General features: G+C 70.8%; 96 protein-coding genes and 4 pseudogenes (1 of these 100 cut by a window edge). 42 read left to right on the top strand and 58 right to left on the bottom strand.

All coding sequences use genetic code 11. The features are described from left to right. On the bottom strand, nt 1-320 hold the start of the coding sequence (locus ACPT94_RS16515) for a LacI family DNA-binding transcriptional regulator (protein WP_360340519.1). It extends 700 nt beyond the left edge of the window; 320 of the gene's 1020 nt are visible here — the first part of the coding sequence; the start codon lies at nt 318-320; the stop codon falls past the left edge of the window. Between the two features lie 316 nt (nt 321-636). Between ACPT94_RS16515 and ACPT94_RS16510 the strand changes: the two genes are divergently transcribed. The 6 genes from ACPT94_RS16510 to ACPT94_RS16485 all read left to right on the top strand — a co-directional run bounded on the left by ACPT94_RS16510 (nt 637) and on the right by ACPT94_RS16485 (nt 8882). Further along, the gene (locus ACPT94_RS16510; protein ID WP_425246149.1) at nt 637-2535 is read left to right on the top strand and encodes a glycoside hydrolase family 127 protein; all 1899 of its coding nucleotides are present in this window, start codon (nt 637-639) and stop codon (nt 2533-2535) included. Between the two features lie 55 nt (nt 2536-2590). Next, entirely contained in the window at nt 2591-3844 is a 1254-nt protein-coding gene (locus ACPT94_RS16505; RefSeq protein ID WP_360340525.1) for a sugar ABC transporter substrate-binding protein, read from the top strand. 105 nt (nt 3845-3949) lie between these two features. Further along, entirely contained in the window at nt 3950-4933 is a 984-nt protein-coding gene (locus tag ACPT94_RS16500) for a carbohydrate ABC transporter permease (RefSeq protein ID WP_360340528.1), read from the top strand. Next, nucleotides 4930-5748 (top strand): carbohydrate ABC transporter permease, encoded by an 819-nt coding sequence (locus ACPT94_RS16495; RefSeq protein WP_360340531.1) that lies wholly within the window; start codon nt 4930-4932, stop codon nt 5746-5748. The genes ACPT94_RS16500 and ACPT94_RS16495 overlap by 4 nt, the downstream gene beginning before the upstream one ends. Nucleotides 5749-6022: 274 nt before the next feature. Continuing rightward, on the top strand, nt 6023-7792 hold the full coding sequence (locus ACPT94_RS16490) for an RICIN domain-containing protein (RefSeq protein WP_425246148.1): 1770 nt from the start codon (nt 6023-6025) through the stop codon (nt 7790-7792). Nucleotides 7793-8195: 403 nt separating this feature from the next. Further along, nucleotides 8196-8882, top strand: coding sequence for a phosphatase PAP2 family protein (locus ACPT94_RS16485; protein ID WP_360340537.1), 687 nt, complete (start codon nt 8196-8198; stop codon nt 8880-8882). Between the two features lie 17 nt (nt 8883-8899). Here ACPT94_RS16485 and ACPT94_RS16480 read toward each other — a convergent pair whose 3' ends face one another. The 21 genes from ACPT94_RS16480 to ACPT94_RS16380 all read right to left on the bottom strand — a co-directional run bounded on the left by ACPT94_RS16480 (nt 8900) and on the right by ACPT94_RS16380 (nt 36538). Further along, on the bottom strand, nt 8900-10243 hold the full coding sequence (locus tag ACPT94_RS16480) for a glutamate-1-semialdehyde 2,1-aminomutase (RefSeq protein WP_360340540.1): 1344 nt from the start codon (nt 10241-10243) through the stop codon (nt 8900-8902). Between the two features lie 7 nt (nt 10244-10250). Further along, nucleotides 10251-10802 carry a dTDP-4-dehydrorhamnose 3,5-epimerase gene (rfbC, locus tag ACPT94_RS16475; RefSeq protein WP_360340543.1) on the bottom strand — a complete coding sequence of 184 codons (552 nt, stop codon included), beginning with the start codon at nt 10800-10802 and terminating at the stop codon, nt 10251-10253. Then, the gene (locus ACPT94_RS16470; protein WP_360340546.1) at nt 10799-12037 is read right to left on the bottom strand and encodes a polysaccharide pyruvyl transferase family protein; all 1239 of its coding nucleotides are present in this window, start codon (nt 12035-12037) and stop codon (nt 10799-10801) included. Before ACPT94_RS16470 ends, rfbC begins: the two co-directional genes overlap by 4 nt. Next, nucleotides 12034-12981 (bottom strand): glycosyltransferase family 2 protein, encoded by a 948-nt coding sequence (locus ACPT94_RS16465; RefSeq protein WP_360340549.1) that lies wholly within the window; start codon nt 12979-12981, stop codon nt 12034-12036. Before ACPT94_RS16465 ends, ACPT94_RS16470 begins: the two co-directional genes overlap by 4 nt. Then, nucleotides 12978-14288, bottom strand: a complete 1311-nt coding sequence (locus tag ACPT94_RS16460) for an MATE family efflux transporter (protein ID WP_425246147.1) — start codon at nt 14286-14288, stop codon at nt 12978-12980. Before ACPT94_RS16460 ends, ACPT94_RS16465 begins: the two co-directional genes overlap by 4 nt. A 5-nt stretch (nt 14289-14293) precedes the next feature. Continuing rightward, entirely contained in the window at nt 14294-15547 is a 1254-nt protein-coding gene (locus ACPT94_RS16455) for a DUF4910 domain-containing protein (protein ID WP_360340683.1), read from the bottom strand. 32 nt (nt 15548-15579) lie between these two features. Further along, the gene (locus tag ACPT94_RS16450; protein WP_360340555.1) at nt 15580-16605 is read right to left on the bottom strand and encodes an NAD-dependent epimerase/dehydratase family protein; all 1026 of its coding nucleotides are present in this window, start codon (nt 16603-16605) and stop codon (nt 15580-15582) included. A 3-nt stretch (nt 16606-16608) separates the two neighbouring features. Beyond that, nucleotides 16609-17256, bottom strand: a complete 648-nt coding sequence (locus ACPT94_RS16445) for a PIG-L deacetylase family protein (RefSeq protein ID WP_360340558.1) — start codon at nt 17254-17256, stop codon at nt 16609-16611. Further along, entirely contained in the window at nt 17253-18047 is a 795-nt protein-coding gene (locus ACPT94_RS16440; RefSeq protein ID WP_360340561.1) for a sugar phosphate nucleotidyltransferase, read from the bottom strand. The genes ACPT94_RS16445 and ACPT94_RS16440 overlap by 4 nt, the downstream gene beginning before the upstream one ends. After that, nucleotides 18044-19333, bottom strand: a complete 1290-nt coding sequence (locus ACPT94_RS16435; RefSeq protein ID WP_360340564.1) for a class I SAM-dependent methyltransferase — start codon at nt 19331-19333, stop codon at nt 18044-18046. Before ACPT94_RS16435 ends, ACPT94_RS16440 begins: the two co-directional genes overlap by 4 nt. Further along, nucleotides 19330-20541 (bottom strand): glycosyltransferase, encoded by a 1212-nt coding sequence (locus ACPT94_RS16430; RefSeq protein WP_425246146.1) that lies wholly within the window; start codon nt 20539-20541, stop codon nt 19330-19332. Before ACPT94_RS16430 ends, ACPT94_RS16435 begins: the two co-directional genes overlap by 4 nt. A gap of 2 nt (nt 20542-20543) precedes the next feature. Then, nucleotides 20544-21866: an O-antigen ligase family protein gene (locus ACPT94_RS16425; protein WP_360340570.1), complete on the bottom strand. Its 1323-nt coding sequence runs from the start codon at nt 21864-21866 to the stop codon at nt 20544-20546. A 1-nt stretch (nt 21867) separates the two neighbouring features. Next, nucleotides 21868-23400, bottom strand: coding sequence for a right-handed parallel beta-helix repeat-containing protein (locus ACPT94_RS16420; protein WP_360340573.1), 1533 nt, complete (start codon nt 23398-23400; stop codon nt 21868-21870). Between the two features lie 13 nt (nt 23401-23413). Beyond that, nucleotides 23414-25381: a heparinase II/III family protein gene (locus tag ACPT94_RS16415; RefSeq protein WP_360340576.1), complete on the bottom strand. Its 1968-nt coding sequence runs from the start codon at nt 25379-25381 to the stop codon at nt 23414-23416. Next, a complete protein-coding gene (locus ACPT94_RS16410; RefSeq protein WP_360340579.1) occupies nt 25378-27570 on the bottom strand; it encodes a bi-domain-containing oxidoreductase in 2193 nt (730 codons plus the stop codon). The genes ACPT94_RS16415 and ACPT94_RS16410 overlap by 4 nt, the downstream gene beginning before the upstream one ends. Nucleotides 27571-27586: 16 nt before the next feature. After that, on the bottom strand, nt 27587-29521 hold the full coding sequence (gene asnB, locus ACPT94_RS16405) for an asparagine synthase (glutamine-hydrolyzing) (RefSeq protein ID WP_360340582.1): 1935 nt from the start codon (nt 29519-29521) through the stop codon (nt 27587-27589). Nucleotides 29522-29524: 3 nt separating this feature from the next. Then, nucleotides 29525-31054 carry a Wzz/FepE/Etk N-terminal domain-containing protein gene (locus ACPT94_RS16400; protein ID WP_360340585.1) on the bottom strand — a complete coding sequence of 510 codons (1530 nt, stop codon included), beginning with the start codon at nt 31052-31054 and terminating at the stop codon, nt 29525-29527. Beyond that, entirely contained in the window at nt 31051-32418 is a 1368-nt protein-coding gene (locus ACPT94_RS16395) for a Wzz/FepE/Etk N-terminal domain-containing protein (protein WP_360340588.1), read from the bottom strand. The genes ACPT94_RS16400 and ACPT94_RS16395 overlap by 4 nt, the downstream gene beginning before the upstream one ends. Then, a complete protein-coding gene (locus ACPT94_RS16390) occupies nt 32415-33680 on the bottom strand; it encodes a glycosyltransferase family 4 protein (RefSeq protein ID WP_425246145.1) in 1266 nt (421 codons plus the stop codon). The genes ACPT94_RS16395 and ACPT94_RS16390 overlap by 4 nt, the downstream gene beginning before the upstream one ends. Further along, nucleotides 33670-34986 (bottom strand): nucleotide sugar dehydrogenase, encoded by a 1317-nt coding sequence (locus ACPT94_RS16385; protein WP_425246144.1) that lies wholly within the window; start codon nt 34984-34986, stop codon nt 33670-33672. Before ACPT94_RS16385 ends, ACPT94_RS16390 begins: the two co-directional genes overlap by 11 nt. A gap of 73 nt (nt 34987-35059) precedes the next feature. Then, nucleotides 35060-36538 (bottom strand): sugar transferase, encoded by a 1479-nt coding sequence (locus ACPT94_RS16380; RefSeq protein ID WP_360340597.1) that lies wholly within the window; start codon nt 36536-36538, stop codon nt 35060-35062. Nucleotides 36539-37580: 1042 nt separating this feature from the next. On the opposite strand from ACPT94_RS16380, the gene ACPT94_RS16375 reads away from it, so the two are divergent. Continuing rightward, nucleotides 37581-37982 carry a hypothetical protein gene (locus ACPT94_RS16375; protein ID WP_360340600.1) on the top strand — a complete coding sequence of 134 codons (402 nt, stop codon included), beginning with the start codon at nt 37581-37583 and terminating at the stop codon, nt 37980-37982. A gap of 459 nt (nt 37983-38441) precedes the next feature. Here the strand turns inward: ACPT94_RS16375 and ACPT94_RS16365 are convergent, their stop codons facing one another. Next, nucleotides 38442-39581 carry a glutathione-independent formaldehyde dehydrogenase gene (locus ACPT94_RS16365; protein WP_360340606.1) on the bottom strand — a complete coding sequence of 380 codons (1140 nt, stop codon included), beginning with the start codon at nt 39579-39581 and terminating at the stop codon, nt 38442-38444. A 180-nt stretch (nt 39582-39761) separates the two neighbouring features. On the opposite strand from ACPT94_RS16365, the gene ACPT94_RS16360 reads away from it, so the two are divergent. From ACPT94_RS16360 to ACPT94_RS16345, 4 genes are all read left to right on the top strand, one after another. Further along, complete coding sequence (locus ACPT94_RS16360; RefSeq protein WP_360340609.1) at nt 39762-39950, top strand: hypothetical protein; 189 nt, start codon at nt 39762-39764, stop codon at nt 39948-39950. Between the two features lie 471 nt (nt 39951-40421). Continuing rightward, entirely contained in the window at nt 40422-40544 is a 123-nt protein-coding gene (locus ACPT94_RS16355) for a hypothetical protein (protein ID WP_360340612.1), read from the top strand. Between the two features lie 11 nt (nt 40545-40555). Next, on the top strand, nt 40556-42070 hold the full coding sequence (gene glpK, locus ACPT94_RS16350) for a glycerol kinase GlpK (RefSeq protein ID WP_360340615.1): 1515 nt from the start codon (nt 40556-40558) through the stop codon (nt 42068-42070). A gap of 91 nt (nt 42071-42161) precedes the next feature. Next, nucleotides 42162-42314: a hypothetical protein gene (locus ACPT94_RS16345; RefSeq protein WP_360340617.1), complete on the top strand. Its 153-nt coding sequence runs from the start codon at nt 42162-42164 to the stop codon at nt 42312-42314. Between the two features lie 147 nt (nt 42315-42461). Here the strand turns inward: ACPT94_RS16345 and ACPT94_RS16340 are convergent, their stop codons facing one another. The 4 genes from ACPT94_RS16340 to ACPT94_RS16325 all read right to left on the bottom strand — a co-directional run bounded on the left by ACPT94_RS16340 (nt 42462) and on the right by ACPT94_RS16325 (nt 47467). Beyond that, nucleotides 42462-43865: an alpha/beta hydrolase family protein gene (locus tag ACPT94_RS16340; protein ID WP_425246143.1), complete on the bottom strand. Its 1404-nt coding sequence runs from the start codon at nt 43863-43865 to the stop codon at nt 42462-42464. 127 nt (nt 43866-43992) lie between these two features. Continuing rightward, nucleotides 43993-44541, bottom strand: a complete 549-nt coding sequence (locus tag ACPT94_RS16335) for a TMEM175 family protein (RefSeq protein ID WP_425246142.1) — start codon at nt 44539-44541, stop codon at nt 43993-43995. 219 nt (nt 44542-44760) lie between these two features. Further along, entirely contained in the window at nt 44761-44886 is a 126-nt protein-coding gene (locus ACPT94_RS16330) for a hypothetical protein (protein WP_360340626.1), read from the bottom strand. Between the two features lie 181 nt (nt 44887-45067). Next, entirely contained in the window at nt 45068-47467 is a 2400-nt protein-coding gene (locus ACPT94_RS16325) for an Orn/Lys/Arg family decarboxylase (RefSeq protein ID WP_425246141.1), read from the bottom strand. 271 nt (nt 47468-47738) lie between these two features. On the opposite strand from ACPT94_RS16325, the gene ACPT94_RS16320 reads away from it, so the two are divergent. Further along, complete coding sequence (locus ACPT94_RS16320; protein WP_360340632.1) at nt 47739-48113, top strand: nuclear transport factor 2 family protein; 375 nt, start codon at nt 47739-47741, stop codon at nt 48111-48113. Nucleotides 48114-48265: 152 nt separating this feature from the next. Here the strand turns inward: ACPT94_RS16320 and ACPT94_RS16315 are convergent, their stop codons facing one another. From ACPT94_RS16315 to ACPT94_RS16295, 5 genes are all read right to left on the bottom strand, one after another. Next, nucleotides 48266-48631: a DUF6343 family protein gene (locus ACPT94_RS16315; RefSeq protein ID WP_360340635.1), complete on the bottom strand. Its 366-nt coding sequence runs from the start codon at nt 48629-48631 to the stop codon at nt 48266-48268. A 75-nt stretch (nt 48632-48706) separates the two neighbouring features. Then, nucleotides 48707-50095 (bottom strand): glycoside-pentoside-hexuronide (GPH):cation symporter, encoded by a 1389-nt coding sequence (locus ACPT94_RS16310; RefSeq protein ID WP_360340638.1) that lies wholly within the window; start codon nt 50093-50095, stop codon nt 48707-48709. Continuing rightward, nucleotides 50092-51873 carry a beta-glucuronidase gene (uidA, locus tag ACPT94_RS16305; protein ID WP_360340641.1) on the bottom strand — a complete coding sequence of 594 codons (1782 nt, stop codon included), beginning with the start codon at nt 51871-51873 and terminating at the stop codon, nt 50092-50094. The genes ACPT94_RS16310 and uidA overlap by 4 nt, the downstream gene beginning before the upstream one ends. A gap of 10 nt (nt 51874-51883) precedes the next feature. Further along, nucleotides 51884-52588: a cytidylate kinase-like family protein gene (locus tag ACPT94_RS16300; RefSeq protein WP_425246140.1), complete on the bottom strand. Its 705-nt coding sequence runs from the start codon at nt 52586-52588 to the stop codon at nt 51884-51886. Nucleotides 52589-52743: 155 nt separating this feature from the next. Then, nucleotides 52744-53907, bottom strand: a complete 1164-nt coding sequence (locus tag ACPT94_RS16295) for an FUSC family protein (protein ID WP_425246139.1) — start codon at nt 53905-53907, stop codon at nt 52744-52746. Between the two features lie 331 nt (nt 53908-54238). On the opposite strand from ACPT94_RS16295, the pseudogene ACPT94_RS16290 reads away from it, so the two are divergent. The 3 genes and pseudogenes from ACPT94_RS16290 to ACPT94_RS16280 form a co-directional block, all read left to right on the top strand. After that, a pseudogene (locus ACPT94_RS16290) lies at nt 54239-54469 on the top strand (HTH domain-containing protein); the annotation flags it as partial. A 13-nt stretch (nt 54470-54482) separates the two neighbouring features. Next, nucleotides 54483-54677 carry a hypothetical protein gene (locus ACPT94_RS16285; protein WP_360340686.1) on the top strand — a complete coding sequence of 65 codons (195 nt, stop codon included), beginning with the start codon at nt 54483-54485 and terminating at the stop codon, nt 54675-54677. A 13-nt stretch (nt 54678-54690) separates the two neighbouring features. After that, complete coding sequence (locus ACPT94_RS16280) at nt 54691-55803, top strand: DNA alkylation repair protein (RefSeq protein ID WP_360340653.1); 1113 nt, start codon at nt 54691-54693, stop codon at nt 55801-55803. A gap of 167 nt (nt 55804-55970) precedes the next feature. On the opposite strand, the pseudogene ACPT94_RS16275 reads toward ACPT94_RS16280, so the two are convergent. Further along, nucleotides 55971-56174 (bottom strand): annotated as a pseudogene (locus ACPT94_RS16275) (helix-turn-helix domain-containing protein); the annotation flags it as partial. Between the two features lie 183 nt (nt 56175-56357). On the opposite strand from ACPT94_RS16275, the gene ACPT94_RS16270 reads away from it, so the two are divergent. Both ACPT94_RS16270 and ACPT94_RS16265 read left to right on the top strand, forming a co-directional pair. Continuing rightward, nucleotides 56358-57560 (top strand): cytochrome P450, encoded by a 1203-nt coding sequence (locus ACPT94_RS16270; protein ID WP_360340656.1) that lies wholly within the window; start codon nt 56358-56360, stop codon nt 57558-57560. After that, the gene (locus ACPT94_RS16265; RefSeq protein ID WP_360340659.1) at nt 57557-57778 is read left to right on the top strand and encodes a ferredoxin; all 222 of its coding nucleotides are present in this window, start codon (nt 57557-57559) and stop codon (nt 57776-57778) included. The genes ACPT94_RS16270 and ACPT94_RS16265 overlap by 4 nt, the downstream gene beginning before the upstream one ends. A gap of 201 nt (nt 57779-57979) precedes the next feature. On the opposite strand, the gene ACPT94_RS16260 is transcribed toward ACPT94_RS16265, so the two are convergent. Continuing rightward, complete coding sequence (locus tag ACPT94_RS16260) at nt 57980-58666, bottom strand: NADPH-dependent F420 reductase (RefSeq protein ID WP_360340662.1); 687 nt, start codon at nt 58664-58666, stop codon at nt 57980-57982. Between the two features lie 74 nt (nt 58667-58740). Here ACPT94_RS16260 and ACPT94_RS16255 point away from each other — a divergent pair, with 74 nt between their 5' ends. Next, entirely contained in the window at nt 58741-59103 is a 363-nt protein-coding gene (locus ACPT94_RS16255) for a winged helix-turn-helix transcriptional regulator (protein WP_360340665.1), read from the top strand. A 140-nt stretch (nt 59104-59243) separates the two neighbouring features. On the opposite strand, the gene ACPT94_RS16250 is transcribed toward ACPT94_RS16255, so the two are convergent. Continuing rightward, entirely contained in the window at nt 59244-59540 is a 297-nt protein-coding gene (locus ACPT94_RS16250) for a DUF1905 domain-containing protein (RefSeq protein WP_360340668.1), read from the bottom strand. A 4-nt stretch (nt 59541-59544) separates the two neighbouring features. After that, on the bottom strand, nt 59545-60321 hold the full coding sequence (locus ACPT94_RS16245; RefSeq protein WP_360340671.1) for a DinB family protein: 777 nt from the start codon (nt 60319-60321) through the stop codon (nt 59545-59547). Nucleotides 60322-60557: 236 nt separating this feature from the next. Between ACPT94_RS16245 and ACPT94_RS16240 the strand changes: the two genes are divergently transcribed. From ACPT94_RS16240 to ACPT94_RS16230, 3 genes and pseudogenes are all read left to right on the top strand, one after another. Then, on the top strand, nt 60558-61220 hold the full coding sequence (locus tag ACPT94_RS16240) for a GNAT family N-acetyltransferase (RefSeq protein ID WP_425246138.1): 663 nt from the start codon (nt 60558-60560) through the stop codon (nt 61218-61220). A gap of 358 nt (nt 61221-61578) precedes the next feature. Beyond that, nucleotides 61579-62568 carry an aldo/keto reductase gene (locus ACPT94_RS16235; protein WP_360350503.1) on the top strand — a complete coding sequence of 330 codons (990 nt, stop codon included), beginning with the start codon at nt 61579-61581 and terminating at the stop codon, nt 62566-62568. A 69-nt stretch (nt 62569-62637) separates the two neighbouring features. Beyond that, nucleotides 62638-62800 (top strand): annotated as a pseudogene (locus ACPT94_RS16230) (polyphosphate kinase 2); the annotation flags it as partial. Between the two features lie 45 nt (nt 62801-62845). Here ACPT94_RS16230 and ACPT94_RS16225 read toward each other — a convergent pair. The 3 genes from ACPT94_RS16225 to ACPT94_RS16215 form a co-directional block, all read right to left on the bottom strand. Continuing rightward, nucleotides 62846-63208: a hypothetical protein gene (locus tag ACPT94_RS16225; RefSeq protein ID WP_360350500.1), complete on the bottom strand. Its 363-nt coding sequence runs from the start codon at nt 63206-63208 to the stop codon at nt 62846-62848. A 43-nt stretch (nt 63209-63251) separates the two neighbouring features. Then, the gene (locus ACPT94_RS16220; protein WP_360350513.1) at nt 63252-63698 is read right to left on the bottom strand and encodes an ATP-binding protein; all 447 of its coding nucleotides are present in this window, start codon (nt 63696-63698) and stop codon (nt 63252-63254) included. A gap of 191 nt (nt 63699-63889) precedes the next feature. Continuing rightward, a complete protein-coding gene (locus tag ACPT94_RS16215) occupies nt 63890-64438 on the bottom strand; it encodes a DUF1062 domain-containing protein (protein WP_425246137.1) in 549 nt (182 codons plus the stop codon). Nucleotides 64439-64881: 443 nt separating this feature from the next. On the opposite strand from ACPT94_RS16215, the gene ACPT94_RS16210 reads away from it, so the two are divergent. The 3 genes from ACPT94_RS16210 (at nt 64882) to ACPT94_RS16200 (ending at nt 67869) form a co-directional block, all read left to right on the top strand. After that, a complete protein-coding gene (locus ACPT94_RS16210) occupies nt 64882-65316 on the top strand; it encodes a PhlB family protein (RefSeq protein ID WP_360350494.1) in 435 nt (144 codons plus the stop codon). A 79-nt stretch (nt 65317-65395) separates the two neighbouring features. Next, a complete protein-coding gene (locus ACPT94_RS16205) occupies nt 65396-66604 on the top strand; it encodes a CaiB/BaiF CoA transferase family protein (protein ID WP_360350510.1) in 1209 nt (402 codons plus the stop codon). An 89-nt stretch (nt 66605-66693) separates the two neighbouring features. Continuing rightward, nucleotides 66694-67869, top strand: coding sequence for an acyl-CoA dehydrogenase family protein (locus ACPT94_RS16200; RefSeq protein WP_425246136.1), 1176 nt, complete (start codon nt 66694-66696; stop codon nt 67867-67869). 626 nt (nt 67870-68495) lie between these two features. Here the strand turns inward: ACPT94_RS16200 and ACPT94_RS16195 are convergent. The 7 genes from ACPT94_RS16195 to ACPT94_RS16165 all read right to left on the bottom strand — a co-directional run bounded on the left by ACPT94_RS16195 (nt 68496) and on the right by ACPT94_RS16165 (nt 76625). Next, nucleotides 68496-69362: a 3-hydroxybutyryl-CoA dehydrogenase gene (locus ACPT94_RS16195; RefSeq protein WP_360350485.1), complete on the bottom strand. Its 867-nt coding sequence runs from the start codon at nt 69360-69362 to the stop codon at nt 68496-68498. Between the two features lie 262 nt (nt 69363-69624). Continuing rightward, nucleotides 69625-70563: a LysR substrate-binding domain-containing protein gene (locus ACPT94_RS16190; RefSeq protein WP_425246135.1), complete on the bottom strand. Its 939-nt coding sequence runs from the start codon at nt 70561-70563 to the stop codon at nt 69625-69627. A 97-nt stretch (nt 70564-70660) separates the two neighbouring features. Then, nucleotides 70661-71725, bottom strand: a complete 1065-nt coding sequence (locus tag ACPT94_RS16185; RefSeq protein WP_425246134.1) for an alcohol dehydrogenase catalytic domain-containing protein — start codon at nt 71723-71725, stop codon at nt 70661-70663. 179 nt (nt 71726-71904) lie between these two features. Further along, a complete protein-coding gene (locus ACPT94_RS16180; protein ID WP_425246133.1) occupies nt 71905-72456 on the bottom strand; it encodes a carboxymuconolactone decarboxylase family protein in 552 nt (183 codons plus the stop codon). A gap of 24 nt (nt 72457-72480) precedes the next feature. Next, nucleotides 72481-73485, bottom strand: a complete 1005-nt coding sequence (locus tag ACPT94_RS16175; RefSeq protein ID WP_360350473.1) for a VOC family protein — start codon at nt 73483-73485, stop codon at nt 72481-72483. A 58-nt stretch (nt 73486-73543) separates the two neighbouring features. Continuing rightward, nucleotides 73544-74854: a phosphopyruvate hydratase gene (eno, locus tag ACPT94_RS16170; RefSeq protein WP_360350470.1), complete on the bottom strand. Its 1311-nt coding sequence runs from the start codon at nt 74852-74854 to the stop codon at nt 73544-73546. A gap of 739 nt (nt 74855-75593) precedes the next feature. After that, complete coding sequence (locus tag ACPT94_RS16165) at nt 75594-76625, bottom strand: LacI family DNA-binding transcriptional regulator (RefSeq protein WP_360350467.1); 1032 nt, start codon at nt 76623-76625, stop codon at nt 75594-75596. A gap of 147 nt (nt 76626-76772) precedes the next feature. Between ACPT94_RS16165 and ACPT94_RS16160 the strand changes: the two genes are divergently transcribed. Continuing rightward, entirely contained in the window at nt 76773-77591 is an 819-nt protein-coding gene (locus ACPT94_RS16160) for a fumarylacetoacetate hydrolase family protein (RefSeq protein WP_360350464.1), read from the top strand. Nucleotides 77592-77896: 305 nt separating this feature from the next. On the opposite strand, the gene ACPT94_RS16155 is transcribed toward ACPT94_RS16160, so the two are convergent. Together ACPT94_RS16155 and ACPT94_RS16150 are read right to left on the bottom strand one after the other, a co-directional pair. Beyond that, a complete protein-coding gene (locus tag ACPT94_RS16155; protein ID WP_425246132.1) occupies nt 77897-79381 on the bottom strand; it encodes a sensor histidine kinase in 1485 nt (494 codons plus the stop codon). Continuing rightward, entirely contained in the window at nt 79378-80388 is a 1011-nt protein-coding gene (locus tag ACPT94_RS16150) for a response regulator transcription factor (protein WP_425246131.1), read from the bottom strand. Before ACPT94_RS16150 ends, ACPT94_RS16155 begins: the two co-directional genes overlap by 4 nt. 324 nt (nt 80389-80712) lie before the next feature. Between ACPT94_RS16150 and ACPT94_RS16145 the strand changes: the two genes are divergently transcribed. Next, nucleotides 80713-81318: a carbonic anhydrase gene (locus tag ACPT94_RS16145; protein ID WP_360344804.1), complete on the top strand. Its 606-nt coding sequence runs from the start codon at nt 80713-80715 to the stop codon at nt 81316-81318. A gap of 419 nt (nt 81319-81737) precedes the next feature. Next, nucleotides 81738-83468 carry a SulP family inorganic anion transporter gene (locus tag ACPT94_RS16140; RefSeq protein ID WP_489686585.1) on the top strand — a complete coding sequence of 577 codons (1731 nt, stop codon included), beginning with the start codon at nt 81738-81740 and terminating at the stop codon, nt 83466-83468. 194 nt (nt 83469-83662) lie between these two features. Here ACPT94_RS16140 and ACPT94_RS16135 read toward each other — a convergent pair whose 3' ends face one another. Continuing rightward, nucleotides 83663-84595 (bottom strand): oxidoreductase, encoded by a 933-nt coding sequence (locus ACPT94_RS16135; protein WP_360344800.1) that lies wholly within the window; start codon nt 84593-84595, stop codon nt 83663-83665. 189 nt (nt 84596-84784) lie between these two features. Here ACPT94_RS16135 and ACPT94_RS16130 point away from each other — a divergent pair, with 189 nt between their 5' ends. The 3 genes from ACPT94_RS16130 (at nt 84785) to ACPT94_RS16120 (ending at nt 87678) form a co-directional block, all read left to right on the top strand. Then, nucleotides 84785-85945, top strand: coding sequence for an alkaline phosphatase PhoX (locus ACPT94_RS16130; RefSeq protein ID WP_360344799.1), 1161 nt, complete (start codon nt 84785-84787; stop codon nt 85943-85945). Between the two features lie 184 nt (nt 85946-86129). Continuing rightward, nucleotides 86130-87071, top strand: coding sequence for an SMP-30/gluconolactonase/LRE family protein (locus tag ACPT94_RS16125; RefSeq protein ID WP_360344945.1), 942 nt, complete (start codon nt 86130-86132; stop codon nt 87069-87071). A 142-nt stretch (nt 87072-87213) separates the two neighbouring features. Further along, nucleotides 87214-87678, top strand: coding sequence for a hypothetical protein (locus tag ACPT94_RS16120; RefSeq protein ID WP_360344797.1), 465 nt, complete (start codon nt 87214-87216; stop codon nt 87676-87678). 46 nt (nt 87679-87724) lie between these two features. On the opposite strand, the gene ACPT94_RS16115 is transcribed toward ACPT94_RS16120, so the two are convergent. Then, nucleotides 87725-88006 carry a hypothetical protein gene (locus ACPT94_RS16115; RefSeq protein WP_360344795.1) on the bottom strand — a complete coding sequence of 94 codons (282 nt, stop codon included), beginning with the start codon at nt 88004-88006 and terminating at the stop codon, nt 87725-87727. 256 nt (nt 88007-88262) lie between these two features. Here ACPT94_RS16115 and ACPT94_RS16110 point away from each other — a divergent pair, with 256 nt between their 5' ends. Next, nucleotides 88263-89060: a bestrophin-like domain gene (locus ACPT94_RS16110; protein WP_360344793.1), complete on the top strand. Its 798-nt coding sequence runs from the start codon at nt 88263-88265 to the stop codon at nt 89058-89060. A gap of 178 nt (nt 89061-89238) precedes the next feature. On the opposite strand, the gene ppdK is transcribed toward ACPT94_RS16110, so the two are convergent. Beyond that, entirely contained in the window at nt 89239-91986 is a 2748-nt protein-coding gene (ppdK, locus tag ACPT94_RS16105; protein WP_425246129.1) for a pyruvate, phosphate dikinase, read from the bottom strand. Between the two features lie 426 nt (nt 91987-92412). Then, nucleotides 92413-93633 (bottom strand): ROK family protein, encoded by a 1221-nt coding sequence (locus ACPT94_RS16100; protein ID WP_425246128.1) that lies wholly within the window; start codon nt 93631-93633, stop codon nt 92413-92415. A 120-nt stretch (nt 93634-93753) separates the two neighbouring features. Between ACPT94_RS16100 and ACPT94_RS16095 the strand changes: the two genes are divergently transcribed. The 3 genes from ACPT94_RS16095 (at nt 93754) to ACPT94_RS16085 (ending at nt 99559) form a co-directional block, all read left to right on the top strand. Continuing rightward, nucleotides 93754-95484, top strand: a complete 1731-nt coding sequence (locus ACPT94_RS16095) for an MGH1-like glycoside hydrolase domain-containing protein (RefSeq protein WP_425246127.1) — start codon at nt 93754-93756, stop codon at nt 95482-95484. Then, complete coding sequence (locus tag ACPT94_RS16090) at nt 95481-97418, top strand: amylo-alpha-1,6-glucosidase (protein WP_360347795.1); 1938 nt, start codon at nt 95481-95483, stop codon at nt 97416-97418. The genes ACPT94_RS16095 and ACPT94_RS16090 overlap by 4 nt, the downstream gene beginning before the upstream one ends. A 155-nt stretch (nt 97419-97573) precedes the next feature. Beyond that, nucleotides 97574-99559, top strand: coding sequence for an LTA synthase family protein (locus ACPT94_RS16085; RefSeq protein WP_425246126.1), 1986 nt, complete (start codon nt 97574-97576; stop codon nt 99557-99559). A 548-nt stretch (nt 99560-100107) separates the two neighbouring features. Here ACPT94_RS16085 and dusB read toward each other — a convergent pair. Beyond that, a complete protein-coding gene (gene dusB / locus ACPT94_RS16080) occupies nt 100108-101262 on the bottom strand; it encodes a tRNA dihydrouridine synthase DusB (RefSeq protein ID WP_360347789.1) in 1155 nt (384 codons plus the stop codon). 64 nt (nt 101263-101326) lie between these two features. On the opposite strand from dusB, the gene ACPT94_RS16075 reads away from it, so the two are divergent. Further along, nucleotides 101327-102772 (top strand): MFS transporter, encoded by a 1446-nt coding sequence (locus tag ACPT94_RS16075; protein ID WP_425246125.1) that lies wholly within the window; start codon nt 101327-101329, stop codon nt 102770-102772. Here ACPT94_RS16075 and ACPT94_RS16070 read toward each other — a convergent pair. Both ACPT94_RS16070 and ACPT94_RS16065 read right to left on the bottom strand, forming a co-directional pair. After that, complete coding sequence (locus tag ACPT94_RS16070; RefSeq protein WP_360347783.1) at nt 102762-103004, bottom strand: hypothetical protein; 243 nt, start codon at nt 103002-103004, stop codon at nt 102762-102764. The two genes, ACPT94_RS16075 and ACPT94_RS16070, sit on opposite strands and share 11 nt — an antisense overlap. Before the next feature lie 267 nt (nt 103005-103271). Continuing rightward, on the bottom strand, nt 103272-104156 hold the full coding sequence (locus ACPT94_RS16065) for a helix-turn-helix transcriptional regulator (protein ID WP_360347780.1): 885 nt from the start codon (nt 104154-104156) through the stop codon (nt 103272-103274). Between the two features lie 101 nt (nt 104157-104257). Between ACPT94_RS16065 and ACPT94_RS16060 the strand changes: the two genes are divergently transcribed. After that, complete coding sequence (locus tag ACPT94_RS16060) at nt 104258-105685, top strand: MFS transporter (RefSeq protein ID WP_425246122.1); 1428 nt, start codon at nt 104258-104260, stop codon at nt 105683-105685. Between the two features lie 391 nt (nt 105686-106076). Here ACPT94_RS16060 and ACPT94_RS16055 read toward each other — a convergent pair whose 3' ends face one another. Beyond that, nucleotides 106077-107459, bottom strand: coding sequence for a glycine--tRNA ligase (locus ACPT94_RS16055; RefSeq protein ID WP_360347761.1), 1383 nt, complete (start codon nt 107457-107459; stop codon nt 106077-106079). A gap of 160 nt (nt 107460-107619) precedes the next feature. Between ACPT94_RS16055 and ACPT94_RS16050 the strand changes: the two genes are divergently transcribed. The 4 genes from ACPT94_RS16050 to ACPT94_RS16035 are packed head-to-tail and all read left to right on the top strand — an operon-like array spanning nt 107620 to nt 110745. Further along, the gene (locus ACPT94_RS16050; protein ID WP_425246121.1) at nt 107620-108579 is read left to right on the top strand and encodes a metal ABC transporter substrate-binding protein; all 960 of its coding nucleotides are present in this window, start codon (nt 107620-107622) and stop codon (nt 108577-108579) included. A gap of 17 nt (nt 108580-108596) precedes the next feature. After that, nucleotides 108597-109373 carry a metal ABC transporter ATP-binding protein gene (locus ACPT94_RS16045; RefSeq protein ID WP_425246120.1) on the top strand — a complete coding sequence of 259 codons (777 nt, stop codon included), beginning with the start codon at nt 108597-108599 and terminating at the stop codon, nt 109371-109373. Next, the gene (locus tag ACPT94_RS16040) at nt 109373-110275 is read left to right on the top strand and encodes a metal ABC transporter permease (RefSeq protein WP_360347753.1); all 903 of its coding nucleotides are present in this window, start codon (nt 109373-109375) and stop codon (nt 110273-110275) included. Before ACPT94_RS16045 ends, ACPT94_RS16040 begins: the two co-directional genes overlap by 1 nt. Nucleotides 110276-110334: 59 nt before the next feature. Then, nucleotides 110335-110745, top strand: a complete 411-nt coding sequence (locus tag ACPT94_RS16035) for a Fur family transcriptional regulator (protein WP_360347750.1) — start codon at nt 110335-110337, stop codon at nt 110743-110745. Between the two features lie 118 nt (nt 110746-110863). Here the strand turns inward: ACPT94_RS16035 and ACPT94_RS16030 are convergent, their stop codons facing one another. Then, nucleotides 110864-111697, bottom strand: a complete 834-nt coding sequence (locus ACPT94_RS16030) for an isoprenyl transferase (protein WP_360347747.1) — start codon at nt 111695-111697, stop codon at nt 110864-110866. A 23-nt stretch (nt 111698-111720) separates the two neighbouring features. Further along, on the bottom strand, nt 111721-112467 hold the full coding sequence (gene recO / locus ACPT94_RS16025) for a DNA repair protein RecO (protein WP_360347743.1): 747 nt from the start codon (nt 112465-112467) through the stop codon (nt 111721-111723). A gap of 202 nt (nt 112468-112669) precedes the next feature. Here recO and ACPT94_RS16020 point away from each other — a divergent pair, with 202 nt between their 5' ends. Further along, nucleotides 112670-113878: an MFS transporter gene (locus ACPT94_RS16020; protein WP_425246119.1), complete on the top strand. Its 1209-nt coding sequence runs from the start codon at nt 112670-112672 to the stop codon at nt 113876-113878. Nucleotides 113879-113931: 53 nt separating this feature from the next. Continuing rightward, nucleotides 113932-114935, top strand: a pseudogene (locus ACPT94_RS16015) (IS5 family transposase). The last annotated feature ends 23 nt before the right edge of the window (nt 114936-114958 follow it).

Genomic DNA, 114958 nt, shown 5'->3' with positions numbered 1-114958 from the left:
TCGCACAGCAGCACGGAGATCTTCCCGGCGCCGAGCGCGTCCTCGGCGCCGAGCAGGACGGGGGTGCTGAAACGGCCGATGCCGTCGGTCGTCATCAGCCCGACCGTCCAGCTGCGTCCCGTGTGCAGACTCTGCGCGTGCTGGTTGGGGCGGAAGTTGAGGGCTTCCACGGCGTCAAGCACCCGTTGCCGCGTCTCGGGCCGCATCCGGCCGCTGCCGCTCAGAGCCTTCGAAGCCGTCCCGACACTGACGCCGGCCAGCTTGGCGACATCCGCGAGCTTTGCCCGCCCGGTGGAGGGAGAACCTGGAACGGCGGTCACGCGCAACCCTTTTCCTAGACGACATCGACGCCGTACATCCTGGCACTGCTCGCCTTCGCTGGCCAGTCTCCTACAGGCTTGGAAAATACTTGCGCGTACCCCTTGACTCACGCCTGCCGCGTTTCTACGTTTCCCGGCAGAAAAACGTTTGCTCAAGCGGGGCCGGCAGACGGCGCACCGTCTGTCCGTTCGCCGGAGCGCGCCACAGCCCAGAGCGCGCCGCACCTCGACCCGCTTCTCACCTACTTCCCGGAGAGCCATGCCCCGCCCACGTTCCGCCGTGCCCTCCTCCCCGTCCCCGGCCCCGACCGGAGGCATGCCCCAAGGGCCGGTCCGTCTCGGACCGGACGCCAAGACCGTGCTCGCGCCCGCCGCCGTCGAGGTGCGCGGCGGTTTCTGGGACGCCCGCCGACGGGTCAACGCGCGCACCTCCATCCCGCAGGGCCCCGGCCTGCTGGAGTCGGCAGGGAATCTGCACAACCTGCGCGTGGCGGCGGGCACCGCCGAGGGCGAGTTCAAGGGCGCGTACCCGTTCGTCGACTCGGACGTCTACAAGTGGCTGGAGGCCGCCTCCTGGCAGCTCGCCCAGTCCCCGGACGACGCGCTGGCCGCCGAGGTGGACCGGATCGTAGCCCTGGTCGCGGAGGCCCAGCAGCCCGACGGCTACCTGAACACCTGGTTCCAGCTGCTCAAGGGCGGCGAGCGCTACCGGGACCTGCGCTGGGGCCACGAGCTGTACTGCGCCGGGCACCTCATTCAGGCCGCAGTGGCTCACCACCGGGCCACCGGGCGTACCGAACTGCTCGACGTGGCCGTGAGGTTCGCCGACCAGATCGACTCCGTCTTCGGCCCACCCGGCAGCGGCAAGCTCCTCGACGGAATCGACGGCCACCCGGAGGTGGAGACCGCGCTGGTCGAGCTGTACCGGGAGACCGGTGAGCGCCGCTATCTGGAGCTGGCCGGCTACTTCGTCGACCGGTTCGGACACGGTCTGCTCGGCGGCGAGGCCTACTGCCAGGACCGCGTCCCGCTGCGCGAGGCGACCAACGTCGAGGGGCACGCCGTACGCCAGCTGTATCTGCTGGCCGGGGCGGCCGACCTGGCCGCGGAGACCGGGGACGCCGGGCTGCGGGCGGCGGGGGAGCGGCTGTGGCGGGCGATGACCGCGACCAAGACCCACCTCACCGGCGGTCTCGGCGCCCACCACGACGAGGAGGACTTCGGCGACCCCTACGAACTGCCCAACGAGCGTGCGTACTGCGAGACCTGCGCCGCCATCGCCTCCGTCCAGTGGAGCTGGCGCATGGCCCTGCTCACCGGCGAGGCCCGCTACTCCGACCTGATCGAACGCACCCTGTACAACGGCTTCCTGGCCGGGGTGTCGCTGGACGGCGAGCGCTGGCTGTACGTCAACCCGCTCCAGGTCCGCGACGGCCACACCGACACCGGCGGCGACCAGTCGGCCCGCCGCACCCGCTGGTTCCGCTGCGCCTGCTGCCCGCCCAACGTCATGCGGCTGCTGGCCTCCCTGGAGCACTACCTGGCCGGCGCCGACGACGGCGGCCTCCGCATCCACCAGTACGTCACCGGCCGCTACGGCGCCGACGGCTTCACCCTGAGCTGCGAGACCGACTACCCCTGGCACGACACCATCGCGCTGACCGTCGACGAAGCCCCCGCCGACGGCCCCCGCACCCTCTCGCTGCGCATCCCGCAGTGGTGCCGCGCCTATCGGGTCCGCTGCGGAGACACGGCGTACGACCAGAGCGACGCGCCCGCCGACGGCTGGCTCCGGCTGGAGCGCACCTGGGCCCCCGGTGACCGGGTCGTCCTCGAACTCGGCATGGAGCCCCGGCTCACCGCCGCCGACCCCCGGGTGGACGCCGTACGCGGCTGTGTCGCGATCGAACGCGGACCGCTCGTGTACTGCCTGGAAGGCGTCGACCACCCGGGCGGCGGCCTGGACGACATCGTCCTGGACACCACCCGGCCGCTCGACGTGGAGCACCGCCCGGATCTGCTCGGCGGCGTCACCACCGTGGTCGCGGCCGGACACCGTCGGCGCCTCGCCGACGCGGGCTGGTGGCCGTACACCTCCGCCGACGACGGGGCGCCGGAAAACTGCGGCGATCCCGTCGAGCTCACCGCTGTCCCCTACTACTCCTGGGCCAACCGCCAGGACGGCAGCATGCGCGTCTGGCTGCCCACTTCCTGATCTTTCCCAGTTCCCACACCGCTTCCTTCGCGCCCCACCAGACAACGAGGTCACCGTGAGAAACTCCCGCCGTACCCTGATCGCCGCCATCGCCGCCGTCGGCGCGCTCACCTCCGTCGCCGCTTGCGGCGGTGGCTCCGACTCCTCCGCCGCCGGCTCCGGCGGCGCCGGCGGGACGTACACGTTCTGGGACCCGTACCCGCAGTTCGACGCCTCCTCGGCCTGGGGCAAGCTCGTCACCAAGTGCGGCACCGACGCCGGGGTCACGATCAAGCGCACCGGCATGGACACCACCGACCTGGGCAACAAGGCGTTGCTCGCCGCACAGCAGGGCAACGCCCCCGACGTGATGCTGGTGGACAACCCGGTCGTGTCCACTCTGGTGGAGGCGGGGATCCTCAACAAGATGAGCGACCTGGGCATCGACACCGCGTCGATCCAGCGGAACATCATCGGGGCCGGCACGATCCAGGGCGTCCCCTACGGTGTACCGATCGGCGCCAACACGCTCGCCCTCTACTACAACAAGAAGGTCCTGTCCGCCGCCCACGTCGACCCCGCCTCCATCAAGGACTGGGCCTCGCTGACGGAAGCCCTGAAGAAGGTCGAGGCCGCGGGCAAGAAGGGCATCACCTTCTCGGCGATCAACACCGAGGAGGGCAGCTTCCAGTTCCTCCCCTGGTTCTGGGGTGCGGGCGCCGACCTCACCCAGCTCAACTCGCCGGACGGCGTCGCGGCGTTGTCGCTGTGGAAGCAGTGGGTCGACGCCGGGTACGCGCCGAAGGACGTCCTGCAGAACACCCAGACCACCAGCTGGCAGGAGTTCGCCACCGGCGACTACGCGTTCGGCGAGAACGGCACGTGGCAGCTCGGCAACGCGGAGAAGGCCGGATTCGACTACGGCGTCATCAGCATCCCGGGGCGGGACGGCGGCGCGGCGCCGGTGCCGACCGGCGGCGAGTTCGTCACGGTCCCGGTGCAGAAGGACACCGCGCGCTACGACGTGAGCAAGAAGATCGTCACCTGTCTGACCAGCTCCGCCAACCTGCTGCCCACCGACACGACCCTGGCGTACGTCGCCCCCACCACCGAGGTGCAGGCGGAGCAGGTCAGGGCGAACCCGAAGCTCAAGCCGTGGGTGGCCGCGGTGGCCGCGGCACGCGGCCGTACCAGCGGCGGCCTGGGCACCAAGTACCCGACCATCTCCCAGCCGATGTGGACCGCCGTGCAGTCCGCCCTGTCCGGCGGCAAGAGCCCGCAGGCGGCACTCGACGTGGCTCAGACGGCAGCGGGCAAGGGCGGCAGCTGACCTTCGACGCCCTACCTCGTGGCAAGCCCCCGGGCCCGCCTCTCGACGGCCGCGCCCTCCGGACGACGACCGGCCCCGGGGCGGTACCCGCATTCAGGAGACCGCATGACCATCGCCCGCGTCGACCGCCGCGCACAGCGGTCCTCGGCCAGCTCCGGGACGACCCGCACCACCGGCACGACGGACGCGCCCGCGCTGCGGCGCCGGCAGCGCCGCAGGAGCCGGCTGACCGCCGCCGCGTTCCTCACACCGCTGGCCCTCTACCTCGCCGCCTTCTACGTCTATCCCCTCTACCGCAACCTCGACCTGAGCCTGCGCGACTACACCGTCCGGTCGTTCGTGGCGGGCGACGCCCCGTTCTCCGGACTGGACAACTTCAGGACCGTCCTGGACGACCCGACGTTCGGTCCGGCGATCCGCCACACGGTGATCTTCACCTTCGCGTCGATCGCGTTCCAGTACGCCGCCGGACTGGCCCTCGCGGTCTTCTTCAACCGCCACTTCCGGCTGGCCGGCACCCTCAGGGCGCTGTTCCTCATCCCGTGGCTGCTGCCGCTGATCGTGTCCGCGTCGACCTGGTCGTGGATGTTCAACAGCGAGTCCGGCGTCATCAACTACGCCCTCCACCTGGTCGGCGTCGCCCCGGTCGACTGGCTCAACTCACCGGACTGGGCACTGACCTCCGTCGTCGTCGCCAACATCTGGATCGGCATCCCCTTCAACCTGGTCATCCTCTACAGCGGTCTGCAGAACATCCCCGCCGAGCTGTACGAGGCCGCCTCTCTGGACGGAGCGAGCGCCTGGCAGCAGTTCCGGCGCGTCACCTTCCCGCTGCTGCGACCGGTCTCCGCGATCACACTGCTCCTCGGCCTCGTCTACACGCTGAAGGTGTTCGACCTCATCTGGATCATGACCAAGGGCGGCCCCGGCGACGCCTCCTCCACCCTGGCGACCTGGTCCTACCAGCTGGGCTTCGGAACCCTGCTCCCGAAGTTCGGGCCCGGGGCCGCCGTCGGCAACATCCTCATCCTCATCGCCCTCGTCTTCGGCCTGCTGTACATCCGCGTCCAGAGGAGGCAGGAAGCGTGAAGTCGCTGACGTCGCGCACCTACACGTTCGTCGGTGTGCTGCTCACCGCGGTGATGCTGTTCCCGGTGTACTGGATGGTCAACGTGTCCCTCACCCCGCAGCAGGACATGCGCAAGAGCCCGCCCGACCTGCTGCCGCTGCATCCCACCTTCGAGGGCTACCGGGCCGTCCTCGACGACCAGCTGCCCTACCTGGGCACCAGCCTGCTCATCGGCCTCGGCACGGTCGTCCTCACCCTGTTCCTCGCCGCCCCGGCCGGCTTCGCGCTGGCCAAGCTCAGGCCGGCCGGCGGCGGAGTTCTCGGCCTCGCCCTGCTGGTCGCCCAGATGATCCCCGGCATCGTCATGGCGATGGGCTTCTACGGCATCTTCCTCGACCTGGGCCTGCTCAACTCATGGTGGGGGCTGATCATCGCCGACTCCACCATCGCCGTGCCCTTCGGCGTCATGATCTTCACGGCGTTCATGTCGGGCATCCCCGGAGAACTCATCGCCGCCGCCCGCATCGACGGGGCCTCCACCTGGCGCACCTTCCTGTCCGTCGTGCTCCCCGTGAGCCGCAACGCGGTGGTCACCGTCTCGCTGTTCAGCTTCCTGTGGGCCTGGTCCGACTTCGTCTTCGCCAACACCCTTGACGGCGGCGGCAGTCTGCGGCCGATCACCCTCGGCATCTACAAGTACATCGGCAACAACAACCAGGAGTGGAACGCGATCATGGCCACCGCCGTTGTCGCCTCCGTCCCCGCGGCAGTCCTGCTGGTCCTCGCCCAGCGTTACGTGTCCGCAGGCGTGACCGCGGGCGCGGTCAAGGACTGACCCCCTCGATGCCCGCCGCCTCCGGGCCCCGGCCCGAGGCGCCGAGCTCTCCTGCTCCGGCGACCTCGCGCTCAGAGCGAACCCGTCCCGAGCGCAAGCCCTTGTACGACGCGTCGGCCGACCCCCCGGGCCCACGCCCCTGTACGACGCGTCGGCCGACCCCGGCCCGCCTCCGGTGCCTCACGCCACCGGCACGTTCCCGTCCATCCCGAGCCGCCCCGGCGCATCCCGGCACCGGCGCGTTCCGATTCACCGTCCCCCAGGAGAGCCGCTGATGTCCCACCTGAGCCCCCGCCACCGTCACAGAGCATCCCTCGGCCGCGCCACCGCGGCCTTCCTGGCCACGGCGCTGGCCGGCGCCGCCGTCACCCTGACGGGCCCGTCCGCCCAGGCCGCCCCCAGCTCCTCCACCACCCTTGTCGTCAACGCCAACCAGACGCTCCGGCCGGTCACACACGTCGGCACGGGCAGCCTCTACGGCCTCGCCGACGACAGCACCCCCGCCGACAGCCTGGTCACGCCGCTGAAGCCGAACACCTTCGTCCAGATGGCGCCGGGCGGCCACCAGCTGCCCAACGGCGAGCCCGCTCCCGCCGGTGACGCCCTGGTCGTCGCCGCCAAGGCCGCCCGGGCGGGCGCCAAGGTCGTCGTACGGCTGCCGGACTGGTACCCGGACTTTCCCTACAAGTGGGTGAGCTGGAGCGACTGGCTGTCCGCAGTGGACCAGCAGGTCGCCGCGGTGAAGTCCTCCGGCGCCACCGACATCAGCGCGTACGCGCTGTGGAACGAGCCCGACTGGACCTGGGACACGACCAAGGCGGGAGCCTCCGACGACGGGTGGGCCCGCACCTTCAAGGAGGTCCGCGCCAAGGACACCACGACGCCGATCCAGGGCCCGAGCTACTCGGTGTGGAACCAGTCCTGGATGAACACCTTCCTCACCGACGCCAAGGCGAGCGGCACGGTGCCCGACGTCATCGCCTGGCACGAGCTGCAGGGCAGCAAGGACATCGCCGCGCACATCTCCGCCTACCGGTCCCTGGAGTCCAGCCTCGGCATCAGCCCCCGCCCGATCGCCATCGAGGAGTACGGCACACCGGCCGAGATGGGCAACTCGGGTGCGCTCATCGGCTACGCGGCCAAGTTCGAGCGGGGCGGCGTGCGCGACGCCGAACTCGCCTTCTGGAACCACTACGGCACCCTCGGCGACACCCTGACCGACACCGGCGCCTCGCCCAACGGCTCCTACTGGACGTACAAGTGGTACGGCGACATGTCCGGGAACATGCTCACCACCACACCTCCCGCCCAGACCGGCATCGACGGTCTCGCCTCCCTCAACGGCGCGGGCAGTCAGATCAGCGTCATCGCCGGCGGCTGCACCGGCTCCTGTGCCGTGACGGTCAACGGCCTCTCCTCCCTGCCCGCCTTCGGCAGCACTGTCCACGTCAAGCTGGAGTACAGCCCCGACACCGGCCGCACCACCGCCTCTCCCGGACCGATCACCGTCTCCGACACCGACTACACCGTCTCCAACGGCTCGATCACCGTGCCCGTCACCATGAACGCCACCGACGGCTACCACCTGGTGATCACCCCCACCGGCACCTCCACCTCACTCGCCGGCCGCTACCAGATCACCAACAAGAACAGCGGCCTCGCCCTCGACACCCTCAACGCGGGCACCGCCCAGGGCACTTCGGTCGTCCAGGCCGCCTCCACCACCGGCACCGACCAGAACTGGACCCTGGTGGCCGCCGGCTCCGGCCTCTACAAGATCGTCAACCAGAAGAGCGGCCTGCTGCTCGGCATCACCAACATGAGCACGGCCGACGGCGGCACCGCGCTGATCTGGGGTGACAACGGGACCGCCGACCACCTCTGGCAGGTCATCCCCGCCCGCGACGGCTACTACAAGATCGCCAACTACAACAGCGGTCGCCTCCTCGGAGTCGACCAGATGAGCACATCCTCCGGAGCCCAGGTCCTGCAGTGGGCGGACAACGGCACCGCCGACCACCTCTGGCGGCTCACCGCACGCTGAGCCGCCCGACCCACGACCCCGCGTCGGCAGACACTGGCCGACGCGGGGTCCTCGCGCCTGGAGTCGGGAGAGCACGGGTGTCTTCCTCGGCCTGGGCGTCGGCAAGAGCGCCCGTCACGGGCAGGGTTTGTTGGTTAGGGTGACAGGCAGAGACGGATTGCGACGTCCTTGGCCAGGGTGAGGGACAGGCCGGCGAGTGCGGGGCCGCACACGCTGACGGCTCCCGCGCGGGCCACGTCGGATACGACAGGGGGGGGCTCCTTGGTGGGGAGTTGGCGCCGGCAGAAGCCGAAGGTCACGTCGACGAGCGTCAGCGGCGTCGGATCGCTCGGCCGGAGCGGACCCGGACGTCGGCCCGGCACAGGTCGCGCCTGACGTGTTCGCACCAGGACGCGGTGGACGTGTGACCGGCCGGCCGGCGCCTGCGGTGCTGCCCCGGTCGCTGCGCGCGTGGCTCGGGCCGATCGCGGCGCTCGCCACGCTGGTGGTCGTCGTGCTCGGGGTCCTGTACGCAGGCCACAGTGAGTCCGGCAGGGTGGACAGGTGGGTCATCCAGCCGACGGCGGACAGTGTGCGGCCGCCGTGGCGGCGCGTCGCTCTGGCCGTGGACTTCTTGGGGGAACCCGCCGGAGCGGCGATGCTGGGCATGGCCGCCGTGACGGGCTGCCTGCTGCTACGGCGGCCTCGCGCGGCGGTGCTCGTCATGGCCGGCCCCGCCCTGACCGTGGGGACGGCGACACTGCTCAAGCACCTGGTGGGACGCACCATCCACGGCGACGGCAACCTGTCCTATCCGAGCGGGCACACCGCCTTCCTCACCGCGTTCGCCCTCGTGGTGGCGTTGCTCGTGACCGGCCGGCTCGGCCTCGGCAGGACGGCCGGCACGTCACTCGTGCTCGCCGCGGGGCTGACGGCCGGCGCCGCCATGGGCTGGGCGCAGGTCGCCCTGAGCGCGCACTACCCGACCGACGCCCTCGGCGGCTGGTGCACCGCGCTGGCGGTGACACCGGCGACCGCGTGGCTGGTCGACCGGATGGCCGACCGGCTGGTCGACCGGATGGCCGACGCCGGTCGGCGGGAGCCTCGCTGACGTCACGTCACGTCATGTCACGCCAGGCGGCGGAACACGGGCTTCACCGGTCGTCCGGCCAGCCAGGGGGTGGGGTCGGCGGAGTCCAGCGCCTTCCGGTACACCGCACATGCCTGGGCCACCACGTCGACGGTGTGCTCGATGTCGGCGTCGCTGAGTGCGCTGCTCACCACGAACGACGGGGCCAGCACCCCGCCCGCGAGGAGCCGGCGCAGGAACAGGGTGCGGTACTCCTGCGACGGCTGCCGGTTCTCGTCGAGGGTGGCGAAGACCAGGTTGCTGGCCCGGCCCCGGACGACGACGTGGTCGCCGACGCCCATGCTCGCCGCGGCGTCGCGGACACCGGCGGCCAGCTTCTCGCCGAGGGCGTGCAGTCGCGCGGTGACGCCCTCCTCGACATAGGTGGTCTGCACGGCCATCGCGGCGGCCAGGGAGTGCGTCTCCGCGCCGTGCGTGGTGGACAGCAGGAACACCCGGTCGCCGGAGTGACGCAGCCCGCCCCGCTCCATCAGCTCGCGGCGCCCGGCCAGCGCGGAGACGGCGAATCCGTTGCCCAGCGCCTTGCCGAACGTGGAGAGGTCGGGGACGACGCCGTACAGGCCCTGGGCGCCCGCCTCGGACCAGCGGAAGCCGGTGATCATCTCATCGAAGACCAGTACGCAGCCGTGCCGGTCGGCCAGTTCGCGCAGGCCGGCGAGGTATCCGGGCGGCGGCTCGGTGTGGGTGGCGGGTTCGAGGATCAGGCAGGCGACCTCACCCTCGTACCGGGTGAGCAACTCCTCCGTGGCGGCCAGGTCCCCGTACGGGAACGCCACGGTCAGCTCAGTGGTCGCCGTAGGAATGCCGGCGGACATCGGCGTGGTGCCGATGAACCAGTCGTCGACGGAGAAGAACGGATGGTCGGCGCAGATCGCCACCCGCGGGCGCCCGGTGGCGGCGCGGGCGAGACGCACCGCGGCGGTGGTGGCGTCGGAGCCGTTCTTCGCGAACTTCACCATCTCGGCGGTCGGCACCGTGGCCAGGAAGCGTTCCGCGGCCTCGACCTCCACGATGGACGGCCGGACGAAGTTGCTGCCGCGGTCGAGTTCCCGCCGCACCGCCTCGACCACGCGGGGGTGGGCGTGGCCGAGGCTGACCGACCGCAGGCCGGAGCCGTACTCGACGTAGCGGTTGCCGTCGACGTCCCACACGTGGGCGCCGCGGCCGTGGCTGATGACCGGGGCCAGGTTCTCGGGGTACTGGTCGTCACCCTTGGCGTAGGTGTGCGCGCCTCCAGGGATCATGGCGTGCAGCCGCTCGTTCGCCGTCCGCGACCGGGGAAGGAGGAACTCCTCGGTCTCTGCGGTGTGTTCGGTGTCCACGCCGACCTCACTTCTCTCTTTGCTTCAGGACCTGGGCGAGGCTCGGCGCCTCCCGGTCCCGCTGGGACATCGATGTGACCGGCAGCGGCCAGGGAATGGCGAGCTCCGGGTCGTCGAAGGCGATCGTCACGTCCTCGGCCGGATCGTGCGGGCGGTCGATCCGGTACGAGGTGTCGGCGGTTTCGGTCAGCGCCTGGAAGCCGTGCGCGCACCCCGCCGGGATGTACAGGGTCGCCTGTGTCTCGCCGGACAGCTCGAAGGAGGCCTGGCCCAGGTATGTCGGCGAGTCCGGCCGCAGGTCCACGACGACGTCGAAGATCCTCCCGTACGAGCACCGCACCAGCTTGGCCTCGCCGGCGCCGGAGCGCAGGTGAAGGCCGCGCAGCACGCCCCGGACCGAGCGGGACAGGCTGTCCTGCACGAAGGCGTGCGGGTCGAGGCCCACGGAGCGGACCACGTCGGCGTCGAACGTGCGGCAGAAGAAGCCGCGCTCGTCGGCGTACGGCGTCGGCTCGAACAGGTACGCGCCGGCGATCGCCGGGACTTCGGTCGCTTTCATGGGGTCTCCTGCCGGACGTGGGCTCGGGCACGGTCGGCCGCCGGGAACAGGGCCGCGGTCAAGGCGGTGAACTGCTGCTCGAGTTGCCGGGTGGCGACCAGGTTCCGCTCGGTGAGGGTCCGCCGCAGCTCGGCCGATCGCCGCTCCAGCTCCCGGAACTGCTCGAGCAGCCGGTCGGCGTCGACCTCGCGCGCCGGGTGACAGTACGCGCCAAGGCCCATCCGGTCCATGAGCGCCTCGCTCTTCGCCGCATAGCTGAGGGCGAGCACCGGCGTGCCGGTCTTCAGCGCGCAGATCAGGTTGTGGTACCTGACCGCCACCACGGTGTCGGCAGCCGCCATCTCCTTCATCAGGTCGGCCAGCGAGGACGGCTCGGCGGCGGTGACGAGCGGTGAGTCCACCGCGTCGAGGATCGCGGCGACCACCGACGCGTCGCACTCGTCGCCGGTGAGCAGCCGGACCGGCCTGCCCTCCTCGACCAGCGCCCGGACGAACCGGATCGTCCCGTCGAGGTAGCGCCGGTGGATCTCCTCGGCCCGGGCACGGTCGTCGTTGCCGCCGTGGAAGTCCATGACACCGACGCAGACCGGGCCCGGCGAGCTCGGGGCCTGTTCTGAGGGCGCGCTCGCCCGCGGCGTCGGCAGGGCGAACGCGAGGTCCGGGTAGACCTCGTCGCGCGCGGTGTCCACGCCCATCGCCCGCATCGCGTCACGGGACTGGGCGTCCCGGTACGACCGGTACGCGGCCAGCCGCGCCGACCAGCGCACCAGGGCCCGGGTGGGCCGGTTGCCGATCTCGGCGGCGCCGACGCTGACCAGCGCGACCCGGGTGCGCGACAGCCGGCCGGACGCGCAGAGCAGGAACAGCGAGTACGGGAAGCCCCACGGCCGCAGCGGCAGCGTGGCCTCCAGGACGCCCATGCCCGGCACGATCACCACGTCGTGCCGGCGCACCCAGGCGGCGGTGCGGAAGACGTCGACGAGTTTGCCCAGCCCCTTCCCCACGATCGCGCCCGCCCGCGACGCGGTCCGGTACTCCCCGCGGTACCAGTGCAGCCGCGTCGCGGGGATCCCGAACCGGGCCGCGACGGCCTCGGGTCCGCCGCACAGCGCGTCCACGACCGCCTCCGGGTGCTCGGCGCGGAGGTACCCGAGCACGGCCTCGAGCGACCCGTCGTTGCCGAGGTTGCCGGAGCCGAGCAGACCGAACACCCCCACACGTGTCGCGGTCCTCATGCCCGCCGCCCCTCACGGCCGGCGACGAGGGCGTCGACGGAGACGTTCAGCTTGGCCGGGTCGACCGGGGCGCGGTCCTCGACCCGCTCACCGGCGCCCGTCCGGGCCCGGCTGGTCATCCACGCGGCCAGGTGGCGGTAGCACTCGCGCCGGTCGGCCGGGGACAGCGGCGCCCGCCGGATCGCCGAGACGAAGCCCCAGACGTACTCGGCGAGCAGCCGGGGCGTCGGGTGCAGCAGGCCCGCCCGGCGCGGGTCCAGGTTGATGCACCGGGAGCGCTTGGAGGGGTTCGCCCGCTCGGCGCGGGTGGGGTGGTCGCGGCGGAAGTAGAGGAGCTCCGGCACCTGGTGGAAGGGCCCGTGCAGGCCGATCTCGGAGACGAACGTGCGGTCCGCGTGGTGGTAGCTGTCCATCGGCTTCACCCGGCGCAGCACGTCGGCCCGGATCACCCCGTAGAAGTCGTCGCCGCCGGGCTCGAACAGCATGCTGCGGAACCGCTCCGGCGGATGCGGTGAGTCGGTGGCGAGCGTGTACTCGTACGGGACCTTCACCTGGCCGTCGCCGTCGATGACCGCCTGGTCGGCGTGCGCGAGGATCACGTGCGGCCGCTCGTCCAGCGCCTCCACGCAGCGCCGCAGCAGGTCCCGGGCGTACAGGTCGTCGTGCGAGGCCCACTTGAACAGCTCGCCGCGGCACTGGGTGAACACGTAGTTGTGGTTCGGCGTGGCGCCGACGTTCCGGGGCAGCCGGAGGTACCGGATGCGCGAGTCCTGCGCGGCGTACTTGCGGCAGATGTCCTCGGTCCCGTCGGTCGAGGCGTTGTCGGAGATGACCAGCTCGAAGTCCTCGTAGGTCTGGCCGAGCAGGGCGTCGAGCGACTCGGCCAGGTACTCCTCGCCGTTGTACACGGGCAGGCCGATGCTCAGCCTGGGTCGGTCGGTCATGGCGTCCTCACTTCGGGGATGGAGTCTTGGTGGTGCTCGCGCAGGGCGGACCGCAGCTGCAGCCACCACACGGCCGAGCCGCTGACGGTCGCGGCGGCGACGCCCCAGGCCGAGCCGACCGTGCCGGCGACGGCCGCCCCGCCGAGTCCGCCGCCGACATAGCAGGCGGAGGCGAACAGCTGGGAGCGCAGGCTGCGTCGGGCGGCGCCCAGCGCGCGCAGCCCCGCCGCCGCGCCGGTGCCGAGGCCGGCGCCCGCGACGCCGAGGGTGACCGGCGCGATGAGCTGCGCGGCGGAGTGCCAGACACCGCCCAGCACGAGCTCGCCGAGCCGGTCCGGCATCAGCAGCAGCGCGCCGCCCCAGAGCAGCGCGCCGGCGGCCTGCCCGCCGCCGAGGAGGAGGCAGAACTTCCCCAGCCGCTGCGGGGCCTGCCGGAGCACCCGTGCCGCCTCCGGGACGGTGACCAGCGACAGCCCCATCAGCACGGCGAGGAACGGGCCGAGCAGGAGTTCGGCGCCCCGCACCGCACCCACCGCACTGACGCCGACGATCGCGCCGAGCCCGTACGCCCGCAGCTGGCTCGCGCCGCTGAGGCTGACGTTCTCGACCAGGTACCGGTAGCCGAGGTCGCGCTGTTCGCGAAGCCACCCGCGAGCTCGGGTCATCCGGGGCCGGATGCCCGACTGGATGTAGCCGTATCCCGCGGCCACCGCGGCGGACGCGCCCCAGGCGAGCACGAACGCGGCCACGCTGCCCACGCGGGCCGCCACGACCATGGCCGGGACGAGCGCGACGCACCACACGAGGTCGTTGACGAACGCCTTCCGCCCGGCGCCGGCGGCGAAGAACGAGAACCGCCAGGCGTCCTGCAGCAGCAGCCCCGGCAGCAGGACGCCGAGGCAGGCGAAGGCGGGCCCCACACGGCCGCCGAGAGCGAGCCCGCCCACCACACACGCCGCGCCGATGACTGCGCCCACGCCGAGCGCGGTACCCGTCGAGCGGGCCACCGCCCCGCGCCAGGACGCCTCCGGCACGCCGCTGAAGCGCACCGTGAGAGGGTCGGTGGCCAGGCCGCGGGAGACGTTGAGCACCACGCCGTAGGTCACCCAGGCGAGGCTGAACACGCCGAACGCGGTCACCCCCAGCGAGCGGGCCACGTAGATGCCCACCGCGAAGTTGCTGATGCTGGAGGCCGCCTGGTCGGCGAGCCCCCAGGACAGCCGGCCGGCGACGGCCCGCCGGGCGGTCCGGCGGGCGTGTCCGGGCTCGGTCGCCGGTGCCGTCGTCTTCTCCCCCTCGGTGGTCATCGGCGTCACGCTTTGATCAGCCCGGCGCCGTGCAGGGCGTCGGCAGCGGCGGCGACGGTGTCGAACGGCAGCCCGGACCGCTCGGCGACATCCAGCAGACTGTGCTCGCCGTCGGAGAGATTGAGCACCCAGAGCATGGCCATCTGGGCCTGCTTGGTGTCGCTGCGGCCACCGAGCGCGTCGTACAACCCGCGCCGGCCCAGCTGTGGTTCGCCGTAGGGGCTGAGGTTGAGGTACCGCCGGTTGCGGTCCAGGACGGCGAACGCCTCGCGGCAGACCGCGAGGGTGTCCGCCATCGCCTCCGGGGAGACGAAATCCAGGTTGTCCGCCGACGTGTGGTACTCGGGATAGCCCGCGTACGGAGTGCGGGTGAGCGAGCCCACGCCGAGGTCGAACCCGGGCGAGCAGTACTGCCGCTCGTCGTAGCCGTACGGAGTGAACTCGGTGACACGGTGCGGGCGTTCGGAGACGGCCAGCACGTGCCGCATCACCCGGTCGATCTCCGCGTCGCCGCGCCTGCTCTGCTTGTACGTCAACGAGCCGGGGTCGCCGGCGCAGGCCAGCACAAGGCCGTGCTTGACCCGCTCCACCCTTTCCGCGTTGCGCGCCAGCCAGGTGATCGCGCCGATGGTGCCGGGCGCGAAGATGAACCGGTAGGTGTAGTACGGCGTCTGCTGCGCCAGCTCCCGGGCCAGGAACGTCGCCACCGCCACGCCGGCCATGTTGTCGTTGGCCAGCGAGGGGTGGCAGACGTGGCAGGAGACGATGACCTCGTCGGGGACCTGCCCTGGGACGACGTGCTCGGCGTAGGTGAGGTGGCCGTCCGCCAGGGTGGAGTCGATGCGGACCTCGTAGTCGCCGTCCGGCATGGCGTCCAGGGTCTCCTGGGCCAGGCAGAACCCCCAGTCCGGCTTGTAGTAACTGGTGCGGTACGGCACCCAGGACGGGTGGTCCGGCAGGGTGTGCAGGTGTTCGCGCAGCTCGGTCAGCGGCATGGTCGCCGCCACCGGCACGCTGTAGCCGAGCACGTGCAGGTTGGACGCGGCGAAGTCGACGACCCGGTTGCCGTCCGGGTCGGCGATGTAGGCGTCCCGGATGTTCCACTCCTGCGGCACCGTCCAGTCCAGCACCTGGGTCCCGGTCGGCACCTCGTGCACCTGCAGCGGGAGGTACTCGCCGACGATGTCCAGGGTGGCGCGCACACCGTCGCCGGTGATGCTCCGGCAGAGCGGGTACAGCCGCTCCACCAGGGCGTACATCTCCTCGCCGGCACCTCTTTCTACATGCGTGGTCACCGGCGCCACCGCAGGGTGTCGTCGACGGCGCCGGCGTCGGAGGCCGCGCGCAGCACAGCGAGGCGGGTGAAGCGCTGCTGGAAGGCCTCCTGGGTCAGCCCGTGTGCGCGGTAGGCGTCGGCGAGTTCGAGCGCGCCGCGCTTCACCGTCCACTCGCAGTCGAAGCCGGGGACGGCGGCGCGGAACCGGGAGAAGTCCACCCGGTAGGAGCGCGGGTCGGCACCCGTCTCCCCGGTGATCACCACCTTGGAGCCGGGCACCGCCTCGGCGACCTGCTCTGCGATCTCGGCGACCGTGACGTTGTTGATCTCGCTGCCGATGTTGAACGCCCGGTCGTGCACCGCCTCGCGCGGCGCGGTCAGCGCGGCCGTGAAGGCCCGTGCGATGTCGGCGGCGTGCACCAGCGGGCGCCAGGGGGTGCCGTCGGACATCACCAGCACCTCGCCGGACAGCAGCGCGTGGCCGACCAGGTTGTTCAGCACGATGTCGGCGCGCAGCCGGGGCGAGTAGCCGAAGGCGGTGGCGTTGCGCATGAACACCGGGGTGAAGTCGCCGTCGGCCAGCTCGTGCAGGTCGTCCTCCACCCGCACCTTGGACTCCGCGTACGGCGTCACCGGGCGCAGCGGGGCGTCCTCGCCCACCAGGTCCTCGCCGCCGGCGGCGCCGTACACCGAGCAGGTCGACGCGTACAGGAAGCGCCGCACCCCGGCGTCGCGGGCCAGCCGGGCAAGGCGTACGGACGCGTGGTGGTTGATGTCGTAGGTGAGCTCCGGCGCCAGCGATCCCAGCGGGTCGTTGGAGAGCGCGGCCAGGTGGATCACGGCGTCCACCCCGGCCACGTGTTCGGCCGTGATGTCGCGCAGGTCCACCCGATGCCCCGGCGGGTCCGCGGGCGTCGGGCCGAGGACACAGTCGGCGAACAGGCCGGCGTCGAGACCGACGACCTCGTGCCCGGCGGCCGTGAGGACCGGGGCCATCACGGTGCCCAGGTATCCCTGGTGTCCGGTCAGCAGTACGCGCATGGTTCAACCCCCCAGGTTGAGCGTGAGTTTGGTGACGGCGAACGCCTCGGCGTATCGCTCGTGGCATTCGATGCCGCGGATCCGCGCAAGACCGAGGAAGGCCTCCCGGTCGTACCAGGGCCGGTGCCGCTGCGAGGGGTAGTGCTCCTGCAGCAGCCGCACCTTCTCTTCTGCGATCTCCGTCGACAGCGGCTGGTACGCCGCCATACGACCGAGATCGCCGTCCCACTTGACGATCTCGTAGCCGAGCACGAGGTGGTCGCGGAAGGCGGTGGGTATCAGCTGCGCCAGGCCGCGGTGATCCTGGTGCGCGTCATCGGTGCGCGGGGCCAGGATCAGGTCCGGGTCGGTCTGCCCGCGCAGTTCCTCGACCGCGGCCTTGGCCTCGTCCCAGTGCACGGGCAGCCGGCCGTCCGGCAGCTTGTGCACGGTCAGCCGCAGGTCGGCGCCCGGGCAGAAGGCGGCGAGCGCGGCCTGCTCCTCCTGCTCCCGCTCGCTCCCGCCGCCGGAGAGCACCAGCGCGTCGACGCGGATGCCGGGCCGCGCACGGCACAGCGTCAGCAGTGTGCCGCCGGCGCCGATGGCGATGTCGTCGCAGTGCGCGCCCACCGCGACGATCTGGTCCAGGGGCCCGGCCCCGAGCCGGATCACGCGGTCATCCCGGCGTTGTCCCGCTCCCACACGGCCCACGGACGGTCACCCCGGGCGTAGGCGGCGTCGAGCGCGGCCCGCTCCTTCACGGTGTCGGTCGGCTTCCAGAAACCGCGGTGCTGGTGCGCCACCAGGCGGCCCTGCTTGGCCAGTTGGGCGCATCCGTCGGCGACCAGGTCCCCGCCCTCCGGTATGTGGTCGAAGACCTCCTGGCGGAGCACGAAGTAGCCGCCGTTCTCCCACAGCGGCAGTTCGCTCACCGCGGTGATGCCGCCCACCAGGCCGTCCTCGCCCAACTCCACGCAGTGGAACGACGACTGCGGCGGCACCACCATCATCGACGCACCCGCGTCGCGCCGCGCGAACCGGTCGATCATCTCCGGCAGCGGGGCGTCGGTGAGGACGTCGGCGTAGTTGGCGAGGAACATCTCGTCGCCGTCCAGGTGGTGCCGTACGCGGCGCAGTCGCTCTCCGATCGGTGACTCGATGCCGGTCTGCGCGAACGTGATCGTCCAGTCGGAGATGTCGGTGGACAGCAGCTCGGTCCGTCCGCCGCGCAGCACGAAGTCGTTGGACGTCGTCTCCTCGTAGTTGAGGAAGAAGTCCTTGATGTGGTGGGCGCCGTAGCCGAGGCACAGGATGAACTCGGTGTGCCCGAAGTGCGCGTAGTAGCGCATGACGTGCCAGATCAGCGGGCGCGGGCCGACCATTGCCATCGGCTTGGGCACGTCGTCGGAGGTTCCGTTGCGCATCCGCATCCCGTAACCGCCGCAGAACAGAACGACCTTCATGCTGTGACCTTTCGAGACGCGACCTCGACGATGCTCAGTTCCGGGATGGGGAAGACCAGCCGGCCGCCCCAGTCGTGCACGAAGGACAGCTGCTCGACCAGCTCGGCCCGCAGGTTCCACGGAAGGACGAGCACGTAGTCCGGCTTGTCGGCGGCTATCTGCTCGGGCGGCAGGATCGGGATGCGGGTGCCCGGGGTGAACCTGCCGTGCTTGTAGGGGTTGCGGTCGACCGTGTACGCGAGCAGGTCGGGCCGGATGCCGCAGTGGTTGAGCAGCGTGTTGCCCTTGCCCGGGGCGCCGTAGCCGACCACCGTCTCGCCGCGCTCGGCCGCCTCGATGAGGAACTTGAGCAGGTCCCGGCGCACCTTGGCCACCCGCGCGGAGAACTCGGTGTACCCGGACAGCTCCTGCAGCCCGGCGGCCTTCTCCCGGGCCAGCACGTCGGCCACCCTTCCCCAAGCTCTCGGCTCCGCTCGAGCAGGGGATACCCCTATCGTCGGCTCGCCCGCCACCTCGGCGGGCCGGGCCCACAGCCGGATGGAGCCGCCGTGCGTGGGCAGCAACTCGACGTCCACGAGCGCCAGTCCGCCGCTCGCCAGGGCCCGGATCGCGGACGCGACCGTGTAGTACTGGAAGTGCTCGTGGTAGATCGTGTCGTACTGGTTCTCCTCGATCAGGGTCAGCAGGTGCTGCACCTCGATGGAGACCCAGCCGTCGTCGGCGACCAGGGCACGCAGCCCCTGGGTGAACCCGACGACGTCAGGGATGTGCGCGTACACGTTGTTGGCCACGACCAGGTCCGCCGGACCGTGTTCGGCGCGCACGGCCGAGCCGGTGTCCGGGCTCAGGAACTCTGTGAGCGTGGGCACTCCCGCCTCCCGCGCCGCGGCGCCGACGTTCACCGACGGCTCGATGCCGAGGCAGCGGATCCCCCGGTCCACCACATGCCTCAGCAGGTACCCGTCGTTGCTCGCGACCTCGACCACGAAGGCGTCGGCGCCGAGACCCACCCGCTGGACGGCGTCGGCGACGAACGTGCGCGCGTGCTCCACCCAGGAGGTCGAGTACGAGGAGAAGTACGCGTACTCCTTGAACGTCTCCTCCGGCGTGATCAGCGGCGGGATCTGCGCCAGCCAGCAGTCGGTGCAGACCCGCAGATGCAGCGGGAACGCCGGTTCCGGCTTGTCCAGTTGATCCGCGGCGAGAAAGCTCTCGCACGGTGGCGTCGCCCCGAGATCGACGACGCTCGCCAGCGCCGCCGAGCCGCAGAGTCGGCATCGTGTCATGTACTGCCCCCCATTGTTTCCGTCCGACCCGCGATCGCGGTGCGGTACTCCTCCATCAGGCGCTCAAGCCCGACGGCCGGGCTGAAGCGCTGCTCGTAACGGCGCCGGGCCGCCTGGCCCATCTCCCGGCCCAGGTCCGGCTCGGCCGCGATCCGGCGTATGCAGGACGCGAGCGAGGCCGACTCGCCCGGCTGGTGCAGCAGCCCGGTCACGCCGTCCTCGACGAGTTCGACGAAGCCGCCGTGGCCGGCGGCGACGGCCGGGACCCCCGCCGCCATCGCCTCCGCGACCACCAGGCCGAACGTCTCCAGGGACAGCGAGGGAGCCACGACGGCGACCGATCGCGCGACGGCCTCCCGGCACTGGGCCGGGTCGAGCAGGCCGACGTACGACACGTCGTCCCGGCCCGCCGCCCAGGCGGTCACCTCGCGCTCCAGCGGCCCCGCGCCGGCGAGCACGAGCGGCACGCCCACACCGCCGCTCGCCGCGATCTCGTCCCACGCGGCCATCAGCACGCGCACACCCTTGGCCTCCGCGAGCCGGCCGAGAAAGAGGAGCTGCTCGCCGGCGCCCGCTCGGCAGGCGCCCGGATCGGGCACGAAGTTGTGCTTCACCGTCAGCCGCTCGGCCGGCATGCCGGACCGCACCAGGATGTCGCGCTGCGCCGCGGAGATGCAGAAGAACCGCTCCACGCCGGACCACCACCGCCGCCGGTTGACCGACAGGTTGACCGCGAGCGGCACCGTCGCGAGGCGGGAGTCCCGGTAGCAGCCGTGCCGGACGGCGGGCAACGGCGCCGCCGCCCCGACGCACTTGGTGCACAGCCGGCCGTCCCGCTGCAGCGTGCCGGGCGGGCAGATCTGGGTGTAGTTGTGCAGCGTGGCGACGGCGGGCACGCCCGCGTCGGCGCAGGCGGCAAGGACCGCGGGCGACAGGAGCGGGAAGACGTTGTGGATGTGCACCACGTCCGGCGGCTCGGCGCGGAGCCGGGCGGTGAGCTCCGCGCGGACCGCCGGATTCCACGGCACGAGCAGCGGCACTGCGGCCTTGGCCAGGAGAGACCGGGTGGCGATGTCGTCACTGCGCCGTTCGAACACGTCGACCCGGTGGCCGGCCGCGCGCAGCAGCCCCACTTCCTCGTCGACGACCCTGTTCTCCCCACTCGGCTGCGCCGATGAGTATCGGTTGTGCACCACGAGGACGTGCATGGTCAGCTCACCTTCCGATTCTGGGCCCAGCGCGCGATCCGTCGTCGGGGAACCGGGGGCGCCGGCAGGGGCGTGTCCGCGGCAGGGGCCGCGAGCAGCGAGGCGGCCAGGGCCAGATGCAGCAGATACGGCGAGGCGTCGCCGAGGCCGGCCTCGGTGTACGACGAGATCGCGACGTAGCTGATCAGGAAGATCGCGCAGGCCCTCGCCAGCGACGGCGGCCGCAGCAGCGCGACGCCGCCGAGCACGAGGATGACGGCCGCCACGAGGGTGACGCCGATCAGACCCTGCTCGTTGTAAACGGCCAGCCAGCTGTTGTCGATCGGCAGCCCGCCGAACGACTTGTCGCCCAGGCCCGTGCCGAACAGCTGCTCCGTGGTGGTCCGGGGGGCTGCGAGCAGGGCGTCCCAGACCTTGGCCCGACCGGTGAGGCTGGAGAAGTTCTCCTTGCTCTGTCCGCGCAGGAACCACGTCCGCAGCGCGGAGGCGAATCCCACCGCGGCCACTGTGGCGACCAGCACCGTCCAGGTGAAGAACCGGCGGGCCGCGGCGCTGGTCAGGACGAGCGAGCCGATCGCCAGCACCAGCCCGATGAGCAGGCCCACCGTGGCCGTCCGCGTGTGGGTCATCGCGAGCAGGACGAGTGACGGCACGATGATCACCGCCGCGCTCGCCCTGTCGGTCCGGCGGCCCAGTACGAGCAGCACGGTGAGCCCGATGATCACCGCGGCGTACTGTCCGATCTGCGGCGGGGTGAGCGGCCACAACGCGCCGACCAGGCGTCCGCCGTACAGCTCGGGCATGGCCGCGCCCGGCGAGATGACCAGGCCGGCGGCCGCCGTCCCGAGCGCCGCGAAGTACATCCGGATGTGGTACCGGACGAACGTCTCGCTGCCGTCCCACCAGCGGCTGACCAGCCACAGCGTGCCGACGAAGACGGACAGCCGGGCGCAGCGGAACAGCGCGCCGAACCCGGACTCCAGGTCCGCGCTGGAGATCACGCTCGGCACCAGCAGCAGGCTGAGCAGGAACACGAAGGCGCTCGGCCGGATGCGCAGCCGGAGATTGACCGCGAGCGCCAGCGTGAACGCGGCGACCAGCGCGCCCATGGTGACCATCTGGATGAGGGAGCGGGGCAGCGTGACGATGGTCTTCGCCCCGGCGGAGCCGAGCGTGTTGAGGCCCAGCAACGCCCAGACGATCCCGACGGTCTTCGGCGTGCCGGCCGGGCGCGGTGCGCCGCTCGGCCGCGTGCCCGCCGTGCCCGCCGTGCCCGCCGTGTCCAGTGTGTCCGGCAGCCCACCGCGCCGCAGGTTTCCGTCCATGTCAACCACCGGCCCGCGCGCGGAAGGTGCTGCCCGCGTCCTGCCGGTACGGCGCGCCCTGCCACTTCCTGACGCCGAGCACCTGGCTCGGGTCGTGGACGACGAAGGTCCACGGCCCGAGGTAGACGTTGTCGTGCCAGCGGTTGTCCTGCCTGAGGGTGATCGCCTCGGCCACCCGCTGACCCTTGTACGGCGACCAGTCCGGATAGGTGCCGTAGTTGGAAAGCACCGCCATGCGGTCGCACTTCGCCGTGCACTTGACGACGGACTTGTCCAGTACGAAGCGGTTGTCGTGGATGTCCACCCGCTGGGTCTTCCACCGGCAGTCGGCGTAGAGCGGTGGCTCGGCGATCGTCGGGCTCGCGCAGCGGTCCTTGTCCTTCACCAGCAACGTGCAGTCACCGGACGAGGTGTTGGCCGGGCTGTTGCAGAACCGGTCGGCGTTCTCCCACAGGGTGATCCCGTTCCAGTTGTTCTCCAGCACGTTCCGGTAGACCTCGATCTTGTCCGTGCGGGCCCGGACCCGCGGTTCGCCGCCGGCCTCGGACAGGTAGACGGTCGCGAACGGGAAGTCGTCGCCGCGGTCGGCGGACTCGCGGCCCTCGACCCAGTTGTTCCGCCGGATCGTGTTGCCCCGGATGACCGCGTTGTAGCTGATCTCGTAGATCAGCGCGGCACCGTCATTGGCCTCGATCACGTTGTTCTCGATGCGGAAGTCGTTGTTGTTGGTGTCCGCCCACAGCCCGGCTCCGCGGTTGTCGTGCACCCAGTTGCCGCGTACGTCGGCGCCGTCGACGGCCCAGAACTTGACGCCTCCGGTGCAGCCGCAGTCCGGCTTGCGCCTCTCCCAGTCGTCGGTGTTGTTGCCCACGATCTCGTTGCCCTCGACCACCAGGCCACGGATGGAGTTGCCGGTCTTGTACGCGTTCACTCCGTACTGCCCGTTGTCGCGCAGGCAGTTGGCGCGGACCCGCTGGCGGGCACCGGCCATCATCCCGGCGCCGGAGTTGTACTGGATCGTCGAGTGCTCGATCACCCACCCGTCGGCCATGTCGTGATTGACCACACCCTCGTCGTGCGGTGCGACGAAACGCTGCACGGTCAGGTAGCGGATGGTGACGTCGCGGGCGGTGCCGCCGAACGCGTACTGGTTGGTCTTGCGGCCGTCGAGCACCGCGCCCGGCGCGCCGAGGTAGCGGTTCCCCTCCTTGGGGACGACCTGGGCATAGCGTTCCGGGTCGAGCCTGTGCTTGCCCGGTCGAAGCCAGAACGTGGTGTTCGGGGGGTTGCTCTCGGTTTTCGCTGCCAGATCACCGACCACTGCGGGGTCGACCGTCACCGCGCCCGCCGGCGCCTTCGCCGGCCCGGCCGCGGGCTGCGCGCACATCCGGGCCACTGCTCGGGCCCCGGACTTGGATGGCGAAGGGGTCGGCTTCGCCTGTGTGTCCGGCGTGCTGGTGCAGCCGGTCGCTGCCAGCACGGCCAGCGTCAGCGGTACCGCCGGCAACACCCGGTGCCGCCACTTGATCCCCACGCGTCCCTCCCCCCTAGCCGCGGAACCTGAGCACGGTGGTGAAGCCCTCCGGGCCGTCGGCGACGCCGGTGCCGACCAGCGTGGTGGTGGGTTCCCTGCGCCCGAAACCGGGGGAGTACCAGCCCAGCGGCGGGTCGGTCTCGCCGCGATGCGCCCGCCAGCTCAGCTGCCCGGGCAGGTCGAGCACCGCGGAGCGCCCCTCGCCGTCCCGGGTCCAGGTGAGCACTGCCCGGTTGCCCACCAGGTCCGCGGTGATCGCCGGGCCGAGGTGGAACGCCAGCTGCACGGCCCGGCTCGGGCCGCGCACCTCGTCGACCACCCTGAGCTCCCGGCTCGCGGCCGTCAGCTCCACCCGGCGGCGGTGCACGGAGGGCTGGTAACCGTCGTGTTCGGCGCACCAGCGGGCCGTCCCCCCTTCAGAGGTGCCGGAGGTGTCCACGGCCAGAACGCGGCTGCGGGCATGCCGGGTCCACAGGAACGGGCCGCCGGAGACGGACTGGTCACCGCCGTCCAGTCGCAGAGTGTTGTGGCCGAGCGTCGACCGGAAGTACTGCCGCCACGCGGGCTGCCCGTGGTAGCAGTACGTCCCCGGGTCGGCGAGCACGTCGACCCCGTCGTGCCGGACCTCCACGGACAACGCGTCCGCGTGGGCGTGCGCGGCGATGGACAGGAAGCCGTGCGGACCACCGTCGCAGCGGCACCAGATCCCGCCCGGGCCGCGCAGGATGGTGAGCCCCGCGTCGGCGAAGTGGGACGGCCGGTCTGCCGGGCGGGTCACGGCCGGTGCGGTGCTGTCCTTCGCGTACGGCCGGATGAGCGCGGCCAGCAGCGGGGTGCGCACATCGGTGCCGGTCACCGTCGGCCACCAGGCGAGCCGGCCGAAGACGGCGTCCCCGGTGGCCAGCAGTGAGCCCCAGCGGTCGGTGCCCGCACCGTCCACGACCAGACCGTGCCCGTCGTCCGCGTCCCCCTGGCGCGGTGGCCGCAGCCGGCTGTCCACGACGGCCGCGAGCGCGTCGGTCATCCGCAGCAGCACCAGCCGGATCGACGCGGGGACCGGCACGCCTGCGGCATCCGCCTCGGCCACCGCGGCCAGGCCCAGCTCCAGCACCAGTCCGTGGTACTCGGTGGCCAGCTCGCGGTTGAGGCCGGAGGCGAAGGTGTTGCCGCGCAGATGCCGCTCCAGCGACCGCAGCGCGTCGGTTCGCCAACGCGCCGAGGAGGGGAACCACCCGAACGCGCAGGCCGCGGCGAACTGCCCGGCGGCCTCGGCGATGACGTGGTTGTTCGCCGACGACCCCCGGCTGGGGAAGGCGGCCAGCCAGCGCTGGTGGTGCCAGATCTGCTTCAGCGCCACCGGGTTGTCCTCGAACAGAGCGGCCGCGCCCGGCCAGCCGTCGAGCAGCCGGCGGATCCACACCCAGGACAGCAGCCGGATCCCCAGCTCGATGCCGCTGATCCAATGGACGCCGCGCAGCGGTGGGTTGGCCGCCCACCACGACCGCAGGTGCTCGGCCACCCGCTCGGCGTACCGCTCGTTCCCGGTGATCGCGTAGGCGGCGGCGAGCACGGTCAGGTACTGGTGCCGGGACAGCTCCCAGATCTGCTTGATGTCCCCGACCGCGTCCTCGTTCCGGTACGGCACGTCGAATGCGTAGCCCCACGGTGCCCGGCGCCCGGTCTTCGGGTCGCACCACCAGTCCGGGTCGTCCAGGTCGTCGCGGACCACCCCGAAGAACTCGGCGTGCCCGTACATCAGCCGGTCCGCCTCGGCGATGAGGCGTTTCGCGGCGTCGGGAGGGATGGCGGCGATCGTCCCGGCGGGCAGGACCGCGGTGAACCGGGCGCCGGTCACGCTCGGGCAGTCGGGCCGCGCCGACCGCCATCGCCGCCTGCGCACCGCGTCACCCACCCGGCCCGCGACCTCCTGCGGTCCCATCCGGGACAGCCGCCGCAGGTACCAGCCCGCGCTCATCGTCATCGCGCCCCCGCCAACGTCACCGGCGCACCGCCGGCCAGGCCGGTCTGCACGGCGAGGGTGGCCGCGGTCGTGGCGACCAGCGACTCCAGCGGCACCGGCATCGGCCCGCCGGTCCGAACTGCCTTGACGAACGCGGCCAGTTCGGCGTTCTGGCCCTTGTCCCGGGCCTTGGGCAGCCGCGAACTGACCCACTTCTTGGGGCCGTAGACCGAGGCACGGACGAAGTCGTCGAGCCGCAGCGCGCGGCCGTCCGCGACCAGGTCCAGCGTCTCCTTGGGGAAGCCGGCCGGGCCGGTGGTGACGTAGCTGATGGTGGCGGTGGACCCGTCCGGGTACCGCAGCACGACCTGCAGGTCCTCGTTGCCGGACGTGGCGACCGCGTACACCGAGACCGGGTCGGCATCGAGCAGCCAGCTCGCCGTGTCGATGAAGTGCCCGCCCTCGCCGGCGAACCGCGAGCCCTCGGTGCCCTGTTGGAGGTACCAGCTGCCGTGCTGCAGTCGGCCCGCGTTGACCAGGTAGCGCAGGTTCGCCGGGCCGGTCCGGGCGCCGAACCGCTGCCTGGCCTCCCGCAGCAGCGGCGCGAACCGGCGGTTGAAGCCCACCTGCAGCCGGTCGTTGCCGGATTCCTCCACCGCCGCGAGCACGCCGGCCAGCTCGTCCTGGGTGAGCGCCAGCGGCTTCTCCACGAACACGGTCTTGCCGGCGAGCAGCGCCTTCCGGGTCAGTTCGGCGTGCGAGCTGTGCCGGGTGACGACGAACACCGCGTCGATGGACTTGTCGCCGAGCACGGCGTCGAGATCGGTGGTCGCCTCGGCGAAGCCGAACTTCCGCTGCGCGTTGGCCGCGGACAGCGCCGTCGTGGTGACGACGGTCGACAACTCGACGCCGTCGCGCTGTGCCAGGTGCGGCAGCAGCATCGACGTGGCGTAGTTGCCCGCGCCGACGAAGGCGAGGCGCACCGGTGCCTTGGCGGCCCGGGCCGGGGTGGACACTTTGCCGCCGCGTCGCTTCACCGCGGGCACGGCCACCGTCGGGGCCCCCGCTTCCTCCGCTTCCCCCGCGAGTTCGGGGTACCGGAACAGCACGGCCACGGCCTTCAGTTCGCCGTCCTTCAGACGCTGGTACGTCTCGACGGCGTCGTCGAAGTCGGCGACGTGGGAGATCAGGGGCTCCACGTCGACGCTGCCGCGGGCGACGAGGTCGAGGAAGCACGCCAGGTTGCGGCGCTCGGTCCAGCGCACGTAGCCGATCGGGTAGTCGCGCCCTTCGAGCTCGTACTCCGGGTCGTAGCGCCCGGGGCCGTAACTGCGGGAGAACCGGACGTCGAGCTCCTTCTCGTAGTACGCGTTCCATGGCAGGTCCAGGCGGCACTTGCCGATGTCGACGACCCGGCCGCGGTCCCGGCACAGCCGGGCGGCCAGCTCGACGGGCTGGTTGCTGCCGCCGCCGGCTGCCAGGTACACCTGGTCCACGCCGTGACCGCCGGTGAGTTCGGCGACGGCGGTCTCCACGGCCGCGGAGGCGGGATCGCCGCAGGCCGCGGCGCCCAGGCGCTCGGCGAGCTCGCAGCGCACCGGGTCGGGGTCGGCGCCGACGACGCGGACCCCCGAGGCGGCCAGGAGCTGCACCACCAGCTGCCCGATCAGCCCGAGGCCGATGACCAGCGCCACTTCGCCGAGCCGTGACTCGCCCTGGCGGACGCCCTGCAGTGCGATCGACCCGACGGTGCCGAAGGCCGCGTGCCGCGGCGCGAGGCCGTCCGGCACCGGGGTGTAGAGGTTCTTCGGCACCCAGTTCAGCTCGGCGTGCAACGCGTGCTCGTTGCCGGCGCAGGCCACGAGGTCGCCGACCTTCACGTCGTCGATGCCGGCGCCGACCTGCTCGACCACCCCGCACAGCGAGTAGCCCAGCGGCGTGTAGGAGTCCAGCTTGCCCATCACCTTGCGGTACGTGGCGGGCACTCCGTTGGTGGCCACGCTCTGCATGACCTTGGCCACCTGGTCCGGCCGGGAGCGGGCCTTGCCCAGCATCGACATGCCGGCCTCGGACACCTTCATGAGCTCGGTCCCGGTGGAGATCAGCGAGTAGGCGCTGCGAACCAGCACACCGCCCGGCTTGCACCCCGGCACCGGCACGTCGAGCACCGCCAGCTCGCCGCTCTTGTAGTTCTGTACGACCTGTTTCACCGAAGTCCTCTTGTCTCTACGCCGTCACGGGGGAGTTCTGGCCGGACCGGGAGGTCGCGTCGCGATACCAGTACTCGAGGGTCAGCACGTGCCACAGATGCTTGGAGAAGTCCTGCTGCCCGGCGGCGTCCTCGGCGACCATCCGCGCCAGCGCGTCGCGGCGCAGGAACCCGGAGCGGACGAGCTCGCCGTCGTTGACCACCTCGCGCACCAGCGGTGCCAGATCCCGGCTCATCCAGGCGCGCAGCGGGGCGCTGAACAGGCCCTTGGGCCGGTACACGATCTCCCGGGGCAGGATCGAGGTGGCCGCCTCCTTGAGGACGGCCTTGCCCTGCCGACCGACGATCTTGCGATCACCGGGCACGGCGAACGCCGCCTTGACCACCTCGACGTCCACGTACGGCACCCGCACCTCGGTCGACGCGGCCATGCTCGACCGGTCCGTGTACGTGAGGTTCAGGCCCGGCAGGAACATCCGGGCGTCGCCCAGGCACATGCGGTTGACGAAGTCGTCGAGGTCGTTGTCCTGGTAGACGTCCGCGTGCTCGGTGAGCACGTCGTCGACCGCCTGGGCCAGGTCCGGATCGACCAGGGCGAGCAGCTCGTCCTGGTCGTACATGGTGTAGCTGCGCCGGAACGCGGTCTCCTCCGGCAGATCGGCGAAGGAGAGGAACCGCTTCGCGAAGCGCACCGACCGGAATCCCCGGCGGGACGTCGCGACCGGCAGCCGGTCCACGGCCGCGGACACCCCGCGCCGCAGGGGCCGGGGGACGCGCTGGTAGCGCAGCGCGAGCAGGTTGGCCAGGTGCTTGCGGTACCCGGCGAACAACTCGTCGGCGCCCATCCCGGAGAGCATCACCTTGACCCCGGCCTCCCGGGCGGCCGAGCAGATCAGGAACGTGTTGATCGCGGCGGGGTCGCCGATCGGCTCGTCCAGGTGGTACGTCATCCGCGGCAGCAGGTCGAGCACGTTCGGAGCGATCTCGATCTCGTGCAGGTCGACGCCGAACCGCTCGGCCACCTGCCGGGCATAGCGCAGGTCGTCCGGCATCGCCTCGAACCTGGCGTCCTCGGCGCGGAACCCGATCGTGTAGGCGGAGATCCCGGGTCGGTCGCGGGCCGCCAGCGCGGTCAGGTAGCTGGAGTCCAGCCCGCCGGACAGGAAGGTCGCCACCGGTACGTCGGAGAGCAGGTGCTGCCGAGTCGACTCCTCGACGACGGCGGCAAGGTCCGGCTGCTCGCCGCTGCGGGCCCGCTCCCGGCCCTCGGCGGCGACGTCCTTCAGGTTCCAGAACCGGCCGCGCTCCACCCGGCCGTCGGGCCGGCACCTGAGCCAGCTCCCCGGCGGCAGCTTCTCCGCCTCGCGGAACGCGCACCGTGAGTCCGGCACCCAGTAGTACAGCAGCGAGGCCACCAGCGCCGCGTGGTCCACCTCCAGCGACCCGCCGGTGGCGGCGGCGAGCGCCTTGAGCTCGGAGGCGAACACCACACCCTCGCCGCGCCGGAGCAGGAACAGCGGCTTGATGCCGAGCTGGTCCCGGGCGAGCACCAGGTCACCGGTTCGCTCGTCGAAGACGCCCAACGCGAACATGCCGCGCAGCCGGGGCAGGCAGTCCGTGCCCCAGCGCCGCCAGGCCTCCAGCAGCACCTCGGTGTCGGAGGTACCGCGGAAGCGCACCCCCGCGGCCTCCAACTCGGCCCGCAGTTCGGGCGCGTTGTACAGCTCGCCGTTGTACGTCAGGGCGAGGCCGTCCTTGACCATCGGCTGGGCGCCGGTCTCGGACAGGTCGATGATGGCCAACCGGCGGTGCCCCAGGTGCACTTCGCCGTCGCCGACGGGGTGGCTGTACCGGCCCGCCCCGTCCGGACCGCGGTGGGCGAGGGTGTCGGTGAGCCGGTCGGTCACGGACTTCCCGTCCGGCCATCGGTACGTGCCTGCGATGCCACACATGTCCTACCGAGCCTCCTGGTCGTTGTCCGGGACCCGTGCGGCCCACATCGCCAGCCGCTCCGTCCGCCGCCGGCCCGTCCCGCTCTGCCGGGCCGGCCGCTCGCTCCGGCCGCGCAGCGCGGTGTGCAGCCCGTCCCACAGCGTGCCGTCGGTCCGGTCACGCGGATCGGGGTCGATCAGCACCACACCGATCACCGGAATGTGCTGGTCCGCGAGCTGCCGCGCCACGGTGTGCAGCCATGCGGCGCTGCCGTGTCCGGCCCGTACGACGAGCACGGTCTCGGTGCCGAGGTACCGAAGGTCGGTCCACGCCGTACCGGGCGCCACCGAGCCGACGCCGAGCCGGCGATCCTGATGCGGCACGGCCGCGGCACGATCGCCGCTGACCACCGTCGGGTCACCTGGCTTCGGGCGGCGGCCCGCGAGCTGCGGGCCGGGCAGACCGTCGACGATGACCACTGGTCCCTCCGCCGCCAGTGCCCCGGCGACGTCCAGGGCGATCACGCTCGTGCTGCGCGCACAGCCCAGTTCCAGCAGCGACACCGGTTCCGCGGAGCCGCGCACGGTGCGGGCGAGGGTCGTGGTGAGGCGTTCGCGTGCCATCCGGGTCCGGCGGCGCCGCCATCTCCTGCCCGGCCGCAAGGACGCGCGGGGCAGCTCCGCGATGACCGAGGCGCCCAGGTTCGCCGCGATGTCCCGGCGCAGCACGGGGCGGTCCGCCACCACCGTGCCGACCGCCGCCAGCGCGAGTCCGAGGACGAGCCCGAGGACGAGCCCGATCGCGGCGTCGGTGGCAGCGGCCTTGGGCAGGGAGTGCCGCACCGCGCGCGGTGCGTCCACGATCTGCGTGCCGGCGATGACCTTGGGCGTGCCGGTGCGCGCCTCCGCCGCACGCTGGTCGAAATCGGCGATGCGCGAGTTGAGCTCGGCCCGGCGGGCGAAGAGCGACTCGATGCTCGCCGACGCTTCCGGGTCGCTGTCCGGAGATCGGTCTCCGATCTCCTTGTTGACCTGGGCGAGCTCCTCCCGCATGCTGTCACGCTGGTCGAGCAGGGCCTTGGCCTCGTCCTCCGCGGCGTCCCGCATCCGCCTCACATGGTCCGCGACGAACGCGTCGGCCAACGCCTTGGCCCGGGCCACCGCTTCCGCGTCGCTGTCGCCGGTCACATCGATCTGCAGCAGGTTGTTGGTCAGGCCGGTACCCCGGTAGTCCCGCATGAAGTCCTCAGGTTTCTCCGGGGACTTGAGGGATCGCAGGGCCATGCCGGCGACCCGCGTGGTCTGCAGCAGCGCGACGTCGGTGCGGATCAGCGTTCCGGTGTCGTTCGGCTGGTCCTCCTCGTGCGCGACCAGCACCTTGGTCACCGCGCTCGGCGGCGGCGGCATCAGGACCGCCACCGCCGCGCCGGCCAGCAGTCCCAGCAGGGCCAGGGCGCCCCAGAGGCGGCGGCGTCTGCGCACCGCCACGACCAGCGCCTGCAGGTCGAGGAGCGGAACGGCGGCCGACGACTCCGAAGTCGTGCTCGTCGTCACGCTGAACCTCCCGTCGCATGGCCGCGTACCGCGAGCGCCAGAGTGGCGTCGTCCGGAGGATGGGCGGCAGACCGCGTGGGCCGGGCCTGGACCGTGCCGGCGACGACGACGCCGACGACCTCGTGCCGGGCTTCCGCGCACGCCTCGGCGATGCCGGCGAGCTCCTCCGCGGTCCAGCTGCCCGAGCTGAGGACGACCAGGGCACCGGACTCGGTGTCGCGGTCCGGCACCGTCGGCCGGTCCACCGACACCTCCACCACCCGCAGCAGCGGATCGCTCTTGGCCTCGGCGACGAGCTGCCCTGCGGCCCGGCGGGCGATCTCGTCGCCGTCCGGTACGACGACCAACAGCCGCCGGGCGCCCGGCAGTCGGTCCCGGAGGCGAGCGCACACCCGCCGGTAGCGGATCCGTCGGCCCGCCTCGTCGCCTGACTTCTGCGGGGTCGGTAGGTCCCACCGGGTGTCGACGCCGAGGAGTCGGCGGATCCAGGCTCGGGGGCCCCTGCCTTCTCGCCGGTGCGTGCGCCGTTCACCGGGCACGTCGACGGTTCCGAGGAGCGTCGAGCCCAGCGCCGCGGCGATCTCCGGTTCGGTGCGCAGTCGGCGATTCATCCGTGCGGCGACGAGATGGCCGATGACCGTGAGCAGGAAGAACAGCAGCGCCCCGGCGACGATGAGCTGCGTCCTCGTCGGCGGCGCCTCGCCGGTCGGCCGGGCGGCCGGGCCCATGACGACCATGCCGGCCTTGTCGGTCGCCGGGTCGGCCTCGTCGAGCTTCTTCATGGCCTCCTCCAGCGAGGTGCGCAGGTTCTCGAGCGCGGTGCGGGCCTGCACGCTCTCCACGGTCTGCCCCGGATCGGCCGCCTTGGCCAAGTCGGTGATGCGGCGGTTGGTCTCCTCCACCTTCTTCCGCAGCGCCTCGGCTTCCGTGGCCGCTCCGGCGTCGGTGCCGCCCACGATCCGCGCGGCGAACTTCACGAACTGCTGGGCCAGCCGGTCGGAGAGCTGCTGCGCGCGCTCCGGGGTGTCGGCCGTACCCGTGATCGTGATGATGTTCCCGTCGGCGGCCTTGGCGCCCACTCGATCCCGCAGCTCGGTGCCACTGACGCCGGACCAGTCGAGAGCGGCGGCCGCGCGGTCGAGCACCGTCGAACTGGTCGCGATCTCCACCTGAGTCAGCAGTTCGCGCTCCTCCCACTGCCCCGGCAGCAGTACCGATGCCGACGCCGTGTAACGCGGTGGGAACACCACCACCGAGGAGCCGTAGCCGACGAGTGCGCCCACCACGGTGAGGAGGGTGAGAAGCCGCCACCGCCGACGGAGTATCCGCCCGATCGTGACGAGGCGGATCGTGTCATCGCTCAACTGCGCTGCCTCTTCCCTGTGCGGACCTGGTCGCCCGCCGACACCGGAGTGCGGTCACGGCACGCGGCGGCGTAGGCGGCGAGCAGCGACGCCTGCGAGTTCCGCCAGGAAAGCTGCCCGCTGATCCGCTCCTGGCCGATCTCGCCCATCCGGGCCCGCTTCTCCGGATCGTCCAGCAACACCGTGATGAGCTTGGCGAACTGGGACTCGTCGTCGGCGGGCGCGTAGACGGCGGCGTCACCGGCGGAGACGCGCGCCTCCTTCAGGTCGAAGGAGACGATCGGCCGGCCCATCGCCATGTACTCCAGGACCTTGTTCATGGTCGAGACGTCATTGAGCGGATTGCGCGGGTCGGGGGAGAGGCAGACGTCCGCGGTGGACAGGTAGCGCACCAGGTCGGCGTCCGGAATGCGCCCGGTGAACTGCACCTGCTCCGAGAGCCCGAGCCGCCGGGACAGCTCCACCATCGCGTCGAAGGCGTCGCCGGAGCCGACGAACACCGCGTGCCAGTCGGTCCGCCCGAAGTCGTCGCGCAGTTTCGCGAGGGCGCGCAAGGCGTAGTCGACGCCGTCCTGCGGACCCATGACGCCGAGGTAGCACAGCAGATGAGGCTTGCCGCGCTTCAACTCCGGCTCGGGCGGCACCGGTTGGAACCGGTCGATCTGGGGCGCGCTGCGCACCACGAAGACGTCCTGCGGCCGCTTGCCGCCACGGCTCACCGCGACGTCCTTGTAGCTCTCGTTCGTGGCGAGCACGATGTCCGCGGCCCGGTAGGTCCGCCGTTCCAGCGCGCACACGGCGCGGTAGAGCAGGTCCTTGCCGCGGTCGAACCGGGAGAGGTACAGCTCGGGTACCAGGTCGTGCTGGTCGAAGACGAACCGCGCGCCGCGCCGCCTCAGCCACCGGGCCGCCAGGAACAGCAGGTCGGGCGGGTTGCAGGCGTGGACCACGTGGACCGGGCCGACCTTGCGGGCCAGCCGGGCCGTGTGCCACAACGCCGTTCCGTACTCCTTCAGGTAGCCGGCCGGGCCTCCGGTGGCGGCGCGCAACGGGTAGCGGTGGATCCGCACCCCGTCGATCACCGCCTCCGGCTCCGTGTCCCGCTTCTCCCCCCGGGGACAGATGACGTGGACTTCCCAGCCCGCGTCGCGCAGCGTCGTGCACTCCTGCCACACCCGCCGGTCGAACGGCACCGACAGGTTCTCCACCAGGATCAGTGCGCGCCGGCCCGGCCCGTCACCGCTGATTGCATTACCAAGCAAGGCCCACGTACCCCGGTTCGGCCCGACGCGCCTCGGCGTCGGGAAGGCGGATGAGGTCGACGATCACCGGGCCGTCGCCATGCGGCAGCGCAGACAGCACGGCCGGATCCCTGGTCCCGACCAGGCACACCTCTGCGTGCTCGAGGACCTCGTCGACGGAGTCCGCGAGCAACTGCGCGAGGTGCGGCAGCCGCGTCTCGATGTACTCGCGGTTCGCGCCGATCAGCCGGGAGAGGCTCACGTTGGCGTCGTGGATCCGCAGGTCGTAGCCCTTGCCGTGGAGCCTTTCCGCCAGCTCGACCAGCGGGCTCTCGCGGAGGTCGTCGGTGCCGGGTTTGAACGACAACCCGAACAGGCCCACCCGGCGCTTGCCGGTGCGCTCGACCAGCTCCACCGCGCGCTGCAGATGGTCGGAGTTGGAGGGCAGCACGTGGGAGAGAATGGGCACCGAGACGTCGGCCCGCTGCGCCGCGTGAACCAGGCTCCGCAAGTCCTTGGGCAGGCAGGAGCCACCGAAGGCGAAGCCGGGCCGCAGGTAGGCGGGACTGATGTTCAGCTTGCGGTCGGCCAGGAACACGTCCATCACCTGGTGCGAGTCCACCCCGAGCGCCTGGCACACCGCGCCCAGCTCGTTCGCGAAGCCGATCTTCAGTCCGTGGAACGCGTTGTCCGCGTACTTGATCGCCTCGGCCGTCGGGACCGGCACCCGGAACACCTCGCCGGGCAGGCCCTCGTACAGCGCCATCACCGCGTCGCCGCTCGCCGGGTCGAGCTCGCCGATGACGGTCTTGGGCGGGTCGAAGAAGTCCCGCACGCTCGTGCCCTCGCGCAGGAACTCCGGGTTGACCGCGACCCCGACGTCCACCCCGACCGTGCCGCCGAGGTTCTTCTCCAGGATCGGCACCAGCAGGTTCAGGCAGGTGCCCGGGAGCATGGTGCTGCGGAACACGACGGTGTGCCGCCCGCCCCGCTCGGCCAGCGCGGCGCCGATCTCCTCCGTGACCCGCTCCAAGTACGTGGTGCACAGGCTGCCGTTGGGCTCCGACGGCGTGCCCACACAGACCAGCGAGATCTCGCTGTCCATGATCGCCTCGCGGACGTCGCCGGTGGCGCGCAGGGCTCCGGTCCGCACGACGTCGGCGATGAGCTCGCCGATCCGCTCCTCGACCACCGGGGCCTTGCCGTCGTTGACCAGGTCGACCTTCACCTGGTTGACGTCCACCCCGATGACCTCGTGACCCATGCTGGCCAGGCACGCGGCCGACACGCAGCCCACGTAGCCGAGCCCGAAAACGCTGACTCTCATGACCCGTTCCTCCCCCCAGGCAGGCCCTTGCGGCCTGCGGTCCGTGCGTCGGCCGGACGACCGCACCCGCGCATCAGTAGGCCCCCTGGCCATGGAGCACCGCTCGCAGCGTCTTCCACAAGATCACTGTGTCCAGGGCGAGCGACCAGTCCTCCACGTACCGCAGGTCCAGCCGGACCGCTTCCTCCCACGACAGGTCGCTGCGTCCGCTGATCTGCCACAAGCCGGTGAGTCCGGGCTTGACCAGCAGCCGACGCTTGATGTCCGGGCCGTACGCGGCGGACTCCTCCGGCAACGGAGGCCGCGGACCGACGAGCGACATCGATCCGGTGAGCACGTTGAAAAGCTGCGGGAGCTCGTCGATCGAGTACCGGCGCAGCACGGCTCCCACCCGGGTCACGCGCGGGTCCCGGCGGAGCTTGAACAGCAGGCCTGCGCCCTCGTTGCGGTCGGCCAGCTCGGCACGTGCCCCGTGCGCCCCGGCGACCATGGTGCGGAACTTGAGGATGGTGAACTCGCGGCCGTCCTTGCCGACCCTGCGCTGGCGGTAGAACGCCCCACCCCGGCTGTCCACCAGCACGAGCAGCGCGACGAACACCATCAGCGGCGCGAACAACATCAGCAGAAACGTTGCGCCTACTCGGTCTACGACCCCTTTGACCGCCCGGCGGCCCCCGGTGAAGGTCGGCATGCTGACCCGCAGCAGCGGGATCCCGAGCACGGCGTCGACGTGCAACCGCGGGCCGGCCACCTCCATCAGCACGGGGGCCACGACCATCTCGGCGTCGCTGCCTTCGAGGTTCCAGGCCAGCCGCTGCAGCCGGTCCGGTGACCAGTGCGGGTCCGGGGTGACCGCGACGACACGGTAGCCGCCGCGGCGGACGTGGTAGGCGACGTCCGCCAGCCGGCCGACGACCGGCACTCCGTCCAGTCGGTCACCGTAGAGCCCGGGACCGTCCGTCGTGCACACCGCATCCACCCGCCAGCCGAGGTGCGGGAACTTGCGGGTTCGGGTGATCAGGTCGCGCACGGTGGCCGGGCTCCCGGCGGCGAGCACCGGTCTCAGGCACCGCCCTTCCTTCCGCTGTCTGTGCAGCGAGAGGCGCAGCAGATACCGCGCGGTCATGGTGACGAGCGCGATCGCGGGGATCGCGACGAAGATCCAGAGCTTGATGTTGCGCGAAGTGAGGGCGATCCCGCCGAGTGCCAGTACGACGGTCGCCGCGAACACTGAGCGTCCGAGCCGGCGGAATTCCTCGGCCCCCTGGCCGAGCACGGCCGGAGCCCACGCCCGGCCCACCGCAAGCGCCCCCAGCACCAGCAGCTCGGTGCCGAACGCGAGAATTCCCCACTTCTCATGCCAGTTGGCCGCGTCCCGGGCCCCGAAGAAGTTGCCGATCGCCGCTACCACGAAGGCGGTGGCCACGGTATCGCTGGTGATCACGGTACGGCGGTACCGCTGCTCCCAGTCGGTCGCGGGCCGGATGATGGCCCCGTTCTCCGGACGTCCGCGCGTCGACGGAAACGGGCTGACCATGCCCCCTTGCTGCACAGAACCCCCCAGGTTCCCCAGTGGTTCGACGTGTTCGCCCAGCACTGTTCCTCCCCCCGGGAGGCCCCCGCCTCCCGCACTGTTCCTCCCCTCGGGAGGCCCCCGCCCCCCGCGCCGCGCTGCTCCTCCCCGCGGGAGGCCCCCGCCTCCCGCGCATGACATACCGGCTATTGCAGAGTTACTTGAACAGCCCACCCCGGCGGCAGCAGACTCGCTTGTCCTGCCAACCTCTCCAGGTGCGCGGGAACTTGTCGAAACCTCGGGTGCTCCCCGCACCCAAGGCCCCCTCTCGGGCTCCAAGAATTGATCATCCCCACGCCCGGCGCCGGGGACGCGACTGCTGGCTTTCCATAGCGCCGGACCTATTGATCATTATTGGTCGCCTCGTGTCCGATCAGCTGAAGCACGGTCAATCTAGACCATCGGGGCCAGTTTTGAAGAGGGGATGTGTGTAATTTGTGTTCAAGCTTTGAGCCTTGATCCACAGATCGGTCACCACCTACCGCTGCCTTCACGCCACCGCGCGGCACCAGCAGCTCACCCGGCCCCCGGGCGCGGCTTCCACGCGCTGGTGATCGCCGAGCTGCAACCGGCCTCCCCCGGCGTCCGGTTCGGCAACAACTCCCCACTGTTCGTGCACTACGGCGTGCCGCGGTGGTCGCCCGAGGCGGGTGGAACGCTCATCGACTCGGAGACCTGGCTGGAAGGCTTGAGAACAGGGACCGAACTTGGGTCTGGGCTGCGGTTTCGCGCGTGTCTCGTCTCGTCCGGCATGGCCGGTGATCCGGACTGTCTCCCGCTCCAGGCATCACCGCTGAGAACGGCCGCCTGCGTGAGGAAGGCGCAACACCCCGCGCACCGCCTCAGCAGCGGACGATGCCCTGGCTGGACAGGTGCCGCCGGCTACACCGCCGCTCGAGCGCAAGGCCGAGCGTTTCCTGGCCTTCGCCGACTTGGCCAGTGCCCTGATCTGCTACCGGCGCTTCTCCGATCCGGACATTCTTGGAGTCCCATGGGATGGCCGGATAGCGGAGGTGCGGGGATGAGCGTGAGGTGGGCGGCGACGGCACTGGAGTCCGGGCGGTTCTCCGCACTTGAGAGGTGCTCGGACGTTGGGGAGCTGGTGGATCACTTCAACGAACTGCGCTCCCGTGGCCAGGGGTACCTTGAAGTCCGACTGCCAGGCGGTGAGTTTCCCCAGCTGACTCTTGGCTTTCAAGGTGATCTAGGAGTCCTCCATCTGTTCGAGGACGCTGAGAGGTCGTCCTTGCTCGTCGGAGACGGCTCCGCCACAGCGGATGCCGTGATCGACGTCCTGGTCATGGATGACCTGGCTGCGTTCAACGGCGACTTCGCCCTGACCGTCGACCGCGCATGGGCTCTCGTGCGCCACTTCATCCAGACAGGAGCGCCCGGCGAACTGGGCGAGTGGTGTGAGTTGTAGGCACGGCACGAGCGCCGATCGAGACACCGTCTGAAACCACGTGTGGCGTCCGGAACGCCACGTCGTTCGGGTCAGTGGCCGGCCACCGCCAGGACACCAGGTCGCCACTGCTGGTGTGGGTGCTGGTGAGCCCTCGGCCGAGGGCTCCACCTGGCGCGCGGTCGCGGCGTGCCCGGTCTGTGGCAGCCCGGTGGGTGTGCAGACGGCCAGTGCGGCGTCAGTGGTGCAAGGGGCGGGAGGAAGCGCGGGGGCCCCGGCGGGGGAACCCGGGTCCCGCGCCGGCCGCGGAGTGCGGCCGGCGGGGACGACGGTTCGGCGCCGGGGCCGAGCCACGGTCCCTGATGAGGGCTGCCGCCCGTCATCAGGGGCGCTGGTGTCCGGCTGACCGTCGACCACCTCCTCACCGTCGGCCGCCTCCGCGTCGACGGTGTCGTGCGGCCCGGGTGTCCCGGGGCGAGGTCACCGGTTGGGGTGCAGGACGACTTTGGTGTAGCCCTCGACGCGCTTGTCGAACTTCTCGTACGCCGTAGGCGCCTCGTCGATCGAGAGTTCGTGCGAGACGACGAAGCTGGGCCGTGCGCGCCCCTCGACGATCATGTCACGGAGCTGCCGGTTGTAGCGCTTGACGTTGCACTGGCCGGTGCCCAGGCGCAGTCCCTTCTCGAAGAGCCTGCCGATGGCCACCAGCAGCATGCCTTGCTTGGCTTGCTCGTTCGGCCCGCCGGGGTCGGAGGGGACGTACAGGCCCGGAATGCCGAGCGCTCCGGTCGGCCGTACCGTCTCGACGAGCGAGTTCAGAACGGTCGCCGGCTCCTCGCGGTCCTCGCCGTGGGCCTGGGCCTGGTAGCCCACCGCGTCGATGCCCTTGTCGGTGCCTTCTCCCTCCGTCTGTTCCTTGATCTGCTCCACCGGACTGCCGTCGGCGAAGTTGACCGGGATCGCGCCGATCTCCTCGGCCTTCTGCAGCCGCTCGGCCACCCGGTCGACGACGAACACCTTCCGGGCGCCGCGCAGCATGGCGGAGTAGGCGGCCATCAGGCCGACCGGGCCGCCGCCGTACACCGCGACGCTCTCGCCCGGACGGACGTCGGCCAGTTCGTTGCCGTGGTAGCCCGTCGGGAAGATATCGGCGAGCAGGACGAAGTCGTTCTCGTTGGCGTCGCCCTCCGGGAGCTTCAGGCAGTTGAAGTCGGCGTACGGTACTCGTACGTATTCGGCCTGGCCTCCGCTGAACGGCCCCATCGCGACGTAGCCGTACGCACCGCCGGCGAATCCGGGGTTCACGGTCACACAGAAGCCCGTGAAGCCGGCCGTGCAGTTCTTGCAGAATCCGCAGGCGACGTTGAAGGGCATGACCACCCGGTCGCCCGGCTTGAGCGAGGAGACGCCGTCGCCGGTCTCCTCGATGATTCCCAGGTTCTCGTGGCCGAAGACTATGCCCGGCTCGGCCGCGGTGCGGCCCTCGTACATGTGCAGGTCGGAACCGCAGATCGCGGTGGACGTCACGCGGACGATCACGTCGTTCGGGTGCTGGAGACCGGGGGCCTCCACTTGCTCGACCGCGACCTCGAACGGTCCCTTGTAGACGACGGCCTTCATGCTTACGCACCTCCAAGCGGTAGTGCCGCTTTCGTGCCCTCGTGCTTTCGTGCTCTATTTCATGCTCCATCCGCTATGTGTCTTGAGACAAGTTGGCTACTGTCGTCATGCAAACGGTGATTTTGTGTTAGTCGCAGACGGCAGCCACTGAGTAAGCCCTCGGAAGAGAGAAAGCAAAAAGTGATACGACGCCTCGGAACCCTGCTCGTCCCCGTGTCCGGACTGTCCGGCACCACCTACCCGCCCGGGACCACCGTGTCGATCAGCGGCCGGGGGTCGGCCGTCGATGGTTTCGTCGACGGAGACTGGCTCCCCCTTGCCTGGTGGGAGTTCGCCGAGGGCCGTACCGAGGACGCCCCCGAGGCCTGACCAGCCGTTCCTTCCCCTCCTCTTCCTTCCTCTCCGCACCGTCCTCTTCCTGCCTCTCCGCCTCCGGGTGCAGGGTGCCGGGGCACCCGGTTGGCCCGCCTGCGGATGCCGCTCGCGCCCGCGTCGCGCACGATGGCCGGAGGCGGTCACAGCCGGCCCGACCGGCTGTGCGGGAGGTGCAGAACATGCCGGTACCTGTGTCCAGGGCGTCCACGTGGCAGCGCGGCTCAGCGGCGCCCACGTCAACCCCGCGGTCTCGGTGACCGCGAAGATCAGCAGCACCAGCAGGGTCGTGTCGATGATCTCGTCACGGAGGGCCCCGAACAGGCTGATCGGAAGCCCGCGCCGTTGCCTGGGGTACCGACGCCGGTCACGCGCTCGACCCGGTCCGTGCCTCGGTCCCCGGTGGCGGCGTTCCGCACGGGCTGCGGAGGCGCTCGGTGTGATCAGCACGGCGACCTCCACCTCTGGATGCCGACCGTCGGCCCGCTGATCGGAGGTCCGGTCGACGCGTTGCCCTACCGCCTGTTGATCAGCCGCTTCCTGCCGGTCGCCGAGCAGGAGCCCGGCCGGGTGCCCGCGCCGGACGAGTGAGAGGGACGACCATGCCCGAATTCGTTGGGGCGGTGGACCAAGGCACCACCAGCACCCGCTTCATGATCTTCGACCACGACGGCAACGAGGTCGCACGTCACCAGCTCGAACACGAGCAGATCTTCCCCCGCTCCGGCTGGGTCGAGCACGATCCCGTGGAGATCTGGGAACGTACGAACTCCACGATGCAGAACGCCGTCCGCCAGGGCGACCTGTCCGCCGCCGACCTCGCGGCCATCGGGATCACCAATCAGCGGGAGACCACGGTCATCTGGGACCCCGAAACCGGTGAGCCGTACTACAACGCGATCGTCTGGCAGGACACCCGCACCGACTCCATAGCCGCGGCGCTGGAGCGGGAGCACGGGGACCTCATCCGGCGCAAGACGGGTCTGCCGCCGGCGACGTACTTCTCCGGCGGCAAGATCAAGTGGATCCTGGAGAACGTCGACGGTGTCCGTGAGGCCGCCGAGAGGGGCCGGGCCGTGTTCGGCAACACCGACGCCTGGGTCCTGTGGAACCTCACCGGCGGTCCGAACGGCGGCATCCACGCCACGGACGTCACCAACGCCAGCCGTACCATGCTGATGAACCTGGAGACCCTCGACTGGGACGACGAACTGCTCGACGTCTTCGGCATCCCGCGCGCCATGCTCCCGGCCATCAACCCCTCCTCGCACCCGGAGGCTTTCGGGACCACCCGTACGACCCGTCCGCTGCGCACCGCCGTACCCATCACCGGCGTCCTCGGGGACCAGCAGGCGGCCACGGTCGGCCAGGTCTGCTTCCGCCCGGGCGAGGCCAAGAACACCTACGGCACCGGCAACTTCCTGGTCCTCAACACGGGCACGGAGATCGTCCGGTCCAGCAGCGGCCTGCTGACCACGGTGGCGTACCAGTTCGGGGACGCTCCCGCCGTGTACGCGCTGGAGGGATCCATCGCTGTCACCGGCTCCGCCGTCCAGTGGCTCCGCGACCAGATGCGCATCATCAGCTCCTCTCCCGAGGTGGAGGGACTGGCCCGGCAGGTGGAGGACAGCGGCGGCATCTACTTCGTACCGGCTTTCTCCGGCCTGTTCGCTCCGTACTGGCGCTCCGATGCCCGGGGCGCGATCGTCGGCCTCGCTCGCTTCCACACCAACGCGCACCTGGCCAGGGCGACCCTGGAAGCCATCTGCTACCAGAGCCGCGACGTGGCCGAAGCGATGGAGCGGGACTCGGGCGTCGCACTCGACGTGCTGCGGGTGGACGGCGGCGTCACCGCCAACGACCTGTGCATGCAGATCCAGGCCGACATCCTCGGCGTACCGGTCAGCCGCCCGGTCGTGGCCGAGACCACCGCGCTCGGCGCCGCCTACGCGGCGGGGCTCGCCACCGGCTTCTGGGAGAACACCGACGAGCTCCGCTCGCACTGGCACGAGTCGCAGCGGTGGGAGCCGCAGTGGAGCGAGGAGGAGCGGGAGAAGGGCTACGCCGGGTGGAAGAAGGCCGTGGAACGCAGCCTCGACTGGGTCGAGGTCGAATAGCCGGGACGGCGACCACATGCCTGTTCCGCTACGTCAAGGGGTAGGAGACGGGCATATCGGTTCGTGCGGAGTCTTGGCGAGGAGAACAAGCATGGCGAGTCTGATGAATCGGCTCAGGGCGTTCGGGCGCAGCCCGGAGGCACGCCGTCTGGTGGCCGAGGGCAGGCGGATGGCGTCCGACCCGAGGACGAGGGCTGAGGCCAAGCGGCTGTTCGCCAGGCTGCGCCGGCGGCCGCGGAACTGAACCGGGGTCGTCGCGTACCAGGTGAAACGCGGGTCCGCGGTCGTGAGCGTGGCCATCACCCCGATGCCGAACGCCCGCCCGGCCCCGGGCGAGTACGGCCTGGCCAGGGCCCACGGGCGTGTGCGGCCTGGCCAGGTGGCAGCGAGGTCAGCCGCCCTGGAGTGTCTCCTGCAGCCAGTCGAAGACGACCTCGCAGTGCTGCCTGGGAGCCATCGGTGAGCAGTGCAACTGCGCGCCGGTCGCCGCGGTGAGCTTCACGTATTCCTTGGGGGCCGTCAGCTTGTCGAACATCTGGCGTGGCTGGCCGGGGTAGAACTGCTCGAAGTCGTAGTCGAGGACCAGGGTGGGCGCCTTGATACGGCCCACGACGTTCGTGATGTTCATCGACGCGATGAGCGTGGCCGGGGTGTAGAAATCGGTGAACATCCTCCCCTGGCGGGCGGCGAGCATCGCCGGCACGGAGAAGGGCTCGAAGCGCTTCTTCACCGTCGCGGCCTCGGCAGGAGACAGTTGTGGCACGACTTCCTTGTTCCAGATGTCGTTGGTCTCCTCCTTGTTCGGGGTGAGAATCTTCCGAAGTTCCCCGAAGGCGAGCCACGGGTCCAGGCAGCCGGGCATCGCCACCAGTGCCGCGATCCGCTGTTCGAAGGCCGCGGCCCGGGGAGCCAGGTCGCCCCCCATGCTCAGCCCGGTGAGAGCGATTCTGTCGGCGTCCACGTCGGAACGGGCGGTCAGCCAGTCGACGAGCGGCGCGACCACGGTCTCCCAGCGGGGGCTGAACACCACCTGGTTCACGAAGATCATCTGCCCTTGGCCGGGCCCCTCGTAGACCAGGGCGTTCCAGCCCCGGTCCAGCGCGGCGGAGACACCGTACGTCCACATGTCGACGTTCTGTCCGTCGCTGCCGTTGGTGAGGATCACGGTGGGGCGGCGGCGTCCTGAGGCGTCCGGGCGGAAGAGCCATACGGGCACCGAGGTCTTCGCGTACGGGACCTTCGCCGTCACCGGTGCCGGGTCGCACAGCTTGCAGAACGTGTCCCATGCGCCGCGGCAGGCCTTGTACAGCTCCTCCTCGCTGCCCGGGTCGCGGGAGCCGAGGACGAAGAAGAGCGCCTGGGCGTAGTACTGCGATGCCCTCAGTGCCCGGAATCGCGTGGTCTCCCGGTCGGGACGGCCGCCCGTGGGTGCCTTCATCAGCTGGTCGCCGAGCTTCCTGAAGGTCTCGACGTACGTCTGTGCCGACAGACCTGCCTTGTTGATCGCGTTGACGGCGGTGAGCACCTCGCCCACATCAGCGCTGCCCTGATCGGACCCGCCGAGCGCCAGCAGCCCGCTGAAATTGAAGTCCGGGTTGCGGAAGAGCGTCATCACTCCGGGCGTGGGCCCGCCTGCGGAGGCGGAAGCCGTGCCCGGGGACGGGGCCTGCGCGGAGGAGGCCTCCGTGGTGGTGCAGCCCGCGGCCAGCAGGGTGGCCCCCGCCACGCCGACGATCCCGGACAGGGCGCTGCGCCGTCCTGGGCCGAGGAGCTGATCAGTCGGAACGTGTCTCATGGCGACCCAATGTATGACCGGGCTCTTCTCGCTTCGCCGCACGACGCCCGCCATTGCCCCGAACAGCCCGACGCCTCTGGCTCCCGTTCCGCCGGCAACCAGGTGGGTGCGGTCGGAGGGAACGGCATCAGCCTCCCCGCCGGCGGGCCAGGCGGTCCGCGAGCACGGACAGCGGCACCACAGCGGCCCATGAGTACATGGCGGCCATCGGTGAAAGCTGGGCGATGCCCACGGAGGCCAGGAACACCAACGCCTGAGAGGGCAATGGAACAGTGCCCGGCCGTTCGCCGGCGCGGAGCCGGACGCGCAGGGCGATGGCGTACAGGACCAAAGCCGTGACACCGACGACCCCTCCGTACAGCGCCGGACCGAGCGGCTGGTCCCCGTAGTCCTGAAGGGCGGAGGTGGGAAACGGGATCAGCGACAGCAGCGCCAGGAAGGTCACGTTGAGCCAGAACAGGCCGGTGTCGACTTGGACGACGCCACGCATGGCGGTGTGGTGGACCCTCCAGAAAAGAGCGATGACGGCGGCGCTGAGCGCCAAGGCACCCAGCTCGGCCCAGGTCTCGTCGAGCGCGTGGTCGAGCGCGGCGCCCCGCAGGCCCGAGGGCAGCTTGATCTCCAGGACGAGCAGCGTGAGGGCGATGGCCGCCACGCCGTCGGTCAGGGCGAACATTCGGCTGACGGAGACGTAATCGTCTTCCTTCCGGCGAACGTCCAGTGTGGCGGCGGGAGGGCTGCGATCCATCAACTCTTGTTAACACGGCACCTCGCGGCCGGACGACAGCGGGACGGCTCGTGGTGCGGGAGATCGCCCGGTTGCACGCTGCTACGAACGTCGCGCCCGGGTCATCGACTGACGTCACGGAAGTACGGCACGACCTGTCGCGGCCAGTCATCCCTCGCCGTGGTGAGGGCTGCATGACCGGGACCAGCGGCCCGTGGCGTCGCGGAACTCCACCACCTCACGTTTGAGCGAGTAGATCTGCTCGGTCAGGTCGTCGCGGGAGGGTGAGAACACGCACCCAGAAAGACCGGCTCGACGAGGCACGGCGCCCGCCGCGACGCCAATGGCGAGAGGTATTCCCCGATCACCAGGGCTGCGCTACCGCCGGGCCCCTGGCGCAGAAACCCGCCCACGCCCGAGCCCGGCCCCGGCGAACCCCTGGTCCCGGGTTGCCGACCCGCGCCACCGCGGTGTCTCAGTGAGGCGGTCGGGCCTCCTCCTGGGCGCGTCGCTGGGGCGGAGCGGAGAGGCGGCGAGCGCCTGAGTCACTCGGGTCCTCGTCGGTCTCCGGGCGCAGACACTCGATCAGATAGTCGCCGGTGTCGGGGTCGAGGGTCACTCCGTGGGTCTCGCTGCGGAAGCCGGGGAAACGGCGGTCGAAGGACTCCAGCGCGGTGAGGTAGCGCAACAGAGGCCCGTCCTTGTCGCCGACGCTCTCGCCGGGCATGAGCACGGGGATGCCGGGCGGGGTGACCGTGACCATGGCGGCCGCCACCCGGCCGGGGGCCTCGGCCAGCCGCACCCGCTCGGTGCCGCCGCGGATCAGGCGCTGGTAGCAGAATTGGGGCGGGGCGACCGGCTCCGGCAGTTGCTGGAAGGCGGTGTCCAGCAGCTCCACCAGGCGGACCGAGCGCAGATGGTCGTGCATCTCCTGGCACAGTTCGCGCAGAGTCCGGCCGGAGTAGCGCCTCGGGTATTCGGCGACCAGGGCGGGCAGGACTCGGTCGAGCGGGGCGTCACCGTCGTAGAGGGCCTTGAAGTCCATCAGGGCGTCCAGCAGTGTGCCCCACTTGCCCTTGGTGATGCCCATGGAGAACAGCACCAGCGTGGTGTAGCTGTCCGTCTTCTCCACGACGATGCCACGGGTGCCCAGGTAGGCGGTGAGCACGCGGGCCGGGACGCCCCAGTCGCCCATGTCGCCGGTGGCGGTCATTCCCGGACAGGTCAGGGTGACCTTGATCGGATCCAGCATGCAGTAGCCGTCGGTCAGCCCGGAGAAGCCGTGCCAGTCCGCGCCCGGCTCGAGGTGCCAGCAGGAGGGCTCGGTGCGCAGCAGGTCGACCGAGGCCTCGTCGAAGGGCAGGCGTGCGCCGCTTTCCGGTTCGGTCACCGTCTCGGGCTGCCACACCCCGAAGAACCAGGGCGGCCGGTCGCCGGCGGCCTCGATGCGCCGTCGGATGCGCACCATCTCCTGACGGAACCGGATCGCCTCGGTCACCGCCTCGTCGACCAGCCAGTGGCCCTGCGGCCCGTCCATCATGGCGGTGGCCACGTCCAGCGAGGCGATCATCGGATACAGTGGGGATGTGGTGCCGTGCATCATCAGCGCCTCGTTGAACCGGTCGTGTTCGACCGGGGCCCGGGGAGCCGGCCGGACGTGCACCATGGCGCTCTGCGACAGCGCGGCCAGCAGTTTGTGGGTGGACTGGGTCGCGAAGACGGTGGGGCGTTCGGGGCCGGGGAAGGTGTCCGGGCCCACCGACATGCCGTAGCGGCCGGCGTAGAGGGGGTGGAAGCGGGCGTAGGCGAACCACGCTTCGTCGAAGTGCAGCCGGGGCGTGCTGGAGGCGAACGCCCGGGCCGTCGCCAAGGCGTCGTAACACAGACCGTCGTAAGTGGAGTTGGTGAAGACGGCGTATTGGGCTCCGGTCGGGAGGGCATCCTGGGCCAGCGGGTTCGCGGCGATCCTTGCCGCCACCGCATCCGCCTCGATCTCGTCCGGGGGCAGCGGCCCGGCGAGGCCGTAGCCGTTGCGGGTGGGGATCAGGTACACCGGCCGGGCGCCGGAGACGACCAGGCCGTGCAGGACCGACTTGTGGCAGTTGCGGTCCACCAGCGCGATCTCGTCGCGCGTGACGCTGAAGTGGCCGACCAGGCGGTTGCAGGTGGAGTCGCCGTGCAGGACGAAGTAGGTGAGGTCGGAGCCGAAGACCCGGGCGGCGTTGCGCTCCGCCTCGCCGATCGGGCCGGTGTGCTCGAACAGCGACCCGAGTTCCCCGACCGAGATCGACAGGTCGCTGCGCATCAACCGCTCCCCGAAGTAGTCGTGGAACGCCTGGCCCACGGGCGACTTGAGGAAGGCGACACCGCCGGAGTGGGCGGGGGTGTGCCAGGAGTACTCGTGCGCGTCGTCGAAGCGGCGCAGCGCGCGGAAGAACGGCGGCAGGACGGATTCCCGGTACCCGCGGGCCGCGGTGGTGATCCGGCCCGCGATGAACGCCGGCGTGTCCTCCAGCGGCCAGACGTAGCCCACCACCGACTCCGACACCCACAGCGGCAGGTTCTGCATGTCCTCGTCCGCCATGACCAGGAACACCGGCAGGTCCTGGAAGCGGCGGCCGATCCGGCGCAGAACCGCCGCACCGCCCGGCTCGCTGTCCGCCCCGGAACCGGGCGGAAGGTCCCAGGCCACCAACGCGGCGGCCAGACCGGCCTCGGTGCGCAGCACCGCCTCGGCGTCGGCCGCGTTGACCGCCCAGCGGGTCCCGAACCCCTCGGACTCGATCGCCTCACGGATCTTCACCAGCTGCTCGGTGCCGGCGCCCTCGTCCTGCGGATGCTCGCGTACCGCGACCAGAATCCTGCTGTCGGCCATGGTGTCCCCTCCCCGGCGGCGTGTGCCGCCCAGGCCAGTGTCCGAACGGCACACCGGGACGACGGACGTCTACAGCGATAAACCACCCCGACGACGGAACGTGCCGCACCCGCCCTTGACCTGGGGAACCGGTCAGCGCCGGCCGCCGGCCGACCGGTCTCGGAGACCAGCACCTTCTCTGCAGCCCAGGGCTGACCGACACGCTGACGCTCACGCCTTGGGCGAGTCGACGGATGACCATGACCCGTGAAGTGACTGGTATGACTGGTGCATGCAGGAAGAAACCGCACAGTCGGCGATCGACACGTTCATCTCCGCGTTCAACGCCTCAGAGGACAGCTATGTGACGTCCCTGCTGTCCCAGGCGCTGGCCCCGGACGTCACCCTCTGGGGGCCGTTGGGGCGCAGTGAGGGGATTGAGGCAGTGGAGCGGTTCGTGCTGGACATTCGGCGCCACCCGGCGGGGGCGGGCACGATGGTCCGCTGTTCGGGAGTGGACATGCCCGACGAGTGGGCGCGGTACCAGTGGGTTTTCACGATGCCGGACGGAGGCCCGCGTCTGGCGGGAACGGACGTCGTCCACCTGAGGCGAAACCTCATCGATCAGATCATCGTTTTCGCGGGAGACATCAAGCCCTGCCCCTAGAGTCCGCAGGGCCCTTCTGTGCACGTGCCCGTGGGCGTGCAGACGGATGCGGTGTACGCGCGCGGCGGGGAGACGAAAGCCGGGGCTCCTACGGCGAGAGGCGGGTCAGAGCGAGCGCAGCGGGGTGGAGGGGAAAGCGGCACGCTCGGTTGTCATGCGACGGTGCGGCGGGCAGGACGCTCCCGCCTTCGGCGGCGGAGGACGACTGCCAGGTTCACGGCGGAGAACACCGCGAGGGCGCCACACGCCGCCGCGAGGCCCGCGAGTTGTGAGGCGGTTGGGGTGCTGCCTGCGTCGGAGCGCGTCGACCACACGGCGAACAGCACTGTCGCACCCACGAAGAGCGGCGTGAAGCAGACGGACAGCAACAGCCGTAGGCCGAGGGCACTGCGAGCTGTGACCGGTTCGGTGCCTGTTCGCTCGTAGCGGCGGCCGATGAAGCCGGAGCGTGATGGCGGCACCGGCCTGTGTGTGTCCGAAGGTGTGCCTTTGGGGTTCGGTCGGCGTGCATCGGGCATGACACCCCTCCTCGTGTGCGAAGCCGGTGGCGGCCGGATGGGTTGCGTCCAGGTGTTGTCGATGGCAGTGGCGTCTCATTGCGGGGTGGTGGGTTCGGTGGGTCGGTGTCTTGCCTGGTGCTGGGCGATCTCTGCGACGATCTGACGGAACTTGCTCTCGGTCAGTGGGTATGCCGCCATGACGGCGATCGCGGCGAGGCTGACGGCGGCGGGAACGGCGCCGGCCGCGATCCGGATCGAGGTGACGGCGGTTGCGCTCTGTGCGGCGGCGCCGGAGACATAGCCTCCGAGCCCGATGATGTAGGCCGCGGCGGCGGCCCCGATGGCCTGGCCCACTTTCCGGCTGAGGGAGAGGACCGAGTAGCTCGCGCCTTCGGCGCGTACACCGGTCTTCCATTCGCCGTATTCGACGGTGTCGGCCACGAGCGCCCAGATCAAGGTGTTGACGGCGCCGATGCCCAGCCCGAGGATGCCGAAGCCGACGATGGCGATCGTGGGGTTGGAGCCGGGTGCGAGGGCGGTGACGAGCCCGCCCAACGCGGTGATCGCGGCGCCCGCGATGTAGGACTTCCGCTTGCCGATCCTGCGTACCGCGGTGGGGATGAGCACGGTGGCGGTGAGCATGCCGACGACCTGCACAGCGACGAGGACGATGTAGAGATCGGCGTTGTCGAGCACGTCGCGGGCGTAGTAGACGGCGATGGTCTCCACCGCGAACATGCCGCACAGGAACAGCACGCTGGACAGGCTGAGCAGGAGCAGCGCCTTGTTCTGTCTCAGGGTGTCCCAGCTCTGGCGCAGGGTGACTTTCTCGACGTGGCGCTCCACCCGCTCCCTGGCGGTGGAGAAGCTGAACAGGTACAGCGGGATTCCGATCAGTACCAGCGCCGCGGTGGTGATCGTCAGGGAGCGCTGGAGATCGTCGGACGTGGCGATCTGCGGGGACACGACGACCGCCAGCAGGAGGATCACCAGGCTGGTGGCGAGTGCGCGGGCGCTGGCCAGCTTGGAGCGCTCGTCCGGATCCTGGGTCATGACGGTGGAGAGGGAGCCGTAGGGGATGTTGACCAGGCCGTAGGCGAAGGAGAACACCGCGTAGGAGAGGAAGGCGTACCCCAGCTTGCCGCTGTCGCCGAGTCCGTCGGGGACGGAGAAGAGCGCGACGAGCAGGAGCAGCAGGGGAAGGGAGGCGAAGAGGAGGTAGGGGCGGTATCTGCCCCAGCGGGTGGAGGTGCGGTCGACGATGCGGCCGACGATCACGTCGCCGATCCCGTCCCAGACCCGCACGAGCAGGAACAGCGTTCCCGCCGTGGAGGCGGCGATCCCGACGACGTCGGTGTAGTACAGCAGCAGGAACATCGACGCCATCGAGAACGCGAGGTTGTTCGCGAAGTCCCCGGCTCCGTAGCCGATGTACTGGACGGTGCGCAGCTTGAGGGCCGGCTCGCCCCGCGGGCTGGTCATCGGTGCTCTCGCCACCGTTCGCGCAGCAGCCAGGCGCTGGATTTGGGTCTGCGGTCGCGGGTGAAGACGCCCTTTTTGTTGCCGCCGACACGCAGCAGGCCCGGGGCTGTCTCGAAGTCGGCGAAGTTCCATATCTGCTCGCCGACGACCGCGTCGACGCGGTCGAAGACACGGTGGTACATCGCGAGCACGTCGGCCTGGTAGTCCTCGGTCCACGGGGTGGGCGTGACGGTGCGCAGGCCCATGACCGCGTCCGCGCCGTACTCGGTCATGATGATCGGTTTGTCATGCTTGCGTGTCCACGCCCCGAGCTCGGCCTCCAGATGACGCTCGGCGGCGGCGAGATCCGCCAGGTCCCTGTACCAGCCGTAGTAGCGATTGAGCATCAGGACGTCGAACAGGCCGGAGACGACGTCATGGGTCGGGGTCGCGCTCATGAAGTTGGCGAAGGCCACCGGACGGGTGGGATCGAGCCGTCGGGCTTCGGCGACCAGCGGCTCGAAGTACGAGAAGGAAGCGACCGTATGGGACTCCGGCTCGTTGGCGACGCTCCAGATCACCACACACGGATGGTTCTTGTCGCGGTCGATCATCTCGCGGATCGCCTGGCGGTGAACGTCCTGCGTGGCGGAATTGATGGTGTGCTCGGAGAACGTGGAGAACACCGCCTCCGCGAGCGTGGCGCCGAGCTCGGCGTTGAGCCCCACCGCGGGAGTTTCGCCGATGACCACGATGCCGTGCCGGTCCGCGTACTCCAGCACCTCCTCCGCGTAGGGGTAGTGCGAGGTGCGGAAGGAGTTCGCGCCGAGCCACTCCATGAGCGCGAAGTCATGCACCATGTAGGCGTCGTCATGCCCTTTGCCGCGAACTGGGCTGTCTTCGTGCTTGCCGAAGCCGGTGAAGTAGAACGGCTCTCCGTTGATCAGGAACCGGCTGCCCTCGACCGCCACGGTCCGCACCCCCACCGGCAGCGGATAGGTGTCGGCCGGCGGGTCGCCGGTGCCTCGCAGCTCGGCGTGGAGGTGGTAGAGGTAGCCCTCACCCGGCCGCCACGGGTGCACGCCCTCGATCGTCAACCCTCCCTCGCCGCCGGCGGCACGCGCGACCTCGGCACCGTCGGCGTCCCGCAGGACGACGCGGACCTCATGCTCCTCACCGCCGACCGCTTCGACCTGGTAGTCGACGATGCCGGTCGTTCCGGCCAACCTGGTGAAGACGGTGATGTCGCTGATGTACGCCCGGGGGGTGGTGTACAGCCGCACGCCGCGATGCAGGCCGGCGTAGTTGAAGAAGTCGTGGAAGTAGCGCTGCCGCAGGCCGTCGGGGGTTTCCTCGACGTGACCGGGCGGGATCGACTGCCAGGAGAGGGTGTTGTTCACGACCACGGTCACCCGGTGCTCGGCGCCCGGTTCGACCAGGTCGGTGATGTCGGCCTCGAACGGCGTGTAGCCGCCCTCGTGCGCCGTCACTTCGGTGTCGTCGACCCAGACGACGGCCCGGTGCGTCGCGGAGTCGAAACGCAGCACGATCCGCTGCCCTCGCCACCCTTTCGGGATCCGGATCGCCCTCTGGTACCAGACGTCGCCCACATGGTCGTGTACCGCCGCGTCGGGAAACAGATCGTTGAAGCTCGCCGGTACCGGCGCCTCCCTGGCGCCGGGCAACGCCTGGCGCCACCAGCCGTCAGCCCGGCCGGCCCCGTCGGTGTCGACGGCGAACCGCCACAGGCCGTTCAGTGAGACCAACTCGCGTGTGGCCGTCTCGCGGGGCCTGAGCATGGGCAACTCCTCAAGGCTCTGTATCCGTGCCGCGCGGCCGCGTCCGAAGCGAGGCCGCCGCGACGATCAGTTCGACGCACGCGTCCACACCGAAGGCGGTGGCGTCGATCATGAGGTGGTACAGCGCCGGGTCATCACCGTCGACGCCATAGGCGCCCCTGACGTACTCCCTGCGGGCCCAGTCATTGACCTTCACACGCCGCTCAGCGGTCTCCCGATCGACGCCTTCGGCCTCCATGACCTGTGCGATACGGGCCTGCCGCGAACCGCCCAGATACACGTGCAGGGCATGGGGCACCGAGCCCAGCACCACCGCCCCGGCGCGCCCCAGCACCACACCTCCGGACCGGCTGGCGTCAGCCATGAACCGGCGGATCTCCGCCTGCATCTGCCCCTGTTCCAGCAGCCACCGCTCCTGCTGCGGGCCGCCTGTCAAACTGGGCGCCCTGGCCAGCGCCGAGAACAACCGCTGCCTGCGGCTCAGCGGACGCTCCTCGGCAGCAGCCACGACCTCCTCGGGAACACCGCTCCGTGCGGCGACCGACGCGGGAATGGCGCGATCGAGGAAAACAACGCCGAGCTGCTCGGCCACCCGAGGCCCGATGACCACACCCCCCGTCCCGTGAAGCGCGGCAAGCGTGACCACCGGAGGCGACTGCTCGGGTTCTGAAGGAGACTGCCCGGGTTCTGAACGCGTGGACGCAAGATCACGCATACTCTCCATCCTCCCGTAGCCGTCACAAAGCGCAAATCACCGAAGAAGCCTGGTGCGTGGTGAGACCCGGGCTCACGGCCTGGAAGGCAGGGTTGGACCCGCTGGAGGAATACCTGGCCGGCTCTGCGGGCCCGCCCTGACCGTGACCTGGTGTGTCACCGTCGACGCCTGTGGCGGTCCAGTAGGCGACGGAACACCGGCGGGAAAGGCAGACGGGGGAGGCGGAGGTGCCTCGGCGGCGCCGCCGCCCGCGGCTCGCCGGCGCCCTGCTCGATCACGGTCTGGGCGTCCCGAGGGGCGACTCCGGCGAACACCATGATGTCGAAACAGACGAAGCGCACGCCGGTTGTCGCTGCCTGAAGCGCCATGTGCGGCCGGGCACCGTCGCCGGTGGCCCGGCGGGCGACGGCGACGGCGCGGTCCACCGCCCGCTGGCGGCTCTGGAGGTCACTCAGGCCGGTCGAAAGGTCACTGATCGCGTCGGCCAGTTCGCGCACCTCGCGTGCGAGGCTGCTGTCCCCGGGCAGGCCCGTGCCGGCAGTCGCGCGGATGAGCATCAAACAACTCACTCCGAGCAACTCGATACGGCCGGCCTCACCGCTCATCAGTACGGCCGTGGGGCGTTCGTACCACCAGACCAAGGAGTGGCTGGCGATCCGGGAACTGGCCGGGCCCGCCCGCCCGACCTCGTCGAGCTGCTCTCGCACGCCGTGCATCCGCTGGGTCAGTTCCTCCTGCGGATCCTCGGCCTGCGTGCCGCGTTCGACCGTGTCCGCTGCCAGCCGCAGGCCTTCGGCCATGTCGGCCAGTGCGGTCCTCTCGGCCCGGCGTACCAGTGCCACCGGCTCGGGGGAGAACAACACCTGCGTGAACACCAGGGCCACCCCGGCACCGATCAGCGCGTCGGTCAACCGGTCCGGGCCGGCCTCGCCGTCGGCCACGGCGATGGTGAGGATCGCCCCGGCGGCCGCCTGGACGCGGATCAGGCGATTGGCCCCCAGCGTCTGCGCGACGACCAGCGCGACGAACGTGGCCAGCGCCATGCAGCCCCAGCCGCCTCCCAGCAGCACGACCGTGAGTTCGCCGACCACGATGCCGACGCACGTGCCGAGCACCAGCCGCACCGCACTGCGGCCCCGCTCGCCCTGCGCGAAGTTGAGCGCGACGACAGCGGCGATCGGCGCGAAGAACGGGTCGGCGTGGCCCCCGATGCCGACCGCGATCACCCAGGCCACAGTGGCGGCTGCCGTCGCTTGCGCCAGCGGCCAGGTCTCGGCGAGCCACACACGTACCGCTGCGGCGCCCTGTGAACGAGCCATACGGAGTTCTCCCGGTTCGAGCACCATGTCAAGAGAACGGCCGAAACGGCAGCGCTGCCACACCGGCGGCTTGCCTGCGCTGGATCGACATGCTCGCCGGGCATCTCGTCGCCAGCCTTTTCACGGGCCACGGTGGGCCCGCACGCCCCGCACACCAGCCGTCCACTGCACCTGGCTCGGCGCGTCAGTGGTCCCGTCATGAAAGCGGCCGCCGAAGCACAGCGGCACCGCCCCCGACCCGTCTTCGGCGCCGTGGTGTTGAGCACCTCGACCTCCGATCGACCGCGGCGGACGGCGGTCCAGCCGGCGGTCGCGGGTTTCCACTGCGCTTGTGGTGCGGCAGAAGTGCGATGCTTCAGTGGTCCGCGGGTCCCGGTGCTGCCGACTGAGTGGTCTGGTCATCCTCTACAGTCCCGGTGTGTCGAGTACCCCGGTGCGGCTGTTGCGGTTGTTGTCCTTGCTGGCCACACGGCCGTCATGGACGAACCGTGAGCTTGCCGAACGCATGGAGGTCAACGAGCGCACCGTGCGGCGGGACGTGGCCCGGCTGCGGGACCTCGGGTACGGAGTCGAGGATGAGTGCGTCGGTGTCGGAGACGCTCTCGGCGGTCACCCCGGCAGCCAGCCAGCAGCAAGCCGAGGGTGTCGACACCGATATGACACTTGCGACCTGCGAGTCATGGACATGGTCGCCCACGACAACCCGTGCCACCATCGACCACGACAGTGTCGACTGGCAGCTCACCACCGCGCTGTGCCACCTCACGTGACGGAAGAGACCGCATGCCATCCGCCGACGAGCTCATCGGCCGCCACACCGTTCAGCGCCTCACACGCGCCATTCGGACCGCCGCTCCGGACGCCGACCTCACATCACTGCGCGCGGCTCCACAGCAGATCGCCCCGCTGTCCCTCAGGGAACGCGCCGACCTGCTGCGGGATGCCCTGCTTGCGGACCTGCCCGGCGACTACCTGGTGCTGGCCCGGACCGTACGCTCCGCCCGGGACAACGCCCCGGACTTCACCGGATGGCTGATCTGGCCGGTCACCAGTGCTCTTGCCACCCGCGCGGTTCAGGAAGGCAGCGCCGCCGCCTTCGACGATGCGATGGCGCTGCTCGCGGACCTCACCGGGCGTCTCACCTCGGAGTTCGCCATCAGGACAATGCTGCGGCACGACCTCGACCGGGCCCTCGGCATCATCAGCGGCTGGACCGGCTCCGCCGACGCCGACGTGCGCAGACTCGCCTCCGAAGGCACCCGCCCCTACCTTCCCTGGTCGGTACGGGTGCCGGACATCATGGCCCGCCCCGGAGCAACCGTGCCCCTCCTGGACGCCCTCTACCGGGACGAGAGCGCATACGTGCGCCGCTCGGTCGCCAACCATCTCAACGACCTCAGCCGGGACCACCCCGACCTCGTCATCGACACAGCACGCCGCTGGCTGGACGACCCCGACGCGGCCACCGAACGACTCGTGCGCCACGGACTGCGCACCCTCGTCAAACGCGGCCACCCCGGAGCACTGGAACTGCTCGGCTTCGCTCCCGCGACAGTGAAAGTCGACGGACCTCACCTGGACCAAAACACCGTCCCGGTCGGCGGCAGCGTCCGCTTCACCGCCTCGATCCACAACACCGGCGACGCCCAGGTGCGGCTCACCATCGACTACATCGTGCACCACCGCAAGGCCAACGGCGGCCAGAGCGGCAAGACCTTCAAACTCACCACCCGCACCCTCGCACCCGACGAACAGATCCAGGTAGCGCGCGAGCACTCCTTCCGGCCGATCACGACCCGCCGCTATTACCCCGGAAAGCACGCGATCTCCCTGCAGATCAACGGAGTCGAGTCAGCCCGCGCCGACTTCGAACTGACCGGCACGGACAGACCCTGACGCCGAGACCACAGGCCGGCTCCAGCCCTGCCGCCTGTCAGCCCGTGTTCTCCACCCCGGACCTGGTCGATGCCTCCGCACCGACGTCCCGTGAACCCGTCGCTCGACCAGCACTGTTCTCCCACCTCACTCCCGGGCATCGGCGTTCGCTGACACGCCGACGTGACCGGTGTGCCACGCCGCGCCCGCTGGATCGTCGCCCGTTGCGCCTGCTGGGGCCGGTAGCTTCCGGGACCGCCATCGCGTCCGACCTCCCGGCTGATCGTCGAGGTCGTCCGATCGAGCCGTCTGGCGATCTCGGCGTAGAGGCCGTCGGCGAGTCCGGCCGCGATGCGCTGGGGGTCCTGGTGGGGCAACCGTCCTCCTGGCATGCCACCAGCATTGCCCTCGCCGTCATTCATTGCAACGCAGCGTTGCATTCGTTCCCAGTGTCATTGCACCAATTTCCGGCCAGCTAGCTGGGAAAACTCCTTCCGATCGATTGACGTAACCATGAATGCAACGTAGCTTTCAAGCGGCGTCAAACACGTCATATCGCGAGACGAGGAATGGTCATGACTGAGTCCCTCCACACCGTCACGACGCTTCCGACGGCGCGTCAGCCCGGCTGCCCCTTCGACCCGCCGGCAGAGCTGATCGACGCCCGTCGGCACGGCCCCATCAGCCGCTACACCCACCCCGGCGGAAAACCCGGCTGGCTGATCACCGGATACGACCTGGTCAGATCGGTCCTGGCCGACTCGCGGTTCAGCTCGCGCAAGGAGCTCATGAACGTCGCAGACTTCGAGCTTCCTCCGGCGCCGCCCGGCGAGTTCCTCCTCATGGACGAGCCACAGCACAGCCGCTATCGGAAACCGCTGGTGGGCAAGTTCACCGTGCGGCGGATGCGACTGCTCACCGAGCGCATCGAGCAGATCACCTCCGACTGCCTGGACGCCATGGAGAAGACCGGGCCGCCGGCGGACCTGGTGACCGCGTTCGCCAAGCCCATCCCCACCATCGTGATCTGCGAGCTGCTGGGTGTGCCGTACCAGGACCGGGGCTCCTTCCAGGAGCAGATCGACACGTTCATGGGCGGGGAGACGGGCGACGAGGAGCTGATCGCGGCCTACACCGCGACCCAGGAGTACCTCGCAGGCCTGGTGGCCGCCAAGCGCACGAACCCGACCGACGACGTGCTCAGCGAACTCACCGACAGCGATCTGACCGATGAGGAGCTGAAGGGGATCAGCCTGATTCTGCTGGCGGCCGGGTTCGACACCACCGCGAACATGCTGTCTCTCGGCACCTTCGCGCTGCTGCGGAACCCGGCGCAACTGGCCGCGCTGCGCGCCGACCCCGCGCTCACCGACGGGGCCGTGGAGGAGCTGCTGCGGTATCTGAGCGTCGCCAAGACGTTCATGAGGACGGCGCTGGAGGACGTCGAGCTGGGCGGCCAGACCATCAAGGCCGGCACGACGGTCGTCCTGTCGTACAACACCGCCAACCGCGACCCCGAGCGCTTCACCGCCCCCGATGTGCTCGACTTCCGCAGGCCTGACGTGACCGGGCACCTGGCCTTCAGCCACGGCATCCACCAGTGCCTGGGTCAGCAGCTGGCCCGCGTCGAGATGCGGGTCGCGTTCCGCGCGCTGATCGACCGGTTCCCCACGCTGCGCCTGGCCGTACCGGCCGAAGAAGTCGGCCTGCGCCCGGAAACCGCGGACATCTACGGCGTGAAGAGCCTCCCGGTCACCTGGGACAAGGAGGAGTCATGAGGACGACCCGCCTGCACGTCGACCGTGAGCGCTGCATCGGCGCCGGGATGTGCGCTCTGACCGCCCCCGAGGTGTTCGACCAGGATCCCGACGACGGCCGCGTGCTCCTGCTGCACGCCGAGCCGCCCACCGTCCATCGCGCGAGCGCACAGATGGCCGCCGGGGTCTGCCCTTCCGGGGCGATCACGCTCCACGAGCCGGAATCCAGCGGCTCCTGACGCAGGGGCGCCTGAGGCGGACCGAGAACCCCGCGCCGCGTGGCGGTGGAGGGTTCTCGCGTACGGCATCGTGGGCCTGATGTCCTGGTGGCTCAGCAAGATCTGCAGAACGCCTACTGAGCTTCGCCGCATGATGTCGCTGGACGGCGTGCTCCGACCTGGAGCGAATGGCAACCGCGGCGCGACATCACTCGAAGATCATCAGTAACGGAAAGCCCCCGTGCCGTCGTCCGTTTCCTGGTGGCTCGGTCCGGCCGCGTACGCCAGCGGAGGTGCGATCGCTTGCGCATCCGCTCCCTCGCCGACCCACAACGCGATGAACAGCGCGGCCGTCGCTTCCAGGAGCCCCGCCCGTTCGAGTCCGCCGCCGGCCACGGGTTCACAACCGATGTCCTGCACCAACTCGCGTACCCGCGCGAGGGCCGTCTCGTCGTCCCCGCAGACCGGCACGGCCAGTGGCCGCCCGTCGAAGACGGGCGGCCGCATGCGCCACACGTCCTCGTGGCAGAGGTTGAAAGCCTTGACCACGTGGGCCCCCGGTGCCGCCGCGGCCAGTAGCTGCGCGGCTGAGGGGCCTCCTTCCGTCAGCAGCCGGAAGCCCGGCCCGACCGGGTTGGAGCAGTCGAGCAGCACCTTGCCCTCCAGGGCCGTGTGCAGTTCCCGTGCCACGTCTGCTCCCGCGCCGAAGGGCAGCGCGGCCAGCACCACCTGACCGGACTCGGCCGCCGCGCGCAGAGTGGCAGGCTTCACGCTGCCTCCGATGCGCGTCGCGAGCCGTTCCGTCTTGTGTGCGTCCCGTCCCCCGATGGTCACCTGGTGCCCGGCCCGCACCCAGTGGGTGGCGAGCGCGTCGGCCATGCTGCCCGTTCCCCATACGCCGATCTTCATCACGCGTTCCCCCTCCGTGCCTGCTTCGACGGTTCGTACCGACGCTAGAGGGCCGTTCGGGCACCATTTGGTACGTGACAACGACCGACGCCTTCCTCGCGGACTGCCGCGCCCGCCTCGCCTTCGACCTGCTTTCCAACACCTGGAACGCCGTGGTGCTCTGGGCACTGCGCGACGGCCCCAGACGCCCGGTCGAACTACGGGAGCGGATCGGCGGTATCAGCTCCAAGGTCCTCACCGAGACGTTGCGACGGCTGCAGTTCAACGGACTGGTCGACCGGCATCCTCAGCCCGACGCTCCATCACGGGTCGAGTACCAACTCACCGGTCTGGGACGGACCTTGCTGGTGCCCATCGACGCCGTGGGCGCATGGGCCTTCGAGCACGGCGACGAGGTCATGGCCGCCCAGGAAGCAGCATGTACTTCCGCCCCGTAATCCCCTCCTCCTATGTCGTGGACAGCCAACATCGTGAGCGCAGACGTCGTCGGCGGATGAGTGGACATCCCAGGCTGAGAAAGGCTTCGTGGTTGTCGTCGCGCATCTCCCAGCGGGCATTCGACCAGTCTTCTACGATTTCACTGGGGCTGGAGACGGACGGTCATCTCCACCGTCACGTCGTCCCCCGCCGAGAGGCCATGCGGCTTGCGCACAGCGGCCTTGAGCGGCAGCAGGTAGCCGCAGTCCTTGGGGAAGAGCGACGTCCGGAAGGCGACCTCGCCGATCCGAGCCTGGACCGGGATCACGCCCCATCCGTAGGTGGCCATGGCGGCCACCTCGCGGATGTCGGCGGACTCCTCGTCCGGCACGGGAACGAAGTAGTACGGCGACGGTCCGCGCCATTCGATCACCTGGCCCGAAAAGACGAACTCCATGACGTCAGCCTCTTTCCTCGAGGACGGCCAGGTCGCGCTCGGCGAACATGCGGTGCCACCACTCCTCGTTGAGGACGACCAGCAGGCACTCACGGACAGGGAAGCTCTCCCCCTCGTCCGGCCAGCCGGGACCCATGAGCGGCTCGGTCCGGCTGTCGAGCCGCTCGTCGGTCAGGCTGTCGACGACCCGCCGCGTCATCGCCATCGCCTCCAGCCGCAAGGCGAGCGCCTCGTCGAGCGACGGGCGCGCGTCACGGTCGTGCGGCACTCCCGGCCGGGGATCCATCTGGTCCCACGGCAGGGACAGCGGGTGCCAGGGACGGGGATCGCCCAGGATGCAGCGGCCGACCCACGACTCGGTCGCGAACGCGAGGTGGCGCAGGGTCTGGATGAAGGACCACTCGCCGTCCACCGACTCGTGCAGCGTCTCCGGTGGCAGTCGGCGCGCCCGCGCGACGGTCGACTCCCACAGCCGCTCGTCGAGGTCCCAGGCCTCCCGGAACGCGTCGGGAGTGGTCGGCCGGAACTTGGGGCGATCGGGGTGTCGGCGGTCCAACTCGGCCTCGACCAACGGCGCGACGTCGACCCCGTTGACGACGAGGCTCTCGATCTCGCCGTCGATCGTGGCGCCGGCCATCTCGACGCCGCGCATCACGACCTGGTGGAGCTCACAGCCCCGGAAGACCGCCCGGTTGAGGCTCACCGTGGTGAACCGCGCCCCCGCCATGTCCGCGCGCTGGAACTCCTTGCCGCGCAGGTCGGTGAAGTCACTGTCGCTCATGGCGGTCAGACTAGGAGCTCGTAGAAGATCAATACGCGGATTTGATGTCGTCGTTGGGTTTCCCGACGGCTGGGCCCGCTGTGCCGCCGTCGGTGAAGCTGCCGCTCGGAGCACGGCCCCTCCGCCCTGGCCGCGGTCCGAGTCGGCCGCTCCCGCGCCAGGGCCGGGTCGGGGCGCACCGCGATCGGCGCCCTCCCCCGGGTGTGAGGCTGCCGGGCTCGCCCAGATCCTGGTCGGTGCCACCGAGTCCCGCCGGCCGGGCGGGTGTCACTCCCGGCTGTCATCGCGAGGAGTGGCTCGCCGAGGCAGCTCCGGCGCTGCGTGCCCGGGTCGAGGCCGTCGGTCTGCCGGTGGAAGAACGTCCGCTGATGGCCCTCGACCCGCACCACCCGGTGCCTCCGCAGCCTTTGCCGGACGGCGTCGCGCTCCGCGTGCTGACAGCCGACGACCCGGCCCTGCCCAAGGCACTCGCTCTGCCGCGCCTGGCTTTCGCCGAGCCGGGCACCGCTGTTGGGCTCGCGGGTCCCGTGGAACTGTCGGCGGTGGCCGAGGAACTGGTCGCGGACGGCACGGTCGAGGCAGTCCGGCCCACCCTCCGCGCCGGGCACAAAACACTCATCGCTGCCTTTGCCCCAGACGGCACCCCCCTCGCCGTCGGCCACTACCACCCGGCAGGTGGCACCACCGAGATCGGCGGAGTCGGCGCCCTCCCCACCGCTCGCCGCCAGGGCCTGGCCGCGGCCGTCACGGCGGCCCTGGCCGTTCATGCCCGCAACCACGGGGTGCGGACCGTCTTCCTCGCCTATGCGGAGGACACCGTCGCCCGCATCTATGCCCGTCTGGGGTTCCGGCCCGCGAACGTCACCCTGTTGATCGCCAACCAACCCGCACGGTCGTAAGACCGCAGGTCAGAAGGAGAGCGAAGCCACCGAGGGCGGCAGTCGTGTCAGGTCACGGCGGTGTCTGCGTCGACCCCGTCTCGATTCGCGTGATCGACCGGCGTGACCTGCCCACCCGGTTCCTCATGGACTGGAACGCGGCGAAGCCGTGAGCGCCTGCTGCCGGTCCGCCTGAGCGGTTGACTTGCGCTGGAGTGCGCTCCAGGTCGTAGCGTCGCAGACACCACGGCGCACGAGGCCCGTTTCGCCCGGCGCCTCTCACAAAATGCCGGGCGGTGGAATCCGTCGTTGGATGGATGAGGGGCTTGGCGTCGTCCGAACGACGAACGAGTGTGCAGGGAAAGGCTGGGACACGGCAATGCAACAGCGCAACCTGAGGAACCTCCAGGTATCGGCCATCGGCCTGGGGTGTATGGGGATGTCCGCCTTCTATGGATCCGCCGACCAGGAGGAGGGGATCGCCACCATCCGGCGCGCCCTCGAACTCGGAACGAACTTCCTCGACACCGCGCAGATGTACGGGCCGCTCACCAACGAGTCGCTCGTCGGTGAGGCGATCCGGGGGCACCGCGACGAGTACGTGATCGCGACGAAGTTCAACTACCGGATGGACAACGCCGTACCCGGCGACATGAGCACGGTCGGCCCGCAGGACGGCTCGGCCGAGCACGTCCGCAGCTCGGTCCACGGCTCCCTGCAGCGTCTGGGGACCGACCACATCGACCTGTACTACCAGCACCGGGTCGACCCGAACGTGCCCATCGAGGAGACCGTCGGCGCGCTGGGCGAACTGGTCGCCGAGGGGAAGGTGCGGTACATCGGGCTGAGCGAGGCCAGTGCGGAGACCATCCGGCGCGCCCACGCCGTGCACCCGATCACCGCGGTGCAGAGCGAGTACTCGCTGTGGTCACGGGACGTGGAGGCCGAGGTGCTGCCCGCCTGCCGGGAGCTGGGCGTCGGCTTCGTGCCGTACTCGCCGCTCGGCCGTGGCTTCCTCGCCGGGCGGTTCAGCTCGCCGGACGAGCTGGACGCGAACGACTGGCGCCGGGAGAACCCGCGCTTCCAGGACGCCAACCTGGAGGCGAACCTGCGCCTGGCGGCAAAGGTGAAGGAGATCGCCGCCGAGAAGGACGTGACCCCGGCCCAGCTGGCCATCGCCTGGGTGCTGGCCCAGGGCGAGGACCTGGTGCCGATCCCGGGCACCAAGCGCCGCACCTACCTGGAACAGAACGTCGCCGCGGTCGACATCGTGCTGACCGAGGACGACCTGGCCCGCATCGACGCGCAGCTGCCCGAGGCCGCGGGTGAGCGGTATGACGAGGCAGGGATGCGATCCGTCAATCGATAGCCGGGGCGTGACAGCAGCCGCCGGGTTCTGCCGCTTCGCGGAGTCCACAGCCGCAGAGGTCGTTGCACCGACCACGCCGGCAAGGACCGCGAGGCGGTCGGCACACCCGACTCACTCGTCGTCGGCGCCGCCGACACCCTTCTGGAGCCCGGTGAGGAAGACACCACACTGTCCACCCACTCCGTTGTCCCACGGCGCCGACGGGCCCGGCAAGCACCCCGAAGCCGACTGACGCTCCCGAGCCCCTTCCACCCGTCCGACGGGACCCGGGCCTGCGTCATCGCTGCGCGGAGGCGCGCCTTCCCGTGCGATGGTCGTAGTACGCCCACACGGTGACCGCCGCCACGGCGGTGAGCCCGACCGTCAGGACCCGCACGGCGTCACTGGTCAGGAAGGCGACCAGGCCGGTGAGCCCCGCTCCGCACAGCATGATCACGCGGCTGATGAAGCGGTAGACGGGCGGCTGGGGATCCTCCCGGTCCTTGAGGTCGTGCAGGGCGTCATGAGCCGGATGGGCGGAACCGCGCCGGGCACGGGCGCGGTATGTCAGTCCGTAGCTGATCAGCGCGTACAGCGCGAGAGCGCCCAGGACCCAGAGCCAGACGTAGGGGTCATCACTCGATCCTCGTGCCAGGTACACGACACCCATCTCCTCCGAGGCTCGCTTCACCGGTGAGCAGAACTCAACTGCCGCTGCTGCGACGCCGGTCGATGCCGGCAGGGGTATCGGCATCGGTATCGGCGGGGCAGAAGCATGCCGTCACTGTCTTGCCGTGCCGCTGGCACGTCATCCCCCACTCATCGGCGAGCTTCTGCACGATCGCCACTCCGCGGCCGGAGACCTCCCCCGGCTCTGGTTCGCGCCGGCGCGGCAGCGTCGGGTCCTCGTCGTGCACGCTCACATGAAGGCAGTCGCCGTCCCACGTGAGGACCAGGTGCGCGTCGCTGTGCGCGTGGATGTGCGCATTGGTGATCAGTTCGGACACAGCCAGCACGATGGCGTCCACCGTGTCCGGCTCGGCAGCGGCCCAGGGCAGGGAATCGAGACGCCTGCGTGTCCACTCCCTCCCGGCGCGCACTCCCTTGGACATGGGGAACGAGTGCGCCCACCCCATCGCCTTCACCGCCACGGCCGTGCCCTCCTGTGCCTCGTCCACACACAAGCTCGTGCGGGACCGTGTACCCGGCACCCGCCTCAGCAGACATGAGGGCGCGGCGGGGACGCCGTTCCTGTCGGCTTCCCCGCCGCGGCCCGGCCTCGTGGTCCCGTCGGACCGGTGACGCGGGTTTCGTCTGCTGCGGCGGGCTGCCTCGCGCCGGCTCAGCGCTTGAGCGTGAAGGTGAAGTCGCCGGAGAGCTTGCCGCTCAGCCGGACTGCCGAAACGATTTGCCCTTCCGTGATCAGTCTCTCGACCTCGGCCCGTGAAAGACCGCAACCCTCGGCGATCAGTCGCACCGGCCGGACAGGAATCCGCGCCGCGAAGCGGACCGAGACGTCGATCACCTCGCGGTCCAGGTGATCCGATCCGCCGGTGTCGAGGCGCCAGGCGTTGTCCCAGTCGAGGGCGATGCGATTACGGCGCCGCACGACCGGATCCTGGAGCAGCTCAGCTGTCAGGCCAAGATCGTTGTCATGCAGCCGGTCCAGCAGCTCCGGTCGTACGCTGCGCACGTTCATCCGTTCCAGGACCGTGAGCTTTGCGGTGTCCCCGCAAGCGGTGCAGAGCACGAGGAGCCAGGCGTCGATGAGCTTGTGGTTTGCGTTGACGCGAAATTTACCGCTTGCCCGGAAGCGCTCGGACGCGCACGTGTGGCAACGACGGCGGACGAGCGGCAGGCAGGTGGGCATGACCACCCAGTTTTCGAGCACAGAAGTACACCGGTTTCAGTGAGAAGTCCGCAGCAGAAAGGAGCGCGGCGCACATGCGCGACGCGCGACGAATCAGCACTCGGGAGGTCTCACACGGTGTACAACGGCACGTCCTTGACTCGACGACTTGGTGCGACAGCACGGTAAAGGCGCACAGTTCCGCTGTTCCACTGGTTTTCGAGCGCCTCACCGTCAGGTCTGTCCGGCTGGAACGAGCTCCACGGCGGAGAGAGCAGCAGGCTGTGCCCGGCGGCCGGCAGGATCTGCGGCGAGGGCAACGCCGCGCGGACCGCTCCGAACTCGGCGGTAGCCGCACGTTTTCCACGCACAAAGATGCGTCATCTCGTCGTTGACCAGCGATTCGCGGCCGGGCCAGGCTGAGGGGGACATCGGACGCCGGTCACCTGTGTTCCGGGTCGCCGAACTGCGTGCGGGAGGCCGCGATGCTCCAGACAGAAACCCGCGAACACACCGAGTTCGCGCAAGCCCCCGAAGCGGCTGCCGCCGACACGACCCCGACGGGTCTGCCGGGCGCACCGGCGGGGTGCCGCGAACTGTTCTTCCAGCGCTGCCTGTGGTGCGGCACGCCGGCCTACCGGCGCTCGTTCTGCCGTGCCTGCGGGTCCATGGCCTTCAGCCGGGAACGCAGCGCGGGTGTCGGAGTCGTCGTTCGCCGCAACGGCCACGCCCAGCACAACACGTGGTTCGTCGCGATGGACGAGGGATTCAACCTGCTCTGCCAGGTCACTGGTACGGCACCGTTCGTGGTGGCGGTGGGCGCGCGGGTGACTGTCGTACGGGCCGTCGTCCCCCTCGGCCAGGGCCTTCCCGTCGTCGAACTCACCGAGTCGGCACAGCCTTTGCCGCGTTGGTGGTGACGGGGTCGGGCTCCGGCGTTGGTGGAGTCACGGCAGGCGGGACGATCAGAGAGGAGGGTGCGTGAGCACTCAGCACAGCATGCCGGACGGATGGGCCGGCGGTCTCGACGGAGCGGTGCGGGGCGCGCTGGACGGTCTGCGCATCGCTGACTTCTCCCGGGTTCTCGCGGGGCCGTACGCCACCATGCTCCTCGCCGACCTCGGCGCCGAGGTGGTCAAGGTCGAGCGGCCGGGTATCGGGGACGACACCCGGGCCTGGCACCCGCCGGCGGACCACGGCGGCACGTCGACCTACTTCCTGAGCGTCAACCGGAACAAGAGGTCCGTCGTCCTGGACCTCACGACCGAGACCGGCCTCGAACAGGCCCGTGCCCTGATCGCCGAGTCCGACGTGGTGGTGGAGAACTTCCGTCCCGGCACAATGGAAAGGCTGGGGCTCGGCCCCGAGGAACTGCGTGCGCGCCACCCGGGGTTGATCTACTGCTCGATCAGCGGTTTCGGCAGCGGCGCGGGCGCCGCGATCCCCGGATACGACCTGCTCGTGCAGGCTGTCGGCGGTCTGATGAGCGTGACCGGAACCGTGGACGGGGAGCCGGTGAAGGCGGGCGTGGCCCTGGTCGACGTGATCACCGGGCTGCACGCCTCGCTCGGCATCCTCGCGGCGCTCCGGCACCGGGACGCCACCGGCGAGGGGCAACTCGTGGAGGTGAACCTGCTCGGCTCGCTGCTGTCGGCCATGGTCAACCAAGCCTCGGCTTACGCTGTCGCCGGTCTCGTCCCGGGGCGTATGGGCAACGCACACCCGAGCATCGCTCCGTACGAGACGTTCCCGACCGCCGATCGCCCGATCGCCCTCGCGGTGGGCAACGACAAGCAGTTCGCCGCGCTCGCCGAGGTCGTCGGGGATCCCGGCCTCGCTTTCGACGACCGCTTCCGCACCAACACCGATCGCGTCGCCCACCGCACCGAGCTGCGGGAGCAGCTGACCCGGTTGCTGCAGACCGGAGGCGCGGACCACTGGTCGACCGCCTTGCTGGCCGCAGGGGTGCCGGCGGGCCCGGTCAACGGTCTCGACGAGGCGTTCGTCTTCGCCCAGCGACTCGGCCTGCCCGGCATCGTCGAGATCCCCGCCACGACGGCGGAAGGAGCAAACGGCGGTGCCGTCCGCCAAGTTGCGCATCCCATCACGCTGAGCGGAACGCCCGCACGGTACCTGCTGCCCCCGCCGAGGCTGGGCCAGCACACCGAGGAGATCCTCCACAGCCTCGCCGACCACACCTCCGCCTGACACGGACGGTCAACCGACCGCTCGCGGCGTCGACACCGGTTTACTGAACTGCCACTTGAATACCAACCAATGACCACAAGGAGCCCCAGATGAACGGCAAGCCGATGCAGGACCCCCTCGACCTGATCGATCTGTCCTCGACCCTCACGGACGAGGAACGCGAGATCCAGGCCACCGTCGCCCAGTTCCTGGCCGACCGGGTCCGCCCGCACATCGCCGAGTGGTTCGAGAACGCCCACTTCGCCCGTGAACTCGCCCCGGAACTAGGAAAGTTGGGCGTACTCGGCATGCACCTGGAGGGCTACGGGTGTGCCGGGACGAACGCCGTGTCCTACGGCCTGGCCTGTCTGGAGCTGGAGGCGGCGGACTCCGGCTTCCGCAGCTTCGTCTCGGTGCAGGGCTCGCTGTCGATGTTCTCCATCTGGAAGTGGGGTTCGGAGGAGCAGAAGCAGCAGTGGCTGCCGCGGCTCGCCGCCGGTGAGGCGATCGGCTGCTTCGGCCTGACCGAGCCCGACTTCGGCAGCAACCCCGCGGGGATGCGCACCCGGGCCGTCCGTGACGGCGGCGACTGGATCCTCAACGGTTCCAAGATGTGGATCACCAACGGCGGCATCGCGGACGTGGCCACCGTCTGGGCGCAGACCGAGGACGGCGTGCGCGGCTTCCTCGTCCCGCGTGGCACGCCCGGCTTCACCACGCAGGACATCAAGCAGAAGATGTCGCTGCGCGCGTCGATCACCTCGCAGCTGTACTTCGACGACGTCCGGCTGCCCGACTCGGCCAGGCTGCCGCTCGCCGAGGGCCTGCGCGGACCGCTGTCCTGCCTGAACGAAGCCCGCTTCGGCATCCTCTTCGGCGCGGTCGGCGCCGCCCGCGACTCCCTGCAGACGGCCCTCGAGTACGCCGACTCCCGTGTCCAGTTCGACAGGCCGATCAGCGGCTTCCAGCTCACCCAGAAGAAGCTCGCCGACATGACCGTGTCGCTGAGCTGCGCCGCCCTGCTCGCCGTGCACCTGGGCCGCCTGAAGGACGAACACCGCATCCGCCCCGAGCAGATCAGCGTCGGCAAGCTCAACAACGTTCGCGAGGCCCTCGCCATCGCCCGCGAATGCCGCACGATCCTCGGCGCCAACGGCATCTCCCTGGAGTACTCGCCCCTGCGCCACGCCAACAACCTGGAGTCCGTCCTCACCTACGAGGGCACCAGCGAGATGCACACCCTGGTCGTCGGCCAGGCGATCACCGGCCAGGCGGCGTTCCGCTGATCACGGAACCCTGCACGGGCTCCGCCACAGCGCCCTCACCCACGACGCCGAGGGCGGCACCTCCCCTCCGACGCTGCCGGCCGGCTCCCGTCACGCCTCAGCACGTCCCCGGAGCGGTACGCCGCCACGGCGTCGACGCGGTCGCCCGGCTGGTCGGGCAGCTCGCCGGCGGCGGCACGCACCGTAGCCGTGGCGGCCTCGAATACCGGCCCCCGCACCAACTCCCGTGCTGGAGCAGATAGATCAGCTCCAGCTCCCCGCCTTCCTCGGTGACTGTTCAGGCACGGGCTCCGCCACAGCGCCCGTGCTGCCGCCCGCGAGCTTTCGCTGCCCGATGCCCCCCACTGCCGTGGAAGTCCAGGGACTCCCGGTCGGGTTCGGCCTCGACGCCGTGCATCTCCCATGGGAGCTGTGCGGTCACCCGCGGGAGACTCCGCGTAGGTCGAGCGGTTCGCCAGTGAGCGGCGCCTTGCGTGTACGCGCCGCCGTTCTCTGCGGCCGCCCAGTCGTCCGCTCATCGACCGGCAGGCAGTGCCGGCCCCGTCAGCGGCGCGAGGCCGATGCGACCTGACGACGGTGGACGTAGCGGTGTCCCGACGTGCGGGACACCGCTGTGGCCGTTGCTCTCAGGCCGCCCGGTAGGTGAAGAATCCCTGTCCCGACTTCCGGCCCAGCAGGCCCGATTCGACCATGCGGCGCAGCAACGGGGGCGGTGCGTACAGCGGTTCGCGGTACTCCTCGTACAGGGCCTCGCCGATGGCCGCCACGGTGTCCAGGCCGATGAGGTCGGCGAGGCGCAGTGGGCCCATGGGGTGGGCGCAGCCGGCGGTCATCCCCGTGTCGATGTCCTCGGCCGACGCCGTGCCGGAGGCGACCATCCGCACCGCTGCCAACAGGTAGGGAATCAGCAGGGAGTTCACCACGAAGCCCGCGCGGTCCTGGGCCACCACCGTCTTCTTGCCCAGAACCTCGCCCGCGAAGGCGCGCACACGCAGTTCCGTGTCCTTCGAGGTGTGCAGCGAGGGGATGATCTCGACCAGGGGCATCACGGGAACGGGGTTGAAGAAGTGCAGGCCCACCACCGCCTCCGGTCGTCCGGTCGCGGCCGCGAGCCGGGCGATGGGGATCGAGGAGGTGTTGCTGGCCAGTACGGCTGCCGGGTCGGTGACCACCTTGTCCAGCTGCCGGAACAGCTCCGTCTTGGCCTGCTCGTCCTCGACGGCGGCCTCGATGACCAGGTCGGCGCCGGACAGGCGGGAGAGGTCGGCGGTGGCCGAGACCCCGGCCAGGGCGTGTGCGCGGTCCTCCGGGGTGATGGCGCCGCGCTGCTCCGCCTTGAGCAGGGAGTCCGCCAGGCCCGCGAGACCGGCGCGGGCCCGCTCCTCGGTCATGTCGCACAGCGTGACGTGCAGCCCGGCCAGGGCGCAGACCTCGGTGATACCCCGGCCCATCTGGCCGGCGCCGACGACGCCCACGTGTTTGATCGATGTCATGTGCTCCTCCGCCTGTCCCTCCGTCCGATGGCGGTCGACAGACGCCGCCACGGTCTGTGGTTCCGTGTTGAGCCTAGGTCGGGCACACCCCCTCTGACCTGCTCGGACAGTGCGTATTCCACGCACAAACATGCGTCGGTCCGTCCTTGACCGGCCATGCCGTCCGGGGCACGCTGATCATGACCGGGCGGGCCCGGCGGCCGGGCAGGGGAGTCGGAGGAGGCAGCCGCGGGCCTCCACGACGGCACGCGCTGACGATGGGTCAGGCGTCGCTTCCGGAGGCACCGTGGTCTGAGCCGGTCGTGACCGTGGCGGCGGCCGCCTCCCGCAGCCTGCGGATCACCCTGCGCACCGCGGGCGAGGTCTCGCTCCGGCGGTAGGCGCCCACCAGCCGGGTGGTCAGTGGTACGTCCGCCAGGGGGCGGTAGGCCACCCCGGGGATCTGGACGCGGCGCAGGGAGTCGGGGACCAGGGCCACCGCGAGACCACCGCCCACCAGGGTCAGAGCGGCGATGAAGTCCCGCACCGGGGGAGCGCATCGTGGGCTGAAACCCCCTTGCTCCGCCACTTCGAGGATCTGGTCGCGGCAGCCGTACTCCTCGTCGAAGTGCGGGGCCACGAAGCACTCGTCGCGCAGCTCCGCCGCCGGCACCGCCTCGTACGCCGCCAGCGGCGCATCGGCCGGCAGCGCCAGCACGACCCTCTCGGTGAGCAGACAGGTGGCGGTGACTTCGGGCGGGTACTCCGGCCGCCAGCGCAGAAAGCCGACGTCGATGTCCCCGCAGGCCAGCGCCTCCAGCTGGGCCGGGGTCTCCAACTCGCGGACCTGCACCGTCAGATCGGTGCCGGGGGCCGCGCAGCGGGTGAGGACGTCGGTCAGCACCCCGGAGAACGCGGCCGAGGCGACGTACGCGATCTGGGCGTGTCCCAGCTCGCCGCGTCCGGCACGCCGGCCCACCGCCACGGCCCGCGCGGCCTGGGCGAGGGTGAGCCGCGCTTCTTCGAGGAACAGTTGCCCGGCACCGGTCAGGGCCGGGCGGGTGCGCCGGCCGCGGTCGATCAGCCGTACGCCCAGGTGTGACTCCAGTGCTCTGATCTGGGCACTGAGTGCCGATGGCGCCAGGTGCAGACGGTCCGCGGCCCGAGCGAAGTGCAGCTCCTCCGCGACGGTCACGAACGATTCCAGCCAGCGCAGTTCCATCGGCTCCTCCGTCCGGCCGGGCCGGTGAGGTGGGCACCCCGCGGCGGTGTCAGGGCAGAACAGGACCGCCGCGGGGTGAGTATGGGTGATCCGAGCTTCAGGGGATCACGACATAGTTGCTGAACCCGCCGTCGAGGTCCGTCGCGCGCCCCGAGATCGCTTCGTTGACCTCGGACAGCGGGAAGGGCTTCGTGATCAGGTACGACAGGTCGAGGGCTCCGGTCGCCACCATGTCGGCGACCTCCTGGCCCTGCGCGGTGGTGAACCAGTTGGAGCCGATCAACTGGACCTGCTCGTCCATGAGCCACTTCACGTCCAGCGGCAGCCGGTCGGCCACGCCACCGACGTTGACCACCCTGCCGCCGCGGCGGACGCCCTGCATGGAGTCGAGCATGGTCTCCACCGGGGCCTTGGCGCCGAGGGCGCTGATGACGAAGTCCGCCCCCTCGCCGCCCGTACGGGACTTCGCCCACGCGCCCGTGGAGCCCTCGCCCAGCCGCATGACCTCGATCCGGTCCGGCGCCAGCTCCTGTACGCGCTTGAGCAACTCCTCGTTGCGGCCGGTCCCGAGGACCCTGGAGACGCCCGAGGCCAGCGCGAGGAGGGTGGAGGCGATGCCGAGGGTGCCGGTGACTCCGTCGATCAGCGCGACCTGGCCGGGGCCGGCAGCGGCGTACTTGAGGGCTCGGTAGGAGGTGCCGATGTAGCCGAGCTTGCCGGCCTGCTCGAACGTCATGTTGTCGGGGATGTCGACGATCGCGTGCTGCGGTGCCGTCATGTACTCGCAGAAGCCGCCGTAGGGGTAGAGGTCGAAAATGCGCTGGCCGTCGCGGGAGGTGCTGAAGTAGCCGTTCAGGGTGAAGTAGCGGCAGCGGCTGAGCTCGCCGCCGCGGCACATCTGACAGCTGCCGCAGGACCGCAGGGGGCTCACATAGACCCGGTCGCCGGGCTTGGTGTTGAGCACCGCCTCGCCGACCGCCTCGACGACGCCCGCGGGGTCCAGGCCGAAGATCGCGGGAAGCTCTGGCAGCGGCTGGTGCGGGTACCAGGTGGGCCAGTTGTTGATCACGTTGGCCATGTTCGGCACGATTCCGCACGCCTTGACCCGTACCAGCACGTCGGTCGCCCGCGGGGTGGGCACATCGACCGTGTCCACGGACATAGGCTCACCGAGCGCATGCAGTCGAGCAGCGAGCATTTTCGCCATTGAAATACTCCTTGAAAAAATGTTCCGTCCCGACGATCGGGGGCCGGAGACCTTCTGTTCGGCGACCGAGGCGGCGGAACGGCGGCTCGGTCATCACATCTCGCGTGTGTTGATGGGCCGTGGGGCGCCGAGAACTACGAATTCGGGAACGGGTTCGGGTAGTTGTCCTCGAGGTCGATGTCCAGCATGCCCATGATGCGGACGCCGGAGTTGTACCAGGCGATGGACAGCGCGAGCTCGACCATCTGCTTCCGAGGCAGGCGCTCGGCAGCGGCGGCCCATGTCTCCTCCGAGACGTCGACCCGGAGCGTGGACTCCTTGGCCAGCCGCATCACCGCCTTCTCCGTCTCGTCGAACAGCTCGGACGACTCGAAGTCGCCCACCGCGGCGATCTGTTCCTCCGTGAGCCCGGCCTTGAGCCCGTGTGAGTGGTGGTGGGCCACCTCGTACGCGGACCGGGTCACGTGCCCCACGGTCAGGATCGCCAGTTCGCGGAGGGCGGGACTGAGCTCACTGGCCCGCAGCGAGTTGGCGTAGGTCAGGAAGCCGTCCAACTGCTCGGGCGCGTGGGCGAGGGCGAGGAAGATGTTCGCCGTCGGTACCTTGCGTTCGGCTTCCAGCCGGTCGTACAGCGGCTTGTTCGCCTCGTCCGCCTGGTCGCGGTGCAGGTAGGGAACTCGTGCCATGGCGTCTCCTCGGGGGCAAAAGGGTCAGTGGGCGGACTGTTCGAGCAGGAACCGCTCGAGGGTCATCGGCTTCGGAAGCTCGGCCGGCGGCGTCTGCGCGACCCCCACGAAGGGCGACGCCTCGAAGTACCACTTCTCCAGCGCCGGGAACCCCCAGCGGACGTTCGTGCTGAGCGATCCCGCGTCCCAGCGCACGGGCTCCACCTCGGTGTCGATCGTCTGGTAGTGGGCGTTGAAGACCTCCACCCGGTGCCCGTCGGGGTCGCGGAGGTAGGTGAAGAGCATCCCGCCCGGACCGTGCCGCCCCGGGCCCCGCTCCACGCCTTCGCCGTAGCCGAGGAGGCCCGCCCAGTCGCAGGCGGTGAAGATGTCACGGCTCTCGGAGACGGTGTACGCGAAGTGGTGCAGGGCGGGACCGGTGTTCTCCACGAGCGCCAGGTCCAGTGTCGTGCCCTTGCGGTACATGAACGAACCGAGCAGCTTGTCGCCGTGCGCCAGGTACTCGGAGTTGCGGAAGCCGAGTTCGCCGTAGAACGCGGTCAGTTCGTACGTGTTCGGCGCGAAGGTCTGGAAGTGGTCCAGCCGCTGCGCGTGGGCGCCCTTGTAGTGCTCGAAGCTGATGTGCAGCCGTGGGCGCGTCTCCATGTGCGCGCACAGTTCGAGCGGCGTGCCGATGGGGTCGCTGACGTGCAGGGTGCGGCCCTGGTGGGGGAGGTCCACCCACTCCGCGGGGAGCCCCCGGTCGCGGAACCAGTCGTGGGCGATGTCGAGGTCCTCGTCGAGGAAGACACGGAAACCGATCCTCCGGCAGGCGCCGGCCCCCTCCGTGTCCAGTTCCAGCACGAGGCTGTGGTGGCACGCCTCGGCGAGGCCGCGGAGGTAGCAGGTGCGCTCGTCCTCGTCGCTGACGACGAGTCCGAGGGCGTTCACGTAGAAGTTCCGGCTCTCGGCGAGGTCGGCCACGGTGAGACGCACATGGCTGGTTCGGGTGATGTTGAAACTCGGGCGCAGATTGACGGGGGGCAGCATGCTGGTCTCCGTGCTCCGGTCGGCTCTGGATTTCGCTGACTTTAATGCTTCTGGGTTGTTACAGCCTGTTCGTGGAAGGTGCGGAATCGGCGAATGTGAAGGCGGACCAGCCGCTGAATTCCGCGGCATCGCCGAGGGACTCCTCGATGCGCAGAACCTCGTTCCACTTGGCCATGCGCTCGGAGCGGGTGAACGAGCCCACCTTCAGCTGGCCCGCGTCCCATCCGACGCTCAGGTGGGCGATGGTGACGTCCTCGGTCTCACCGGAGCGGGCCGAGACGATCGTGCCGAAGCCGGCGTCCTTTCCGGCGCGCAGGGCCTGGAACGCCTCCGTGACCGTGCCGGCCTGGTTCGGCTTGACGAGGACGGCGTTCGCCGCCCCGCTGGTGGCCGCCGCCTCCACCCGCTTGGCGTCGGTGACCAGGTAGTCGTCTCCGATGACCTGGCAGCGGTGGCCGTAGCGGCGGGTGAACTCGACCATGCCGTCGGTGTCGTCCTCGCCGACGGGGTCCTCGACGGACAGGATCGGGTACTGCTCGATCCAGCTGCCGAGCATGTCGATCAGGGCCGCCGTGTCCAGCGTGCGGTCGTCGAGCGCGAGCGTGTACCGCCCTGCGCTGCCGAACTGGGAGGCCGCGACATCCAGGGAGATGCCGACCTGGGCCGAGGGCGTGAAGCCGGCGGTCTCGATCGCCAGAGTCAGCGTCTCCAGCGCCTCCTCGTTGGAGTCGAACGCCGGCCAGAAGCCGCCCTCGTCGGCCACGCCCTGGGCCTTGCCCGCCGTGCGCATCAGGTTTCCGGCCGCCCGGTAGATCTCCGCGGTCCAGTCCAGGGCCTCGGAGAAGCTCCGTGCCGCGGGGCAGACGACCATGAAGTCCTGCACGTCGACGCGGCGGTCCGCGTGGGCGCCGCCGCCGAAGATCTGGATCTCCGGCAGGGGGATGCGGACCGGCCGGCCGCTCGACAGGTGCTGCCACAGCGGTACGCCCGCCGACGCGGCGGTGGCGTGCAGGGTCGCCATGGAGGTGGCCACGATCGCGTTGCCCCCGAGCCGGCTGCGGTCGGGGGTGCCGTCGAGGTCCACCAGGAGCCGGTCGACGGCTTCCTGATCGGTCGCGTCGAGATCCAGGAGGGCGGGGGCGATCTCGTCGTTCACCGAGCCGACCGCGCGATGGACGTCGAGCCCGCCGAAGCGGCTGCCGCCGTCGCGCAGGTCCAGCGCCTCGCCCTGACCCGTCGAGGCTCCCGCCGGTGCGATGGCCCGTCCGATCGCGCCGTCCGCGAGATGCGCCTCCACCTCGACGGTCGGCCGGCCCCGTGAGTCCCACACCCTGCGGCCGTAGAGCTTGGCGATCCGCGCGTCTGTCATTGCGGTGCAACCTTTCGGAGTTCGGACGATCGAGGTGGTGCGGGGCCGTGCCTGCCGTCGCGGTAGGGGAGTCATCGCCGCGAGGGGCGGGCAGAGCCCTCCGGAGGCGCGGCCGACCTCGCGGTACGGCACCCGGATCGGTGCGCCGGTAGGGCCGGGCGAGCGAAGCGTCGTACGGCTCTGTTCGTCGCCGTGCCTGGCCGGTGAGGGAGTGCGGGTGCGAAGGCGATGGCGAGGGTTGCTCCGCCTGTTGCACTCCGAATGCTAACGATAGCGCAATGGTGCGCAGCGACCGTTGTCGTGTCAAGGGGGGCGTCAGTCGCTCCTGGGGGCTACTGGCCGCGCGGGGTGCCCTCTTGGTGTGGCTGACCGCTGGTGCTATCGTTCGCACAACTGGTCCGCTCCGGTAAGGACTCCGGCGGGCCTGCTCTCTTCCTGGACGGACGGACAGCACAGGGGGCGTGGGCCCGCCGGGCCGGACCGTGGCCGAACCGAAAGCGAGCCCGACACGAGGACGGCGCTTTCCGGCCCGGCAAGATCCATGAAGCCGCGGCCGAGCAGGGGCTCGACGAGCCGGCGCGTACGGCCCGTGTCATGCGCCGGCTGCGCAGCGGAACGGGCTGACCCGCGCAGACGATGCGCAGGCGCCCGGAGCTTATCGCTCCGGGCGCCTTGGTGTGCGTGGCCGACGCCGCGCGCCGAGTGGGACGGCTGGGCGGTACAACTCGGCGTTCCACGGTCAGCCGGATGTGGACGGGGCCCCCTCGCCGGGTGGCGCGGTGCTGCCGCGCAGGATCAGCGATCCGGGGGAGAGGGACGTGTACGGGCCGTCGTTGCTCGGCTGGGTCTTGAGGCGGCGCAGCAGCCACAGCGCGCAGCCGGTGGCCATCTCCTGGATGGGCAGGCCGATCGTGGTGAGTCCGGGGCCCCACCAGGAGAACCCGGGCTCGTCCCCGAACCCGACCACGGACAGCTCACGGGGCACCTTCACGCCCTGCCGGGACAACTCCTCCAGGACCCCCAGCGTGAGCTGGATCGAGCCCAGCACCAGCGCGGTGGGCGCATCCGGCCCCTTCAGCAGCCGGCGCACCGTCTCGCGGCCGTGGTCCACGGACGACGGCGGTCCCAGCTCCGCGCGCCCGGCCTCGTCCGGCAGCCCGCCTTCGCTCAGAGCGCTGCGGAAGCCGCGCAGGCGCTCCGCACCCGTGGGCAGCTCTTCGGGGCCTCCCAGGTAGGCGATGCGGGTGTGGCCCTGGGCCACGAGGTGGGCCGTGGCCTGGCGCAGCGCCTCGTGGTCGTCGACGCCGAACCACTGGGACCCGAGCGAGGGGTGGCGGCGCAGCAGCTGCAGATGCGGCAGGGCGCGCAGGAGTTTGACGGACTCGCTGTGCGGGCGCGCGCTGGGCACGATGATGACGCCCGCGACGCGGTTGGCGGACAGCTCCCGAAGGTGGCGCAGCTCCACCATCCGGTCGTCGTCGGTCTCCGACAGCATCAGCTGGTAGCCCTCGGCCTCCATGTTCTTGGACAGTTCGTGGGCGATGGTCGAGTAGAAGCTGTTGCGGATGTCCGGGATCACCAGCGCGACCACGTTGCTGGAGGCACCCCGCATCATCCGCGCCGCACGGTTGCCGACGTACCCCATCTCGGAAGCGGCCTGGCGGACCCGGAACTTGGTCTCCTCGCTGATGCGCGGATCGTCGGCGAGTGCCCGGCCGACCGTCGAGACGGAGACGCCGAGGCGTTCGGCGATGTCCCTGGTGGTGATCACGTGGTGGGCCCCCTCGAACTGCCTGATTCTGGTGCGGTCACTTTCCGTGTGCCAACGATAGCCCTGATGTTGCGCTGCGTGGCCGGAAGAGCCGGCGCCGGGCTCGTCATCTCCCTTCGTGCTAACGTTAGCACTGCTGGATGGGCCGTGCAGCCGCCCCCGGCTGCCCAATTGCGGAGGTCTCCTTTGCGAATCGTCAGGTATGCCGTCGGCGGAGTGTGTCACTACGGAGAGCTTGAATCCGGTGGCACCCGGATCGCCAGATTCGAGGGCGATCCCTTTACCGGGCTGGCCTCCGCGGGGCGAGTCGACGATGTCGGCGACGTCGTCGTTCTCCCGCCGCTCGAGCGGCCCCGCGTCTTCGGGTTCGCCTACAACTACGCCTCGCACGTCGACGAGACCGAGCGTGAGATTCCGGAAGTTCCCGTTTGTTTCATGAAGCCGAGCACGGCTGTCATTGGCCCGGGGGACGCCATCGTCTATCCGGCGGACGGTGAACTGATCCATTTCGAAGGCGAGTTGGTCGTCGTCATCGGAAAGGAAGCCCGCCATGTGAAGCCCTCCGAGGCCCATGAACACATCCTCGGCTACACGTGCGGCAATGACGTCAGCGACCGCATCGTCCAGCGCAAGGAGAGCGCGTTCGGGACGCTGCTGATCGGGAAGGGGCAGGACACCTTCGCTCCCCTCGGGCCGGTCATCGCGACCGAACTCGACCCGTCCCGGCTGTCGCTGACCACTCGTGTGAACGGAACGGTCATGCAGTCGGCGAGCACGGCCGACCTGCTGCTCGGCGTGCCCGACATCGTCGCCTACCTGAGCCGGTACCTGACGCTGCTGCCCGGTGACGCGATCATGACCGGCACGCCGTCCGGTGTCGGGCCGATCCACCCCGGGGACGAGGTCGAGGTCGAGATCGAGGGCATCGGCGTGCTGCGCAACCCGGTTGTGGCCGAGAGCGTCTGACTCCGGCCCCGCCGTAGGCCGAGCCAGGGGGGCCGGCCCCCCCCCGCCCCGGGGGGGGGGCCCCCGGGGGGGGGGGGGGGGGCCGGGGGGCAGGCGGGCCGGGGGGGGGGCGGGGGGCCGCCCCCCCCCCCCCCCCGGCGGGGGGCGGCGCCCCCCCCCCCCGCCCCCCCCCCCCGCGGCGGTTCCGTGCACAGGGCGGAGCGCGGCTTCGCCGACGTACCGCCCGAGCGGATGACCCGCGGACCTCGCCGCACGGCGGCCCGGGCGCACCCAGGCGGATCCGGGCGCGCCGGTGGCCGCTCGCCTCAGGCCCGGATCCGTGTCGCGGTCTGCAGGGCTCTCGCCGGTCGCTGGGCAGGTGCGCCGGGGCCGGGCCGGCCCACCGCCGGGAGGCGGATCACCGCGTCCAGGCCGCCGCGTGGGGCCCGGCGCAGAACCGCCTCGCCGCCGCTCGCGTGGGCGAGGCGCTGGACCAGGGCGAGGCCGAGGCCGGTGCCGCCCTTGGGGGCGTCCGGGGCGCGCCAGAAGCGGTCGAAGGCGCGGCGGCGCTGCTCCTCGGTCATACCGGGGCCCTCGTCCATGACGTGCAGCTCGACCCAGGCCGGGCCGCTCGGGCGGTGGTGGAAGCGGCGTTCGTGGGGGGAATGCCGGCGCGGGTCGACGGAGACGGTGGAGCCGGGCGGTGACACGCGCAGGGCATTGGAGAGCAGGTTGTCGAGGATCTGCTCGACGGCCCCGGGCACGGCCAGCACCTCACCGGCGAAGTCCCCGGCCAGCGCGAGGTGGACGCCGTGCCGCTCGTACAGCGGCGTCCAGGCGCGGTGCCGTTCCGCGCACACCCCGGCGAGGTCGACCCGTTCCCGTTCGGCGGCGCTCTCGTCGAGCCGGGCCATCGCGAGCAGCCCCTCGACCATCCGGGCCAGCCGGTCGGTCTCGGTCAGCGCGGCGGTGAGGGAGCCCCGGGCGTTCAGGGCGATGTCGTTCTCGAGGTTCTCCAGCCGCAGCCGCAGCGCGGCGAGCGGGGTCTTCAGCTGGTGCGAGGCCTCGCCGGCGAAGGCGCGCTGGGAGGCCAGGAGGTGTTCCAGGCGTGCGGCCGTGCGGTTGAAGGTCGCGGCGAGGCTGCGCACCTCCGGCGGCCCCTTGGTGATCGGCACCGGTACGACGGTGCCGCCGACGGCCAACTCGTTCGTGGCGCGCTCCAGTTCACGGATGGGCCGACCGGTCCAGCGGGCGATGGCGAAGCCGACGACGGCGACGGCCGCGAGCACCGCGAGCCCCCCGAGGGCCAGCAACAGCCAGACGTGGTGGACACGTTCGTGCACCATCCGGGTCGGCACGGTGATCCGGACGGCGCCCTGGTCCTCGGCACCGTGCCGCACCGGGGTGGCCACCGCCAGATACTCCACGCCGCCGATGGTCGAGGTGCGCACGTCCGCCGTCGCGACCCCGCGCAGCGCGGCGGCGATGCCCGGCCGGGACGCGAGCTCGCGCTCCTCCCGCTCGGACAGCGGGTGCGAACTGGCCAGCAGCGCCCCGGACCGGTCCACGATCAGCACCATGCCGCCGATGCGTTCGGCGCAGTGGGCCGCTCGTTCGGGCAGGTCCCGCGCGGCAGTGCCCGCCGAGAGGGACAGGGAGGCGAACGCCGACACCGACTCCGCCTCGTCCTTCGCCGCGTTGGTCACCCGCTCCCGCTCGCCCCGCGAGTAGACGAAGCCCAGCGGGATCTCCAGACAGAGCAGCACCAGGGCGGCGAGCGTGAGGTAACTGAGCAGCAGCCGACGGGTCATCGACAGTCCGCCGGCTGCTGCTGTGACGGGTACGCGCCAGGGGACTCGAACGCCGCGTACGAGCCCGGCGCCGCGTACTTCGGCTGCGCGCCCGGCGCTGTGTACGCCGACTGCGCGCCCGGCGGAGCCGTCTGCACCGCCAGCCGGAATCCGACGCCGCGCAGCGTCTGGATCCACGCCGGGTCGCCCAACTTCCGCCGCAGCGTGGCGACGTGCACGTCCAGCGTCTTCGTCGGCCCCTGGTAGTGCGGGTCCCACACCCGGTCCAGGATCTGCTGCCGCGAGTACACGGCCCCGGGGTCCTCCGTGAGCAGCGCGAGCAGCTCGAACTCCTTCGGCGTCAGCACCACCGCCTCCTCCCCCACCCACACCTGCCGGGTCCGCCGGTCGACCACCAGAGGACCGACCACGGCACCCTCGGCGGCCTCGGGGGGCGGCGGCACGGGGTCGAAGGGGGCGGCGGATGCGGGGGGCGCGGGTGCGGCCGCCGCCGGTGCGGTGGTGAAGGGCGCCGGGGTGAAGGAGGGGGTGGTGGAGGGCGCGGGCGAGAAGGGCGCGGTGCTGGCGCCGCCGCCCGAGCCGCCGCCCGCGAAGGCCTCTCCGCCGGCCGGCTCACCTCCGCCGTACTCCCCTGCTCCCGCCCCCGCCCCGCGCTGCGTCCGCCGCGTCACCGCGCGCACCCGCGCCACCAGCTCCCGCATGCTGAACGGTTTCGCCAGGTAGTCGTCGGCACCCAGCTCCAGGCCCAGCACCCGGTCGGCCTCCTCACCCCGCGCGCTGAGGATGATGATCGGGACGTCCGAGGCCTGCCGGATGCCACGGCAGACGTCGATACCGTCCACGTCCGGCAACCCCAGGTCGAGCAGGACGACATCGCCGTACGGCCCTCTCAACCCCTCGTTGCCGGTGCGGACGTGATGCACCGCCAGCCCGAAGTGCCCGAGACCCTCGACGAGCGGTTCGGCGATCGTCTGGTCGTCCTCGATGAGCAGGACTCGTACGCCCATGCGTTCCCGTCTCTCCCATGAACCGAATTCGCGTCTTCCGTGGACCCGTCACGCTACAAGAACGGTCGAAAAACGTCGCCCGGATCCCGGCCAATGTGATCAGCGGCTCAGCGGCGGACGAAAACTGTCCCATTTCTGTCGGCGGTTTAGTGTTCCCCTAACCTTCGCTTGGCAGTCGCCCCTTTACGGTGATGAACACCCGGTCGGAACTCCCCGCCGACCGGGTTCACAACTGGTCTGACCTGCTCCGACCTGCCCTGACCTGCTCTGACTCTTGCCCTGGCCTGCCCTGATCCGGCCTGGAAACCCCCACCGGGAGGAACCGTGAAGGCATTGCTGGACCGCGCCCGCTCGTTCAAGCGACGCGTGGACTTCGAAAGCGGTGAATACCGGAAGCTGGCCGACGGACAATATCCCGAGGCATTGTTCATCACCTGCTCGGACTCACGGGTGATACCCGCCCTGATCACGGGCGCGCGGCCCGGTGAGATATTCGAGCTGCGCAATGCGGGCAATATCGTCACGCCGCACGGCCGGCAGGGCGCCTCGGGCGAGGCGGCCACCATCGAGTACGCACTGGAGGTGCTCGGCGTTCAGGACATCGTGGTGTGCGGTCACTCCCACTGCGGTGCGATGGGCGCCCTGAAGTCGGGTGACGACCTGTCCGGCCTGCCCGGCGTGAACGCCTGGCTGCAACTGGCCCGCCCGAGGCTGGCCCCCGTCCTGGACGGCGTGATCGAGGACCCGCGCCTGCCGGACATCGCCCAGCTGAACGTCGTCAACCAGCTCGCCGTGCTGCGGAACTACCCGGCGGCACAGCGCCGGCTCCGCGAGGGACGGCTCCGTCTGCACGGCTGGTACTACGAGGTGGACACCGGCCAGGTGCACGAGCTGGACCAGGACGGCCACTTCCGGGTGCACGCGGCATGAGCGGCGCACACGCCCGGCACGCCCGGGGCCGGGGCGGCTCGGCACCGGGTCCGCAGCCGTCGGGCCCCACCTTCCGGGAGGCCGGCGGGATACCGTTCCGGCCCCCGCAGGCTCCCGCGGTCCCGCGGAACCACCCCGGATCCGACTTCACCTCGGACTTCGCCACCTCCGACGTCCCCGCACCGGAGTTCCGCACAACGGACTTCGCCCCATCTGGCTTCCCCGAACCGGACTTCGCCCCATCTGGCTTCCCCGAACCGGACTTCGCCCCATCTGGCTTCCCCGAACCGGACTTTCCCCGGTCCGACTTCCTCTCACCGGAGTTCGACACCGCGCAGTCCCCCACCGCACCGCCCCACGCCACGGAAGCCCCCGCCTCGACCACCCCGAGAGGTCCGAGGATCCCCGGGCTTCCGAAGATCCCGAGGGCCGGTCAGGGTCCGGAGGACACGAAGGCCCCGAAGGGCGACCTGGCCACCGAGATCACCGCGTCCCTCGTCGTCTTCCTGGTCGCGCTCCCCCTGTGCATCGGCGTGGCCGTCGCCTCCGGCGTCCCCGCCGAACTGGGCATCATCTCGGGCGTCATCGGCGGACTGGTGGTGGGCGCGGCCCGCGGCAGCACCCTCCAGGTCAGCGGCCCGGCCGCCGGTCTCGCCGCGCTGGTCGCGGAGACCGTACTGGAGCACGGCGTGGCCATGCTCGGCGTGATCGTGCTCTTCTCCGGCCTCCTCCAGATCGTCCTCGGCCTGGTGAAGCTGGGCCAGTTCTTCCAGGCGATCTCCCTGGCCGTCGTCCAGGGCATGCTCGCCGGCATCGGACTGCCGCTGATGTTCAGCCAGGCGTACCCGGCGATGGACGCGAAGGCCCCCGGCACCCCGATCGAGAACATGGCCGGCATCCCCGGCCTGCTCGCGGACACGTTCAGCGATCCGCAGGCGATGATCGCGGCCGGCCTCGGCATCGCCACGGTCGTCCTGAGCTTCCTGTGGAAGAAGGTGCCCGGCCCGGTCAACAAGGTCCCGGCGGCCCTGGTCGCCGTGGGCATCGGCATCGCGGTCGCCGCGCTGCCCGGCGTGGAGGTGAAGACCCTCCAGGTCGGCAACCTGATCGCCTCCGTCGACGTACCCGGCGCGGAGCAGTTCGCGGGTCTGGCGGACGCCGGCGTCATCACCGCGATCCTGACCTTCACCGTGATCGCCTCCGCGGAGTCCCTGTTCACCGCGGCCGCCGTGGACCGTATGCACGACGGCCCGCGCACCCGCTACAACCCCGAACTCATCGCGCAGGGCGCCGGAAACACCGTCGCGGGCCTCCTGGGCGCGCTGCCCATCACGGCGGTCGTGGCCCGCAGCTCGGCCAACGTCCAGGCGGGCGCCAGGACCCGCCTCTCCCGCACCCTGCACGGCCTGTGGCTGCTGGCCTTCGCGCTGTTGCTCCCGCAGGTGCTGGCCCTGATCCCGATCTCGGTCCTCGCGGGTGTGCTGATCCACAGCGGCTGGAAGCTGTTCGCTCCGGCGGAGTTCCCGAAGATGTGGCGGCAGGACCGGGGCGAGTTCGTGGTCATGGCGCTGACCACGCTGGTCATCGTGGCGACGGCCCTCCTGGAGGGCGTCCTGATCGGCCTCGCGGCGGGCATCGTGCTGGCCGCGGTGCGCATGTCGCAGACCGTCATCCGGCAGCACATCGAGGACGACACCGCGAAGGTGGTCATGGCCGGGAACGCCACGTTCCTGCGCCTGCCCCAGGTGATCGAGGCCCTGGAGGCCGCCGCCGAGGCCGGCAAGCCCCGCATCCGTCTCGACCTCACCGGCGTGACCCACCTCGACCACGCCTGCCGCAGCCAGGTGGAGGAGTTCACCGCCCAGCAACGCGGCAAGGGCCTACGGGTGGAACTGCTGATGCCGGGCCCGGCGAAACAGCAGCTTCAGGACGCGGATCAGGCGCCCCGGCACACGGAACCGACGTCCGACATCCCCCGCCCGACCTCCACCGCCCTCCCCCGCCGCCCGGCCACCCCGGCCCCCACCGCCACTCCCGGCCCCACCGCCGAGTGGTTCTACCTGGACACCACACCGATGCCGGAGGACTTCGCGGAGAGGTACGCGGCGGAGTACGCCCCCCATCACCCGCAGGGACACGCCTCCCGCTGAGACACCCGAGCACCCGAGCACCCGAGCACCCGAGACACCGAAGGCCGACACGGTTCAGGGCCGGTTCGTCCCATGGCCGGTACTTCCTGAGGCCCTCGTAGGTCACGCGCCCGTCGGTCACCCCGACGGGCGCGCGGCGTAGGTGCGCAGTCCCGCACCGCCCGCTCCCCCGCGCGGCACGGCCCCGCGAGCGGTCAGGACTTGAGGGCCTCGTAGGAGACGCCGGTCAACCGCTCGGAGGCGGCCCAGAGCCGTTCCCCGGCCCGGTCGTCGAGGGTCCACGGCGCCCGCCAGGAGGGGGTGGGCGCCCCGCGCCACATCGCGAAGGACGGTCCGGTGAAGGAGTCGGGCCGTACGTCCGGCGCGGTCGCGGCGTACAGCACGGGCAGCGCGCCGGCCTCGGCGGACTGCGCGAAGAAGCGGTTGCCGATCTCCATGAACCGCTCGGCGCCCCGGCGCCCCTCGGCGCGCGGCCCGGCCGTCTGCAGGTTGGTGGCCGCGTACCCCGGGTGGGCGGCCGCCGCGACCACGTCGGCCCCGGCCGCCGCCAGCCGCCGCGCGAGTTCGTGCGTGAAGAGCAGGTTGGCCGTCTTGGAACGGCCGTAGGCGGTCCAACGACGGTATCGTCGCTCGGAGTTGAGGTCCCGAGGGTCGATGTTCCCGAGCAGGTGGGCCATGCTGGAGACGTTCACCACCCGCGCGCCGGGCGTGGCGAGCAGCGCGGGCAGCAGCAGTCCGGTGAGGGCGAAGTGCCCGAGGTGGTTCACCCCGAACTGCGTCTCGAACCCGTCGGCGGTCGTGCCGTACGGCAACGCCATCACGCCCGCGTTGTTGACGAGGAGATCGAGCCGCTCGTACGACAGCGCGAACTCCCGTACGGAGGCGAGGTCCCCGAGATCCAGCCGACGCAACTCCACGTCGGCGCCCGGCACTTCACCGCCCAGTCGCTCGACGGCGGCCCGCCCACGAGCCTCGCTGCGGCAGGCGAGGACGACCCGCGCACCCTTGCGGGCCAGCTCCCGCGCGGTGACGTACCCCAGGCCGCTGTTGGCCCCGGTGACGACGGCGGTACGACCGCTCTGCTCGGGGATGTCGGACGTACTCCAGCCGGACGCTCTCGAGGACATGGCGGTACTCCCTCCGCTGCTGCCCCTCAGCCTAGGCCGCCCGGCCGTCCGGCACCTGGCCACCTGGCCCGCACTCCCCCGTCATGACGCGGCCACGACACGGCCACCCGGTGCTCCTAGCCTCCCTGACCGCACGAACCCCGCGGCCGACCGGCGGCGGGGCGGTCACGACACCCCCTGGGAGTGAGCGTGGAACGTCGTACCCTCCTGCGTGCGGCCGTCGTCGGCGGGTCCTCCGCCGTGCTCGGCGGAACCCTGTGGCGCGGCGCCGCGTACGCCGCGCCGGCACAGCCCGGCACCGGCCCGTACGGGGCACTCGGCGCACCCGACGCCAACGGCATCCGTCTCCCGAGCGGCTTCACCAGCCGGGTGATCGCGCGCTCCGGGCAGACGGTGCCCGGCACGTCGTACACCTGGCACAACGCCCCCGACGGAGGCGCCTGTTACGCGGACGGCACGGGCTGGATCTACGTCTCCAACTCGGAGATCAACCCGTCGGGCGGCGCGAGCGCGGTCAGGTTCTCGTCGACCGGAACGGTCACGGGCGCCTACCGCGTCCTGTCCGGCACCCGGCAGAACTGCGCGGGCGGGAAGACGCCGTGGAACACCTGGCTGTCCTGCGAGGAAGTGTCCCTGGGCTACGTGTACGAGACGGACCCCTGGGGCGTGCAGGCGGCGGTGCGCCGCGACGCCATGGGCCGCTTCAAGCACGAGGCGGCCGCCGCCGACCCGGTGCGCAAGGTGATCTATCTGACCGAGGACGAGACGAACGGCCGTTTCTACCGCTTCGTGCCGACGACCTGGGGCGACCTGTCCTCCGGCACCCTCCAGGTCATGGTCGCCGGCACCGCCGCCTCCGGCTCCTTCACCTGGGCGAACGTCCCCGACCCGGACGGCTCACCGACGACCACCCGCACCCAGGTCTCGGGCTCGAAGTCGTTCAACGGCGGCGAGGGCTGCCACTACGCCGACGACACGGTCTGGTTCACGACGAAGGGCGACAACCGGGTCTGGCAGCTCAACCTCACGAACAACACCTACGAGCTGGCGTACGACGACTCCCTGGTCACCTCCGGCACGGCCCCCCTCACGGGAGTCGACAACATCACCGGCTCCTCCTCCGGCGACCTGTTCGTGGCGGAGGACGGCGGCAACATGGAGATCTGCGTGATCACTCCGGACGACGTGATCGCCCCGTTCCTCCGCGTCGACGGCCAGTCGGGCTCGGAGATCACCGGCCCGGCCTTCTCCCCCGACGGCACCCGCCTGTACTTCTCCAGCCAGCGCGGCACGTCGGGCAGCTCCTCGGGCGGGATCACGTACGAGGTGAAGGGGCCGTTCCGGGCGTAGGGACGTCGGCAGCCAGGGCGCCGGCGGACTGACAGGAACCCGACGGCCGGATTGAAAGGAACCTGACAGGTAAACGGAGGAACACGGTCGGACGGCGGCTCGTTACTCGCCAAGGAAGTACAAAATGGAAGCAAAGTCGAGCATGACGAGTCCGCCGCCCGACCCCACCTCCGGAGGCACCGACATGACCCCCGACCCGTCCCGCCGAACCGTCCTCGGCGGCGCCCTGGCCGGCCTGACCCTGGCCGCGACGGCGGCCCCCGCCGAGGCCAGGTCCCAGCCCACCCCCACGGCGACCTGGCCGACGGTGTTCCCCCTCCCCGACGGCTGGCTGCCCGAGGGCATCACCATCGGCAGCAGGCCGTACGCCTACATGGGCTCCCGCGCCAACGGCGGCATCTACCGCACCGACCTGCGCACCGGCGAGGGCGAGGTGCTCCACGAGGGCGGCACCGGCCTCGCCTCCATAGGCCTGAAGCTGGACGACGACGGCCTGCTCTACGTCTGCGGCGGCGCCGGCGGGACCGCGAAGATCATCGACTCCCGCTCGGGCAAGCTGCTCACCACCTACCGGCTCACCGAGAACCCCGCCCCGTTCATCAACGACGTCGTCCTGCACCAGGACCGGGCCTGGTTCACCGACTCCCGCGACGACGTCCTGTACGGCGTCCCGCGCGGCCGCGCCGGCGACGTCCGCGCCCTCCCCCTCACCGGCGAGTGGGTACAGGCGCCCGCCGGCACCAACAGCGCCAACGGCCTGGTCGCCACCCCCGACGGCCGGGGCCTGATCGTCGTCAACGCGGGCCGGCTGTACAACGTGAGCCTCAGGACCGGCCACGCCACCGGGATCACGCTGACCGGGGCGGCCGACGTGACCAACGGCGACGGTCTGCTCCGCATCGGCCGCACCCTGTACGTCGTCCAGAACCGCCTGAACAAGGTCACCGTCTGGCACCTCGACCGCACGGCGACCACCGCCGCCCTCACCCGCACCATCACCTCCCCCCACTTCGACGTCCCCACCACGGCAGCCCGCTACGGCAACCGCCTCTACCTGGTCAACGCCCGCTTCACCAGCCCGCAGACACCGGAGACGACCTTCACGGGGGTGGCGGTACCGCTCTGAGGCAAGGGAGGGAGCGGTACCGCTCCGAGGCAGGGAAGGGCGGGGCGGGGCGGCACCTGTTCTCGACGGAAGTCCGCTCCGCCCCTCTCCCGCGGCTGGCATCATGACCTCATGCTGATGAAGATCACCCGCCGAAAGGCCCATGCCGCGTAACCGGCCCGGCGCCCTGCGCGCCCACCCCCCTCTCGCACCGCGCCCCCGCTCCACTCCCCCGCCGCCCCGCATCCCCGGCCTGTCCGCCCGCACCAGCCTCGCGATCCACCGCGTCGAGCACGACCGGCACGGCCACCACCTCTTCCCCGGCGCCACGGAAAGCGCCCTGCGCCGCTACCGCGACTTCCTGTCGCACCCCGGCCACCGCACCCTCTACCCCCGCGCGTCGGTATGCCCCGCCTGCCCCGGCTGCGGCCTGGACGACGTACGCACCGCCAGAGACGCCCTGGCGGAAACCCTGTCCCACCTCCCCCCACCCGCCCGCACCGAGCTGACCCGCGCGCTCCGCCCCCTGGACCACCGCTACCGCCTCCGCACCCTGCCCGACCCCAGAGCGGACGGCACGGAACCGTGGTGGCACCGGCGGCTGGCGGAGGGGGCGGAGGGCTGGTGAGGTTCTCACCGACGGTGACAACGACGCCGTCGTCCGTCGTCCTCACTCAGCCACTCCCGCTCGGCGTCGTCGGCTCGTCGGCACCGCCGTACAGATCGGCCCGGAGGCGCTCCTTGGCCGCTTCGAGTCGTGGGCCGTAGTCGGGCATGAAGATCTCGCTCAGCGTCTTGTCCAGCGTTCCGGAGATCGCGTAGATCGGAGACCAGACGGCTCGGTCACGCACGATCTGCTCAAGATCGTCGGATTCGAACATCACTTGGTACAGCCAGTCCGACAGCACGAACGCCTGATCGCGCGTGAGCCTTACAGTGATCGCTTCCTCGTCCACGGGGTCAACCTAAATGCCCCCGGCGCGCTTTCCCACGGTGTTGCTCGGCGGTCGTTGTCGGGACAGCCTCGGACTGGGCCGTACGCGGCTGTTTGGCCACGAAGCGAGACGCCGTGCCGGGCGTCGCGAGCCTCGGAGGCCTCCAACCTGTGATCATGAGGCGTTCTGTGAAAGTGATCGACGAGGAGCTCCAGGTCGCAAAGGGCGATGTGTCGCCGCCGTGGGGCGCTCACGGGAACGCGCTGTAGGTGATGTGGTGATCTGGTTGACCTCGCTGCCGGCGTGGGTGCTGGTCGTGGGCGGGCTCTTGGTCGCGTTACTGGTCGCTGCCGTGGCACGGGTCGGCGTCCGGGCGCTCGTACCGGTCGGGGAACAGGACCGGGTGCCGCAGATCGCCACGCCCCTGATGCCGACACTCGGCGCCGCCTTCGCGATCTTCGCGGCACTCTCACTGGCCAGCGAGGCCGGCTACCTGCGCGCAGCGGAGGGGTTGGTGAGCGACGAGGCGGCCGCGGCCTCCCGCCTGGCATGGGCGGCGACAAGTCCGCGAGTCCGGTCGGAGCCGATCCACGCGGCGCTGCTGGGCTACTTGCACACCACGCGTGCCAGGGAATGGGAGGGTGCGGCAGCGGCGTCCGGTGACGACCCGGCCACCGCTCGCGCGATCGCACGGCTGGAGCGAACCGTGCGCGCCGAGGCGGCCCGGCCCGAGGTGGGAACCACGACAGGCACGGAGCTGGTGGTTTCCCTGGACGGTGTCACCAGTAGTCGTCGCGCCCGCATCGCGGCCGCCTCACGCGAAGTCCCCGTGCTCTACATCGTCACCCTCGTGGTCAGCGGACTGGCCCTGATCGTGAACTCCGGCGCACTGGTCTTCCGCAGCAGCCTGCGAACGTCCCTGCTCATCGTGGGTGTCGCGAGCGTGGTCGGGCTGAGCCTGGCGCTGCTCTTCGCCCTCAGCGCGTCCTGGAGCGGACCGTTCATCGTCAGTGGACATCCACTCGACACCATCGTCGAGGACCTGAAGTCCGGCTTCTTCGCAGGTAGGCCGTAGGCGGGCGCGATCTCTAAGAGGGCGGCACCCCCGCACAGGGTGCCGCCCTCCTCTTGCGTGCCGGAGCCGCCGCGATCGGTGCTGAGGGTCGGGGACCGCGGCGGCTCCGGGGTCAAAGGGGGATCAGGGGTGACCGTCGGCCGGGTGAAGGTCCGCGGTCACCGCTGATCAGTGAGGTTCAGCGGTGGTCGCTGCCCTCCGACTGTGTGGCCGCCCGCCCCGCCTCCAGCCGCGCCACCGGGATCCGGAACGGCGAGCAGGAGATGTAGTCCAGGCCGACCTCGTGGAAGAAGTGGACCGACTCGGGGTCGCCGCCGTGCTCGCCGCAGACGCCGAGCTTCAGGTCGGGGCGGGTCGCGCGGCCGGCCTCGGCCGCTGCCTTCACCAGCGAGCCGACACCGTCCTTGTCGATGGTCTCGAACGGGGAGACGCCGAAGATGCCCTTCTCCAGGTACGCGGTGAAGAAGGAGGCCTCCACGTCGTCCCGGCTGAAGCCCCAGACCGTCTGCGTGAGGTCGTTCGTGCCGAAGGAGAAGAACTCCGCCGCCTCCGCGATCTGGCCCGCCGTCAGCGCGGCCCGCGGCAGCTCGATCATCGTGCCGATCGCCAGCTTCAGCTCCGTACCCGTCGCCGCCTCGACCTCCGCGACGACCTGGTCGGCCTCCTCGCGGACGATCTCCAGCTCCTGGACCGTGCCGACGAGCGGGATCATGATCTCCGCGCGCGGGTCGCCCTTGGCGTTCCTGCGCTCGGCCGCCGCCTCGGCGATGGCGCGGACCTGCATCGTGAACAGGCCCGGGATGACGAGGCCGAGGCGTACGCCGCGCAGACCCAGCATCGGGTTCTGCTCGTGCAGCCGGTGCACCGCCTGGAGGAGGCGCAGTTCGTTCTCGTGCGGTTCCTGGCGGGACTCGGCGAGGGCCACGCGGACCGACAGTTCGGTGATGTCGGGGAGGAACTCGTGCAGGGGCGGGTCCAGGAGACGGATCGTCACCGGCAGGCCGTCCATCGCCGAGAACAGCTCCACGAAGTCCTGCTTCTGGAGCGGGAGCAGCTCCTTCAGGGACTCCTCGCGCTCGGCCTCGGTGTCCGCGAGGATCAGGCGCTCGACCAGTTCGCGGCGGTCTCCGAGGAACATGTGTTCCGTGCGGCACAGGCCGATGCCCTGGGCGCCGAAGCGACGGGCGCGCAGCGCGTCCTCGGCGTTGTCCGCGTTGGCGCGGACCCGCAGCCGGCGCTTGCGGTCGGCGAACGCCATGATCCGGTGCACGGCCTCGACCAGTTCGTCGGCGTCCTGGGCACCGGCGTGCATCCGGCCCTCGAAGTACTCCACCACGGGGGACGGGACCACCGGGACCTCGCCCAGGTAGACCTTGCCGGAGGAGCCGTCGATGGAGATGAGGTCGCCCTCCTCCACCACGTGGCCGCCCGGGACCGTCATCCGGCGGCGCTTGGTGTCGACCTCGAGTTCCTCGGCGCCGCAGACACAGGTCTTGCCCATGCCGCGCGCGACCACCGCGGCGTGCGAGGTCTTGCCGCCGCGGCTGGTCAGGATGCCCTCCGCCGCGATCATGCCGTCGAGGTCGTCGGGGTTGGTCTCCCGGCGGACGAGGATGACCTTCTCGCCCGAGCGGGACCACTTCACGGCCGTGTACGAGTCGAAGACCGCCTTGCCGACGGCGGCGCCCGGAGAGGCGGCGATGCCGCGGCCCACCTGCTGGACCTTGGCGTGCTCGTCGAACTTGGGGAACATCAGCTGGGCGAGCTGGGCGCCGTTCACCCGCTGGAGGGCTTCCGTCTCGTCGATCAGGCCCTGGTCGACGAGCTGGGTGGCGATGCGGAAGGCGGCGCCGGCCGTCCGCTTGCCGACGCGCGTCTGGAGCATCCACAGCTGACCGCGCTCGATGGTGAACTCGATGTCGCAGAGGTCCTTGTAGTGGTTCTCCAGCGTCTCCATGATCTGCATCAGCTGGTCGTACGACTTCTTGTCGATCTGCTCCAGCTCCGCCAGCGGGACGGTGTTGCGGATGCCGGCCACCACGTCCTCGCCCTGGGCGTTCTGGAGGTAGTCGCCGTAGACGCCCTGGTGGCCGGAGGCGGGGTCGCGGGTGAAGGCGACGCCGGTGCCCGAGTCGGGGCCGAGGTTGCCGAAGACCATGGAGCAGACGTTGACCGCCGTGCCCAGGTCGTGCGGGATGCGTTCCTGTCGCCGGTACAGCTTGGCGCGGTCGCCGTTCCAGGAGTCGAAGACGGCCTTGATCGCGAGGTCCATCTGCTCGCGCGGGTCCTGCGGGAAGTCCCGGCCGGCCTCGACCTTGACGATCTTCTTGAACTTGGTGACGAGCTTCTTGAGGTCGGCCGCCTCCAGCTCCGTGTCGACCGTGACCTTCTTGGCCGTCTTCGCCGACTCCAGCGCCTCCTCGAAGAGGTCGCCGTCGACGCCGAGGACCGTCTTGCCGAACATCTGGATGAGGCGGCGGTAGGAGTCCCAGGCGAAGCGGTCGTCGCCGGCCTGCTTGGCGAGGCCCTGGACCGACTTGTCGGACAGGCCGATGTTGAGGACCGTGTCCATCATGCCGGGCATCGAGAACTTCGCGCCGGAGCGGACGGAGACGAGCAGGGGGTTGTCGGCCTGGCCGAGCTTCTTGCCCATCTTCTCCTCGAGGGCGACGAGGTGCGCACTCACCTCGTCACGCAGTGCCACCGGCTCTTCGCCGCTGTCGAGGTAGACCTTGCAGGCCTCGGTGGTGATGGTGAAGCCGGGAGGGACCGGGAGGCCGAGGTTGGTCATCTCGGCGAGGTTCGCGCCCTTGCCGCCGAGGAGGTCCTTGAGGTCCTTGTTGCCCTCGGTGAAGTCGTAGACGAACTTCACGCCCTCAACGCTCGTGGCCGGCTGAGCTACGTGGGGATCTTTGTTTTCCGACACGGGTCTCGACTCCTCGAGGACGCGGTGGCTGCCCTGACGGCGAGGAACATACCCAGATCGAAGGCTCCTGGGTACGTCCACTTGCGCGTCATGCGCCCGTAACCCGTCGTCCGCCACCGGATCGAAAGTCAAGGCTTGGCAAGCGCTGAGCAGCCGATGTTTTCACTTCTTGAATGCGGGCCGGTTCATGACCCACACTTTACGCTCACATGAGCGGCTCGTGGCCCGTCTGAGTTCGATCGATGAACGATCAAGGGGTGGCACTCAGTGCCACCCCTTGGAGAAGTGCAGCCGGGCATGATCCGCTCATGTGAGCGCTACCCCTATCAAGGGTGGCGAGAATCACGCTTCCACAGACCGCCCGATTTCACCATGCGGACGCGCCCCCGGGACGGAAACACCCTGGACACACAGCGGGTCACACGCTCACACGCCGAGCGCCAGCAGCCTCTCCTCCACCCGCTCCGGGGCGTACAGGTACTCCACGACCAGCGCCCCGGCCCCGACCAGCCCCGCGCGCTCCCCCAGCCGTGAGGTCACCACCTCCAGGCGGGCGGTGGAGCGCGGCAGCGCCCGCTGGTAGAGCAGCTCGCGCACTCCGGTGACGAAGGGGGTCCCGGCCAGGTCCCCCGCGATCATCAGCACCCCGGGGTTGAGCAGTGTCACCACCGTCGCCAGGACGTCCCCCACCTGGCGTCCGGCCTCCCGGGCCAGCGCGGCCGCCTCCGGGTGTCCGGCGGCCAGCAGGTCCCGCACATCCGAGCCCGAGGCCGCGGGAACCCCGCTCCCGGCCAGCTTCCGGGCCACGGCGCCACCACTGGCGACGGCCGCGAGACAGCCGTGGGAGCCGCAGCGGCACAGCGCCTCCGTGCCCACACGGATGTGGCCGATGTCGCCGGCGCCGCCGTCCGTGCCCCGGTAGATCGAGCCGTCGACGACGACACCCGCGCCGATGCCCGTCGACACCTTCACCAGCACGAACGCCGAACAGTCCGGGTACCTGGTGCGCTGTTCGCCGTACGCCATGAGGTTGGCGTCGTTGTCGACGAGGACCGGGACCCCCGGCGCGCCGGTGTGTTCCGTGAACGCCCTGGCCAGGCGGCCGCGTATGTCGTAGCCGTCCCAGCCCGGCATCATCGGCGGCTGGACGACCCGGCCGGTCTCGCTGTCGACCGGGCCGGGGACGGCGAGGCCGATGCCGCAGACCTCGTCCGCGCGACGGCCGGCCTTCTCCAGCAGCTCGGCGAACCAGCGGCCCAGCTCGCCGAGGACGGCGTCCGGGCCGTCCTCGACCACCAGCGTGCCGCTGTGCTCGGCCAGGAGCTCGCCGGTCAGGGACAGCACGGCCGCACGCGCGTGCCGCGTGTCGAGATCGGCCGCGAGGACCACCGCGTGGGCGTCGTCGAACTCCAGGGTGATCGAGGGGCGTCCGCCGAGCGGGGAGTCGACCGGGCCGCCGGCGCCCTCGCGCAGCCAGCCCGCACGGAAGAGACGGTCCAGGCGCTGGCCGACGGTGGCCCGGGAGAGGCCGGTCGCCTGTTGCAGGGCACCACGTGTCGTCGCCCGCCCGGTGCGCACCAGCGCGAGCAGTTCCCCGGCGCCGGCCTGACCGCCACCCCTGCCCGTCCGTCCCGGCCGTCCGGTCATGCGCACCCCCTTGTGCTTTCCAAGCCTGCATTACATATTGAGTTTTGCGTGTTAAATAGACGTAACCCTACGGTAGCCACTGCCGAACCCGGTCGGCAGAACGTCTTCGGGGAGCCCCGAGTGGATCGCACCGCCCAGCTCGTCGCCCGCCCAGCGGAGTACCCCGCTGTATACGATCCCGCCACACCGGCCGGGTCGCTGCACCTCAGAGCGGTGGAGGTGCTGGAGGGCAACTGGTCGGGGACGTCGACGGTGCCCTCGCGCGGGCTGTACCCGCACCAGTGGTCCTGGGACTCGGCGTTCGTCGCCATCGGGCTGCGGCACGTCTCGCCGCGCCGGGCGCAGACGGAGCTGGAGACGCTGTTCGACGCGCAGTGGGGCGACGGGCGGATCCCGCACATCGTCTTCAACCCCTCCGTGCCGTTCGACGCGTACTTCCCGAGCCCCGACTTCTGGCGCTCCTCGACCGCGGGGCGCGCTGCGGGCGCCCCGCGCACCGTACAGACCTCCGGCATCGTGCAGCCACCGGTGCACGCGCTGGCGGCCTGGCTGGTGCACTGCGCCGACCCGGGACTGTCGCGGGCGCGCGGCTTCCTCGCCCGGGTGTATCCCCGGCTGGCCGCCTGGCACCGCTATCTGCTGCACCGGCGGGATCTGGGCGGGGGCGGGCTGGTGTCCGTGGTCCACCCCTGGGAGCAGGGCATGGACAACGCCCCCTCGTGGGACGCCCCGCTCTCCCGGATCACCCCGGCCCCGGCCCGTTCCTTCCGACGCGCCGACCTCGACCACGGGGCCGCGGGCGACCGGCCGACGGATCTGGACTACGGACGGTACGTGCGGCTGGCGACGGACTACCGGGACGGGGGGTACCGGGACGGGCTGGGCGGGGGATACAGGGACGGGCTGGGCGGGGGATACAGGGACGGGTCGGGCGGGGGATACAGGGATGGGTCGGGCGGGGGGCACCGGAACGGGTCGGGTGAGGGCCACGGGGACGGAGCGGGTGGGGGCCACGGCGTCGGGCACAGTGAGTTCGCCGTCGAGGATCCCTCCTTCAACGCCCTGCTCATCGCCTCCGAGCACGCGCTCGCGCGCATCGCGCACGAGCTGGGAGCCACGGGTACGGCCCGGCACGCGCGCGCGGCTCGGCTGACGGCGGCGCTCGTCGAGCGGCTGTGGGACCCGGCGGAGGGCCTGTTCTTCTGCCGGGACGTGCGGGGCGGGGGGCTCATCCGCGAGCGGGGCGTCTCCGGCCTGGTCCCGCTGCTCCTGCCCGGTCTGCCGCCCGAGGTGGCCGCCGCGCTCGTACGGACCCTGCGCGGGCCGCACTTCGGGCTGGGCACGGCCACCCGCCTCGTCCCCAGCTACGACCTGCTCGGCGAGGCCTTCGACCCGCACCGTTACTGGCGGGGTCCGGCCTGGTTCAACACGAGCTGGCTGCTGGAGCGGGGGCTGCGGGCGCACGGCGAGCGGGCGGGGGCGGACGCGCTGCGCGAGGCCGTGCTGGAGATCGCGGGCACGTCGGAGTTCGCCGAGTACGTCGACCCGTACACGGGCGAGGCCTGCGGGGCGACGGGCTTCAGCTGGACCGCCGCGCTCACGCTCGACCTGCTGCACGACACGGACGGCGACACAAGTCGCCCGCACGGCAAGGACCACCCGCGCGGCAAGAAGCACTCGCCCGACACCAACGGACCGCACGACCGGAACGACCCGAACGTCCTGCACGATCCAAACGATCTGCGTGTCACGAACAACCCGCACGTCACGAACGACCTGCACGGCACGGACGACCCGAACAACCTGCACGACACGGACCGCACCGCACTCAAGGGAGGGGACCGGGGATGACGGACCGGCATCATCTGCTCGTGTACGGCGGGACGTTCGCCGCCGTCGGCGACCGCGGGGACATCAGTGGCGTGCGGGGCGCCGGCTCCCCCGACGGCTTGTTCGTCAGGGACGCACGGCACCTCAGCCGCTGGCAGCTCACGGTCGACGGGGCCGTACCGGAGGTGCTCGCGCCGGTCGCGGACGGGGACGTCGCGCGCTGTGTGCTCGTCCCGCGCGGTGGCCGTACCGAGCCGCCGTCCTGCACGCTCTTCCGTGAACAGGCCGTCGGCGACAGTTCGTTCGTGGAGTCGCTGCGGGTCGTCAGCAACCGCCCGGTGCCGCTGACGGTCCGTCTGGCGCTCACCGTCGACGCCGACTTCACCGACCAGTTCGAGCTCCGCTCCGACCACCGCACCTACACCAAGACCGGCGCCGTCCGCCGCCGTCAGGTCCTCGGCCACGGCGTCGAGTTCACCTACCGGCGCGGCGAGTGGCGGTCCGTCACGACGGTGACCGCCGAGCCCGCCCCGGACGCCGTCGAGGAGACCGGCACCGGCGCCCGCCGCCTGGTGTGGAAGCTGGAGCTGGAGCCGCACGGCTCGGCCGAGCTGATCCTGCGCGTGATGGCCCGGCCGCACGGCGAGAAGCGGGCGCTGCGGGTGCCCCGTTCCCCGGCCGCGCTGACCGAGAAGTTGCTGGCGCAGGAGGGCGAGTTCGTGGAGGGCGTGGCCTTCCCGACGGGCTGGCCCGAGCTGGCCGCCGCCTGCGCGCGCGGCCTCGCCGACCTGGCCGCGCTCCAGATCCCGGCGACCGGCCCGGACGGCGAGGAGCTGCGCGTCCCGGCGGCCGGCGCGCCCTGGTTCCTGACGCTGCTCGGCCGCGACGCCCTGCTCACCTCGCTCTTCGCCCTCCCGTACCGCCCCCGCCTGGCCGCCGCCACGCTCCCGGCGCTGGCCGCCACCCAGGCGACCGAGACCGGACCGGAGTCGGTCGCCCAGCCCGGCAAGATCGTCCACGAGGTGCGGCACGGCGAGCTCGCCCACTTCGGTCAGGTCCCCTACGGCCGCTACTACGGCTCGGTGGACGCCACCCCGCTGTTCCTCGTCCTGCTGGGCGCGTACGTCGAACAGACCGGCGACACGGCCCTGGCCCGCCGACTGGAGCCCCACGCCCGCGCGGCCGTCGGCTGGATGCTCGACCACGGCGGCCTCACCTCGCGGGGCTACCTCGTCTACCGCGCCGACCAGGGCGGCCTCGCCAACCAGAACTGGAAGGACTCCCCCGGCGCCATCTGTTCGGCCGACGGCACCCGCCCGACCGGCCCGGTGACGGCGGCGGGGGCCCAGGGCTACGCGTACGACGCGCTGCGCCGCACGGCGTGGGTGGCGCGCGCGGTGTGGGAGGACGAGACGTACGCGGCCCTGCTGGAGCAGGCCGCCGCCGATCTGCGCGACCGCTTCCAGCGGGACTTCTGGATGCCGGAGCGCTCCTTCCCGGCGCTCGCCCTGGACGGCGACGGCCGCCAGGTCGACGCGCTCGCCTCGGACGCCGGCCATCTGCTCTGGTCCGGGCTGCTGGACAAGGAGTACGGGGAGCTGGTCGGCCGGCGGCTCCTCCAGCCGGACTTCTTCTCCGGCTGGGGCGTGCGCACGCTGGCGGCCGGGCAGCCGGCGTACCACCCGCTGTCGTACCACCGCGGTTCGGTCTGGCCGCACGACAACGCGCTGATCACGCTGGGCCTGGCCCGCTACGGGCTGCACGACGAGGCCCGCACGGTCGCGCACGGCCTGGTCGCCGCCGCGACCGCGACCGGTCACCGCCTCCCCGAGGTCCTCGCGGGCTACGGCCGTGACACCCACGCGGAGCCGGTGCCGTACCCTCACGCGTGCGTACGGGAATCCCGCGCCGCGGCGGCCCCGTTGGCGCTGCTCACGGCGGTGGGCGGAGCCTAGCGGGGTACTTGGCCGGGCGTTTGCCCGGTGTTTGCCCACCCCACGCCGAGCGGGGTGAACACCGGCCGGGAGCAAGCCGTACGAAATGGTGGCGGATTCGATTCCCCACATCGGATCCGCCGGATCCACCCGGCTTCGTACGGAAGGACCCTCGGGTGCCTGTCTTCACTCGCTCTCGTCACCTGCCCGACTCGCCCGACGAGACCCCTGCGACCGGCGAGGACGCCGTGGAAGCGGAGGAAGCCGTCGAGGCGACGGAAACCGGTGAGGGGACGGAGGCCGTCGAGGCGACGGAGTCCGACGAAGCCGCGGAGAAGAAGGCCCAGGCCGAAGAGGCTGAGGAGGCCGAAGAGGCCAAGGCGGAGGGGGCCGACGAGGCCCAGGAGGCCAAGTCGAAGAAGGCCGACGAGGCTCAGGGGGCCAAAGGGGCGAAGGACGCCCCCCGCCCCGCCCCACGCTCCTTCAGGGCCCGTCTCACGCACTGGCGTGCCTGGCGGAGCCGGTATCCCGTGGCCGCACGGGTGCTGTGGTGGACGGCGACCGTGGTGTCGGTCGTGCTGGTGCTCGGGGCGATGCTGCTGCCGAACCGGCTGTTCGCGCTGGAGCTCAGGCAGTTCGCGCGGCTGCCCGGGGAGGCGATCATCGCGGCGGTCGTCCTGCTGGCGCTGCCCCGCCGGCCTCGGGTGGTCGTGGCGGTGCTGACCGGCGTGTTCCTCGGCCTGCTGACCGTACTGAACATGCTCGACATGGGGTTCGTCGAGTATCTGGGCCGGGACTTCAACCTCGTCCTGGACTGGGGCCTGCTCGACGACGCCCAGTCCTACGTCGCCGACTCGATGGGCCGCACGACGGCCCTCGCCGCCACGGTCGGCGTCTTCCTCCTCGTCGCCCTGCTGTGCACCGTGATGGCGCTGGCGATGGTCCGGCTGGCCGGTCTGCTGGCGCGCAACACCCAGTTGGCGACCCGGGGCACGTTGATCTCCGGCACGGTCTGGATCACCTGCTCCGTCCTCGGTCTGCAGTACGCGGGGCAGCCCGTCGCCTCCGACCGGGTCGTCCACACGCTCGGCTCCGAGACCAGGCGGGTGCAGGACACCCTGCGGGACGAGGCCGCGTTCGCGAAGGAGGCCCGCACCGACGCCTTCGGCAACACCCCGCCCGCGCAGCTCGTGCCGGACCTGCGCGGCAAGGACGTGATCTTCGCCTTCATCGAGAGCTACGGCCGCAGCGCCGTCGAGGACCCCGGCATCGCGCCCGGCGTCGACAAGACCCTCGACGTGAGCACGCAGGCCCTGACCAAGGCCGGTTTCCAGGCCCGGAGCGGCTGGCTGACCTCGGCGACCTTCGGTGGCAGCAGCTGGCTCGGCCACTCCACCACGTTGTCCGGCCTGTGGGTCGACACCCAGCAGCGCTACCGGACCGTCATGGCCAGCGACCACCTCTCCCTCACCAAGGCCTTCCAGAAGACCGGCGCCTGGGACACCGTCGGCGTCATGCCGGGCGTGCAGAAGGGCTGGCCGGAGCAGAAGTTCTACGGCCTCGACAAGGTCTACAACGCCTTCAAGATGGGCTACCAGGGGCCGAAGTTCAGCTGGTCGACCATGCCCGACCAGTACGCCCTGGAGGCGTTCCAGCGGCTGGAGCACGGCAAGCAGCGTGACAAGCCGCTGATGACGGAGATCATCCTGACCTCCAGTCACCAGCCGTGGGCGCCGATCCCGAAGATGGTCGGCTGGGACCAACTGGGCGACGGCTCCGTCTTCGACGGCATCCAGAAGGCCGGGAAGAAGGCGTCGGACGTCATCAACGACTCCGACAAGTCCAAGGAGGAGTACGGCAAGTCGATCCAGTACTCGGTGACCGCGCTCACCCAGTGGCTGGAGCGCTACGGCACCGAGGACACCGTCCTGGTCTTCCTCGGCGACCACCAGCCCATCGCCCGCGTCAGCGGCGACAATGCCAGCCGTGACGTCCCGGTCTCCATCGTCGCCAAGGACCCGAAGGTCCTCGACAAGATCGCCGACTGGAACTGGACGGAGGGGCTGAAGCCCGCGCACGACGCCCCGGTCTGGAAGATGAGCTCCTTCCGCGACCGCTTCCTGAAGGCGTACGGCTCCACCCCGCACCCGTCGAAGGGATGACCCGGCGACCACACCGGCAGACCTCGCCCCCGCCGCCCCTACCCGTCCCATCCCCCAGGGGCCCCGCCCCTTCAACCCCGCCCAGGGGGCTGCCGCCCCCGGCACCCCCGCTCGGCCCTGAACGGGCCTCGTCCTCAAACGCCGGACGGGCTGAAACGCCGTGACCGGCGTTGGGAGGTGAGCGAGGGGCGCAGGGGGCGAAGCCCCCGCCGGGGTCCGGGGCGAAGCCCCAGGGGCGCAGGGAGCGAAGCCCCCGGGGGCGGTCACTTCCTGGCCGACCGAGTCGGGTGGGCGGGTGGGCAAACGCCCCTCGGGGTCTGGGGCGGAGCCCCAGGGACGGCCACCCCCCGGCCAACCGAGTCGGGCGGGCGGGTGGGCAAACCCGCCCCGGGGTCTGGGGCGGAGCTCCAGGGACGGCCACCCCCCGGCCAACCGAGTCGGGCGGGCGGGTGGGCAAACCCGCCCCGGGGTCTGGGGCGAAGCCCCAGGGACGGCCGCCCCCCGGCCGACCGAGTCGGGCGGGTGGGTGGGCGAACCCGTACGTCGGCTCAACCGCCGGAGGTATCCAGCTCGGCCTCTTCCCCCACACCCGCACAGTCGTACGGATCCTTCAGCCACCCGTCCGGCAACACCACCCGGTTGTTGCCGGAGGTGCGGCCACGGGGCCCGTCGGCGCCGGCCGGCCAGGGCTGGTCGAGGTCCAGCTCGTCCAGCCCGGACCGGAGTTCCGCCAGCGAGGACGTGATCGCGAGCCGCTTGCGCATCTCGGAGCCGACCGCGAAGCCCTTCAGGTACCAGGCGACGTGCTTGCGGAAGTCGACGACGCCCTTCGACTCGTCGCCGATCCACTCGCCGAGCAGGGTGGCGTGCCGGACCATGACGTCGGCGACCTCGCGGAGGGACGGGCGGGCGATGTCCTCCGTACGGCCTTCGAAAGCCGCCACCAGGTCCGCGAACAGCCACGGCCGGCCGAGGCAGCCGCGGCCGACGACGACCCCGTCGCAGCCGGTCTGCCGGACCATCCGCAGCGCGTCCTGCGCGGACCAGATGTCGCCGTTGCCGAGCACGGGGATCTCCGGGACGTGCTCCTTCAGGCGGGCGATGGCGTCCCAGTCGGCGGTGCCGCCGTAGTGCTGGGCGGCGGTGCGGCCGTGCAGGGCGATCGCGGTGACGCCCTCCTCGACGGCGATGCGGCCCGCGTCGAGGTAGGTGATGTGGTCGTCGTCGATGCCCTTGCGCATCTTCATGGTGACGGGGAGGTCGCCCGCCCCGCTGACGGCCTCGCGCAGAATCGCCCGCAACAGGTTCCGCTTGTACGGCAGCGCGGAGCCCCCGCCCTTCCTGGTCACCTTCGGCACCGGGCAGCCGAAGTTCAGGTCGATGTGGTCGGCGAGGTCCTCCTCCGCGATCATGCGGACGGCCTTGCCGACGGTGGCGGGGTCGACGCCGTACAGCTGGATGGAGCGAGGCTTCTCACTCTCGTCGAAGTGGATCAGCTGCATGGTCTTCTCGTTGCGCTCGACCAGCGCCCGGGTCGTGATCATCTCGCTCACGAACAGGCCCTTGCCACCGCTGAACTCCCGACACAGCGTGCGGAAGGGCGCGTTGGTGATCCCGGCCATGGGGGCGAGGACGACGGGCGGCTGGACGGTGTGCGGGCCGATCTGCAGGGTCGCCCTCTTCGTGGGCGCGGTCGTGGGCATCCCCCCATTGTCACGTACGGGACGGCGTACGGCGAGATTCATTAGTTAGCCGTACTATTGACGCATGCCCGAGCTCAGCCAGCGCCGCCGTCTGCTCGTCCTCGCGATCTGCTGCATGAGTCTGCTGATCGTGAGCCTCGACAACACCGTCCTCAACGTGGCCCTGCCCGCGATGGGGCGCGACCTGCACGCCACCACCGCCGGCCTGCAGTGGACGATCGACGCCTACACGCTGGTGCTGGCCGCGCTGCTGATGCTCGCGGGCTCCACGGCCGACCGGATCGGCCGCAAGAAGGTCTTCATGGCGGGCCTGGTCGTGTTCTCGCTCGGCTCCCTGCTGTGTTCCCTCGCGCCGAGCCTCGACCTGCTGGTCGCGGCCCGGATGGTGCAGGCGGTCGGCGGCTCCATGCTGAACCCCGTCGCCATGTCGATCATCACCAACACCTTCACCGACCCTCGCGAGCGCGCCCGCGCGATCGGCGTCTGGGGCGCGGTCGTCGGCATCTCGATGGCCGCCGGTCCGCTGGTGGGCGGTCTGCTGGTGGAGTCGGTCGGCTGGCGCGCGATCTTCTGGGTCAACCTGCCGGTCGGCCTCGCCGCCCTCCTGCTGACCCTGCGCTACGTCCCCGAGTCCCGCGCGCCCAGGGCCCGCCGCCCCGACCCGATCGGCCAGCTGCTGGTCATGGCCCTGTTCGGCTCCCTGACGTACGCGATCATCGAGGCGCCGGAGTCCGGGCCCGCGGTCAGCGGGCCCTTCGGGGCGGTCGCGCTGGCCGCGCTGCTCGGTCTGCTGTGGTACGAGCCGCGCCGGGAGGAGCCCCTCATCGACCTGCGGTTCTTCCGGTCGGCGCCGTTCAGCGGGGCCACCGTGATCGCGATCAGCGCGTTCGCGGCGCTCGGCGGCTTCCTGTTCCTGTCCACGCTGTACCTGCAGAACGTCCGCGGCCTGGACGCCCTCCACGCCGGCCTGTGGATGCTCCCGATGGCCGTACCGACCTTCCTGTGCGCCCCGCTGTCCGGGCGGCTCGTGGGGAGCCGGGGGCCGCGGCTGCCGGTGGTCGTCGCGGGTGTGACGATGACGGCGAGCGGGGCGCTGTTCGCGCTCTTCGACGCGGAGACCTCCGACCTCACGCTGTTCCTCGGGTACGCGCTGTTCGGGCTGGGCTTCGGTTTCGTCAACGCGCCGATCACGAACACGGCGGTGTCCGGCATGCCCCGCAGCCAGGCCGGGGTCGCGGCGGCCGTCGCCTCCACCAGCCGCCAGCTCGGCCAGACCCTCGGTGTCGCGGTGGTGGGGGCGGTCCTGGCGGCGGGTGTGAGCACCTCGTCGTACCGGGACACTTTCGTCTCCGCCGCCGTGCCCGGCTGGTGGATCCTCGCCGGCTGCGGGCTCGCGGTCCTCGTGCTGGGCGCCGTGACCACCGGGCCGTGGGCGCGGCGGACGGCCGAGCGGACCGCGGAGCGGCTGGAGGCGAAGGACGTCCGGGAGGCGGCGGGTGTCAGCGCCTGACCGGCACACTTCGCTCCGCGCGTGCGGTCCGGGCGTCGTCGGAGAAGTCGAACAGGGCGAGGACGGCCACCCCGATGCCGGTCAGCGCCACGGTCGCGCCCCCGCCGGCGGAGACGGACTCGAGAGGGGACGCGCCGAGCGCGGCCACCGTCAGTCCCGAGGCGAAGCCCAGGACGAGCGAGGTCAGGACAGAGAACGCGAACGCGATGAGCCTCTTCTGGTTGGCGCTCACCGATGCTCCTTCTTGATGAGGGCGACCGGCGAGCGGGCGACAGCCTCGACCACCAGCCACCTGCGCAGGCAGATGACGTGCACACCGTGTGCACTCCCCCGTCCCACCCCCGCGCCGCACGGGCGCAGTCAGCAGCAGTTGGCAGAGGAATCGGTCGAGTCTGTCTGACACCAGACTCACAGGCGACGGTAGCACAGCCCCGAGCACCGCAGTAGAGGCCAAAGTCCCCTCAACGTCCGGCAGTTGAGGGGCCCCGCGTGCGTCCGGCTAGGCGGCTGCCCGTTCCACGGCGATCGCGTGCAGCTTCTCCAGCCGCTCCCTCGACTCCTGGTCCGCCGGGGTGTACGTCACCAACCGGGCCCCGCGTTCGGGGCTGAGCCACAGGTCGGTGTGGTGCAGGGTCAGGAGGCCGACGTGGGCGTTGCGGAACTGCTTGATCTTGCTGCGAGTGGCGACGATCTCGTAGCGCTCCCAGTTCCGGCGGAACTCCGGGGACTCGGTCCGCAGGCGCTTGACCAGCATCTTCCAGGCCGGTTCGGAGAGGTGGCCGGCCATGGAGGCGCGCAGTTTCGCGGCCATCAGCCGCATGACCTCGTCGAGGTCGACGATCGCCGCGCGCCAGTTGGGGTCGGTGTGGACGAGGAGCATGCAGTTGCGGTCCTCGGGCGGGATGGCGTCGAGGTCGCCCAAGAGGCGGGCGTAGGTGCGGTTGTAGGCGAGGATGTCGTAGCGGCTGTTCTGGACGCAGGCCGGGAGGGGTTCGAGCTGGCGCAGGGTCTCGCGCAGGGCGTCGGTGACCCCCTCGCAGGCCGCGGCAGGGGTGGGGTCGGTGGCGGCGGCCAGCTGGAAGAGATGGGCGCGTTCCGTCCCGTCCAGCATCAGGGTGCGGGCGAGGGCGTCGAGGACCTGCACGGAGACCTGGATGTCCCGGGCCTGTTCGAGCCAGGTGTACCAGGTGACGCCGACCGCGGAGAGCTGGGCGACCTCCTCGCGCCGCAGGCCGGGGGTGCGGCGGCGCGCGCCGCGCGGCAGGCCCACCTGTTCCGGGGTGATCCGCTCGCGGCGGCTGCGCAGGAAGGCCGCCAGTTCATGGCGTCGGATCTCCGCGCTGCCCGCCGGGCCCGCGGCCGGCTCCTGGACCATCGTCGTCATACCTCCAGCCTGCCGCCGCCCGGATCCTGTTGCCAGGTGCTCCTTCTACCAGGATAAGAACACTCTGGTACCCCTTTGAGGCCCGGAGCAGGCTCGTCGGTGTGACTGACACCGTGACCTCGACCGCCCGGCGAACCGCCGCGGCTCCCCCTGCACTCGGTCCGCTCGGCCTCTTCACCGTGCTGTTGGGTGCGGCCCTGCCCCTCATCGACTTCTTCATCGTCAACGTCGCCCTGCCCACCCTCGCCGAGGACCTCGCCGCGAGCGAGGCCGTCCTCGAACTCGTCGTCGCCGGATACGGGCTGGCGTACGCCGTTCTCCTCGTCCTCGGCGGCAGGCTCGGCGACCTGTTCGGCCGGCGTCGGCTCTTCCTCGGCGGCATGGCCGCCTTCGGCCTGAGCTCGCTGGCCTGCGGGCTCGCTCCCGACGCCTGGTGGCTGGTGGCCGCGCGGGTCGCGCAGGGCGCGTCAGCCGCCGTGATGGTGCCGCAGGTGCTCGCCACCATCCAGGCGGCCACCGAAGGTCCCCGCCGCGCCAGGGCGATGAGCCTGTACGGCGCGACCGCCGGCCTGTCCATGGTGGCGGGTCAGATCCTGGGTGGCGTCCTGGTCGCGGCCGACGTCGCCGGCACCGGCTGGCGCTCGGTGTTCCTGGTGAACGTGCCCGTCGTGGTCGTCGGCCTGGTCCTGGCCGTCCGCAGCGTCCCGGAGACCCGCTCGCAGCGACCGGAGCCGGTGGACGGCCCCGGCACGGTGCTGCTGGCCCTGGCCCTGCTGACGCTGCTCGCGCCGCTCACCGAGGGCCGGGCGGCGGGCTGGCCGCTGTGGACGTGGCTGTCGCTGGCCGCGTTCCCGCTCGCGGCGGTCGCGTTCCACCTGGTGGAGCGCCGGGCCGACCGGCGCGGCCGGACGCCGCTGGTGCCGCCGAGCCTGCTCGCGATCACCACGCTGCGCCGCGGGCTGACCATCATGGCGCCGCTCGCCGTCGGATTCAGCGGGTTCATGTTCGTCGTCGCGGTGGCCCTCCAGCAGGGCGCGGGTCTGGGCCCGGTGGCGGCCGGGCTGGCGCTCGCCCCGATGGCCCTCGCGTTCTTCGCCGCCTCGCTCGCCGGACCGAGGCTGGTGGCCCGGTACGGCGCGCGTGTGGTGACGGCGGGCGCGGTGCTGCAGGGCGTGGGGGTCGCCCTGGTCGTGCTGGCCGTGTGGCACGACTGGCCGGGCCTCGGCTTCGTCGAGCTGCTGCCGGGCGCGGCCGTGGCCGGCGCGGGCCAGGCGCTCCAACTGCCCGTCGTGATGCGGATCGTGTTGTCCGAGGTGCCGCCGACCCGCGCGGGCGTCGGCGGCGGTGTGATGGTGACCACCCAGCAGGCCTCCCTGGCGCTGGGCGTGGCCACGCTGGGCAGCCTGTTCCTGTCCCTGGTACCGGAGATGGGCATGCGCGACGCGCTGATGACGACCCTGTTCGTCCAACTCGCCGGGGTCGTCCTGACCGGACTGCTGAGCCTGCGGCTGCCGCGCAGGGTCGGGTGAGGCGGGACGCAGCACGGTCACCGCGTTCCTGCCGGGGCTGCCGCTGCCCGCCGCGCGACGTGGCGCGGTCGAACGCGCCGAGCGCGCGCCCTCCGGCGGGAGGGGCACAGGACGGGACAGCACCGGCTGCGCGGGCCGCGCAGGCGTCGGTCGGCTCACCGTCCGGCGCCCTGCGCCGACTCCTGCGTCCGGCAACGCCCGGCGATCGGCGCGGGGGCGCGCCACGAGAGCGCACGCGCCGGGCGGGACCACGGCGGGGAGACCGACGTGAATGTGATGATGCGGCCGCCACCAGCAGCGGGAGTGCCTGCGCCCGTGACGGACGAGGCCGGCCCCGGCGGGATCCTCCCGCCGGGGCCGGCCTCGTGCGTACTTCGCGAGCGGCAGTCGCCTAGCAGCCGACGAGCCGCCCGGCCAGGTACCCCTCGATCTGGTCCAGCGACACGCGCTCCTGCTTCATGGAGTCACGCTCACGCACCGTCACCGCGTTGTCCTCGAGCGTGTCGAAGTCGACCGTGACGCAGTACGGCGTACCGATCTCGTCCTGGCGCCGGTAGCGGCGGCCGATCGCGCCGGCGTCGTCGAACTCGATGTTCCAGTGCTGGCGCAGCGCCTGGGCGAGGCCCTTGGCCTTGGGGGACAGCTCGGGGTTGCGGGAGAGCGGGAGCACCGCGACCTTCACGGGCGCCAGGCGATGATCGAGGCGCAGCACCGTGCGCTTCTCCATCTTGCCCTTGGCGTTGGGGGCCTCGTCCTCGACGTAGGCGTCGAGCAGGAACGCCAGCATCGCGCGGCCGACTCCGGCCGCGGGCTCGATGACGTACGGCGTCCAGCGCTCCTGGGCCTCCTGGTCGTAGTAGACGAGGTCCTGGCCGGAGGCCTTGGAGTGGGCGGTGAGGTCGTAGTCGGTGCGGTTGGCGACGCCCTCCAGCTCGCCCCACTCGTTGCCGCCGAACTGGAAGCGGTACTCGATGTCAGCGGTGCGCTTGGAGTAGTGGGAGAGCTTCTCCTTGGGGTGCTCGTACCACCGCATGTTCTCCTCGCGCAGGCCCAGGCCGGTGTACCAGTTCCAGCGCTGCTCCATCCAGTACTCCTGCCACTTCTCGTCCTCGCCCGGCTTGACGAAGAACTCCATCTCCATCTGCTCGAACTCGCGGGTGCGGAAGATGAAGTTGCCGGGCGTGATCTCGTTGCGGAAGGACTTGCCCATCTGCGCGATGCCGAACGGCGGCTTCTTGCGCGAAGCGACATGCACCTGGGCGAAGTTGGTGAAGATGCCCTGGGCGGTCTCGGGACGCAGGTACGCGATGGAGCCGGAGTCCTGCGTCGGGCCGAGGTGGGTGGAGAGCAGACCCGAGAACTGCTTGGGCTCGGTGAACTGGCCCTTGTTGCCGCAGTTGGGGCAGTTGACGTCCGCGAGGCCGTTCTCCGGGAGGCGGTTGTGCTTGGCCTCGTAGGCCTCCTCCAGGTGGTCCGCGCGGAACCGCTTGTGGCAGGAGGTGCACTCGGTGAGCGGGTCGGTGAAGGTGGCGACGTGACCGGAGGCGACCCAGACCTCGGGGGCCAGGATGACGGACGAGTCGATACCGACCACGTCCTCGCGCGACGTCACCATGTAGCGCCACCACTGGCGCTTCAGGTTCTCCTTGAGCTCGACACCCAGCGGTCCGTAGTCCCAGGCGGCCTTCTGGCCTCCGTAGATCTCACTACAGGGGAATACGAAGCCACGGCGCTTGCTCAGGCTGACGATGGTGTCGATCTTGTCGGCGGCCACGGTGCTCTCTTCATTACGACGACGGGCGACGAAGCGAGATGCTTCCAGCGAATGCTTCAGGGTACCGGCGGGGGCTCCCCCTCAACCAAATCGGTGGGCCGGTCAGGCCGCACAGAAGGTTTGTTGACAACGGTTTCCATATTTGTTGAAAATGACTGTCATGAACGTACGACGACTCATAACGGGCACAGCGGTCGCGGCCGCCACCGCACTCGGCCTCGTGACCCTCTCGGCCTGCTCCGGTGAGAGCGCCGCCGCCGGCAACACGGACAAGTTCGACGTCGTCGCGTCGTTCTACCCGATGGCCTTCCTCGCCGAGCAGATAGGCGGGAACCACGTGCACGTCACCAGTCTCACCCAGCCCGGCCAGGAACCGCACGACCTGGAGCTCAGCGCCCAGCAGCGCGTGCAGGTCGAGGAGTCCGACGCGGTGCTGTACCTCAAGAACCTCCAGCCCTCCGTCGACGACACGGTGGCCCAGTCCGAGGTGAAGACGAAGATCGACGCCGCGCGGCTCACCACGCTGGAGGAGCACGGCAGCGAGGTCGGCGGCCACGCGGCCGAGCACGACGACGGGCACGACCACGAGGAAGAGGGCGGCAAGGACCCCCACATCTGGCTCGACCCGGTCAAGTACGCAGAGGTCGCCGAAGGCGTCGGCAAGGCCTTCGAGAAGGCCGACCCGGACCACGCGGCCGACTACAAGAAGAACACCGCCGCCCTGGTCGCCAAGCTCGAAGCCCTCGACACCGAGTTCAGAAACGGCCTCGCCGGCACGAAGACCAAGGTCTTCATCACCACCCACGCCGCCTTCGGCTACCTCGCCGAGCGCTACGGCCTGACCGAGGAGGCCATCAGCGGCCTCGACCCCGAGTCGGAGCCGAGCGCCGCGCGCGTCAAGGAGCTTGAGAAGATGGCCAAGGCCGACGGTGTCACGACCGTGTTCTACGAGACGCTCGTCAGCGACAAGACCGCCAAGACCATCGCCCAGGACTCCGGACTGAAGACGGACGTCCTCGACCCGATCGAGGGCATCACCAAGAAGTCCCGCGGCACGGACTACTTCGCGGTCCAGAAGGCGAACCTCAAGGCGCTGCAGACGGCCCTGGGAACCAAGTGATCGTTACGGAGGGCGTCATGGACACCAAGGGCGAGCCCGTCATCTCCCTGCGCGGCGTCCGCGCCGAGCTGGGCTCGCGCCCGGTCCTGCGCGGCATCGACCTCAGCGTGCACCGCGGTGAGGTCGTCGCGCTGCTCGGCGCGAACGGCTCCGGCAAGTCGACGGCCGTGCGCTCCGTCATCGGGCAGGTGTCGGTCACCGCCGGGCGGATCGAGCTGTTCGGCACGGACCGGCGGCGCTTCAAGGAGTGGCGGCGCGTGGGCTACGTCCCGCAGCGCACCACCGCGTCCGGCGGCGTCCCCGCGACCGTCACCGAGATCGTCTCCTCCGGACGCCTGTCCCGGGCCCGCTTCGGCATGCTCCGCAAGGCCGACCACGAGGCCGTACGGCACGCGCTGGAGCTCGTCGGCATGGCCGACCGGGCGAAGGACTCGGTGAACGCCCTCTCCGGCGGCCAGCACCAGCGCGTGCTCATCGCCCGCGCCCTCGCCGCCGAACCCGAGCTGCTGATCATGGACGAGCCGATGGCGGGAGTCGACCTGGCCAGCCAGGAGGTCCTCGCGCGGACCCTGCGGGAGCAGGTCGCGCTGGGCGCCACGGTCCTGCTCGTCCTGCACGAACTGGGCCCGCTGGAGCCCCTGATCGACCGGGCGGTCGTCCTGCGCGACGGCTGTGTGACGCACGACGGCCCGCCCCCGCACGCGGTCGGCCAGCACGCGCTGCCCGGCCACGACCACGTACACCCGCACGCACCGGCGGGCGCCGAACCGATCCGCACGGGACTGCTGAGCTGATGGACTTCCTGAACTACGCCTTCATGCAGCGGGCGCTGCTCGCCGCCGTCCTGGTCGGCATCACCGCCCCCGCCGTCGGCATCTACCTCGTCCAGCGCCGCCAGGCCCTCATGGGCGACGGCATCGGCCATGTCGCGATGACCGGCGTCGGCCTCGGCTTCCTGCTGTCGTGGTCCCCCGTGTGGATGGCCACGGCCGTCTCGGTCCTCGGCGCGGTCCTCATGGAACTGATCCGCTGGTACGGCCGCACCCGCGGCGACATCGCCCTCGCGATGCTCTTCTACGGCGGCATGGCCGGCGGCGTGATGTTCATCAACCTCGCGCCGACGGGTTCCAACGCCAACCTGAGCTCGTACCTGTTCGGCTCGCTGTCGACGGTGTCGGAGTCGGACGTGACGGCGATCTGTGTCCTCGCGGCCTTCGTGGTGCTGGTCACCCTGGGTCTGCGCCGCCAGTTGTTCGCGGTCAGCCAGGACGAGGAGTTCGCGCGCGTGACCGGGCTGCCGGTGCGCGCCCTGAACCTGCTGACGGCGGTCACCGCGGCGGTCACGGTGACGGTCGCGATGCGGGTGGTCGGCCTGCTGCTCGTCTCGGCCCTCATGGTCGTCCCGGTCGCGGCGGCCCAGCAGCTCAGCCGCAGCTTCGCGGCGACCTTCGCGATCGCGGTGGCCATCGGCATCACCGTGACCATCGGTGGCACGGTGACCTCGTACTACCAGGACGTCCCGCCCGGCGCGACGATCGTGCTGCTGACCATCGCCGCGTTCGTCGCGCTGACCGCACTGGCGGCGCCGCTGGCCCGGCGGCGCGCCCGCGCGCTCGCCGCCGCGCAGCCCGCCGGGGATCCCACGGAGTGCGCGATTCCGGCCACCCGGGAGGCCGACCGAGGAGTCGAGGTCTGACCGCGCACAGCCCGGGCTGGCACAATGGCCCGGCAACGCGCAGACGTGAGGAGGCAACGGTGACGTCCGCTGGATCGCCCGTGAAGGGCCGCGCCACCCGGCAGCGTGCCGCCGTGGCGGCGGCGCTCGACGAGGTCGAGGAGTTCCGCAGCGCGCAGGAACTCCACGACATGCTCAAGCACAAGGGCGATTCCGTCGGACTGACCACGGTCTACCGCACGCTCCAGTCCCTCGCCGACGCCGGTGAGGTCGACGTCCTGCGCACCTCCGACGGCGAGTCCGTCTACCGCCGCTGTTCCACCGGCGAACACCACCACCACCTCGTCTGCCGCACCTGCGGCAAGGCGGTCGAGGTCGAGGGCCCGGCGGTGGAGAAGTGGGCCGAGGCGATCGCCGCGGAGCACGGCTTTGTGAACGTGGCGCACACGGTGGAGATCTTCGGCACCTGCGCGGACTGCGCCGCGGGTTGAACCGGGTCTGCGACGGTGAGCCGCCGGTCCCGTCCGGGGGCTGCCCCCCCGGACCCCGCTTCGGCCCTGAACGGGCCTGATCTCGAACTCCCCAGAGGGGCGCCCCGCGCGGGCCGGTCTACTCCTGCTTGCCTTCCATGGCCAGGAGTTCCTCGTTGGGGATGGCGCCGCCGAAGCGGCGGTCCCGGGAGGCGAACTCGACGCAGGCCCGCCACAGGTCGCGCCGGTCGAAGTCCGGCCACAGGACGTCCTGGAAGACCATCTCGGCGTAGGCGCTCTGCCAGAGCAGGTAGTTGGAGGTGCGCTGCTCGCCGCTGGGGCGCAGGAACAGGTCGACGTCCGGCATGTCCGGGTAGTAGAGGTACTTCGCGAAGGTCTTCTCGGTGACCTTGGCCGGGTCGAGGCGACCGGCCCTGACGTCCTCGGCGAGGGCCATCGCCGCGTCGGCGATCTCGGCCCGGCCGCCGTAGTTCATGCAGAAGTACAGGGTCAGCCGGTCGTTGTCCTTGGTCTGCTCCTGAGCGATCTGGAGCTCCTTGGCGACCGACTTCCACAGCTTGGGCATACGGCCCACCCAGCGCACCCGGATGCCCAGCTCGTCGAGCTGGTCGCGGGTCTTGCGGATGAAGTCGCGGTTGAAGTTCATCAGGAAGCGCACCTCGTCGGGCGAGCGCTTCCAGTTCTCGGTGGAGAAGGCGTACAGGGAGATGTTGCGCACGCCGATCTCGACCGCGCCCTGGAGCACGTCGAGGACGCGCTCGGCGCCGACCTTGTGCCCCTCGGTGCGGGGCAGCCCGCGCTCCTTGGCCCAGCGGCCGTTGCCGTCCATGACGATCGCCACGTGGTCGGGGACCAGTTCGCCGGGGAGCTTCGGCGCGCGGGCGCCGGACGGGTGCGGCTCCGGCGCCCTGTACTCCCGACGCTGCCGTCCCAGGAACCCGCGTACGACCATGTGCTTCTCGTCTCCTCTACTGCTTACTTTTCCACGTACCGAAGGGAGCGCAGTCCGCGCTCCAGATGCCAGTGCAGGTAGGCGGACACCAGCCCGCTGCCCTCGCGCACGTACCGCGCCTCGCACGCGTCCGCGGTCTCCCAGTCTCCCGTGAGCAGCGCGCCGAGGAGCTCCAGGGTCTGCGGTGAGGGTACGACGCTGCCGGGGACCCGGCAGTCGACGCAGACGGAGCCGCCGGAGGCCACCGAGAAGAACCGGTTCGGCCCGGGCATGCCGCACTTCGCGCAGTCGCTGAAGCTCGGGGCGTACCCGTTGACGGCGAGGGAGCGCAGCAGGAAGGCGTCGAGGACCAGGTGGGGCGCGTGCTCGCCGCGGGCGAGGGTCCTGAGCGCCCCGACGAGCAGCAGGTACTGCTGCACCGCCGGCTCGCCCTCGTGGTCGGTGAAGCGCTCGGCGGTCTCCAGCATGGCCGTTCCCGCGGTGTAGCGGGCGTAGTCGCTGACGATCCCCCCGCCGTACGGCGCGATGGTCTCGCTCTGCGTGCACAGCGGCAGCCCACGCCCCACCAGCTCACTCCCCCGCGCGAAGAACTGCACGTCGACGTGGGAGAAGGGTTCAAGCCGGGCGCCGAACTTCGACTTGGTCCGCCGCACGCCCCGGGCGACGGCCCGCACCCGTCCGTGGCCCCGGGTGAGCAGCGTGATGATGCGATCGGCTTCACCGAGCTTCTGGGTGCGCAGCACGACGCCGTCGTCGCGGAACAGACTCATCGCACACCACCGCAACCCTGCTGGGGGTGCGGCCCGCGGCGCAGCCGCCATCGGATGCCGTCGTCGCGGAACAGGCTCATGGGGTCCATTCTCGCCTACGCCGGGGCGGTGGTGTGCCTCCCCCAGTAGGATCCGCCGGGTGGTGCGGCGGGCGCTGGGGCGCGGGTTCGGGTGGTTGTGGGCCGCGTATGCCGTGAGCAGCTTGGGGACGTGGCTGGCGTTCAGCGCGTTTCCGATGATCGCCGTACTGGAGCTGCACGCCGGGGCGTCCGAGGTGGCCGCGCTGGCGGCCGTGGGGCCGGCGGTGGGGGCCGTGCTGGCGGTGCCGCTCGGGCCGTGGGTGGAGTTCCGGCGCAAGCGGCCGGTGATGATCGCGGCCGACCTCGTGCGGTGCGGGGCTCTGCTGAGCGTCCCGGCCGCCTTCGCGTTCGGCGGGCTCGGCCTCGGGCAGCTGCTGCTGGTGTCGGTGGTCGTCGCCGCGGCCGACATCTCGTTCACGGCGGCCAGCGGGGCCTTCCTGAAGACGCTGGTGGCGCCTGAGGACCTGCTCGTCGCGAACGGGCGGTTCGAGTCGACGACCTGGACGGCCACCATGCTCGGGCCGCCGCTCGGCGGGCTGGTGATGGGGCTGTTCGGGCCGGTGGTGACCGTGGCGGCGGACGCGGTCAGCTATCTGCTGTCGGCGCTGGGGCTGCGCGCCATCGGCGGGGGCGAGCCGGATCCCGTGGGCAAGAAGAGCTCTGCGGATCGGCCCGGACAGGACGGAGCGTCGCGCCGGCTGACCGCCGGCGACCTGCTCGCGGGCTGGCGGCACCTGCTCGCCCACCCCACGCTGCGCCCGCTGTTCCTCAACGCGGCTCTGGTGAACGGTCTGATCATGGCCGGTTCGCCGCTGCTGGCCGTACTGATGCTCGGGCCGCTCGGTTTCGCGCCCTGGCAGTACACGCTCGCCTTCGCCGTGCCCTGCGCCGGCGGTCTGGTCGGCTCGCGGCTGGCCCCGCGCCTGGTCGCCCGGTACGGGCGGCGCCGGGTCCTGCTCACCTCCGGGACGCTGCGGGCCTGCTGGCCGCTGGGGCTGGCCTTCGTGCGGCCCGGCCCGGGCGGGCTGGCGCTCGTCATGGCCGTCGAGCTCGGGCTGATCACCTGTTGCGCCGTCTTCAACCCCGTCCTCGCCACGTCCCGGCTGGAGCTGACGCCCGCGGACCGGGTGGCCCGTACGTTGTCGGCGTGGTCGGTCGGCACCAAGGCGGGCATCGCCACGCTGACCGCCCTGTGGGGCGTCCTGGCGAGCCTCACCAGCGCGCGTACCGCCCTCGCTCTCGCGGGGACGGTGCTTCTGGCGACGCCGCTGCTGCTCGCAACCCCGCGGCGCCCGGAGACGTCCGTGACTAGGGCCTGTGTGATGTCGTGATCAATCTTGGGATCCGGATCCGCCGGTCAGGCGGATCCGGTAGGAAGACGATCGTGACGCGTAGCCAACTCACCGACGACCAGTGGAAGTTGATCGAGCCGTTCCTGCCGATAGGCGAGTACGGCCCGTACCCCGGACGGCTGCGGGAGCAGTTCGAAGGGGTGATCTGGCGGTTCCGCACCAGCAGTCAGTGGCGGGAGATGCCCGGCGAGTTCGGCCCGTGGCCGACGGTCTACGGTCGCTTCCGGGTGTGGAGGGACGCCGGTGTCTTCACCGCGCTGCTGGAAGGTGTGATCGCTGAGGCCGCTCGCCAGGGGAAGACGGACTTGTCCCTGGTCAGCGTGGACTCCACCACCGCCCGCGCCCATCACGACGCCGCCGGGATGCGCATCGGCAAGGAGGTCATGGACGCCCTGGAGGAAGCCGCCGCCGAGCAGGAGCGGGCCCGGCAAAAGGGGGCGGCCCGCCGGAACAGAACGGGCAGGACGGCAGTGACGACCCCGAACGGGAAGAGCGGTGGCGCGTCAGACGACGGCGCAAGCTCCGCTTGAAGCAAGCCCTGCTGGGCAGATCCCGTGGTGGGCTGACGAGCAAGATTCATCTCGCCGCCGACCGCAAGTGCCGTCCGCTATGCCTCGTGCTGACCGCAGGACAGGCCGCCGACAGCCCGCAGTTCGTGCCCGTGCTGCACAAGGTGCGGGTTCGTCTGCCTGTCGGCCGTCCCCGAACCCGGCCTGACGCTGTCGCCGCGGACAAGGCCTACTCGTCCCGCGCCAACCGCTCTTACCTGCGCAAACGCAACATCAAGGCAGTCATCCCGGAGAAGAAGGACCAAGCCGCCAACCGGAAGAAGAAAGGCAGCCGGGGCGGCCGGCCCACACGCCATGACGTCGATCTCTACAAGGAACGGAACACCGTCGAGCGCCTGATCAACAAGCTGAAGGCCTGGCGGGGAATCGCGACTCGATACGACAAGACGCCCGAGAGCTACCTCGCCGGCCTCCATCTCCGCGCCTCGATGATCTGGATCAACGACCTCCTGAAGCCAACTGGTTGATCACAACATCACACAGGCCCTAG

The sequence above is a fragment of the Streptomyces aurantiaciflavus genome (assembly GCF_049808595.1).
GTDB lineage: Bacteria > Actinomycetota > Actinomycetes > Streptomycetales > Streptomycetaceae > Streptomyces.
The sequence above is the reverse complement of the archived record's forward strand: the minus strand, read 5'-3'. Positions and strand labels throughout refer to the sequence as shown.

What these genes read in the sequence shown, in the direction of transcription:
- ACPT94_RS16510 (WP_425246149.1), top strand. Translation starts at nt 637, where the DNA reads ATGCCCCAAGGGCCGGTCCGTCTCGGACCGGACGCCAAGACCGTGCTC.
- ACPT94_RS16385 (WP_425246144.1), bottom strand. Translation starts at nt 34,986, where the DNA reads ATGAGAGTCAGCGTTTTCGGGCTCGGCTACGTGGGCTGCGTGTCGGCC.
- ACPT94_RS16205 (WP_360350510.1), top strand. Translation starts at nt 65,396, where the DNA reads ATGCCGGACGGATGGGCCGGCGGTCTCGACGGAGCGGTGCGGGGCGCG.
- ACPT94_RS16455 (WP_360340683.1), bottom strand. Translation starts at nt 15,547, where the DNA reads ATGTACGCCCTGGTGGAGCGGCTGTACCCGCTCTGCCGGAGCATCACC.
- ACPT94_RS16210 (WP_360350494.1), top strand. Translation starts at nt 64,882, where the DNA reads ATGCTCCAGACAGAAACCCGCGAACACACCGAGTTCGCGCAAGCCCCC.
- ACPT94_RS16325 (WP_425246141.1), bottom strand. Translation starts at nt 47,467, where the DNA reads ATGGCCGACAGCAGGATTCTGGTCGCGGTACGCGAGCATCCGCAGGAC.
- ACPT94_RS16440 (WP_360340561.1), bottom strand. Translation starts at nt 18,047, where the DNA reads ATGAAGGTCGTTCTGTTCTGCGGCGGTTACGGGATGCGGATGCGCAAC.
- ACPT94_RS16315 (WP_360340635.1), bottom strand. Translation starts at nt 48,631, where the DNA reads ATGCCCGATGCACGCCGACCGAACCCCAAAGGCACACCTTCGGACACA.
- ACPT94_RS16040 (WP_360347753.1), top strand. Translation starts at nt 109,373, where the DNA reads ATGGACTTCCTGAACTACGCCTTCATGCAGCGGGCGCTGCTCGCCGCC.
- ACPT94_RS16120 (WP_360344797.1), top strand. Translation starts at nt 87,214, where the DNA reads ATGCCGCGTAACCGGCCCGGCGCCCTGCGCGCCCACCCCCCTCTCGCA.
- ACPT94_RS16250 (WP_360340668.1), bottom strand. Translation starts at nt 59,540, where the DNA reads ATGGAGTTCGTCTTTTCGGGCCAGGTGATCGAATGGCGCGGACCGTCG.
- ACPT94_RS16260 (WP_360340662.1), bottom strand. Translation starts at nt 58,666, where the DNA reads ATGAAGATCGGCGTATGGGGAACGGGCAGCATGGCCGACGCGCTCGCC.
- ACPT94_RS16185 (WP_425246134.1), bottom strand. Translation starts at nt 71,725, where the DNA reads ATGTCCGTGGACACGGTCGATGTGCCCACCCCGCGGGCGACCGACGTG.
- ACPT94_RS16500 (WP_360340528.1), top strand. Translation starts at nt 3,950, where the DNA reads ATGACCATCGCCCGCGTCGACCGCCGCGCACAGCGGTCCTCGGCCAGC.
- ACPT94_RS16320 (WP_360340632.1), top strand. Translation starts at nt 47,739, where the DNA reads ATGCAGGAAGAAACCGCACAGTCGGCGATCGACACGTTCATCTCCGCG.
- ACPT94_RS16310 (WP_360340638.1), bottom strand. Translation starts at nt 50,095, where the DNA reads ATGACCAGCCCGCGGGGCGAGCCGGCCCTCAAGCTGCGCACCGTCCAG.
- ACPT94_RS16075 (WP_425246125.1), top strand. Translation starts at nt 101,327, where the DNA reads ATGCCCGAGCTCAGCCAGCGCCGCCGTCTGCTCGTCCTCGCGATCTGC.
- ACPT94_RS16030 (WP_360347747.1), bottom strand. Translation starts at nt 111,697, where the DNA reads ATGGTCGTACGCGGGTTCCTGGGACGGCAGCGTCGGGAGTACAGGGCG.
- ACPT94_RS16430 (WP_425246146.1), bottom strand. Translation starts at nt 20,541, where the DNA reads ATGCACGTCCTCGTGGTGCACAACCGATACTCATCGGCGCAGCCGAGT.
- ACPT94_RS16300 (WP_425246140.1), bottom strand. Translation starts at nt 52,588, where the DNA reads ATGCGTGATCTTGCGTCCACGCGTTCAGAACCCGGGCAGTCTCCTTCA.
- ACPT94_RS16150 (WP_425246131.1), bottom strand. Translation starts at nt 80,388, where the DNA reads ATGGGCGTACGAGTCCTGCTCATCGAGGACGACCAGACGATCGCCGAA.
- ACPT94_RS16045 (WP_425246120.1), top strand. Translation starts at nt 108,597, where the DNA reads ATGGACACCAAGGGCGAGCCCGTCATCTCCCTGCGCGGCGTCCGCGCC.
- ACPT94_RS16470 (WP_360340546.1), bottom strand. Translation starts at nt 12,037, where the DNA reads ATGAGGACCGCGACACGTGTGGGGGTGTTCGGTCTGCTCGGCTCCGGC.
- ACPT94_RS16090 (WP_360347795.1), top strand. Translation starts at nt 95,481, where the DNA reads ATGACGGACCGGCATCATCTGCTCGTGTACGGCGGGACGTTCGCCGCC.
- ACPT94_RS16435 (WP_360340564.1), bottom strand. Translation starts at nt 19,333, where the DNA reads ATGACACGATGCCGACTCTGCGGCTCGGCGGCGCTGGCGAGCGTCGTC.
- rfbC (WP_360340543.1), bottom strand. Translation starts at nt 10,802, where the DNA reads ATGAAAGCGACCGAAGTCCCGGCGATCGCCGGCGCGTACCTGTTCGAG.
- ACPT94_RS16050 (WP_425246121.1), top strand. Translation starts at nt 107,620, where the DNA reads ATGAACGTACGACGACTCATAACGGGCACAGCGGTCGCGGCCGCCACC.
- ACPT94_RS16270 (WP_360340656.1), top strand. Translation starts at nt 56,358, where the DNA reads ATGACTGAGTCCCTCCACACCGTCACGACGCTTCCGACGGCGCGTCAG.
- ACPT94_RS16345 (WP_360340617.1), top strand. Translation starts at nt 42,162, where the DNA reads ATGGCGAGTCTGATGAATCGGCTCAGGGCGTTCGGGCGCAGCCCGGAG.
- ACPT94_RS16415 (WP_360340576.1), bottom strand. Translation starts at nt 25,381, where the DNA reads ATGACGATGAGCGCGGGCTGGTACCTGCGGCGGCTGTCCCGGATGGGA.
- ACPT94_RS16235 (WP_360350503.1), top strand. Translation starts at nt 61,579, where the DNA reads ATGCAACAGCGCAACCTGAGGAACCTCCAGGTATCGGCCATCGGCCTG.
- ACPT94_RS16175 (WP_360350473.1), bottom strand. Translation starts at nt 73,485, where the DNA reads ATGCTGCCCCCCGTCAATCTGCGCCCGAGTTTCAACATCACCCGAACC.
- ACPT94_RS16180 (WP_425246133.1), bottom strand. Translation starts at nt 72,456, where the DNA reads ATGGCACGAGTTCCCTACCTGCACCGCGACCAGGCGGACGAGGCGAAC.
- ACPT94_RS16335 (WP_425246142.1), bottom strand. Translation starts at nt 44,541, where the DNA reads ATGTTCGCCCTGACCGACGGCGTGGCGGCCATCGCCCTCACGCTGCTC.
- ACPT94_RS16100 (WP_425246128.1), bottom strand. Translation starts at nt 93,633, where the DNA reads ATGACCGGACGGCCGGGACGGACGGGCAGGGGTGGCGGTCAGGCCGGC.
- ACPT94_RS16365 (WP_360340606.1), bottom strand. Translation starts at nt 39,581, where the DNA reads ATGAAGGCCGTCGTCTACAAGGGACCGTTCGAGGTCGCGGTCGAGCAA.
- ACPT94_RS16265 (WP_360340659.1), top strand. Translation starts at nt 57,557, where the DNA reads ATGAGGACGACCCGCCTGCACGTCGACCGTGAGCGCTGCATCGGCGCC.
- ACPT94_RS16450 (WP_360340555.1), bottom strand. Translation starts at nt 16,605, where the DNA reads ATGCGCGTACTGCTGACCGGACACCAGGGATACCTGGGCACCGTGATG.
- ACPT94_RS16490 (WP_425246148.1), top strand. Translation starts at nt 6,023, where the DNA reads ATGTCCCACCTGAGCCCCCGCCACCGTCACAGAGCATCCCTCGGCCGC.
- ACPT94_RS16195 (WP_360350485.1), bottom strand. Translation starts at nt 69,362, where the DNA reads ATGACATCGATCAAACACGTGGGCGTCGTCGGCGCCGGCCAGATGGGC.
- ACPT94_RS16465 (WP_360340549.1), bottom strand. Translation starts at nt 12,981, where the DNA reads ATGACCGACCGACCCAGGCTGAGCATCGGCCTGCCCGTGTACAACGGC.
- ACPT94_RS16460 (WP_425246147.1), bottom strand. Translation starts at nt 14,288, where the DNA reads ATGACCACCGAGGGGGAGAAGACGACGGCACCGGCGACCGAGCCCGGA.
- ACPT94_RS16280 (WP_360340653.1), top strand. Translation starts at nt 54,691, where the DNA reads ATGCCATCCGCCGACGAGCTCATCGGCCGCCACACCGTTCAGCGCCTC.
- recO (WP_360347743.1), bottom strand. Translation starts at nt 112,467, where the DNA reads ATGAGTCTGTTCCGCGACGACGGCGTCGTGCTGCGCACCCAGAAGCTC.
- ACPT94_RS16425 (WP_360340570.1), bottom strand. Translation starts at nt 21,866, where the DNA reads ATGGACGGAAACCTGCGGCGCGGTGGGCTGCCGGACACACTGGACACG.
- ACPT94_RS16200 (WP_425246136.1), top strand. Translation starts at nt 66,694, where the DNA reads ATGAACGGCAAGCCGATGCAGGACCCCCTCGACCTGATCGATCTGTCC.
- uidA (WP_360340641.1), bottom strand. Translation starts at nt 51,873, where the DNA reads ATGCTCAGGCCCCGCGAGACGGCCACACGCGAGTTGGTCTCACTGAAC.
- asnB (WP_360340582.1), bottom strand. Translation starts at nt 29,521, where the DNA reads ATGTGTGGCATCGCAGGCACGTACCGATGGCCGGACGGGAAGTCCGTG.
- ACPT94_RS16295 (WP_425246139.1), bottom strand. Translation starts at nt 53,907, where the DNA reads ATGGCTCGTTCACAGGGCGCCGCAGCGGTACGTGTGTGGCTCGCCGAG.
- ACPT94_RS16065 (WP_360347780.1), bottom strand. Translation starts at nt 104,156, where the DNA reads ATGACGACGATGGTCCAGGAGCCGGCCGCGGGCCCGGCGGGCAGCGCG.
- ACPT94_RS16245 (WP_360340671.1), bottom strand. Translation starts at nt 60,321, where the DNA reads ATGAGCGACAGTGACTTCACCGACCTGCGCGGCAAGGAGTTCCAGCGC.
- ACPT94_RS16155 (WP_425246132.1), bottom strand. Translation starts at nt 79,381, where the DNA reads ATGACCCGTCGGCTGCTGCTCAGTTACCTCACGCTCGCCGCCCTGGTG.
- eno (WP_360350470.1), bottom strand. Translation starts at nt 74,854, where the DNA reads ATGACAGACGCGCGGATCGCCAAGCTCTACGGCCGCAGGGTGTGGGAC.
- ACPT94_RS16375 (WP_360340600.1), top strand. Translation starts at nt 37,581, where the DNA reads ATGAGCGTGAGGTGGGCGGCGACGGCACTGGAGTCCGGGCGGTTCTCC.
- dusB (WP_360347789.1), bottom strand. Translation starts at nt 101,262, where the DNA reads ATGCCCACGACCGCGCCCACGAAGAGGGCGACCCTGCAGATCGGCCCG.
- glpK (WP_360340615.1), top strand. Translation starts at nt 40,556, where the DNA reads ATGCCCGAATTCGTTGGGGCGGTGGACCAAGGCACCACCAGCACCCGC.
- ACPT94_RS16190 (WP_425246135.1), bottom strand. Translation starts at nt 70,563, where the DNA reads ATGGAACTGCGCTGGCTGGAATCGTTCGTGACCGTCGCGGAGGAGCTG.
- ACPT94_RS16355 (WP_360340612.1), top strand. Translation starts at nt 40,422, where the DNA reads ATGCCGACCGTCGGCCCGCTGATCGGAGGTCCGGTCGACGCGTTGCCC.
- ACPT94_RS16340 (WP_425246143.1), bottom strand. Translation starts at nt 43,865, where the DNA reads ATGAGACACGTTCCGACTGATCAGCTCCTCGGCCCAGGACGGCGCAGC.
- ACPT94_RS16125 (WP_360344945.1), top strand. Translation starts at nt 86,130, where the DNA reads ATGACCCCCGACCCGTCCCGCCGAACCGTCCTCGGCGGCGCCCTGGCC.
- ACPT94_RS16285 (WP_360340686.1), top strand. Translation starts at nt 54,483, where the DNA reads ATGAGTGCGTCGGTGTCGGAGACGCTCTCGGCGGTCACCCCGGCAGCC.
- ACPT94_RS16135 (WP_360344800.1), bottom strand. Translation starts at nt 84,595, where the DNA reads ATGTCCTCGAGAGCGTCCGGCTGGAGTACGTCCGACATCCCCGAGCAG.